This window comes from Aquimarina sp. AD10 (assembly GCF_003443715.1).
In the GTDB taxonomy this organism is placed as follows: domain Bacteria; phylum Bacteroidota; class Bacteroidia; order Flavobacteriales; family Flavobacteriaceae; genus Aquimarina; species Aquimarina aggregata.
In genome coordinates, this window is sequence record NZ_CP031965.1 from 5,592,758 (window position 1) to 5,708,100 (window position 115,343).

Genomic DNA, 115,343 nt, shown 5'->3' on the forward strand with positions numbered 1-115,343 from the left:
TTCTTCTGATTGTATTGCGACATAGGATGCTACATTGATCCCTATGAATAATACAATTGCAACTGATATTATTTTAAATCCTTCTTTATGAAACATATCTTAAAATTTGTAAAAATGCGTATAAAAATGGGCTGGCAAATATAACACTGTCCAAACGGTCATAAATACCGCCATGCCCCGGCATTATGGTACCACTATCCTTAACTCCAGCTTGTCTTTTAAATTTAGATTGTATTAAGTCTCCTAGAGTACCAAAAATACTCATAATTATACTTATAATCAACCATATAGTGATAGATAAAGTGTTAGAGAAAAAAGCAATTAAATACCCTGCAATTATCGAAAAAATAAAACCTCCTATAAACCCTTCGATAGTTTTTTTAGGAGATATACGTTCAAGCAATTTATGTTTCCCAAAGTTTTTACCCACCAGATACGCAAAAGTATCATTGACCCAAGTAATTAGAAATGCTCCTGCAATAATTTGAGGTTGGTATTCTCCAGAATATTTTGGGATAAGGGTTAAAAAAACCAAAGCCGTTATCAAATAAAAAATACTTGTCCCATATTTTCGTTTTTCGAACATAGGAATTATTCGAATAGTTACTAAATCTTTAACAAGAAACAGTTCGGTAATAACTGTAAGGGCCAAAACAGGAATAATTAGATATATATGTTCTTGAAAAACATTAAGTACAACTAGGATAATAACAAAGATGAAATATAATCTTTTGTTATTAAGGTGAATTAATTTTTGAAATTCATAGACAGAGATAATACCAAAAACTAGAAATACGGCAATAAAAGTATATTCATTAATAAATATAGATATTAATAATATTGAGACGTATAAAAATCCCGATAAAGCTCTTGTAAGTAATTCCTTCATATTATAAATCTTCCAGAAGCAGCAAATATAGATTTTTTGAACTATTTCCATAGCTTAAGAAATCCTTTTCTTTTTGTGGCTCGAAGTCTTTTATTGTTGTGATATTTGAAGGAATGGAATTCTTGTTTTTGTTTTTTATGCCTTTTAATCCTTCTCCTATGTTTTTAACCATTTGACTAGTAGAGGCTAATATGATAAAATTATCGGGTAATTCTGTAAGTTTTTTTTCTCTTAGTTGATTTGAAGACACTAATATGGCTCCGCTATCTGCAATTAGATATTCACAAGTGGCAAAAAAGAAGGACGCCGAAGTATTTTTTACATAATTTAAGTTGAAACCAGTAAATTTATGTTCTAGTCCCATTTCAAATGTGCAAACATCCTTTTCATACCAATCATTTTCTAAAAGAATCTTATCAAAAGAGTCTAAAACTTCATCATCTTTATCGCAATACAAAAATTTACCTCCGTTTCTTTTAAAGTTCATCATGAAACTTTCATCAATCGGGAGATCGATTTCAGGCATATACTTGCTGCGATCCTCAATGTGGCGCTCTTTACTCTTTTGGTCTGATTTAGATTTCGAAAAAAAGATTTTTCTAAATAGACTCATTTTTAAATTGTGATTGGGAAATTACTTTTTTTACAATACTTTCAAAGATAAAAAAAATCTTAACCTAAATATTCGTTAGGTTAAGATTTTTCAATTTACAAGTAAAAACTTTTAATTTTAACTTGGTTTTATAGTCAAACAAGCATTAAGAAGGTTCTACAACGATCTCTTCTTCTTTTTGTCCAAAGGGTCTTTCTCCAAAAATTTTCTCTAAATTATCTTTGAAAATAACCTCTTTTTCTAATAATACTTCTGCTAGTTCTGTAAGTTTATCTTTATGTTTTTCTAATAATTCAATAGCACGTTGATATTGTTCCTCAATGATATTCGAAATTTCTTTATCAATAAGTTCGCTAGTTTGCTCACTATATGGTTTTGTGAAATTGTATTCACTTTGTCCCGAAGAATCATAATAAGTAAGATTACCTACTTTCTCGTTTAACCCGTAAACGGTTACCATTGCTCTTGCTTGTTTAGTAACTTTTTCTAGGTCACTTAATGCTCCAGTCGAAATTTCATTAAAGATTACTTTCTCTGCAGCTCTTCCTCCAAGTGCAGCGCACATCTCGTCGAGCATTTGATTTGGTCGTACAATAAGTCTTTCTTCAGGAAGGTACCAGGCAGCACCTAGCGATTGCCCTCTAGGAACAATTGTAACTTTTACCAAAGGAGCGGCATGTTCTAACATCCAGCTTACTGTGGCGTGACCTGCTTCATGAAAAGCGATTGCTCGTTTTTCTGAAGGGGTAATAATTTTGTTCTTTTTCTCAAGACCACCAACGATTCTATCTACAGCATCAAGAAAATCTTGCTTACCAACAGCCTTTTTACCATTACGAGCAGCTATAAGTGCAGCTTCATTACAGACATTGGCAATATCTGCTCCAGAGAAACCTGGAGTTTGTTTTGCCATAAATTCTGTATCTAATTCGTTTTCAACTTTCTTTAAAGGTTTTAAATGAACATCAAAGATTTCTTTACGTTCTCGAATATCTGGTAAATCAACATAGATTTGACGATCAAAACGACCAGCACGTAATAATGCTTTATCCAGCACATCAGCTCGGTTTGTGGCAGCGATAACAATTACATTGGTATTGGTTCCGAAACCATCCATTTCTGTTAGTAATTGGTTTAATGTATTTTCTCTTTCATCGTTAGAACCAGAAAAATTACTTTTCCCTCTTGCTCTACCAACAGCATCAATTTCATCAATAAAAATAATTGCAGGAGATTTTTCTTTAGCTTGTTTAAATAAATCTCTAACTCTAGAGGCACCAACACCAACAAACATCTCTACAAAGTCAGAACCGGATAAAGAAAAGAAAGGTACTTTAGCTTCTCCAGCAACAGCTTTAGCTAATAAAGTTTTACCTGTACCTGGAGGTCCTACTAGCAATGCTCCTTTTGGTATCTTACCTCCTAATGATGTATACTTTTCAGGATTTTTCAAAAAGTCTACGATTTCTTGAACTTCTTCTTTGGCTCCTTCAAGACCTGCAACGTTTTCAAAAGAAACTTTTACTTCTGTGTTTTGATCAAAAAGTTTGGCCTTTGACTTACCTATATTAAAGATTTGTCCACCAGCTCCACCACCAGAACCGCCGCTCATTCGTCGCATAATAAATATCCAAATACCAATAATTAAAGCAAATGGTAATAGAGTAACTAGAATTTCACCCCATACATTACTTTCAGTTTCATAACTTATAGGTGTAGTGAGGTTGTTCTCATTCTTTATTTGTGCAATTTTATTTTCAAAATTTTGCAAATCCCCAAATTCAAACTGATAATCTGGATCATTAGGACTGGCGGGTAAAATAGAATTGCTTTTATTTTTCTTGTGCTTGTCTAGCGATTTAGCTTCTGGAGTCAAGAATACTTTTACTTTTCTGTGATTAATAACCACAACTTTTGCTACTTCTCCGTTTTTTAAATATTCTTGAAACTCATTGGGAGCTGTTTTTGGAGCGGATCCTATACCACTACCTCCCATAAAATTTAATACTACAAAACCAATAATAATAACTGCATAAATCCAATATGCGCTAAACTTTGGTTTTTTGTTAGGTTCTGTTTTTTTATCTTCTTTAGCCATTTACGCTTTGCTTTTAATAATTTGTTTCAATAATTGTAGTTTTCGCATCTCCCCATAATCCTTCTATATCATAGAATTCTCGGATGTGTTTTTGGAAAACATGCACTACAACATTTACATAATCAATTAATACCCATTCTGCATTTTCACTACCTTCAACATGCCAAGGCTTGTCTTTCAGTTTTTTACTTACGGTTTTTTGAATGGAATTTACAATTGCATTTACTTGAGTGTTAGAAGTACCATTGCAGATAACAAAGTAATTGCATACTGTATTTTCGATTTCTCTTAAATCCAAAATGTTAATATCATTACCCTTTACTTCTTCAATACCTTTTATAATTTCAGTGATTAATTGATCGGTATCAATTTCTTTTTTAGTCATGCATTTTTTTAATTTGTGTAAAGTTATTACTTTTTATCATTTTACTGTGCGTATTATACGGACATTTATGAAACTTTTACACCTTTTGTATGGATATAATCAAAGTTGATGCCATTGACTCAACAAATACTTTTCTTAGAGACCTTAATCGTAAAAAACAATTTACAAACCCAATTTGTGTCTGGGCCAAAGAACAAATCGCTGGTAAAGGACAGATGGGTACTGTATGGCAAAGTAACCCAGGAGAAAACCTTACGTGTAGTGTGTTTATGCAGGTTAACAGTATAAAGCTGACGGATCAGTTTTATATTTCAATGGCAAGTTCTTTAGCAGTTTGCGATGCTTTAAGTGATTTCATGGTAACAAAATTATCTATAAAATGGCCTAACGACATTCTGTCAGATAAACAAAAAATATGTGGTATTTTAATAGAAAATGTTGTTAAAAATGGCAGTTTAACGGGGGTGATTATCGGTATAGGAATCAATATCAATCAAACTTCGTTTATAAACTTACCCCAAGCGGGTTCATTAAAAGAGATTTTAGGAACACATTTTAATGTAGAAGAGGTTTTACAAGTTTTATTGAAAAAGTTGGTTTATAGATTTTCGAAACTAAGCGTTTCGAATTTTAAAAACTTAAAAGAAGAATATGAAACTGTACTTTTTAGAAAAAATAAACCCTCTACATTTTTAGATATAAAGGGTAATTCTTTTGTTGGTATAATTCAATCAGTAACAAACCAAGGTAAATTACAAGTACTTCTTGAAGATGAAATTGTTAGTGCATTTGATCTTAAAGAAATTTCATTACTGTATTAAATTATAGTTTTCCAATATTCTCACTTAGTGTATTTATGAAATTCTGGATTGGTGTTTTGATCATCATTGCCATCATGGCATTAAATTGCCCGTCAAAAGTCAACTTAGTAGTGCTTTTTCCATCTTCTGTATTCACAATATCTGCAGTTAAAGTAAACGGTAATTTATCACTGGCAGCTCCTAAAACTACTTGGCTAGACGGAGTGTTTTCTTTTTGATCTAATACAAGTTCTGGCATTCCTTTTAATTGAAAAAGAAATCTTGAATCCGTTATTTTTTCAAATTTTTGTTTGCTTTCAGGCATAAGCTGCTCAAAGTTTTCAACTTTAGTCAAAAATTCAAATACTTCTTCTGCAGTTTTATTTACAGTTACCGTAGGGCTTTCTAAATTCATAATAGTATTTAATTGTTATATGTTCCACTCTGCAGGATTAGTTCTCCAATCTTGTAGTGTTTTATGTTGTTCTTTTGTGATATAGGCTGTATCTAAAACCTGTTCTAAGAGGTTTTCATAATTACTTAAGGTGTGTAGTGCTAAAGCTTCTTGTTCAAAATTTTCAACAGCTATATCAAAGCCATAATTGAAAATAGCAACCATTCCTTTTACATCTGCCTTATCTTCTCTTAATGCTTTTACTGCATTAAGGCTACTTTTTCCAGTACTGATAAGGTCTTCTACAACCACAACGCTTTTATTACTAGGAACAATACCTTCAATTTGATTTTTTCTACCATGCTTTTTAGCTTCTGGTCGAACATAAATAAATGGAAGATTTAAAACTTCGGCAACCAATAAACCAATGCCAATAGCTCCTGTAGCAACGCCAGCAATAACATCAGGTTTGCCATAGGTTTGCTCAATAAATGTAGCAAGATTTTTAGCGAGTGTTTTTCTTATTTCTGGATAGGATAACGTAATTCGATTATCACAATAGATAGGAGATTTCCATCCAGATGCCCAAGTAAAAGGTTCTTGCGGTTGTAATTTAATTGCATTAATTTGCAACAATAACTCAGCAGTTTTTTTTGCTGTATTTTTATCAAAAATCATAGTTGCAAATGTATAAAGTTTTTGTGAATAATACGCCTATTATTCTTTCTACAAAAAAGGTAATTGATGGATATCAAACGATTCCTATTAAAAAGGTTGTGTTTCCTGAAATTATTAGAGATGTTTTAGGAAAAGAAGCTGCTAATGAAGAAGCCAAATACCATTTTTATCATAAAAATGAGAATAAACTAATTGATCATCTATATGCTAAGTTGCCAGTAGTTGTAGCAGGAGGAGGAAAGGCATATAATACCAAAGACGAAATTCTTTTTATTTACCGAAACGGAAAATGGGACTTGCCAAAAGGCAAGATTGAAAAAAATGAACATATTGAAACTGCTGCAATACGAGAGGTAGAAGAAGAGACAGGAGTAACTGGACTAGAAATCACTAAGTTTTTATATAAAACATTTCATGTTTTTAAAAGAAATGGAGAGTTTAGGTTAAAAGTAACTTATTGGTTCGAGATGAAAACAGAGTATGATGGAGTATTGTTACCGCAAAAAGAAGAAGGTATTACTAAAGTAAAATGGAAGAATAAGAAAAAAGCTAAAAAAGCTTTAACAAATTCCTATGCAAATATCAAAAAACTCTTTTCACATGATTATTTATCTTAATTGATGAAGTTGTATTATACATTACTTTTTAGACGTATAAATCGTCATCTTAAAGAGCTAGGAATAGAACCAATAATCGCATATGTAGCTATTCCTTGTTTTATGTATTGGGGATCATCAAGTTTTTTTGAAAAAGTAATGTATGCAAACTACCTGTATCCATCATTGGTTGTTTTTTTTGTAGCCACTATTAGTTTTTCAAAACATGATGATTTTTTAAAGCAGCAATTTTCTAACCTTATATATAGAGGCATTAACGTTCTTAATAATGTGTTTTTAGTTCTGCCTTTTTTATTTTTTTTAGTGTATAAACAACTTTATGCAGAATCTATACTGGTTTTACTTTTAGTGGTAATATTATCTTTCTTAAAGAAGCTGGGCAAGGTCAATTTCGTACTACCGACCCCTTTTTATAGATGGCCACATGAGTTTATAGTGGGTTTTAGAAAAACATTTTGGGTATTTTTATTGTCTTATGGTGTTTCTGTTATTTCTATACTCGTAGATAATTTTAATTTAGGAGTTTTCGGAATTGTGTCTATTTTTTTTATTTGCTCATTGTATTATTCAAATTTAGAACCTCAGTTTTACATTTGGGTACATGCTATGACACCAGAAGAATTTTTAAAAAACAAAATAACAATAGCTATTCGATATAGTATTTTATTAACCATCCCGATAGTATCAATTTTGGCAATCTTTTATTTTGATCAAATATACATCGCTTTAATGTTTGAAGTTTTGGGTGTTCTATACGTTGTTATGTATATACTAATGAAATATGCTTTTAATAGTTTAGGAAATGCAATGTTTCAAGGTATAATAGGAGTCCTGTGTCTTTTTTTTCCTCCTGCAATGTTTTTATTGATTCCTTATTTTTATTATAAAGCAAAAAGCAACTTAACCACCTTATTAAAATGATAGAAATAGACTCATTATATAAATCATACGATAATAAAGAAGTGTTGCAAAACATAAACCTATCTTTTAAACCAGGTGAGATTCATGGAGTTGTTGGTGAAAACGGAGCTGGGAAAACAACTTTGTTTCGTTGTATTTCGGGTATGAATAGTTTTAAAGGGAAAATTAATTATAATAAAGGAGTAATAAAGAATGTGATAGGTTTTTTGCCAACTAACCCTTATTTTCTTTCAAAAATTACCGGAAAAGAATATTTGCAGCTAGTATGTAATGCCAGAAAAATCAAATTAACCGATAGTAAAGAAAAAAATATTTTTGACCTACCGCTGAATAAGTATGCTGAAACATACTCTACAGGAATGAAAAAAAAGCTAGCGCTTACAGGAATTTTATTACAGAACAATGCTATTTTTATTTTAGATGAACCTTTTAATGGTGTTGATGTTCATAGCAATATTGTAATTAACCAAGTGCTTTTAAAATTAAAGGAACTCAATAAAATAGTAATTCTTTCTTCTCATATTTTTTCGACGCTTCATGAAACCTGTGATTATTTACATTATTTAAAAGAAGGTCGTATCAAAAAAAGTGTAGATAAAACAGATTTTGATAGTGTAGAACAAGAAATGAAAGCTTCTGGTATTGAGGCCAGAATTGATAGGTTAAACCTATAATATCTTTATTTAGGAATTCTATAAACAGGATATCTAAGATGCGCTTTTTCGTAGTGTTCGGATTGTTTGTGTAGCCAATCTAATTGTGCATACCAATTATTAGCAAAAGCAGTATCTTTTTTCTTTTCCTGAAATTTAATTCTTAATTCATTGTTTTGCGATAGTAATTCGTTTGCTTTATCTTCCCATACATAAGGTGAAAACCCTTCTTTTTGCTGTAAGATAGTGTCAAAGAAATTCCAATTAAAAAACGAATCAGGAGCTTGTGGTTCTAAGGTTTCTATGAGATACCTAAATCCTTTTTGGTGCGTTAGGATGACCATATCTCCTTTGGTGAATGTAATCTCTTCTTTACTGGTTTTAACCTGGGTGTTATAGTGAAGGTAATGTCCTTCATAAGGTGTGTTTCTGCTGTTATAATCTTTTATATGGTACGTTTCAACGGTAATTGTAGAATCTTGCTCTAAAACTTTAAATTCTATATTATTTCTTTTTAAAAGTTCTTTAATTGTCCACCATCCTTGCGGTATAATATACGCTTTTGGTACTTTTATGTTAACTGCACTTTTAAAATAATTTTGATACTTTACTTTTTTAGTAAAAGGTTTTTTCTGGTCGTATTTCAAACGTTTAGCTCCTGTGATTTTACTTTCTATAAAGTTTCCTTCATATCCTTTAAAATCAAAAGTTGTAATTTTAGTAGTGTCTACTTTCCATTGTACAGTGTAATTTTCTTGTGTAACTACATCAGAAAAAGCCTTTTCTCTTAGTTTAGTAATTTTAGTTCCATCTTTTTCGATGATCTCAATCATAGATTTCATGAGTTCATAAGTACCTTCGACTCTTTTTTTGTAGGGTTTAAGCATATGTGTTTCGACCATCATGCCCAAAGTGTTCCATAATGTTGTGTACCCTGTAGAATACCTTGGTGAGTCCATGAATTGTGTCCAACCTTTTTCTGGAGTTGTTCCCCAGACGTTTACATATGGTGTGATATCCCATTTTTTTTTGACTAGAGCGGCTTCGAGTTGCGGATGCATTTCTTGATGTAAATAATTTCCTAATGCTCCTCCTAATTTATTGTGTTGTGTAAAAAGATGTGTGAGCGTGTATTGATAATCGGCACCATTACTCACATGATTATCGATAAAAACATCGGGTTGAACTAAATGAAATAGTTTGGCGAAGGTTTGAGCATTCTTAGTGTCGTTTTTTATAAAATCACGATTAAGATCATAATTTCTGGCATTTCCTCTAAAACCATATGCTATTGGACCATTCTGATTGGTTCGAGTACCAGAATTTCGATTTAATGCTCCTCCTATATTATAAATTGGGATAGTAACTAAAGTTGTGTTTTTCGGAGCTTTTATTTTTTTTTGTGCAATATCCCTAAATAGTAACATAGTTGCATCAATACCATCACTTTCTCCCGGGTGAATGCCATTATTAATTAATAAAATTCTATTATTTGAGCGAATTTTATCAAAATTAAATTCGCCATTCGGGTCTAGTGTTACTATATGTAGTGGATTTCCACTATCTGTTGCTCCAATTTCTCTAATATTAATTTCAGGAAAAGTATTTGCTAAATTTTGATAATATGCAATAACTTCTGTGTAGGAAGGAGTTTGAGTTCCTTGACTTTTTTCAAAGGTAGTTGTGAAATCAATTGTAGAGGTAGTTTTCTTTTCAGGATTAGAACAAGAAAATATAAAAAGTAGAAAACTTAGAGTTGGTATTAGTTTTTGCATGATAGACTTGTATATGGGCTAAATATACTAAGATTTAAGATTTTCAAATCTTCTAAAACGTTTTAGTTTAAGTTGTAAATTAGATAGAAGTTCATTTTACTTGCCTTACTATAAAATAAACGTATTTTTGCACCCTCAAAATACAACAACTATGACTGAGTTTGTAAGAAAAAGAGTGGCGAATGCTAAAAATGATATTTTATCAGGATTAACAGTAGCATTAGCTTTAGTACCCGAAGCAGTTGCTTTCGCCTTTGTAGCGGGAGTAGATCCATTGGTAGGCTTATATGCAGCTTTTATGATTGGATTGATTACTTCTATTTTTGGAGGTCGACCAGGGATGATCTCTGGAGCTACAGGAGCGTTAGCAGTAGTTATGGTAAGTTTAGTGGCAGAAGGAAATGCCATGGGAGCTCCTGGTGAACAACTCGGGTTATATTATCTTTTTGCAACAGTAATCCTAATGGGGGGCATACAAATGCTAGCTGGTGTTTTAAAGCTTGGTAAATTTGTGCGTTTAATACCACACCCTGTAATGATGGGTTTTGTAAACGGTTTGGCAATAGTAATTTTTCTTTCCCAGTTAGGAATGTTCAAAGAGTTCGTGGATGGTGAAAAGACTTGGATGCAAGGTGGGGATTTGATATTAATGATAGGCCTTGTATTACTAACTATGGCCATTATGTGGGGATTACCTAAAATAAAAGCAACCTCAAAATTACCGGAAGCATTAATTGGTATTGCAGTAGTTTCTGCAATTGTAATTTTTGGAAAACTAGATGTGGCTACAGTAGGTAGTTTTATTAAAGATGGTGGGGGAGAAGGCTTAAAAGGTGGACTGCCACAATTTCAATTTGATATTTTTAGTAAAGTACCTATGAATTTTGAAACATTTAAATTTATAGGTCCATACGCATTAATTTTAGCGGCTATTGGATTGATAGAGTCCTTAATGACTTTAAATCTTATTGATGAATTAACCGAAACTAGAGGAAATTCAAACAGAGAATGTTTAGCACAAGGAGGAGCAAACATTGTGACAGGACTTTTTGGTGGTATGGGTGGTTGCGCTATGATTGGGCAATCGATTATTAATATAAAAGGAGGGGGACGTACAAGACTATCAGGTATTGTAGCCGCTGTTACTTTGTTATTGTTTATTTTGTTTGCATCTGGTTTAATAGAGCAAGTTCCTATAGCAGCGCTAGTAGGAGTAATGTTTATGGTTGTGATCGGTACGTTTGCATGGTCTAGTTTTAGAATACTTAATAAAATACCACTTACTGATGCTATTGTATTAATAGCTGTGTCTTCATTAACTGTATTTTTTGATTTAGCTGTTGCAGTAATTGCAGGAGTAATTATGTCTGCATTGGCTTTTGCTTGGGAGAATGCTAAGAAAATTAGAGCAAGAAAACATATAAAAGAAGATGGTACCAAAGTGTATGAAATTTGGGGCCCTCTTTTCTTTGGAAGTATACAGGCGTTTAATAGTAAATTTGATATCGCAAATGATCCCGAGAACGTAGAAATAGATTTTATAGAATCTCGCGTAAGTGATCACTCTGCATTAGAGGCTGTCTTTAATCTTGTTGGTAAATATGAAGAGGCAGGCAAAACAGTTAGAATAAAACACCTTAGCGAAGAATGCCAAGTATTAATGATTAAAGCTTCTCCAAGACTAGCAAATGTTATTGAACATGATGTAGATGACCCTAGATATCACGTGATGGCTAAAGCCATGAAATAAATAAAGCTTATATTTCGATTTTAAAATAGAAATAATTATAAATGGATATTCCTTTTGAACCTGTAGTATTTGGTCTTAAAGTGAATATCCATTTGATTTTAGAATACGCTGCATTTTTTATTGGGTTTCGATATTACGTATATCTCAAAAAACGAATTCAAGACCCGATACCTTCTACAAATCGACTTTCTATTATTATTGGTGCTGTCTTTGGTGCTTTTTTAGGGTCTCGTATTTTAGGTTTTTTAGAAAACCCAATAGTAGATTTCACGCCAGAATATTTAATCTATTTGCTTAGTGTTAAAACCATAATGGGTGGGCTTTTTGGAGGATTGCTTGGTGTAGAACTAGCTAAGAAAATTATTAAAGAAAATAAATCTTCAGGGGATTTGTTTACCTATCCAATAATTTTAGGAATTATTATTGGTAGAATAGGATGTTTTTTGGCTGGTATTAACGAGTTTACTTATGGAAAAGAAACAACCTCTTTTTTAGGAATGGACTTAGGTGATGGTGTGTTTAGATACCCAATTGCCTTGTTTGAAATCGTTTTTCTGATAGTGCTTTGGTGGTGTTTGAGATATTTTCAGAGAAATTATAAATATAAAAACGGACTGCTATTTCAGTATTTTATGATCTCTTACTTTTTATTTCGATTTTGTATAGAATTTCTAAAACCCAATGTTTTTTTGATTTTCGGATTAAGTAGTATTCAGTATTTGTGTATCTTATGCTGGATTTACTATCATAGAACTATTCGAAAACTATTTTATGCCTACTAGAAAGTATACGTATTACGATTATACCTTAAGTTTATGTCCAACTTGTCTTAAGAGAATAGATGCCAAAATTGTCTTTGAAGAAGACAAAGTTTATATGCTAAAACGATGTCCCGAGCATGGACGATCTAAGGTGTTAATAGCAGATGATATAGAATATTATAAGAACATTAGAAACTATAATAAACCTTCAGAATTCCCTTATAAATTTAATACAACTACAGATTATGGTTGCCCTTATGATTGTGGATTATGTCCTGATCATGAGCAACATTCTTGTTTGTCGATAATAGAAGTAACGGATCGTTGCAATCTAACATGCCCTACTTGTTATGCTTCTTCATCACCTCATTATGGTAGACATCGTTCTTTAGATGAAATTAAAAAGATGTTAGATACCATTGTTGAAAATGAAAAAGAACCAGATGTTGTGCAGATAAGTGGGGGAGAACCCACAATTCATCCTCAGTTTTTTGAAATTTTGGATTATGCAAAACAATTACCAATTAGACATTTAATGGTGAATACTAATGGTGTTCGTATCGCCAAGGATATAAAGTTCACAGAACAATTGGCTAGTTATATGCCGGACTTTGAAATTTATCTTCAGTTTGATTCTTTGCAAGCGGACGTCCTAGAGAAATTAAGAGGAGAAGATCTCACCAAAGTTAGAAAGCAGGCGATAACCCATTTAAATCAGTTTAATCTTTCAACCACCTTAGTAGTTACATTACAAAAAGGGTTAAATGATAATGAAATGGGAGAAGTTATATCTTTTGCTACAAAACAAAAATGTGTTCGTGGGGTGACATTTCAGCCTACACAAATTGCTGGGCGATTAGAGGATTTTGACACGCAAACCGATAGAATTACATTAACCGAAGTAAGAAGAAAGATTCTAGAGCAATTTCCTGTATTTGAGTCTGATGATTTGATACCTGTGCCTTGTAATCCAGACGCATTGGTCATGGGGTATGCATTAAAAAACGAAGATGGAATTTTACCACTTACACGATATATCAATCCTGCAGATTTATTAGATAATGGTAAAAATACTATTGTCTATGAGCAAGATTCAGAATTACATGGTAAAGTATTAGAGTTGTTTAGCACAGGTAACTCTGTTGAAACTGCTTCAGAAAATTTACAATCTATCATGTGTTGTTTGCCAGAAATTGATGCGCCAGACTTAGGGTATGATAATCTTTTTAGAATCATAATTATGCAGTTTATAGATGCGTATAACTTTGATGTAAGAGCAATTAAAAAATCTTGTGTACATATCGTAAATAAGGACTATAAAATCATTCCGTTTGAGACAATGAATTTGTTTTATCGTGATGATAAGCAAGAGTATTTAGAACAATTAAGAAAAGAAACAGTATGATAACAAATTCAATTTTATTAGAAGGTGGAAATTATGCAGGAATCGTTTATCTAATTTTATTAATTCTTCTTGGGCCACCAGTACTTCTAGCTATTATTGGTTTGATTTTGTTTAAAACCACTAGTCGCAAAGCAGGAAAAGTATTCTTTATACTTGCTGGTATATATCTTGTAGTTGGACTCGGAATTTGTGGGGCTATGCTCTCAGCTTGATTAATGCCTTTCTAAAATATACATTGTTTCATTCAATATTTCCTTTTTACTATTGATATTAGTGTCTGTAGTATAGATTTTCGATAATTCGAACTCATCAGTATGTTCCTTTAAGGTATATCCTTCTATTTTAGAAAAATAAGAGTGGGGAATGGTTTGATGAGAAAAAGAATCATTAGTATCATTATGACTGTCAAAATAATGTAAAAGGCGCTTGTATACTTCAGTTTGTTCAACATCCGGAAGATAAGTAACACATCCAACCATATCACCTGGGTTCTGCAGTTCTTTAAAAACAGTAAACAATTTATTTGTAGTTTTTCGATCCAAAAAAAAGAAAACACCTTCAATTAATATGAATATTGGTTTTTTTTTGATCATTGGAGACAATATTGCTATTATTTGTTGTATACTATTTTGATTAAAATCAATGGCAGTGTATTGGATATCCCTTTGGGGTAATTTGTGTTCTTTTGTCCAGTGATCTATTTTGTCTTTTTTATAATCAATGATATCTTTTTTATCTATTTCTATAGTAGCGATTGATGAGTCAAAAGAGAATTGATACATACTAAAACCAGAACCAAAATTAATGAGTGTTCCGCCATTGTTGGCTTTAAAAAAACCTCTTATTTCTTCATAAAAAAAGCGATTTCTAAGACTATGTAAAATAGCTTCATGTTTTGATACAGTAGTAAGAATTTCTGGTATTAAAGCATCAGTATCTGGATTGTTCCATAATTTGGCATAAATGTCTTTGCTTATATCCTCATGATATGATCTGTAAGTTGATACTATAAAAGCAGTTTCGTGAATTTGCATATTACCCTAGAATTATTGTTATAGTAATGATTGATTAATAAAAGCAGTGTTTATTTAGTTAATTTTTATTAATAGTGTTAATATATTTATTATTTTTAAATGTTTATTTTACATTTAAAAAGAAATTTATACTAAAGAATGCTTCATCGTTCGTTTTTTCTTCTTTAATGTAAACGTTTTGTTTTCGAATTTCATGATGCATGTTTTTTGGCTACCTCTTTTAAAACAAAACAAGTTAAATAACTAGATATAGCTAAGTTATAATATCTAATTAAGAATAAGACATTTTACTTAAACAGAAATAGGTGATTAGTTCACTTTTCTAAAGTAGAATTATATATATCATAATATTTATTAACCAGTAGCGAATATTAACACACAAAACACAAAAAAATGAAAACCTTACACTTTATTTTAGGGGTAATGATGCTTTTGTCATTGCCAAGCGTAACTGCGCAAACAAAAGTAGATATAGATATGTCTACAGAACGATATTTAGGGACAGTATCAGATTTGGATAGGACTAAATATTTTACCATTCATAGTAATTCAAACGATGCAGACCATCAAAAGCTTTATAAGGATTTTAATGTCACGCGTGGTAGAGGCTTTTGGGGAGCTTTTTCCTATGCAAAAAACAAAACGGGTGTAGTAGGAGAATACCCAGAATATATAGCTTCAGATAATACTAGTGAACGAAATGTTTCGCGCTTTGTCGCCACAGAACATCCAAGAAATGTAGTTAGATATGATTTAGATAAAGAAAAAGGAGCTGCTTGGGCGGCCGAATATTATAAAAATCATGTAAATGATTCTGGTAGACCAGAGTTTTTTGAGCCTATGAATGAACCTTTTGTACATTCTGGAGATGCAGTATTTTCAGAACAACAGCCCGATGCTCAAAAAATGCGTATTCGAATGGCAGAATGGTTTGGTGCAATAGGTAAAAAGTTTGATGAAACTCCCGAATTATCAAAAATGAAAGTAATAGGGTATTCTAGTGCTTGGCCCTCTATGGAACTGTGGGATTTTGGACATTGGGATTCACGTATGAAAATGTTTATGGATGTAGCAGGAGATCATATTGATGCATTTGCCACACATCTGTATGATGGTGTTAATGTAACAGGACAGGATAATAAACGATCAGGGAGTAATTCTGAAGCTATTTTGGATCTGATAGAAACATACAGTTATGCAAAATGGGGAGTCATTAAACCTCATGCGATCACAGAATATGGTGGTATCGAAAGAGGATATCCAGCTGGGTATAGTGATATTAAAAGTGCTATATCTTTAAAATCAATTAATGCTCTTTTATTTAACCTATTAGAAAGAGAGAATAGAATGGCAATCTCTATTCCATTTATTACAGGTAAAGCAACTTGGTATATTAATGCTTCTAATAATTATCAAACGTATATACCAGCACTATGGAGACCTTTATCGATTACACCAACGGATAACCCAAATAGACCAATTTTAGAAGACTGGAGTTATACAGCTAAAATAGATTTCTATAAACTATGGTCTGATGTAAAAGGGAAAAGAATTCTTGTTAATAGTAGCAATCCAGATGTTCAAATTCAAGGATTTGCAACAGATAAAAAGTGTATGTAGCATTAAATAATTTAGATGATAAAGAACAAGTTGTAGAACTTAATATGGTTTCTGGTTTGTCTGGTTTACAAAAAATTAGAAGTAAGAGTTTACGGATATATGAAAACTCTAATCCCGAATATACAGATTCCGAAATAGAAAAAGCACCTAATACGATAACTTTAATTCCAAATGAAACCGTTGTTTTAGAGTATACATTTAATACGGACTTAGCTTTTGCAAATACAATTCGAAGTAAAAACTATTATACTACAAAACACCTTCAAAAAATAGAAGCTAACACGGATATTGTTTTTAATTTTAATAATGTCCAAGTAGGAAGTGGGTTTGCTAAGTTAAAAATGGCAATCGGAAGAAAGCATAATGTTTCTAAATCTCCAAAACTAAAAATAAACGGAGTAGAAGTTCATGTACCAACAAATTGGAAAGGATATGATCAAAGAAATAGAGGTGACTTTTTTGGAACCATCGATATACCTTTTCCGATAGAGTTGTTAAAAGTAGACAATACTATAACTGTAAACTTCCCTGATAGTGGGGGTAGAGTAAGTTCAATGATTTTAGAAGTTGAAAAGTATGATAAAGCTGTGATTGGAAAGAAAGACACAATTCTTTTTCCTGAAGTTATTACAAGTCTTCCCATAGCTGATTCTTATAGTATAAATGTTAATTATGAAGCAACAACAAACCGTGAGATTATTGCTGAGTTTTGGTTAGCAAAAAGTAAGCTCGCAAGCAGTAAACGATTAGTGGTACCTGCAGGATCAGGTACTAGATCAATAAGTTTAAAATTACCTGCTATGGCAGAACCAGGAGACCAATACTCTTTTAAGACATATATCAGGCCTATCGGAGAAAACGAAGGAAAATATCTGGATACTGCACAAATAGATAATATTGTTATCTCAGAAATTATAGAGTATGATGATCTTGTATCATTTAAAGATGCGCCTACTACGATTCCTTCAACAACATCCTATTCTTTTAATTTAGATTATGAAGCTTCAACTGATAGAGAAATTGTTGTAGAATTCTGGTCAGCTACCAACTGGATGGGGCAACAAAAAGAAATTGTGCCAACAGGGCGAGGTGTTAAATCGATAACAGTAAACTTATCTTCTGCTCCGTCACCTGGTGAGGGTTATGTTTATAAAACCCATATACGACCATTGGGTACAAATTGGCAACAAGCAATTGATACAGATCAGGTTAATAATGTTACCATAATTGGTGGAGGAGAGAAAGAAGATATGTTGTTTAATATCAATAATCTAAGAATATCTTCAAATCCCGTTAAGGAAAAGTTTACAATTCATAATTTAACAAACCCAGTATTGATACAGGTGTCGAATTTAAAAGGGCAAAAGGTACTGTCAAAAGTTATCGGTAAATATAATAGTATAGACGTGTCTAGTTATAAACGAGGTATTTACTTTATATCAATTAATAATTCTCCTTTTACTAAATTTTTAAAACAATAAGAGTAACATGAAAAAGGCCGCTTAGACTATCAAAGCGGCTTTTTTTTATTTGTTTTGATAGAGTTCTTTCTTTTACAAGAAAGACTTTGTCTTTTTTGTTAATTAAGTATTTGTTAATCAAAGTTTTAGTTATTTGTTTTTAAATATGTGTGTTTCAAGTATTATTTTGACTGGTAAACCACATCTCTTTCGAATTCTTTCTATATGGTTACGAATTCTATTTTTTAAGTAACGAATAATAGCTTACACAGATATAGGTATTAGAGGGGTATTAATTTCACCTTAATTATTGAATAAACTCAACTAGTATTAGCTTACAAATAAAGTAATAGATTATATAAACACACAAAAAAAAACATCTTAAAACCACCTAAACTAACTAACACATGATTCAATTAAGAGCGCTAGTAATTTTGCTATTACTAGTAATGTTGCGAACACCTTTGTTTTCGCAAACGGTAACTATCGATTTTAAAACTCAAAAGTTTTTGGGGAATATTTCTCAATTAGATCGTACTAAATATTTTACGCTTCACGATAATTCGAACGATACAGACAGTAAAAAGTTCTATGCAGACTTTAATGTAAGCCCTGGAAGAGGTTTTTGGGGTCCTTTCTCGTACGCAAACAGTAAAACCGGATCTGTAGGTAACTATCCCAATTTTATTAACTCCAACAATACATCGGTTCGTAATGTTACGAGATATGTAGGAACAGAGCATCCAAGAAATGTTGTGCGATATAATTTGAATAAAGAAAAAGGAGCTGCATGGGCTGCAGAATACTATAAAAATCATGTTGATGATTCTGGACGCCCAGAATTTTTTGAACCGATGAATGAACCTTTTGTACATGCTGGAGATGATGTTTTTAAACCACAACAACCCGATAATAAAAAGATGAAGTATCGAATGGCAGAGTGGTTTGGAGCAATAGGTAAAAAATTTGATGAAACTCCCGAATTAGCAAAAATTAAAGTAATTGGATATTCTAGTGCTTGGCCATCTTTAGAACTATGGGATTTTAGACATTGGAACGAGAATATGAAGATGTTTATGGATGTTGCAGGTAATCACATGGATGCCTTTGCAGTTCATCTTTACGATGGTGTTAATGTAACAGGACAGGATAATAAAAGATCAGGAAGTAACTCTGAAGCGATATTAGATTTAATAGAGACGTATAGTTATACAAAATGGGGTAGAGTAAAACCACATGCAATTACAGAATATGGAGGTATTGAAAAAGGATATGGACCAAATTATAGTGATATAAAAAGTGCAATCTCTTTAAAATCTATAAACGGAATTCTATTTAACCTTTTAGATAGAGAAGATAGAATGGCTATTTCTATTCCTTTTATAACGGGCAAAGCAAGATGGCATATTACAGGAGCAAATAACTATCAGCCTTATACGCCTTCTCTTTGGAGACCTTTATCTGTAACACCAACATCTAATCCTAATAAGCCTATACTCAAAAATTGGAAGTATACAGCAAAAATTGATTTCTATAGACTTTGGTCAGAAGTAAAAGGAAAAAGAGTTCTAGTAAAAAGTGATAATCCTGACATACAAATTCAAGGTTTTGTTAATGGTAAAAAACTGTATGTAGCTCTAAATAATTTAGATGATAAAACGCAAAAAGCTACCTTGAATATGACTTCAAATTTGGCTGGATTGCAAAAGGTAAGGATTAAGAGTTTAAAAATATTTGATAATGCTAATCCAAAATATAGTGATACAGAAAGAACTACTGCCCCAGCTAATATTACTTTAATAGCAGGCGAAACTGTAGTGTTAGAATATACTTTTGCCAACACAATTTCTTCAACAAATACTATTCGTACTGCAAACTATTATTCTAAAAAACATCTTCAAACAATAAATGCAAATTCAGAAATTGCATTTTCATTTAATGGTGTAAAAACAGGAACGGGTTATGCGAATTTAAAAATGTCAATTGGCCGAAAACATGATAAATCAAAATCACCAATAGTCAAAGTAAATGGCACTAGAGTTTCTGTACCAGCAAATTGGAAAGGTTATGATCAGAGAAACAGAAATGATTTCTTTGGTACAATTGATATACCTGTAGCGATGAATTTGCTTAAAGGAAATACTACCGTTACGGTACAATTTCCAGATGGTGGAGGTAGAATTAGTTCTGTAATTCTAGGTGTTGATAAATATGATAATGATGTTGTTGAAGAGGATAATGACACAATTTCATTTTCAAATATTAATAGCGTATTACAAGTTGCAGATTCATATACTGTAGATGTTGATTATGAAGCCGCTAAAAACAGAGAAATTCAAGTAGGTTTTTGGTCATCAACAGGATGGATTGCAAGTAGTGCTGTACAAACTGTTTCTGCAGGAAAAGGAACAAAATCGATTACAGTACAATTACCAAAACCTACTGAACCAGGTACAGGGTATGTTTTTAAAGCGCACATACGACCAGTAGGAGGGACTTGGCAAGAAGCATTAAAATGGGCACAGGTAAATAACATTACTATTGAAGCGGTACCTCAATTTAAAGATGAGGTTTCTTTTAAAGATCCCAAAACAACAATCATATCAGCAGATTCTTATAATTTTGATATCGGATACGAGGCTTCAACAAATAGAGAACTAGTAGTAGAGTTTTGGTCGTCTTTAGGTTGGGTTGCACAACAAAAGGAAGTAGTTACTGCAGGAAAAGGAGTAAAATCTATTACTGTGAAACTTCCTAGTAAGCCAGCGCCAGGTACAGGGTATGTTTACAAAACGCATATACGCCCTATAGGCACTACTTGGAGAGAAGCATTACAATGGGATACAGTTAATGGTATTACTGTAATTGCAGAAAACACTCAATTGATAGCAAACGGAACTTATTATATCAGTTCCTCTGAAAATAGTCAACGACTATTGTCAAGAGCATTAGAAAAACATAGCGCTGTGATGCGTAATCCTGGTAATTTTGAAGATCAAAAATGGATTTTCGAGCACAAAGGAGATGATGTCTATACTATAAAAAACAAAGGAACAAATAGATATTTAGAAGTGCCATTTGGGAGTTGTGTTAATGGAGCAAATGTTGCAACATGGACAGATGCCAAAGATGCTCATAAACAATGGAAAGCTGTATCAAATGGAAATGGTATTTTTGGATTAAAACCTATGCACTGTATACAAAAAAGTCTCGACAGAGCTGCTGGAGCAACAAATGCGAATGCACAATTATGGGATTACAACAGTGGTAATAGAAATCAAAAATGGAAAATTGTTCCAGCTGATAATGCTTTAAGTAAGAGTGCTGTAACAAGAGAAGTTGCAAGTTTTGATGCAAAAAAATTAATAATAGCACCAAACCCTGTAAAAGAGGCCTTGGTATTGTACAACTTGAATACATTTTCTGATATCCGTATCTTGGATCTTAGAGGGCAAGAAGTTATGTCTAAACAGATCAAAGAAAAAAATGATGAAAATATAATTGATGTTTCAGGATTAGAAAGTGGTGTGTATTTCATTGTTATAAACAATGGGCCTGCAGTGAAAATCTTGAAAGAATAGGTATATATAATTAAAAAAGAGGAGTAAATATCTTTTTTTGTCCTTAGTCAGTCAGAGGGAGTGTCCCTATGATTTGAGAGCGTTTCATAACAATAGTATTGTCGCATTCTCAAATCATGGGATACTCTTTATGACATCAAAGAATTTTTTAGATAATTCTAAGCAACTCCAATAAAAATGTCAACAATGGCATCTGTAGGGTTTTGAGCTTCTTCTCCATATACTTCAAAATCGGTAGTATAATCTCTGTTTAGATTTGAATTCCAAATTTCACCCCATTTTTCATAAATAACGCCTTTAGTAAGATCTCCTTCTGCTGTGAATCTAGAATAAGTGTTTTTATTAATTTCGATACCTGTCATTCCATCCGGAATATTATCTAAATTTTCTACTTTACATCCTAATACAGTCGTATAACCTTCTGTATAATCACTTTCATAATCTGTATATAAAGCGTAGATAGAATCTTCAAGTCTATTAGGTATTTTATCAATTGTATTTTCAGACATAAACGTATTCCATAATGCAGGTATATCATGGGTAGCCTGATTGTTTTTATTTGTTGTTCGTACAGAAATTCCGATTACAGAGAAGGGTTGAAGTTTTACTTTTGTCATAATGATAAGTGTTGAAATGATTAATATTAATACAAAAGTAATTTGAAGTACTGACAGGTGTGTGTCAGTAGTAAAATAAAATTGTGTTTTCAGATATTATTTATGTCTAAAGAAATGTTAACAATATAAATAGTTATGTAATTCTGTTTGAAACTATATATTGTAATATGATCTTTTTGCTTAGTTTTTACTTAAACAAACCCTAGTTTACTAAAATTTTTCTGTAATACAGTATGATCATCTACATCTAACCAATTATTTAAAATTGTGGCATATATACTTCTAAAATCAATAGTATATTTAATATCACCATTAGCGTCTAAGTCGGCTAAATTTGGCAATTCGTTATAAATTCCTGGTTTTTTAAGAGCCCCACCAATAACGATTGCATTGTTTGCAGCGCCATGATCTGTTCCTCTACTGCCATTTTGCTTTACACGTCGTCCAAATTCTGAAAAAGTTAAAATGATTGTATCTTTAAACCTATCATTTTTCTTTAGGTCTTTAACTAAGGCTCCTACACCTTCTGAATATACCTTAAGCAATCTATCTTGACTAGTAAGCTGATTGACATGACTGTCAAAACCGCCTAGAGTACTATAAAATACTCTTGTTTTTAAACCAGAAATAATAAAATCAGCTATAGTTTTTAGATGTTTAGCAAATGGGTTTTGAGGATATACTGTGTTGGTTGTATATATTTTAGAAGTTTCATTGATATATGATGCAGAAGAGTAGGTCTCTAGCATGGTTTTATATAAATATCCTTGATTATCTTCGTCTAACATATCTTTTGAAGTGTGTTTAACGATGTTCTTAAAAAAAGGTTCTCTAGTATTGTTATGTAATTGATTAGGATCAGAGACTGCAATACCGTTAATTTTGTTTCCTTTCATGGCAAGTGATAAAGAATCGTCGACTTCAATAGCTTGATACGAGTTTTGGCAATTTGCATCTAGATATCTGCCTACCCATCCAGTAGATAAATATTGATTAGTCTGACTTGCTGTTTGCCAAATATCTGTACTTCTAAAATGTGACCGATTTGGATTTGGGTAACCTACATTATTAAGTATTGCTACTTCACCAGAGTCATATAATCGCGCAATTTCTTTAAGACTATCATTAAAAGCTAGGTCGTTAGTGATTTTTAGAGTTTCTGTAGTCTTTTTTGCTATAGAAGGTCTAAGATTGTGGTAAATATCATTGCTAATAGGAATAATACTGTTCAACCCATCATTGCCGCCAGAAAGTTGAATGATAATTACATTTTTATATCCAGATAGTTGATTAGGAGATAAAAACTCCATTCCTTTTAAAAAAGAAGGAATTAGTGTAATTCCTGAAGCAAAAACGGATTGTTTTAAAAAATCTCTTCGTTCCATAATTTAGTAGTTTTAGCAAAGTTGATATTCTGGTAGGCTTAATAATTCTATTACAAAGTTTTTTGTGTTAGTAGAGTCGAGGTTTGACAACACTTTTTTTGCGCCATTTGATACTTTGGGTTGAAGCATAAAATCAATTAATTTGGCTCTGTCTTTTTGTTCTAAGGTTCCTAAAAACGAATTCCAATTAGGAGTAGCTTTTACCTTTTTTTGTATTTGAGAACGGATTTTATTGTAGTTTTTTTGTTGGATAATCATATTTTCTGGCATATCACCTTTTTCATTCCATTCGATAACACCATTGTTTAATAAGATAGAGGTTAGTTTTAATCGAAGCATTAATGTAGAATTGTCAATCCAAGTTTTTCCACCTGGCCAACCCGCTACATTGGGAGGGAAAAATAAAGTTTGGTTAAGCTTACGTTGTAGATACAGTAATACCTTGGGGTTATCATATTTTATATTGAATGTTCTGCTAAGTCCTACTAGTAACTCGATAGGTGATTTGATTTTAGAACCGATATTTTCAGAATTATAAAACCAATCACTTTTGAATATAGCTTTGAGTAGTACTTTGATATCATAGTTAGAATTATAAAAAACAGTAGTGAGCTCTTCAATATGTTCATTATTGCTATTTGGACTTACAAAATATTGATATACTTTCTCAGTAATATAACGTGCTGTTTGTTTCTTTGATAATAACATTTTGATAACATCCTCACCTTTAAAATTTCCAGTTTTACCAAAAATGGTCTTAGATTCAAAATCATGATGCTTTTGTCTAAATACAAAATCACCTTCTTTATTAAAATTCCAACCTGTAAAGGCTCTTGCAGCTTCTTTGATATCGGTTTCGGTGTAACCATTATCTCTACCCAAAGTAAATAATTCCATTACTTCTCGGGCAAAGTTTTCATTAGGGTGGTTCTTTCTATTTTGACGATTGTTCAGAAATAATAACATCGCTGGAGATTTTGATACTTGCATTAACATTTCACCAAAATTTCCTAATGCATGCTTTCTAATTACATTATTTAGGTGAATACATGCGCGTGGAGTTTTAAGTCTAACTGAAAAGTGATCATGAAAAAATAATGTCATTTTTTCTCTTAAGACTTCATTTGTGGTTGTTAATTGTTTAAACCATAACAGGTTAAGCTCGTGCATTTTTGTTCTACGAAGCTTTCGTAATTTTTTTCGTTCTTCAGTGCTTAAGTCTTTTTGATTTTTTGATAGTATATCAAAGTTCATTGATAGCGGGCTATTGGAGATACTGTGATCAAAAATTTGATCTATGATTTCTTTTTTGCTATGCGCTCTAATAGATTTTAATGTTTTAGAAGAAATGCCAAATCCAGCTCGCCAATATAGGTGTTGGATATGTTTGTCAGTTAATCTATCTGCCATGACTATAAGGTTTTATAGTTTAGACTCGATTGTGACGATAAGGTTTAATTTCTTAAATAATATTATAAAAAAAAAGGCTTTTCAGATGTATCCGAAAAGCCTTTTTTAAATGTGTTTTTTTGGTTTATTCACATTTTATTTCACTTGTTGTGGCATCAACAGCAGTCGCAGAACCTTCAGTAACTCCATCAGTAAATAATACAAATTTATCAATAGCGTGACCTCTAGATCTTCCAGAAACTTCTACGGTATAATCACCTGCTGTTTCAAAAACAACGAAAATATTGTGACCATCATTATCACTCGTTGAGGATTGCCAGTGCCATGCACTAGCAGTGTTCATATAAATTTTAAACCAACCATCTTGACCAGAACCATTAGGTACTGTTGTGGCTTGTCCTTCACTTTCAGGAATTGGCTCTTGCATTGTTCCTTTAGGATATACAATATTTCCATTTCCTTTTCTTCCATAAAAATGTTTAGCATCGGCTATTCTGAGCCACGAATCATTATGTTCTGTACCATTAGTACCAATAGTAATACGAGATCGCCATATAAATCTATAAGTTCCCGGAGTACTAACTCTAATTTTATAAGTTAATGTACCGTTTGCGGGTTGATTAAAGGCATCAGCACCATTCCAAACTAAATACCCTGGTCCAGAAAAATCTGCAGCACTTTTTGTAAGTGTCCAATCGGTATTGTTAAAAACTGCATTTTCAGACTCGATTACAAGTAGACCGTCTTTTTCAACAAAAACTGCTGCTGCTCCACTTTCACATCCGCCATTATTTGGATCTACATCGGGGGTATCTACATCGCCCCCATTAGTATCAGGTGATTGATCATCGTCGCTACTACAAGCGATAAGCATAAGGCTCATTAGTAAGAATAATGAGGAATACTTTAGTGTTTTTAGTGTCATAATTATAAGTTTAGTGAGGTTTTTGTGAATATTAAATGTAGGGAGTTTATGAATATTTTGACAATACATATAGATTGATTTATTTAGAATTAACCAAACGTTATTAATATTGAATCATTTGTTTTAGTGCTTATTCTATTATGGCTTTTTCTGCTCAATAAGATCCCACGTATTACCATAAAGATCTTTAAAAACGACTACGGTACCATAAATCTCATTTCTGGGTTCTTCTAAAAATGAAACGCCTTTTGATTTCATAATAGTATAATCATCCCAAAAATTATCTGTGTGTAAAAACATAAAAACTCTTCCTCCAGTTTGATTGCCAATTGCTTTTTGTTGTTCTGGAGTTGCTGCTTGGGCTAATAATATTGTAGTTTCATTAGTATCGGTTGGTGAGATAAGAACCCACCGTTTTGAATCACTAAGTTTTGTGTCTTCAATTAATTTGAAATTTAACTTTTCTACATAAAATTGAATCGCTTCATCATAATTTTCGACGACTAATGTAACACTACCTAATTTACGATGCATATGTATGATTTAGAAACGTACTGTATCTGGGACTAATCCAGAAACATCACCTCCATTACGAATAACATCGCGAACTATAGAAGAAGAAATATAACTTTTGCCAGATGAGGTCAACAAGAAAACAGTTTCAATTTCAGACATTTTTCTATTTGTATGTGCAATGGCTTTTTCGAATTCAAAATCCCCTGGATTGCGTAATCCTCTTAAAATGAATTGAGCATTTTGTTTTTTACAAAAATCTACTGTTAACCCTTTATAAGTCATTACTTTAATTTTGGGTTCATTTTTAAAAGATTCTTGAATAAATTGTTTTCGTTCTTCAAGAGAAAACATATACTTTTTATCAGCATTAACACCAATAGCTAGTATGACTTCATCAAATAGGGTTAAACCTCTTTCTATAATATCGTAATGTCCCAACGTGATGGGGTCAAATGATCCAGGAAAAACAGCTCTTCTCATTAGTGATTATTAAATAGATGTGTACACAAAGATAAATGAAATTATAAATTCTGTTTTACGAGATCACTTTTTTTGATTATTTATAGCCTCTTCTATCGTATTCGTTAGAAGATCTTTAATACTTATTCCAGCAGCTAGAGCTTGTTGAGGTAGAATACTAGCTTCGCTAAATCCTGGATTAGTATTCATTTCAATAAAATAGGGTTCTCCGTTGTGAAATATATATTCGCTACGCGAAAATCCTTTCATCTTTAAAATTTGATATACTTTTAGTGCTAAATCCTTAACTTTTTTAGTGTCAGAATCAGATAATCTTGCTGGTGTAATTTCTTCTGACTTACCTAGGTATTTAGCCTCATAGTCAAAAAACTCATTTTCTGAAACAATTTCAGTGATTGGTAATACAGTATCTTTGCCTTTGTAAGTGATAACACCCACTGATACCTCTGTTCCACTTAAGAAAGATTCTATAATGATCTCATCATCCTCTTTATACGCTACATCAATTGCTGGAATAAGATCGTTTTCGGTATTTACTTTTGAAACTCCATAACTACTACCAGCTTTATTCGCTTTAACAAAACAGGGTAGTCCGACAGTTTTTATAATCTCTTCTGTATTTATAGTATCTCCTTTATTTAAAAAATAATTAGTTGCAGTTGGGATTCCGTATGGTTTTAAGGTACTTATACAATCTCTTTTATTAAAAGTAAGTGCAGCTTGGTAAAAGTCACAAGCGGTTTGTGGGATTTCGATTAATTCGAAATAAGCCTGTAGTAGACCGTCTTCACCCGGAGTACCATGAACAATATTAAATGCAGCGTCAAAATGAGTTTTAACATTATTAATGGTTAATGAAAAATCATTTTTATCAATATCGTATTGTTGATTATCATCACTTACATAAGCCCATTTTTCTTTAGTAATGTGTATACGGTAAGGATTGTATAATTCTCTATCTAGGTGTTTGTATACGACATTTCCGCTTTGGATAGATATATCAAATTCACTAGAATATCCTCCCATTACAATGGCAATGTTTTTCTTCATTAAATGATATTTTAAAAACAAAAATATCATTTATCTTATAAGAAAAGCTTAAAACTTTCCGTTTTTATATATTTGTCGAAATTATATACCATTTTATGAATGTAGTTATAAAATTCTTTAGAGATCTTTTTAAGTTTGTATATAGTAAAATATTCTTAATACAACTGGTTATAGCGGTTACAATGCTTGCGATTCTTTCGTATGTCGCTCTGGAATGGTTAGAAAGTACTACAAATCATCACCAACGTATTATTGTACCAAGTTTAAGTAAAAAGAATTTAGATGATGTTGAAAAAATTCTCGAAGAGAAAGATTTGCGATATGAAGTTCAAGATTCTGCTACTTTTAATCCAGATTACCCTAGATATTCTGTTGTAGAGCAAAACCCTGCTGCAGGAAGTGAAGTTAAAGAAAAACGTAAAATATATATCACAATTAATCCCTCAGGATATCGTAAAATAGAGGTGCCTAATGTTGTGTTACAAACAAGAAGGCAAGCAGAACCTAAACTCATTGCCCTTGGTTTTAAAGTGGGTACGATAACATACAAACCTAATATGTCTGATCAAGTGCTAGAATTAAGACATAAAGGAAAAAGAATAAAGGCAGGGACAATGCTTATGAAGACATCGACTATTGACTTGGTAGTTGGAGATGGTAAAGGGTTGAAACTGAATCTATCTAACTAATAAGATACACTATTTTGGAAGAGAATATGGATGCAGCTGGTTTTGACCCTAATGAAGATGATCTCTATGAACATCATAGATTTGTTGCCGGAGCAGGACAAGTGCCTTTGCGAGTAGATAAGTTTTTGATGAATTTTGTAGAAAATGCAACACGAAACAAAATACAACAGGCGGCAAAAGATGGTAGCGTATTTGTGAATGATATTGCAGTAAAATCTAATTACAAAGTAAAACCCAATGATGTGGTTAGAGTTCTGTTTTCTCATCCGCCATATGAGAATCTTTTGACTCCCGAAAATATTCCGTTAGATATTGTTTATGAGGATGATGCGTTGCTTGTGGTAAATAAACCAGCAGGAATGGTAGTGCACCCTGGTCATGGTAATTATTCGGGAACTTTAATTAATGCATTAATTTATCATTTTGATAATCTGCCTAATAATAGTAGTGACAGACCAGGTTTAGTGCATCGTATAGATAAAGATACTAGTGGTTTATTAGTAATTGCAAAAACTGAAGAGGCAATGACCCATTTGGCAAAACAGTTTTTTGATAAGACCAGTAAACGCGAATATGTGGCGATTGTTTGGGGTAACATTGATGAAGAAGAAGGGACTATTGAAGGAAATATTGGTCGTCATCCAAAAAACAGATTACAAAACACTGTTTTTGAAGGAGAAGATGAGCATAAAGGAAAAGTCGCCGTTACTCATTTTAATGTTTTAGAAAGGCTAGGATATGTAACATTAGTATCCTGTAAATTAGAAACAGGAAGAACGCATCAGATTCGTGTACACATGAAGTATATAGGACATACACTATTTAATGATGAGCGTTATGGAGGCGAAAAAATTCTAAAAGGAACTACATTTACGAAGTATAAGCAGTTTGTAGAAAATTGTTTTAAAATTCTACCAAGACAAGCTTTGCATGCAAAAACACTTGGTTTTGTGCACCCAGTAACAGGAAAAGAAATGTATTTTGATACCCCCATCCCAGATGATATGACACAATGTATAGAACGGTGGAGAAATTATGCCAAAAATCAATTATTAGAGTAGTAAATTATTGATTTACTGAAAGTAATCGTTATTCTTATTATTAAAGTGTTTTTGTAATATTAAGTAAAAGTTACTAAAAACTTTATTTTGAAATAAATAGGGATTCCTAAACAATTAATAGTACATTTGCCTTTTAATAATTTATAATGAATAAAGGAACAGTAAAATTTTTCAATGATTCCAAAGGATTTGGATTCATTACAGAAGAAGGATCAAACAAAGATCACTTTGTACACATCTCAGGCTTAATCGACGAAGTTCGTGAAGGAGATGAAGTTGAGTTTGACCTTAAAGAAGGTAAAAAAGGATTAAACGCAGTAAATGTTAAAGTGATTTAATAGATACAAATTAATTTTTTTTAAAGTACAAGCCCATCAAAATTTGATGGGCTTTTTTTATAATAGTACGAGTAATTATTTAGTCATAAGTTCTTTTAGTTTAGTAAAATCGATTAATCGCTTTTAAGATTTTTTTAGCTCTTCTTAATTTTAATCTTTTTATGTATTTATAGGTTCTGTTTAAATATCGTTGTACCCTTCGATTGTCTTTATGTTTTTTTCGAGTTTTATATAAATCAAGGGCAATTTGTAAATCATCAGGCGTAAATGTAACTCCTGTATATTGTTGCAGAACTTGCAAATATGTAAAACCAAACTCTTGAGTAGGTTCTATCATAGTTCCTTCGCCAAAATCATTCCATGTTATGATTTGAATAAAATCAGAGCGCTCATGATGAGTGTAGTTAAGAGTTTCTACAAAAGTATGTCCTTGATTAGGTTTAATAACCCAATCATTTATACCTTCTGTCCAACCTCCTTTAGTATAAAAACTTTTAAAGCCAGGATAGGACGACCCTACGGTAATTTTATTTGTAGATTCATAAGTATTATAATAGTAATCATGAGCAAGTAGATGATCCTTATCCACCCATAAGAACTCTCCAGTTGCATTAAGACCTACATTATCCTTTGATGCCCATAGTGTTAAGAAATCAGGGCGATTATCTTCTGGTAAAATATTAAATACTTGATTCCATTCGTTTTGTGTAGTTAAATGACTGGGGCCAAATATAAAGAGCATGTTTTTGTCATTGTGTTTCATGTATTGGGGACTAGAGAAGTATTCTTTATTGATATATGAAAAATCTTCTTTAACCGCTTGAACGATATCTTTTGATAAAGATTCTTGTGCCGCTTGTTTTGCTACTCTGTCTTCATACATAATAGAAAACTCCATTCCTAAATCTTCTAGAGTATCTATAAAAGTTTCTGTAGATTTTTTTATTAAACCGTAATCCTTTAGATCTCTACTGCCATACCAATCAAAAATGACACCATCAACACCTGATAGTTTCATCATTAAAAAGTGATATTCCTGTAAATCAGGATCACAAGATGAATAGGGGCCAATAAGTGGATAATAATATGAAGCAATTTGTGAATTACCATTTTCATCTTTAACATCAGGGTTTTGATTAGTCATTGTCCAATGTTGTCCCCAATACCCGTCAAAATCTTTACTTTGAAACCATGGCATATAATGTACATATACCTTTTTAGGGTTTTCTTTTACGATATCCATACCAGAAATATCTACAATAGCTCCTTGTTTCTCTAAAGCTATAAATTCAAGTTCTTCTTCCAGAACTTTTAATAGTTGGGCATCAGTAAATGTAGAGTCTTGAACAACCTCCTTAATAGATTCATCTTCTATTTGTTGTTCTTTTGAATACATATAATCATCTTCTTTTTCACAAGAATATGACAGTAGAATTAAAAAAATAATACAAACAATAATCGAATTGGATGGTTTTAACATATTACAATTAATTTTTATGGATTAAATAAAACGTCTAAACTTTTTTTGCATTTAAGAAGTGAAGTGTGAAATGCAATAGAATTCTCAGTCTTTTCAACTTGAATTCAGTTTTTGACGAAACAGAGGGTTTTTCCTCTTATGTAATACGTTATTGACGTTAAAGGTACATTATAATTTTGTTCTAAAAAAAATATTTTTAAGATTATTTTAACATCAACATCCTTTTCCTACATTTTTAGGGTTATGTGTTTTGAAAAACGTAACCTGTTGTTTAACAGGTTTAAATAGCGATATGTCTATAGAAGTGAGTATGAAATTTGATGAAGAATATAGTTTTCTTATAACAGAAGGTAGAGGAGGTATGGGTTAACTATATCGATAAATTTAATAGTATGAAAGTAGGTGAAAAAGAAAAAGGCTACTCTAAAAAAAGTAGCCTTTTGAAAAAAAATAGTAGATCTTATTGAACTGCAAACTTGAAGACTGCAGAGTTAGATTCGTTTCCAACTTCATCTCTAGTTACAATTTGCCAAAAATATAGTTTGTTTGACTCTACCACAACATCTTTGGTTGTTATAGTATTGTCTACTGTCGTTTCTATTTTGGTTGCAGGGGGATTGTCTTCTCCAAAATAAATATCATATTCTTTGATGTCATTATCATCATCTTTTCCTGTCCAATCTAAAGTTACCAAGGTAGTTGGTGCTAAAGAAGCATTTAGTCCTGGGTTATTTGGAGTTGCAGCATACGGTACAAAAGATATTTCTGCAATTCCGGCTGCAGTAAATGTTTGCTCACTAGATTCAGCGGTTTCTGTTGTTCCGTTTTTTGAAGCAACTACAACCCAGCTATAATTGGCTCCAGGAATTATGTTATCAATATCCAAAACGATATCAGTGGTGGTCGCAGTAATACTTTCATTTCGAGTTGTACCATCAACTTCGTTTTTTAGAGAAACTTCGTACATGTTATCAACGACACCTGTCCAACGAAAAGTAATGGTATATGTTCTGTTTGTGTCTCCAGGATTACCAGTTAAGTCTTTAGCTTCTGTGCATAAAGAATTATTTTCAGGAAATACTAAACTAGCTGCTGTGGGCGGCGTGACAGGTGGATCAGGAGCAGGGCTATCACTATCAGAACTACATGCAGCTATTACTAAACAGGATGCTATATATAAAAATATCTTTTTCATTATTTTGTAATTTTAAGTGTTTTTGATGAATTTGAAGTATTCACAATGACGAAATACATACCAGATGTCAAATCTTGCAAGTTAACTTGAGATATTCCATTTGTTGAAGTTGAAGATTTTGAGATCACTAATTTTCCAGCAATATCAAATATTTCAATATTCGTAGTTCCCGAAGTATTTGTTTCAATAGTAAGATTATCTACTACAGGATTGGGATAGGCAATAATCGTATCTCCAATTATTATTTTTTGATCGAATTTGCCTTGACACTCTTTTTCACCTTGAACTTGTAAATTGTTTACTCCATCTTTAAGGGACAAAGTCAAACTGTTTTCTGTAGTGGTAAATTCATTACCATTAAGATTAATTTTAAATTCATTACTTCCAGACAGATCTAAAATTACCTGTTTAGCAGTTTGAAAAACTCTAGTACTTGCTTTAAGGTTTTCAGGTTCAGAAATAACAATTTCAAAATTAAAAGTATCTTGAGAATTAGTATCCGTAATAACTAGATTGTAAGTACCAGCATCTAAATTTTCAATATTTATATCCTTAGTAAAGTTTATACTAGCAGCACTGTTTATTTGATAAGAATAGGCACCATTTGCTAGTGCAGAAATTTCAATAATCCCATTATTTTCAGAAGCACAAGTTTCTCCAATGCTTTTTACTGTAAATTCAGCTAAAGTAAATTCTCGATATGTAATAGTAACAGTCCCTGTGCCACTTAGTGAGGTTGCAGTTTCTGTAACTTGATATGTAATAGCTGGAGGATTTGCAGAAAATTGAGTATTCGGTGTAAAAGTTAAGACTCCTGAAGATTCGTTGTATGTCCAATCTCCTAACACACCAGCACTTAACGTGTTTTCGACAGTTGTTGTACTAGGGTCTAGATCTACAGTAACTCCAGATGGATTTAGTGTTGTGCCATTACTGGTGGTATCATTATTTAATATAGAAATAGAAACTACACCAGAATTATTATCGGTACTTGAGTCATTATTTATTGTTGGTGGTTGAATATATTCAAAATTAATAGTAGCCTCATCTGATAGGCTATTAGCTATCTCTGTAAGTAAATATGTAATATCAGTAGGGTTAGCTGTAAAACCAGATAAAGGGACAAAACTTACTATTCCATTGGTGGCATTATACGACCAGGTACCTTCATTAGCGACAATGAGCTCTGTTTGTTGACCAGTTGTAGTTGTATCTAAGTCAACGGTAACTTCAGAAGCAATAGGTGTTGAACCATCTTCTTTTTTATCGTTAGTTAGAATATTAAGGCTTATTGTTGTTCCTCTGGGGTTATTTTCGCTAGTATCATCAACAGCATCAATATTAGGCTCGATTACTCTAAGCTTCAAAGTAGGGTCAGGACCTCCAATAAACTGTGGATCATCTCCAGGAGAATTGATAAAAATTGGCACTTCATAATCACCTACCGGTAAAGGTCCGCTTAATGTTATATTAAATGTACCAGCAGCTGTAGTCGGTGCGCCAGGACGTATAGATGCAAACCCACCAGTGACACCTGTAGTACCTGCACGCAAGTTAAAATCAACGGTTTGGCTTGATTTAAGAGTTGCATATTCTACATCAATAGAGAAAGAAGTTTGAGTATTTGTTATGATTAAGGCAATTTCATCAGATTCAGGGTTGGTGAGTACAACAAAGGCTTCATTACTTGTGAACTCAAAAGAATCAATATTGAATAACTCTCCTGCGGCACCACTATATTCAAAACGAAGTTTACTTAAACCTCTTTTGTCAAGAGTAATTGTCCCAGTAAAATCCTGAAAAGTAGTAACGCCTCCTGTATCTGTTATAGTTATTGTTGTTAGTTCGTTAGTACCGCTAAATATTTTGACTGTACCGCCTCCGCCAGCAGGAGTACTAGCTCTAACAGTAACATCAAAACTACCTGGAACCGAAACATCAACGTCGTATGTTGATGAGTCACCATTATTAACAGAGTCAATAATAGTACCATTCACATTGGTGCCATTATTTACAACAAACTCTTCGGCTTGCACTATTCCAGGAATATCTATAGCTAAACAAACGTTTTCAATATCATTTAAACATCTATCATCACTATTGTCTACAAATCCGTTCACAGGTCCACAACTTTGGATAGTAACATTTGGGTCTCCTAGTCCGTCACCATCTTCATCTGCATATAATGTAGTTTCTGTACAGGGACCTTCTTCAGTTTCAAGAGATAAAACAACTGATGCAATTCTACCTCCAGCCTGAGTATATCTAACCGTCACTGTATTGTTTCCATCACTTATAATGTTGTGAGGTACATCTAATTCTAAAACACCAAAAAAATCAGCCCTTCCGGTTTGATCATTACCTTTCCAATTTGAAGGAATTGTTAATGTTGTACCATTAAACGTAACTTCACTAGGTAATCTATCTAAGTTAGTAGGCGTAGTACTTCCTACTCCTGTTGTTATCGGGATACCAACACCAAGACGAAGTGTAGCGTCGCCAGAAGTACCTTTTACTACTCCATCTATTATAAATGTTTTTGGGTCATTAGCGGTAATTATAACAGTAGGCGCTTTATCTACAGAAGCTTGAGTCGAGGTACCATAATATTTTTTTCGAATAATACTACTGGTAAATTGGATAGCAGTGTCATACGTTATTTTTAGCATTCTAGTTTCTCCTACTTTTAAGGTTACACTAGAAGGTAATGTGTTACTGTCTGTTCCTGGTTCATAGATTGGCGTATTTTGACCATTTATCACTAAAAAGGACGTGCTAACATTTGTGACAGTACCAGTAGTATTAAGAAAGTTTAAATTTACTACTTTATCAGCACTGTCTAAATTATTTAATGCAACATAGGCTGTATTGCCATCAACAAAAGCTTGAACTTGAACATCTAAATTGTCACTAGTAATTCTGGCACGATCACCTTTGACATCTTTCCAGAATTTGAAGAAATTTTCTTTAAACGTTAGTACAAACTCATCATTTCTAAATAAGCCAGTGTTAGGGTCTCTTACCGATAATACTTCGGTTGGACGTAAATAGGCAGGTACATATGGTTGCGGAGTTCCATCACCGCCATCAGCATTAAAGTCATTATAAAAGAAATCTGCACGACCTGTAATAAAAGGGATACAAATTTCAATATTATCTTGACGTTCAAAAAAGTTAAACAACATACTATTCAGTCCGTTTATCGTAATAGCAGCAGCGGATTCATTATAAAATCCAGGTGCGGGTCCAAGAGGGAAATCTCTTTCAATCACACCAAATTCTGTTATAGCTAGTTTTTTAGGTTCTCCTAAAACTTCATCGGTATAGGCTTCTAATAAATCTAGTATAGCTTCCGAATTACTTCCGGATCGACCATTTGATTGTCCAATTTGATTTACACCATCATAAGGGTGTACAGAAAGTGCATCAATATCTGCGCCAGCTACATCTATAAAAAGTTTCATGTGGTTTTGCCATGTCTCACTAAAATCTCTTCTTGCATATGATGGGAAAGCACTAGAAAAACCTATTACCTTCATTTTAGCTAATTCGGGAGTATTATGTATACCTCTGGCCATGTCACGAAACCATTCACTCATTTTTCGAACTACATCCTGACCGGTTGGCGCAGCAGCATTGATAAAGTTATTTGCCTTTATAAAGGGTTCATTAAAAGGTTCCCAATACTCAGGTCTATTATTAGTGTCAACGACATCAACAAAGTATCGTGCTGCAGAAATGGCACCTGTCGTAGGATCAGAATCTGCGGTCCATGAACTTGCAGGGTTACTGGTAGCAATAAACCTTCTAACAGGCCTTACAATACCATCAGAAGTAGCAGGTGTAGTTGGATAGTTTCCTATAGGATTTACAAAACTTCTATCAGAATGAGGGTCAAAAAAACGACGACCAAATCCAAAATTGTTGTCTTTCAAAAAAGTAGGGAAAGTAGGTTCTTCACTTGCATTATGAAGGTTAAAATATTTTGATCGGTCAAGATTAGATTCTTCTCCTAAAAAACGCTGTTTTTCAAGATCAATAGAAACATTGACAGTTTGGGCAAAAATACTGTAGCTTACTAATAGAAAAGTTAGCAATAGTAGTTTTGGGTATAAATTATTCATACATTAAGCTTTAAATTTAATTACACAAATAAAAATTATTTTTTAGATAGTCGTTTAACTATATGTTCTTATTGTTAAAACATATGGTTTTCTTAAGTATAAGACTTCTTTTTTGTGTTAATGGCTTCGATTAACTCATAGATAGGGTTAAATGTTGCCTTATGTTAAAATGGCTTTATGATTTAATATAAATATCTGGGTAGTATTTATGAGAAAACAAACGTAGGAGTAGTAACAAATAGGTACTAAATTAAAGATGTCTTTAAGATAGAAATTCTTAATGTAAGTATAGATAATCAATACTATAATAGATTTTAATAAAGCGTAAGTAATATTATTTTTAGTAGCATAAACTTTTTGTCATGCAAACGAATCGAATTGGAGTTATACTTTATGTTAAAAAATATAAAGAGTGTATCTTTTTTTATGAAAAAACCTTGAAACTTGAAATTTTATTTCAAAATGATATCTTGACTTGTTTTGATCTATTTGGAACGTATTTAATGGTTGAAATTGAGGATAGAAGTGATTATTTAGTTCTTGCTTCGGGACATTTAAAAAATTTTAGTTGTATACGTATTAATGTCGATAGGGTGGATGGTATTGCTAATACGCTTAAAAAAAATGGTGTTGATGTGGATTATCAGGAACATTCTTGGGGAACAGTTGCAAAATTCTTTGATCCCGATGGTAATCTTATAGCTTTTAAAGATGAAGAAAGTTTCATTCACCAAATTAATGACTACAAGAGTTGAATTAAGAATAACTTTTTTAAATACCTAAATAGATAAGAAATACTTAATTCGGTTTTTATAATCCAAGCACTATTGTATTTTTGATACAAGAAAAAGAAAATATATACAAATGAAAATCGTTATTTCTCCTGCCAAATCATTAGATTTTGAAACTACATTACCTACTCAGCAATATACAACACCTTCTTTTTTAGAAGAAGCAGAGAAATTAAACGCAGTACTTCAGAAAAAGACACCAAAAAAGCTGTCAGAATTAATGGGTATTAGTGATAAACTGGCTCAACTTAATTGGCAACGTAACCAAGATTGGCATATTCCATTTACTGCCGATAATTCGAGACCAGCAGTTTACGCTTTTAATGGTGATGTTTATACGGGATTGGATGCTTATACAATACCCGAAAATAAATTAGAGATATTACAAGATAAATTAAGGATATTATCTGGTCAATACGGAATTTTAAAACCTTTAGATCTTATGCAACCTTATAGATTAGAAATGGGTACCAAGCTTAAAATTGGGAGAAAAAATAATCTATATGAATTTTGGAAAAAACAACTTACTCAAACTTTGAATGAAGAACTAGACGAGAACGAACTATTTGTAAACTTAGCAAGTAATGAATATTTTAGTGTTATAGATACCAAAGCATTAAAAGTGCCTGTGATTACACCACAATTTAAAGATTGGAAAGGAGATAAGCTAAAAATGATAAGTTTCTTTGCCAAGAAAGCCAGAGGTATGATGGTACGTTATATTATCGATACCGGAGCAGAAACAATAGATGATTTAAAAGGGTTCAATTACGATGGCTACGGTTTTAGTGAAGAGAATAGCACAAAACCTAATGAAATCGTTTTTATACGATAAAATATACCAATAGATCAAGCTTTTGTTTGATTTCATAAATTGAAATTATATACTAAACCTATAAATAAATAACCTTGCAGTATTAAACTGCAAGGTTATTTTTCTTTTAAAAGATGCATCTAATTTTACTATCTTCACTTTTTAGTATAGAAGATAAATCGTTAGATGCAAAAAATTATTACTATTCTTGATAGAATCGGTGAAAAGATAGGAGAACTGGTTAGTTGGGTAGCTGTGCTGCTTGCCATTTCGATAGGGTTAGATGTTATTCTTCGTTACATTTTTCAGTTTACTTATGTTTGGATGATAGAAGTAGAAATATATCTGTTTGGGATGATGTTTCTATTGGCCTCAGGTTATACATTTAAATATGGGAAACACGTTAGAGTAGATATTTTTTATGCTAAACTTTCAAAAAAAGGAAAAGCATGGGTGGATCTTTTAGGAGGTCTTTTTTTATTAATTCCGTGGTGTTATGTAGTTATCGTTTCTTCATGGTATTATGGATTGTCTTCTTTTGTGATAGGTGAAACTTCTCCTCAACCGGGTGGATTGCCAGGGTTGTATGTGCTTAAATTTTGTATTACGCTTGGGTTTGTTTTTCTTTTGTTTCAAGGAATATCACATATCTTAAAGTCAATTCAGGTCATTTTTAATACCGATAATTAATGGAGTATTTGGCAATAATTTTATTTATACTAATTTTTATACTCATTCTTAGAGGTTACCCCGTTGCTTTTACTTTAGGAGGTATTTCTGTTGCGTTTGCGTTTGGGGTATCTATTTTGGCTCCAGAAGTTTTTCAGATGTCTACTTTTTATTTACTTCCTTCTCGTATTATGGGGGTCGTTAATAATTATGTGCTTATGGCAGTTCCCTTATTTATTTTTATGGGGATTATGCTTGAAAAGTCTGGTCTAGCACAGAGTTTGTTAGAGACAATGGCAATGATGTTTGGAAGAGTTCGAGGTGGATTGGCAATTTCCGTAGTAATAGTAGGAGCCTTGCTAGCTGCTTCAACAGGAATTGTTGGAGCAACGGTAGTGACAATGGGATTAATTAGCTTGCCGACAATGTTAAAAAGAGGGTATAAAACCGAACTAGCTACAGGAGTTATTGCTTCTTCAGGTACTTTAGGACAAATAATACCACCTTCGATCGTATTAGTATTATTGGCAGATACGATTAATAGTTCTTCAAGAGGAGCTGCATCTGTAGATGTAGGTGCTTTGTTTTCTGCAGCTTTACTTCCGGGGGGGATATTGGTTGTTCTATATATTGTTTACATTCTAATTAAATCGTCTATCCATAAAGACGATGCTCCCAGTATTCCAGCTAAGGAAATAAAGGCATTTAGAGGAGAAAATTTTGGAACAAAAATTATTAAGGTATTGTTCTTACCAATTTTGCTTATTGCATTAGTGTTAGGATCAATTTTTACAGGAATAGCCTCGCCCACAGAAGCATCAGCGATAGGGGCGATAGGAGCCACTGTTTTAACCATTGTACAAAAGAAATTTTCTCTTAGTATTTTAAAAGAAGTAGCACAAGAGACAGCAAAACTTACATCAATGGTATTCTTTATACTTCTGGGGGCTACAACTTTTACTTTAGTATTCAGAACATTAGGTGGAGATTCGTATTTGCAGGAATTAATTATGTCTTCGAACTTAACGCCGCTATTGTTCTTGTTATTGGTAATGGTTGTGATTTTTATAGCAGGTTTTTTTATAGACTTTATAGAAATTGTCTTCATCATTGTTCCTGTTGTTACTCCAATATTTAATGCCTATGGTATGGATATGTTATGGGTAGGTATACTAATCGCTTTAAATTTGCAGACATCATTTTTGACTCCTCCGTTTGGATTTGCTTTATTTTATCTTAAAGGAGTAGCTCCAGACAATGTGACAACCGGTCAGATTTATAGAGGGATTATTCCTTTTATCATGATTCAATTAATTATTGTTGGTATAGTAGTGTTTTTTCCGGAGATTATTTTTATCTCGAAGTAATTTTAAATAATAAAATAAGAGTAATAAAACCATGAATTTGTTTCAGTTTAAAAAGAGTAAACTCTTAATGTTATTAGTCCTGTCAGTACTAGTTTTATCAATTGTTTCATGTCTTGGTGATCCACCAGCTAGTATGAATGTGAATTCATATGATGTATCTAAACCAGACAAAGTGTTTTATTGGAAAATGACGACTACTTGGCCACCTAATTTTCCGGTTGTGGGAGAAGTGGCAGAAAAGTATGCAAAGTGGGTGGATGAGATGTCCAACGGACAAATTAAAATTAAAGTTTATGGAGGTGGAGAACTGGTGCCGCCATTAGAAGCATTCGATGCAGTATCTCAAGGCAGTATCGAAATGGGGTGTGGAGCTTCATACTATTGGGCTGGTAAGACACCAGCAGCACAATTTTTTGCTGCGGTACCTTTTGGGATGAATAGCCAGCAAATTACTTCTTGGTTAGAAGTTGGAGGAGGTTACGAATTATGGAAAAAAACATATGCCAAATTTAATCTTGTACCTTATATGGGAGGAAATACAGGAGTACAAATGGGAGGTTGGTTTAATCGAGAGATTAATACGATTGAAGATTTTAAAGGATTAAAAATGAGACTTCCTGGCATAGGAGGTAAAGTACTTGAAAAAGCAGGAGGAGCCGCAGTTTTGGTAGCAGGTAGCGAGGTATATACAAGCTTAGAACGAGGAGTAATTGATGCTACAGAATGGATTGGACCTTATCATGATTATAAAATGGGCTTTCATAAAATTGCTAAATACTATTATACACCGGGTTGGCATGAGACAGGTTCACAACTAGAATTTTTTATTAATAAAAATTTACATGATGGATTGCCACCTCATTTACAGTCAATTTTAATGGCTGCAGCAAAACGAGCTCAGGTATGGGTTTTATCAGAGTTTGATAAGCAAAACGGAATCTATCTAGATAAGTTAATCAATGAAGAAGGTGTTCAGGTGAGAGAGTTTTCTAAAGAAACTCTTGATGCTTTAAGAGGGTATACAGATGAAGCTATACTTGAAATGATAGGAGATGATCCCCTATCTAAAGAAGTGTATGAAAGTTATTCTAATTTTCAAAATAGAATAGCCAAATGGTCAGAGGTTACAGAAAAAGCGTATTATAATAAAATTCAGAAATAATGCTTCTATATCTTTATAAAGCAATAACCCGTTTATAGGGTGTTAAAACAGGTTATTGCTGTAAATCTTTAAAGTTCAATCACTGTTTCATTACCATCCTTGTCCGTTTGGGTAGCCTTATTATCACATTCTCCATCACCATAATTCAAAGTCGTTGTGTCATCATTTTGGGTAGTTGTTACAACTCCGCTTACAATATAATTACAGCCTATTTCTTTACGTAAAGGAGTATTGATTTCTACAGTATAGATATCTCCATTACTAAATTCGGTTGTGCTACTTCCAGACGTTAATGTATAGTATTGTGAGCCTTCAGGTGCGTCTGTCGAGGATTCAATAACAATTTCATTATTAAAATTTGACTTATTCGTGGCAGTAAGTCCTTCGTCCCAAGTAAAAGAGAAATCAGAACTTGTAGAAAAAGTAGTATTTGTACTTTCTGTTCTAAACGTAAATGTAGTAGTAGCAGTTCCACTCACTGTTATGTCCTTGTATTTAAAATTTTCAAGACCATAGGAAATTTCTACTTTATTATCAGCGTTTAATTTCACATCAAAACTCATGCGAATGATACCAGAAATAGTTTCACCATTTACTTCACAACCATCTCCAAAATCAATAACTACTGTTCTTATATCTTCAATTACTTCATTTGAGATCGTGGCACAATCATTAATTTTGTTATTGTTTCTAGCTGTTGGTAGCAAACCTGATTGACTACCAAAGGTGCTTTCTACCATAGAATTTATTTCGTTAGTGGCTGCTTCAATGTCTTTAAACTGTTGACTTGTAGTTACGGGACCTGTTGGATTCTGATCATTATCATCTTCTTGACAACTTATCAAAAAAGTAGATGAAACTAATACGATACTTAAAAAAGCAATGACTCTGTTTTTCATTTGTAAATGTTTTAAAAATTTTTGTCTGTAGTAATAGTGTTAGGATAACGATGCTGAATCACAGAATCTTATGAGACGTATCGTTAATTATTGTTAAGTCATTGTTAATCTTTATAAAGCTGTTGCTATACTCATTAAAGATTGAAGAAGTTTTTTATGATTTAAATAATGTCTTTCCTAAAAAAGAAATCATATTATAAGTGATTTATTCCTATATATTTTATACATTCTATTGCAAAGAATCTTTCTTATCAATATCTTCGCAGCGAATGTTCGCTAAAAGTGTTTTTAACTCAAATTTTATAGTATGCAAATCAAAAAGGTTTTAGTAGCCAATCGAGGTGAAATTGCAATCAGAATTTTTAGAGCTTGTACAGAGATCGGATTACAAACTGTAGGGATTTATACCTACGAAGACCGCTATTCTTTACATCGTTACAAGGCCGATGAAGCATATCAAATTGGGGAGAATAACCAACCACTTAAACCTTATTTGAATATTGATGCTATTATAAAGGTTGCAAAAAAAAATAATGTTGATGCAATTCATCCTGGCTATGGTTTTCTTTCTGAAAACGCGAATTTTGCACAAAAATGCTTAGAAAACGACATTATCTTTATTGGACCTAAGGTATCCGTACTTCGTTCGTTAGGAGATAAAATTACAGCCAAAAAAGTTGCTATAGATAATAATATACCCATTATTCAAAGTAATAAAGAAGATCTTAAAGATGTTCAAATAGCTATTAAAGAAGCAAAACGTATTGGTTTTCCTGTGATGTTAAAGGCTGCTTCTGGTGGAGGTGGTCGTGGTATGAGAGTTATTAGAAATCAAGAAGAACTTGAGAAAGCCTTTCCCGAATCCCAAAGAGAAGCACTAAATGCTTTTGGTGACGATACTGTGTTTTTAGAAAAATTTGTGGAAAACCCAAAGCATATTGAAATACAGATTGTAGCCGATCAACATGGTAATATGGTACACCTTTTTGAACGTGATTGTTCTGTACAACGTCGTTATCAAAAGGTAATTGAGTATGCACCATCTTTTGGGGTGGCCGAAGAAATAAAGCAAAGTTTATACGCTTATGCTTTATCTATTTGTAAAGCAGTAGACTATAATAATATCGGGACAGTAGAATTTCTTGTTGATGATGATGATAGTATTTATTTTATTGAAGTAAACCCGAGAGTCCAAGTTGAGCATACCGTAACAGAAATTGTTACAGGTATTGATCTTATTAAAGCCCAAATATTTATTGCAGGAGGATATAAATTATCAGACAAACAGATTAAAATAGAAAGTCAGGAGAGCCTTAAAACTAATGGATTTGCACTGCAATGTAGAATAACCACAGAAGATCCAGAAAATGATTTTAAACCCGATTATGGTACCATTACGACATATCGTAGTGCCTCTGGTTTTGGAATACGATTAGATGCGGGTAGTGTTTATCAAGGAGTAACTATTTCTCCATTTTTTGATTCAATGTTGGTTAAAGTATCAGCAAATAGCCGAACATTAGATGGAGCTTGTCGAAAAATGCGAAGAGCGTTGTCAGAATTTAGAATACGTGGTGTTAAGACCAATATGCCATTTTTAGATAATATTCTTAACCATGAAACCTTTAGAAAAGGAGAGGTGACGGTCAATTTTATTCGTGATACTAAATCTCTATTTGCAATTAGGGAGTCTCGTAACAGAGCGACAAAGCTAGTGAACTTCTTAGGAGATGTAATTGTTAATGGTAATCCCGACGTAAAGAAAATAGACAAAACAAAAACCTTTGTTACTCCAACAATACCAAAATTTGAAGAAAATGCCTTGTATACAAAAGGGACTAAAGATCTTTTAACAGAACTTGGACCAGAAAAATTTGCAACATGGTTAAAAAATGAAAAGAAGATTCATTTTACAGACACCACAATGCGTGATGCACATCAAAGTCTCTTGGCAACCAGAATGCGTACTTATGATATGCTAAAAGTTGCAGAAGGATTTGCTAAAAATCATCCAGAGGTGTTTAGTATGGAAGTATGGGGGGGAGCAACTTTTGATGTATGTCTAAGGTTTCTAAATGAGAATCCTTGGGAACGTCTAAGAGAGTTGCGTAAAGCCATGCCTAATATTCTTCTGCAAATGCTAATAAGAGGTTCTAATGGAGTTGGATATACTGCCTATCCTGACAATTTGATTGGCAAGTTTGTAGAACAATCTTGGGAGAATGGGGTAGATGTTTTTAGAATATTTGATTCTCTAAACTGGATGAAATCAATAGCACCTTGTATAGAACACGTTAGAACTAGAACAGGTGGATTGGCAGAAGGGTCATTGTGCTATACAGGGGACATTCTTGACCCAAATCGTACTAAATATACGTTAGAGTATTATATCCAATTAGCTAAAGATATTGAGAATGCTGGTGCACATATCCTAGGAATAAAAGATATGGCAGGACTTTTAAAGCCATACGCTGCTTATGAACTAGTCTCTGCATTGAAATCAGAAATTAACATACCTATTCATTTACACACGCACGATACATCATCAGTGCAATCTGCAACATACCTTAAGGCAATAGAAGCAGGAGTAGATGTGGTCGATGTTGCCCTTGGCGGATTATCGGGATTAACAGCGCAACCAAATTTTAATGCCGTTTTAGAAATGTTGAAGTTTAATGATCGTGAAAACTCAATAGATATTCCAAAATTAAATGAATACTCTAATTATTGGGAAGCCGTACGTGAATATTACTATGTTTTTGAATCAGGGTTAAAAGCAGGAACAGGAGAAGTGTATCAACATGAAATCCCAGGAGGACAATACTCTAATCTTAAACCGCAAGCGCAAGCATTAGGACTATCTGATCGTTTTCATGAAATTACTAAGATGTATGGAGAAGTAAACGAGCTTTTTGGAGATATAGTTAAGGTAACTCCTAGTTCTAAAGTAGTCGGGGATATGGCTCAATACTTGGTAAGTAACAATTTGACTATAGAAGACGTAAAAAAACGAGGAGAAACTATTTCCTTTCCTCAATCTGTTGTTAGTTTGTTTAAAGGAGAACTGGGGCAACCTGTAGGTGAGTTTCCTAAAGATCTTCAAAAATCAATACTTAAAGATCAAAAGGCATTTACAGATAGACCCAATGCCCATTTAGAACCTGTAGATTTTGAAGCAGAATTTAAAGATTTTGAAAAAGTCTTCAAGAAAGGAATGGGAAGAGCATTAGATATTACAGACTTTCTTTCGTACAAATTATATCCAAAAGTATTCCTAGGAGCTTATAATCATCACTTAAAGTATGGTAATGTGATGAATATTCCTACCAAAAATTTCTTTTATGGAATGGATCTCGAAGAAGAAATTATAGTAACACTAGATCAAGGAAAAACTTTATTAGTGCAGTTAATTTCTGTAGGAGATCCAAATGATGAAGGTGTAGTTACTGTATTCTTTAAAATTAACGGACAAACACGTAATGTAGAAATACAAGATAGCGCAATTAAAGTAGATAAGGTTAGTCATGTAAAAGTAGATAAAGCAGATGATAAACAAATAGGAGCTCCGTTACAAGGTTCTTTATCTTCAATATTGGTAAAATCGGGACAAGAAGTTAAAAAGAATGAACCACTATTTATTATTGAGGCTATGAAAATGGAAACTACTATTACCGCTAATGAAGATGCAGTAGTCAAGAAAATAATATTAAAATCTGGCACTATGGTAGAGGCTGATGATTTAGTGATTACTTTAAAATAAAGCAAAAAAGAGGGGACACAAGCCCCCTCTTTTTGTAACAGATTAATACTTGTAATCAAAATGACAAGGAACATCTGGTTCAACGGATTGATTACAAGGACGAGTTTCGTTATCATTATCATTTCCACCTTGAATTGCTTTTTGTTTTAAACGAGAAATCATATTCTTGTTTAAAGCTAATTTTGTTAATTTTTTTTTCTTCATTTTGAATAAATTATAGATTAAAGTAATACAAACAGGAACTATTTGAAAAGTCTTATCATTTTGAGTGAAGTCTAGAAATAATGTACGTGTTTTTAATACATTTTGACTTCGCTCAACATGATAAATAAAAACTAGTTATCACAATCTTTTATGGCATCTCCAAAATCTGGTAGAGAATTACATCCTTCACGAGTTTGACAACCCCCTAATTGACTACCTACTACATAGTAGCCTCCTTTAACTTGTTGAAGTTGAAACTTAGAAATCATACTTTTGTTTAAGGCTAATTTGGTTAAATTTTTTTTCTTCATTTTAAATAGATTATAGATTAAAATATCCGAACATTTATAGACAATCGGTTTTTTTGTCTAGAAAACTTGATAATAATATTTAAACAGTACTGTTATAGATTAATGTTTCATGTATTAGAAATGTTTCGTGTAAATTGATTAAAGTTTTGTTAATAAAATTATTCCTTTTTTAAACTCTATATGGTATAGAGATGTACAGAGTTTTCTCTATTTTCGCAGGTATGCAATACTTTTTAATTATCGCTTTACAGGCCTTTTGTATCTATCACGCAGTTAAAAACCGAAATAACTACTATTGGTTTTTCGTTATTCTATTCTTACCGGTAATAGGTAGTGTTATCTATCTTTTTACTCAGGTATTTAATAAGAAAGATCTTGATGTAGTACAACATGAGATTGTAAATGCAATAAACCCGACCAAAAAGGTTAAGGATTTACAAAAGCAGTTAGATTTTGCAGACACATTTCAAAATCGTGTAAACCTTGCAGATGCTTTATTCGAGAATGGGGATTTTACTAACGCTATACAAGAGTATGAAAAGTCCTTAGAGAGTAATCATAATCAAGATGTTGGAGTACTTAAAAAATTAATCGAAAGTTATGCTAAGGTTCAGAACCATGAAAAAGTCATTTTTTATGCTGAAAAAATAGAAAACTTAACCGAGTTTAAAGGTTCAAGAAGTCAATTTTTATTTGGGTTAGCATTAGAAGAACAAGGAGATTCCGAAAAGGGCGAGGAACATTTAAAACAGATCGATCAGAGGTATTCTAACTATCATGAACGATATATTCTTGCACAGTTTTTGGTAAAGAAAGGAAAAACAGACGAGGCCAAAGAAATACTTTCTGAAATAATAGTAGAGTCGCAACATATGACCAAACCCAATCGAAACAAATATCGTACAGTAGTAAATGATGTCAAAAAATTAAGTAGTTCTTTATAGATAGGCAACTCTAAATAGTTCAGTATTGTAGATAATATAGTAACAACTACAAGTTAAACCCTTTGTAGTTCGGAAAATCTTTCTATTTTTACAGTACGTATACATCCCCGGGAAACATTGAGAATCAGACCTATCGAAATATCATTATTTATCCTATCTGTTTTAGGAGTATTGTTTGGACTTATGTTTTTGAGTGAAAAAGGTGGAGTTCAAAAAGAACAAACCCAAGATGATGGATTTTCATTTGAAGGGATTTCACTAAAATACCCAGCATACACAACATTTTTAGGATTAGATAAAGATCAAGATTCTTCTCTAACCCGTCAGGACATTTTAAAGGTTACTGAAATTGTAAAACCTTTAGAAATTGAAATGTCAAATAGTAAAAATGATATTGCGTTGACTAAAGAGATAAAACAGTTGCCTGATTTCTCTAAAATAGATACTACACAACTTATTAGAATAAAATATCCAAGTGATAACCCTGATTTTGCAAATGAATTAAGAAAAAAACTTTCATCTAGATCCTGTAGGATTATACATTATGGTGACTCTCAAATAGAAGGGGATCGAATTACGGCATATTTACGTAATAGACTCCAGCATATGTATGGAGGCAGTGGTCCGGGTTTCCTTCCAATTTTACCTGTGTATAGGCAGATAAGTGCTTTAATAGAACCAAGCGAAAATTGGGAACGTTTTGCATATTTTGATCCTACAAAGAAAAAGTTTTCTCATAAAAAATATGGAGCGTATTTATCGGCTTCACGATTTACACCATATCAAAAAATTCGCCCTGATAGCTTAGCTTTAGACTCTTTACCGCTAATTAAAGCTTCGGTAACGATAGGAAAATCTAAAAAAACGTATGCTAAATTTAGGAGGTTTACCAAAATAGGATTGCATTACGGTAATGCTAATAGCCCTATAAAAGTATCTGTGTATAATGATGATGTTTTGATACAACAAGATACCCTTATTGCCGATGGCAGATATCATCATTATAAAATAAGGACATCGACCACTCCCACGAATCTTAAAATTGAATTTGAAGGTAAAGTAAGTGCAGATTTTTATGGATTAACATTAGATGGAGGCTCCAGAGTACAAATAGATAATGTTGCTATGCGAGGAGCTTCTGGAACTATTTTTACGAGTACTAATGCAGCTACATATAGTAGGATGGTGAGAAGCTTGGATCCTAAAATTGTAATTATGCAATATGGTGGTAATACCATGCCGTACCTTAAAGATTCAACAGATGTTGATAAATATGCAAAGCGTGTTGCAAGCCAAGTAAATTGGATACGACGTAGAGCAAAAAAATCTAGTTTTATATTTATTGGACCTACCGATATGTGTCTTCCCGTTAATGGTAAGATGGAAACTTATCCTATGCTACCGTATTTAAATGCGAAGTTAATGGAGACTTGTCTTTCTAATAATGTAGCCTATTGGAGTATGTATGATGCAATGGGAGGGAAAGGATCAATGGAGTTATGGGTAGATGAGAAACTGACAGCAAAGGATTATATGCACTTTACCTGGAAAGGAACCAAAATTATTTCAGAATTATTTTTTACAGCCCTATACCTTGACCTCAAAAAACCTGATAAAAATGACAATGCATAACAAATTATCTTTTTTTCTATGGCTTTTAACCATGCCATTGATGGCACAAACCTATGTTTTAGATACTATTCAAGATAAATATCCTTTTGTTAATTGGAAAGCCAATACGATTAAAATGGCAGAAAATTCGCCTGCTTTTAAAAAATTGTACTGTAAACTTGATACAATAGCCAAAGGCGGACAAGAAAAACTACATGTTTTTCATATTGGAGGATCCCATATACAAGCTGATATTTACTCAAATCGTCTTAGATCCTATCTACAAACTATGAGTCCAACTGCCAAGGGGCAACGCGGCTTTATATACCCTTTTAGTATTGCTAAAACTAATAATCCAGGTAATTACAGAGTAGAATATGATGGGCAATGGTCTGGATATCGATGTTCTGTGCGTAAGGATAGTGTAGCATGGGGATTATCAGGAGTAACGGCAGTTTTTAAAGATTCTATTGCAAACATTAAAATAAAAGTTAATGGTAATAACTATCATAAAAAGATGTATGACTTTAATAGAATCAGAATTTTTTATGATAATTGGACTTCTGATTATGAAATTTCCTTTAAACAAGATTCTTTAGTCTCAAAAGTAAACGAAAATAAAAAAGCTCATTTTATAGAGTTTGCCTTACACAAGAGTGTTGAAGAAATAGAGTTTTGCGTGCGTAAAATAGAAAATATTGAGAATGCAGAGTTCTTAATGATGGGAATAGAACTAATGAATGATAATAATGGGATTGAATACACTTCTATAGGAGTAAATGGCGGGAGCTTTTCTTATTACGATAGATGTCGTTATTTTGAAGACCAACTATTATTATACAAACCTGATTTGTTTATAGTATCAGTAGGAACAAACGACGCCTATCATCCGGATTTTAACCCAGAAGAATATAAAAAGTATTATACAGAACTTATCCAGTTAATACAAAAAGCAAATCCAGATTGTGCAGTATTGCTCACTGTGCCTAATGATTCTTATTACAAAAAAAAGATTCCAAACCCTAGAACAAGAGTAGCCCAAAAAATTATTTATGAGGTCGCCAAAGAACAACAAATGGCGGTTTGGGATTTTTATGAAATAATGGGGGGATTTAATTCTTCGCAAAATTGGTACAAAAATAAGCTTATGCCTAGTGATCGCATTCATTTTACTGTAATGGGGTATAGAATTAAAGCAGATCTTTTATTGCAGGCCTTAGCACATTCTTGGGAGAGTGAATTACAATTACAACCAAATTCTATTTTGAATCAGATAATTAATGAATAGACTTTTTGACATATTTTCTTTTTCCGAAGATTTTCCATTAATCTTTACGCAGGCTAATTTTTGGATATTCTTTGCCGTTATTTATTTTATATATGCAACTGTCTACAATAAAAAAAGCCTAAGAAGTGCGTACCTCTTTGCTATAAGTTTATTATTCTATTATAAGACTAGCGGTCTTTTTATAGGGATCTTATTGTTTAGTACTGTCAATGATTTCTTTTTAGGAAAAGCCATTTATAATAGTAAGTCCGTAATCTTTCAAAAAATATTAGTAGCAATTAGTGTTATCGTTAATTTGACAACATTGTGCTACTTTAAATATGCTTATTTTTTTACAGACTCATACAACTATCTTTTTGAGACAGACTATGAAGTAATTAATTATCTAGCTCAATGGACAAATACCTGGAGTGGTACGGATTATTTTACCGTAGATAAGATTATTCTCCCTGTCGGGATTTCATTTTATACTTTTCAAACGATAAGTTATAGTGTAGATATTTATCGAAAACAGATAGAACCTCTAAAATCGATTATTGATTTTGGTTTTTTTGTGAGTTTCTTTCCTCAATTAGTGGCAGGCCCTATTGTTAGAGCGTCTGATTTTGTGCCACAAATCCGTAAAGATATTAATATCACAAAAGAAGATTTTGGTAATGCTACATTTATGATTTTAAAAGGCCTTATCAAAAAAATGCTTTTTGCTGATTATATAGCAGCTAATTTTATGGACAGAGTGTTTGATGTTCCTGAGATGTTCTCTGGTTTTACAAACATTATGGCAATGTTTGGTTACTCATTGCAAATTTATGGGGATTTTTCAGGTTACACAGATATTGCTATTGGTTTAGCATTACTTATGGGGTATAAATTACCTGTAAACTTTAATTCGCCTTATAAAGCCATACATTGTGGTGATTTTTGGAGGCGTTGGCATATTTCATTATCCAGTTGGCTTAAGGACTACTTATACATCCCGATAGGAGGTAATCGAAACGGAAGTGTATTTTCTTATGTCTTTATAACAGTGTTTACTTTTTTAGGAGCATTTGCATATGCAGATTTTGGAATAGCTATAATCGCTACTGCAGGAGCAGGTTTGTTATTAATAGTTACCCTATTTTCTTCTAAATTAGCTTGGCATTTTAATCGTAATGTTAATATCATGATTACAATGTTAGTAGGAGGTCTTTGGCATGGCGCTTCATGGAAATTTGTAATCTGGGGAGGACTTAACGGTATAGGTATTGTGACATATAAATATTGGCGTTTGATAAGTCCGTATGAAAATTCTAAGGCCTGGTATGCTATAGTATGGCGTATTGCGCTAACATTTATTTTTATCACATTTACACGTGTCTATTTTAGAGGAAATAGTATGGATCATATCGATAGATTCTATCAGCAAGTAATGACAAATATGGACTGGCAAAATGCCTTACTTGTACTTTGGGAATATCGTACTGTATTTATTATTATGTTGATAGGATATATTACCCATTGGTTGCCCTATAAAACTAAAGATTGGGTTTTAGGTCAGTTTATTAAGAGTAATATGGTTATAAAAGCAGCTGTAGTAATTGTTGTTGCTATGATCTGCTACCAAACATATGCCGCAGATTTTCAGCCGTTTATTTATTTTCAATTCTAAGTGTAGTTGTATTTTAGCCGTGATCTTTTACTAGATTATAGGTCGGGCTATTCATTATATTTTTTTATTTTACCTACTTGAGCAGGCTCAATGTGACAAATAAAAAAGATACCACTTCTATCCTTCACGTGAATAATTTTTTTCCGTTTTATATATATTACATTTATCTTCGTAATTCTTATTTCATAATTTGTTTCAACATATTCATCCATACGAACCCTTTTTCCCTGTAGGTGCTACAAAATTGATTGTAGGTACATTGCCACCTCCGCGATTTACAGTTGGCGAGCTTAACGAAAAAGATGTTGATTTTTGTTATGGCAGTAGTAATGGATTGCTTTGGCCTGTTCTGGACAAAATTTTTGATCTACATCTAAAGTATGAAACAACTAACGAAGCAGCTAACCAAAGGAGAGGTTTTCTAACATCGCGCGGGATTGGTGTTTGTGATATAGTGCATAGTTGCGAAAGATCAAAAATTGATGCCTCGGATTTAGGAATGCAAAATATCAAACTTAGAGACATGATAGGGTATTTACAACAATATCCAAAAATTGATACCTTAATCTTTACAGGAGGAAATAGTAAGAATGGACCTGAATATTTCTTTAGAAAACATTTAAAATCTTATGATAAAAAACTAGAAGTGGTATCAAATGATGTCCCTAGAATTCATAAATTTTATATAGAAGATAGAATCATTAAAACAGTATCACTTACGGCACCCTCAGGAGCAGCCAATCGCGCTATTGGGAGTATGCAAGAATATAAAAACCGTAAAAATAAAGATGCCAAATTTAATACGTTAGATTTTAGAGTACTACAGTATAGAAAGTTTTTTTGAAATAAATAATATCATCAGTTTTCTAGTATGCTAAATCGTAAAAAAGAACTTTTTGATTGTATTTTTATGATTTGTATTAAAGAAATAAGAGGTTTCTTGAAAAAGAAACCTCTTATGCATTCTACGTTAATTTATGGTTTTAATCCCTCCAAGTTTCTAGTGCTTTTACAGCTTCATCAGTATAATCAGTAAATAGACCATCTACGCCAGCATCAAAAAATAAATGATATTCTCTTTCTGGATTTCCACCACTCCATTGCGTGTTTTCATTACGAAAGGTATATGGATGTACCAATAAGTTATTTTTATGAGCAAGTGATATAAAATCTGTTGCCGGTAACAGAGTAAGCTCTCCGGATTCTTCGGTTTTGTATGAAATGATAAAAGGTTTCCAAGGTCCAATACCATCAGCATAAGTCGCTGTAAACTTCATTCCTTCTTCAGTAGTAAAAAACTCATACGTTCTAGAGTCTCCATTGCTATAAAAATCAAAAGGAGAACCATACGATATAAAATCTCCCGAAGGTACATTATAATCTAAAGATCCATCTTTGTTAATGTTATAGGTAGAAATTAATTGTACCAGTTTTACAGGTGATTTAGAATTAATGTATTGCAAAGGTTCAACCTCGAAACATTGCACAAATACAGGTGCATTTTTACGATTTAATCCAGCCTTTTTTAGGGTATATAGTAGTTTGTTTTCCATTACATGTGTTCCAAAGAAGTTGTTATGAAATAACGGATGTTTGATTTCGGGATATATCCCAATTGTTTTTCCTCCTTTGATAGACTGTTTTTTAGCAAGTAATATAACTTCTTCAAAAGTTGGGATATCAAATTGGTCATCAAAATCTTTTGGTCTACTACCAAATGCCTGTCTGGCTTTTAGTGTTTTAATTTGTGCCAAAGTAAAATCTATAGCAAACCAGTCTGTAACCATTTTACCATCTAGTTCTTTGGTAGTTTTTAAGTTTGTAAATTCTGGAAGATCAGCTACGTTTGTTGTGCCTGATAACATAGGTTCGTGTCGTACTACAAGATGACCATCTTTTGTTAATACTAAATCTGGTTCTATAAAATCAGCTCCTAATTCGATAGCTTTTACATATCCTTGTAGCGTATGTTCTGGTAATAAAGACTGCGCACCTCTATGTGCTATAATAAGTGGTTTTTTGTCTGGAGTCGGACCCCCAGTATAATCATCTAGAAAATCGCAAGAAGTGAAAGAAATTATTGTGATAAGCAATAATAATGTGTGTTTAAGTGGTTTCATTATTTAAAATTTAGATTTCTGGCAAGAAACAAAATGAATGTTAGTACAATGTGAAACCGATGTTACACTACGATAATCTAAACGTAAAGAATGTTAAATTTAGGAGTATTAGATTTACTTTAAAAAAGTTGTAATTAAACGATTTGTTTTGTCATTCTAAGATATCTTAGAATGACAAAACAAATCGTTTATCTTATCTATCTTATCTTTTTAACAAAGTCACTTATGCTATTCACTCCATTATTTGTAATATGCTTTATAAAAGCCGAACCAATAATAGCTCCCTTAGTAGTTTTGGTGGCTTGTGAAAAAGTTTCGTTATTACTAATGCCAAAACCTACAATTTGAGGGTTTTTGAGTTTTAAATCCTGGATGCGGTTAAAATAATCCTGTTGTACATCTCCAAAAGTTGATTTTGCTCCCGTTGTACTTGCAGAACTAACCATATAAATAAAACCGTTAGATACACTATCAATAAATCGAATACGTTCGTCAGAGGTTTGAGGCGTAATTAAAAACACATTTATCAATCCATATTTTTCAAATATCTCTTGATAATGTTCGTGGTATTCGGCAACGGGAAGATCGGGTATAATTAAGCCATCGATACCAATTTCTTGGCATTTAGCACAAAAAGCTTCAATACCATATTGCATCATAGGGTTAAAGTACCCCATAATAATTAAAGGGATGTTAACTGATTGTCGGATATCTTTAAGTTGTTCAAAAAGAAGTTTTGTAGTCATTCCATTTTTTAAGGCGACTGTAGAACTTTCTTGGATAGTAGGTCCATCTGCTAGAGGGTCACTAAATGGTAACCCTATCTCTATCATATCTACTCCATTTTGTTCTAAATCTTGTATCACTTTTACGGTATCATTAAGTGATGGGTATCCTGCGGTAAAATAAATAGATAATAACTTATTATCTTGATTTAATTTTTGATTAATTCGGTTCATTTTTCTTAAATAGAGTAGTTTTTATAATTTAAAATAATCGATGTAGGTGTTCAAGTCTTTATCTCCACGACCAGAAAGACTAATTACAACAATATCATCTGGTTTAAATTTTTTATCATTAAAAATAGCCAGTGCATGTGATGTTTCGATTGCCGGAATAATTCCTTCTAATTGAGATAATTCTAACCCAGCAGTCATAGCATCATCATCGGTTACTGAGAAAAATTCTCCTCTTCCTGTTTTGTATAAATGGGAATGTAGTGGTCCTACTCCAGGGTAATCTAATCCTGCAGAGATAGAGTAAGGCTCTGTTATTTGACCATCGGGAGTTTGCATTAGCAATGTTTTACATCCATGAATAATACCTTCTTTTCCTAATTGAGATGTAGCAGCACTTTCGCCACTGTTTACACCTTTTCCTGCAGCTTCTACAGCAATGATTCCTACATCAGGATTGTCTAGGAAATGATAATATGTTCCAGCAGCGTTACTTCCACCACCGATACAAGCAACTACATAATCAGGGTTTTCTTGTCCTTCTTTCTCGTTAAGTTGCCATTTTATTTCTTCAGAAATTACAGATTGAAAGCGTGTTACCATATCTGGATAAGGATGAGGTCCGATAGCTGATCCAATAATGTAATGGGTGTCTACAGGGTTGTTGATCCAATCTCTAATAGCTTCGTTAGTGGCATCTTTAAGAGTTTTACTACCTGATTTAGCAGGTCTTACTTCGGCTCCGAGCATTTTCATACGTGCTACATTGGGAGCTTGTCGCTTAATATCAATTTCTCCCATATATACGATGCATTTTATACCCATAAGGGCACATACTGTTGCTGTTGCTACCCCATGCTGTCCAGCACCAGTTTCTGCAATGATTCTGTTTTTACCTAATTTTTTGGCAACTAAAATTTGACCAATAGTATTATTGACCTTGTGAGCTCCAGTATGATTAAGGTCTTCACGTTTTAAGTAAATTCTGGTATTATGTTTTTCTGAAAGGCGTTTGGCAAAATACAACGGAGATGGACGCCCAACATAATCTTTTAATAATTGATTAAACTCTTCTTTAAAAGATGGTTCATTCATAATATCCAGATATGTAGTGCGCAGTTCTTCTACATTTGGATATAGCATTTCAGGAATATATGCTCCTCCAAACTCACCATAGTACCCTTTTTCGTTAGCTTGATATTTCATAGTGTAATTTTATAATATGCTCTATTTAATTAGAGAATAATTGTTTTTTAAATTCTTTTAAATCTTCTATGTTTTTTAGACCTGGTGCCGTTTCAAATTTACTGTTTACATCTAATGCATAAATAGGTAAACCGGTCTTCATAATTTCTTTTATTTTTTCAATTTCATTTAAGCCAATACCACCACTTAATATAAATGGAGTAGTGGAGGGATAGTTTTCTAAAACGCGCCAATCAAATGTATATCCATTGCCTCCTTTTTCTTTTCCTTTAGTATCAAACAAAAAATAATCTACGATACCTTCATACGATTTAAGTATTTTAAAATCGAATTGATCTTTGATCGAGAAGACTTTCCATACTTCAATGTGACGATACCCCGAAGGTCTTTGGGGGCCGTTGAGCTGATTTCTTAATTCTTGACAATATTCAGGAGATTCGTTTCCATGTAATTGAATTGCATTAAAACCAAACTTGACTACTTTTTCAATTATAAAATTAATTGAAGCATCTACAAACACGCCTGTTTTTTTTATAGTATCAGGAAGCTCAGAAATATCTTCTTCAAAATTTCTTGGAGATTTTTCATAAAAAATAAAACCTAAATAATCTGGCTTTAAGTCAGCTACAGCAGTTATGTTTTCTTCATATTTCATTCCGCAAACTTTCAATTTCATCTTCTTTTTTTTCAAGGTTAAAGGTTGGCTTCTAATTTAATATTGGCATTATTAAAATTGATATTATGCGCAAAATCATATATTTCTTGAAAATGTTCTTTCATGTTTGGTTCTTCAATATTTGAAAGTAATTTTCGTATTAATTTAGATTCGAAATAATGATTTTTTGACATTGAATATTTCAGTAATTGACTTCCAATTGTTTTATAGAATAACTTCTCGATAGTGGATTTATCTTCGGGTTCTTCGGGAACTAATTCTATGTTAATACCACATTTTTTTAAAATACTGGTAGCTATATATTGGGTTGGGACATTTTGAGTTAAAGTGATATTTAATTGCTCTTCTTTGATATCAGCTGCACGAATAATTCCTTTAGCAACATAATCTACAGGAACAATATTAAGACCTCCTTCTATATTTAAGGCAAGCCTTATTGTGCCAATATTTGAATGTGATTTTTTTATCTTGTTAAAAAATTCTCCTACAGCATAAAAAACAATATATCTACTGCTTACAAATTTAGGAAAATCAATAAGTCTTCCTGATACAATACTAGGTCTCGCAATAGTGCAGCTAAAATTATTTTCTTTTGCGATTTGTAAAACTAGTTTTTCGATTTTCATTTTATACGCTTCATAGAAGTTTCTAAAATTATATGTCGTAGCAGAATGATAATCCTCTTCGATTGCACCTTCTATTTCACCTCTCGAAAATGCAGTGCTGACAAAGACTAGTTTTTTTGTACGACACTTAATCGTATCGAAAAAAGCTTGCGTATGATGATAATTGACATGTGCAATTTCATGTTTAGCTTTTTCTGTATTACTTAGGTTTACAGAAGCGGCTAAATGATATACTGTTATTGTATTTCCTGCCTTTTCTGGAAGTATAAAATTATGAATCTCTCCTTCAATTACTTCTACATATTTATCTATGTATTCCTTATAGAAAGGAACAATCTTTTCGGGAATAAGCTGTTTAGAAAAAACTTCATTTAATAAACGTTCTTGAGCAGATATATGCCTTTGTTTGCGAATCAAAACATAAATACGTGCTTCTTCTTTTTTCGAATACAAATCAAATAAGAGTTCGAATAATACATGTGACCCTATATTGCCTGTTACTCCTGTTACTAATATTGTATTGATATTGCTCAAGTTATTTTAGATTTTGGATAAATTCTATTGCGCTAGTTCCTGGATTCTCGGTCTTCATAAAGTTTTCACCTATAAGAAAACCTTTATATCCATATTGTTTTAAATCTTTAATAGCTTCGATACTACTGATCCCACTTTCTGAGACTTTTACAAAATCATCAGGAATCTGATCACTTAAAGATTTGCTTATATCTGTACTAACTTCGAATGTTTTTAGGTTTCGATTATTTACACCTAGCATATCGAGTGTGGGCATAATTGACTTTTCTAATTCTTCTTGATTATGAACTTCTAATAATACATCAAGTGATAGGCTTTTGGCAAACTCGGACAAAGATTTGATTTGATCTCTGGTAAGTACCGCAGCTATCAACAAAATAACATCTGCACCGTAAGCCTTTGCTTCGAGTAGTTGGTATTCATCGATTATAAATTCTTTTCGTAATAAAGGAAGCTCTACAGATGCTCTTGTAAGCAATAAATCGTCTAAAGAGCCGCCAAAGTATTTCCCATCGGTTAATATTGACATACCACAAACCTCTGCTTTTTGATACCCTATGGCAACGTCTTGGACACTTACTTTTTGATTAATAACTGCTTTAGAGGGAGATCTGCGTTTATGTTCTGCAATAATTCCTGTTGTACTGTTACGCAATGCATTGGCCAGAGAATTTGTTTTTCGATCAAATAACACAGAATTTTCTAATTGCGTTGTAGGGATGATGCTTTTTTTAAGTTCGACCTCGATACGTTTATCAGCTACTATTTTATCTAGTATATTCATTGTTTTATATCCTAGTTTTTAGATAAATTTTAATAATGGTTTATTTTACAAATAGGCTAGGAGTCTATCCTAAATTAAATTTTATGCCGTTTTACTCAGCTCTTGCACTTTTTGTAGAGCTACGAGTCCTTTTCCAGATAATAAAGATTCTTTGGCACGTTCAAACCCTTGTATTGGTGCTAATTTCTCTACAGTAGCAATAGCCATACCTGCATTAGCACAAACAACATTATTTTGTGCCTCTGTACCTTTACCACTTAAAATATTCATAAAGATATCGGCAGATGACGAAATAGAATCTCCTCCAACTATTTCTTCTTGTTGTAATGCAGAAACACCAAAATCACTTGGTGTTAACATTCCTTCTGTTTGATTTGAAATTGTCTTAGTATTTCCTGTTAAGGAGATTTCATCATATCCATCTAATGCATGAATGATAGTAAAGTTTTTATCTGTGTTTTGATATAAATATCCATACATCCTTGCTAGTTCAAGATTAAAAACACCAACAATTTGATTTTTAGGAAAAGCGGGATTAACCATTGGTCCTAACATATTGAAAAAAGTCTTAACACCAAGTTCTCTACGAATTGGGGCTACATTTTTCATTGCTGGGTGAAATAAAGGTGCGTGCAATACACAAATTCCGGCCTCATCAATACTACGCTTTAAAAAATCTTTATTATTACTAAATTTGATACCTAAGTGTTCCATGACATTGGAGCTTCCGCATTTAGAAGATACACCATAGTTGCCATGTTTAGTTACTTTTATTCCTGCACCAGCAGAGACAAATGATGATAATGTAGAGATGTTAAAAGTATCTTTTCCATCACCACCTGTACCACATAGATCGATAGGGTTGTATTCGCTTAAATCAATAGCTACGCAGAGCTCTAATAATGCATCTCTAAATCCTTCTAATTCTTCAACGGTAATACTACGCATCATATAAACGGTTAAGAAAGATGCGATTTGACTTTGGTTGTAATCTCCTTTAGAAATGTTAACCAATACGGCTTTGGCTTCTTCTTTTGAGATTGTTTCGTGATTGATTAATCTATTGAGTAAATTTTTCATAGCAAGTACGTCCAGAACTCTTTTTTTATCATAAAGATATAGAGTGTGTTAGGATTATTTTTTTGTTAATATCGAATTATCATATTTTTTATGTCAATTGTTGACCCAGTTTTCTAGCATTTTTTTTCCATCTGGTGTTAATACAGATTCTGGATGAAATTGTACACCACGAACATCTAATTTTTTATGGCGAAGTGACATAATTTGTCCGTTTTCATCATATGATGTTGCTTCTAAGCATTCAGGAAGTCCTTGTTCGGTAACCACCCAAGAATGGTATCTACCCACATCAAAGTTTTTTTCAAGCCCCTGAAAAAGAGGCTCGTCTGTTACAGCTAAGGTGACGTTGGTAGCAACGCCATGATATACATTTTCGAGATTGGTCAAATTGCCACCAAAAACTTCTCCTATGGCTTGTTGTCCAAGACAAACCCCAAAGATACTTTTTGAATCAGCATATGCGCTAATGATATCTTTTAATAATCCTGCTTCATCAGGAACACCAGGACCTGGAGATAATAAAATCTTTTGATAAGGTTCTACATCTTTTAGAACTAATTGATCGTTTCGTTTTACGGTAACCTCGCAGCCTAAATCTTCTAGATAATGTACTAAATTGTACACAAACGAGTCGTAGTTGTCTATTACTAATATTTTTTTCATTATTTCTTTGCGGAATTTAAACTCCTATATTTCTTCAGCTAATTTTAAAGCTTTTGTTAGCGCTCCTAATTTATTATATACTTCTTGTAATTCATTTTCCTTATTGGATTCATTAACTAATCCCGCTCCTGCTTGCCAATGTAGTTGGTGATTTTTACTTAGAAATGTACGAATCATAATCGCGTGGTTAAAGTTGCCCGAGAAATCCATAAAACCGATGGCTCCTCCATAAAAATCTCGATTTACCGTTTCATACTTTTCTATTAATTGCATTGCCATATGTTTAGGAGCACCACTTAATGTACCAGCAGGAAAAGTATCTGCAACTATCTGCATAGTAGTCGTATTAGGATGTTTTTTTCCGGTTACTTTACTAACAAGATGAATTACATGAGAAAAAAATTGAACCTCTCTATAATTGTCTACGGTAACATTACTTCCATTTCTGCTTAAGTCGTTGCGTGCTAAATCGACTAACATAACATGTTCGGCATTTTCTTTTTCATCAACAGATAGCTTTTTTGCTAATTCTGCGTCTTGTTCATCATTACCTGTTCGTTTAAAGGTTCCGGCGATAGGATGAATCTCTGCAATCTCATCTTTAACAACCAGTTGTGCTTCTGGAGAACTTCCAAATATCTTGAAATCACCATAATCAAAGTAAAATAGATAAGGAGATGGATTTACACTTCTTAGAGCACGATATACATTAAATTCATCTCCTTTAAATTTTTGAGAAAAACGTTTCGATAAAACCAACTGGAAAACATCACCACGTTGACAATGACTTTTGGCTAATTCTACATGTTCTTTATACTGTTCATCATTGAGATTAGAAGTTGTATCACCTAAAGTAGAAAAACTATACGAAGCAAAATTCTTGACATTAAGTAACGATTCAATTTCAGCGATATTACTTTCAGAATTATAACAATGTGCAAAAATATATGCTTCATTATTAAAATGATTTATAGCGATTATATTTTGATAAACAGCATAATGAATGTCTGGGATATCGAGTGCTCCTTCTTTTTTAGTGATGTCAATATTTTCAAAATAACGAACAGCATCATAAGAAATATATCCAAATAATCCATTGTTGATAAATTTGAAGTTACTTTTTGAGGTGTCAAATTGTTGTCCGAATTGCTCAATAATTTCTGGGATATTGGTGCTGTCGGTAACTTTTGTTTCGGTAGTACTTTTATCGGGAAAAGATTGATATATGATTTCTTTTTCGATCTTAATACTGGCAATAGGGTTACAGCAGATATAAGAAAAACTGTTTTCATTTCCTCGATAATCACTACTTTCTAATAACAAACTATTAGGGAAACGATCTCTTATTTTTAGATAGACACTTACGGGAGTGATAGTGTCTGCTAGAATTTGTTTGAAATGTGTGGTTAATTTATAACTCATTTTGCATTATGCTGATTTAATTTATAGCTCTGATTATACAACAAAAAAAAGGCTTGTCGTGATTTGACAAGCCTTAGATATGTTTACTTAACATAATAACAGGAGCTATCTCACGACGTTTTCGTTTTGAGATAACCACCACCAATTATTTGTTAAGATTGTTTTCATTATTTTTTTATTGGTTCAAATATATAAATTAATTTATAATTTGAAAACATAAAAAATTACATTTTTAAATTTACAGCTAATTCAAACTCATCGCTGATTGCTTTATCTCCTAAATTGTCAAAGAAACTTCCTGATCCATATTTAATGTCGTATTTAGTTCTGTCTACCTTAAGAGTTGTAGAAGCAGTATCGCCATTAACAGCTAAATCAAACTCGATAGGGTTTGTTTTTCCTTTTATGGTTAAATCTCCAGCAATTTTATACCCTTTTTCTGTTTTTTTAGCTTTAGTGACTTTTAGTTTTGCTGTTTTATGATTGGCAGTACTAAAGAAATCATCAGAACTTAAATGCCCTTCAAGTTTTTCTTTTCCTTTTCCAGCTTCAAGATCTGTTACTTGTAGAGAAGTCATATCAACTGTAAACTCTCCGCTTGTTATTTTATCTCCGTCGAAGACTAAAAAACCATCAGATAAATTTAATGTTCCTTTATGTTCTCCGGTAACTTTTTTTCCTGTCCAATTTATTTTGCTTTCTGAGGTTTTAATTGCTTTTTTTTGCGCAAAAGTTGAAGCAGAAGTAATAATCGCAATAGCTAAGATTAGTGATTTAAGTCTAGTTTTCATTGTTTTTAAATTTGAATAGTTAATTTTAATTTGTAGTTCTTATTTTATTTAATAGTTCGTTTAAATGCAATAATTCTTTTTCGGATAGATGAGCGGTAGTTCTATTTTCAAAAGCATCCATTATAGGACTAATTTTATTTAGAAACTCTTTTCCATTTTTAGTGATTGTAATTTCTACTTTTCTTCTATTTGAAGGACAAGTAGTTCTTTCTACATACGTTTTGGTAATAAGTTTATCAACCAATCGAGTAGTGTTACTCATTTTACTAACCATTCTTTCTTGTATAGTAGAAAGATTTGCCGGTTTTCCTTTTTGACCGTTTAGTATTCTAAGTACGTTAAATTGTTGAAGAGAGATATCATGTGCTTTAAGCTCAAGGTTTATTTTATCCATGATCCAATGTTCAGTATATAATAAATTTACTATTACTTTTCTAGAAAGAGGAAGCTCTACTTCGGTTTTTATAATGTTTTCTATTTTCAATTGTCTGTACAATATTTGTATATACAAATGTATGGAATGATTTGTTTTATAAATTATAAAGAGATACTAATTCTTTGTTAAAGTTGAATTTTAACTGTGGTTAAATAGTATTATTGCCTCAATAAAAGTATAGTAGTCCCGTGGGGTATTTGTAAGAAATTCTGAAAATTTTTAGATATAATATAGAAACCCTGTTAATTTTCTTTCGCATAATTAGCGATTTTAATAAATTAGAAGCATGTCGAGATTAATTTTATATGCGATATTAATAATATTCTTTACAAATTGTAAAGGAGAACAGAACATAGCACTTGATGCTACAGATGTATACAAGAGCAAAGGGGTAGAAATACCAACATATGATTTTGAAAGTTTTGAGCCCTTATTAAAAATTGATGATGGTAAAACAAGAGTAATTAATTTTTGGGCCACTTGGTGCAAGCCTTGTGTAGCAGAATTACCATATTTTGAATTAATTAATAGTAGGTATCCGGATAATGAAGTAGAAGTTATTTTAGTGAGTTTGGATTTACCAAAACAGGTAGAATCAAAACTCATTCCATTTGTTAAAAAACAAAAAATAGAAAGTAGAGTTTTGCTATTAGACGATCCTGATGCAAACAGTTGGATACCTAAAGTAAATAAAAATTGGTCTGGTTCTATCCCAGCTACTATTATTTATAAAGGAAATAATGTTAACTTTTATGAAAGATCATTTACATATAGTGATTTGGAAAAAGAGTTAAAAAAAATGCTATAAATAAAAACATAAATAGAAACACTTAAACGGTAGATATGAAAACTTTAAAAATTCTTGTTGGAGTAGCTTTTGTAATCGCTATAAGTGCTTTTGCAATTGATAAGGTTTCTGATTCAAAAGCTAAAGGAGGATATGTAATAGGAGATATTGCTACAGATTTTGAATTAAAAAACATAGACAATACTTTGGTTTCATTAAAAAATTATGAAAATGCCAAAGGGTTCATTGTAATTTTTACATGTAATCATTGTCCATATTCGGTAGCATACGAAGATAGGATTGTAGCATTGGATAAGATGTATAAGGATAAAGGATATCCAGTAATCGCTATAAATCCAAATAATCCAAAAGCGTATCCAGATGATAGTTTTGATAATATGAAAATAAGGGCTAAAGAAAAAGGATTTACTTTTCCTTATTTATTTGATGACGGACAAAATATTTACCCTCAATATGGTGCAACCAAAACGCCTCATGTTTATATTTTAGAAAAAACTACCAAAGGAAATATTGTACGTTATATAGGTGCCATAGATAATAATTATAAAGATCCTACAGCCGCGAATGAAAAGTATGTAGAAAACGCTGTAAATGCATTGTTAAAAGGAGAAAAAGTTCCTGTAGAAATTACAAAAGCAATTGGTTGTAGTATCAAGGCATAGTGCACTGATAGTACAAGGATTTTTTAGATAAAAGATTTACATTGTGCGTAGATTTGATAAAGGACTCTTATATTTGTAAGGAATATAGAATAAAGTAGTCCAAGTTTAGTATAATATATTTTATAAATGGCACAAGATATCACCCAAGAAGAATGGCAAGAGCTTATTACTAAAGATGATAATGCAGTTATTTTAGATGTAAGAACAGAAGAAGAGGTAGAAGATGGATTTATTCCAGATATGCTTAATATCGATATTCGTTTAGGGCAAGGTTTTCTGGATGAAATTGAAAAACTCGATAAATCCAAAAGTTATTATGTTTACTGTCGATCTGGAGCACGTAGTGCTCAAGCTTGTACATTAATGAACCAAATGGGATTCGAAACCACATATAATTTAGTAGGTGGTTTTATGAATTGGGATGGAGAGGTTGCCGAATAACCAATAGTATATGAAATTTACCCCCCTTGTATTAGTAGTTTTTCTTTCTTTAGCATTATTCAATTGTAAAAATATAGAAAGTAGCGATACTGTAGAACTTATTACAGTAGAAGATATGGATTCATTGTTAAAGATGGGAAAAGTACAACTTGTTGATGTTCGTACTCCTGCAGAATACGCAGATGGTCATATCGAAGGTGCTGTGAATATTGATTTTAATGATGATAATTTTGAAGATCGTATAGCAAATGTGGATAAATCAAAACCTGTTGCAGTATATTGTGGTCGAGGCGGTCGTAGTGGTCGATGCTCTGCCTATATGAAAAAAGCAGGGTTTACAAAAATTTATGATCTTGACGGTGGTATTACTGAGTGGAAATTTAATGGTAAAAAAATAGTAAAATAACTACATAGAAAATATTACAAATAAAAAAAGCTTCTTGTGTAAAGAAGCTTTTTTTATTTGTAATCTCTAGATTATAAAAACAATTTTGAATAATTCAGTCTGAGAAACAGAAATACAGGTTAAAATATGTTATGAATTGTTATTTGCAAACAAAATACATTGTTTCATTGTTTTAGCTATTGTTGGATAATCTAAGTTTGCCTCTTTGTTTTTAATCATTAGATTTGACCCAATACCAATACAGTAGGCTCCTGCTGTAAACCATTTTTTAATATTACTTTCTTCAATAGTAACTCCACCACTGGGCATAATATTAGTCCATGGACATGGGGCTTTTATGCTTTTTATAAAATTTGGTCCTCCTATTTGACTAGCAGGGAAAATTTTCACAATTTCAGCACCCAATTCTTCGGCGTAATTAATTTCTGATAAAGTAGCACAACCAGGAATCCATGCTATTTTTCTTCGGTTACAAACTTTAGCTATTTCAGAATTTAAAATGGGAGAGACGATAAAATTTGCACCACTTTGAATAAAGAGAGATGCGGTACCCGGATCTACTATAGAACCAATACCTATAATCATCTCTGGGAGCTCTATATTTGACCATTTTATTAATTCAGAAAAAAGTTCATGTGCATGATCACCTCGATTGGTAAATTCGAATACCCTTGCTCCACCATCGTAACAAGCTCTTATAACTTGCTTAGCAATTTTAAGATCGCTATGATAAAAAAGAGGGATGATTTTAATCTTCCCCATGGTTTGGACTACTTCAATTCTAGTGTATTGTGACATGTTATCTATTTATTCTTCCTGTTAAACTTCCATTCATAACTAATTCTATTTCTTTCTCAAGAACTAGATTAGCATCACCTTCTATCGTATGTTTTAAAGCACAAGCTGCATTTGCAAATTTTAAAGCTTTTTTATCATTAAAATGTAATAATCCATGTATAAGTCCAGCAGCGTATGCATCACCTGTTCCAATCCTATCAATTATGTGGGTTATTTCTAGCTGTTCAGTTTCAAAGAAATTTGCTCCATCCCACATTCTAGATTTAATTTTATGCCAATTTGCATTTGTAGAGATTCTAGTTTTATCAAAGATCTTTTTTAAATTAGGAAAAGTATGTAGTAGGTGTTTACTACCTTCTATAAATCCAGTAGTGTTATTTTTAAAATTGGTGTTTAATAGTTCATTAATTTCGTTTGGACCGCCAATAAAAATATCAGATAATTCAATAAGTTCATTTAATACTTCTTGAGGTTTAGCACCGTATTTCCATAGATCTTTTCTATATGTGGGATCTGCTGATACCATAATGTTTTTATTCTTTGCGGTTTGTAGAGCAACTTTTAAACTTTGATAGGCTTGTTTTGATAAAGCAGGAGTAATTCCTGTCCAATGAAACCAATCACAAACATCCAATGCTGCATTCCAATTTATAAGATTAGGATCCATCATAGAAAATGAAGAATTGGATCTATTATAGGAAATCGTACTAGGCCTCATTACAGCTCCAGTCTCTAAAAAATATAAACCTAAAGGATAGCCCGAGTTGGTAACTAAACTGGTGTCTACTCCATATTGATTTAAAAAACTTTTTGCTGTATGGCCTATAAAATCTTCAGAAACAACAGAAACATGTTTTACATCATTTCCTAGTTGTGCTAATGATATTGCCACGTTTACTTCGGTACCTCCAAAATAATATTCTAACGTATTAGACTGTATCATTTTTTTATTTCCTATTGGAGAGATTCGCATTAAGATCTCACCGAAAGTTATAATTTTTTTCATGTTTAATTTGTTGGATAAAACTTGATTACCCAAAGTAAAAGTGTAATACATTAGAAAGCTTATATGTAATTGTTGTATCCATTTATTTTTCTAGTTTAAATTACTTTGTTTCTTTAAAAGTTTATATTATCTAAACACTCACTATTAAATAAGTTCATCAATGATTATATACAAATGTTAAGCAAAATTGTTTAATATTTCTTTGGGGAAGAAGGTTTTTGAACATTTGATTTACCCATATAAAGTGATGACGAATTATAGCATAGTGAGTGTTAAAGTTAGTTTTAATCTATTATGAAATTAATTCTTAACGATTTTCAACGTATTTTGATTTCTACTTGTGCTAACTTTTAAGAAATAAATTCCTTTTGGTAAATCCTTTATATCAAGTTTATGGTTTTGATCTAATTTCTTACTAAAGAGTTTAGATCCTTTAATATCATACATTTGAATATTATGTTCTTGGTTATTACTTAATCCTTCAATAAAAATCATATTAGACGCTGGGTTTGGGTAAACACTTAAGTTATTTAAAACTTGATTTTTACCCGAAATAGCTCGAGAATTTATTTTTGTTAATGTGATTTTATCTAGATTCCATTGCCATGTATTTGCTCCAGATGCAACAATTCTAATCTTATGCGCCCCAGAAGATAGGTCAACAGTTCCTCCGTTAAGTGTTGTATAATTACCCCAACTTCCATTATTAGGTACATTGGTTGTTGTTATTAGTGCACCATCTACTACTAATTGAATTTGGGCATTATTGCTTGGTGTAGAAATAAGATGTTTAACAGAATAAGTCCCTGCGCTTATAACATCAATATTATATTCGGCCCAATCGTTAGTGTTGACATAATTGATATTAGCAGAAGTTTTGTTTACTCCTAAACCAGGTCCACCTGCAAATGCATCATTAAAGGATCCACCAGTATTAATAAAGTCTTCTGCTTCTATTATAATATCATCTACGGTAGGATTACTCGTAACCGTCACAGTAGCTGTTGTTGTAAATCCACCATCGGTAGTTTTAAGAGTAATAGTTGTGGTACCATTTCCAATAGCGGTTAAAACACCACTTTGATTCACGGTAGCTACAGAAGTGTTACTTGAAGTAAAAGTCATAGTTTTTACAGAAGCGTTTGCAGGAAGTACAGCACCTGTTAAGTTACCTGTTTGGCCTATGGTTAAAGACAAATTACGAGGCGATACTGTTACTCCCGTTACTGCAACAGTATTTGTAGATGGAATAGGTTTGTATACACGCAACCAATCTACTTTCATGGTGTTTCTTGCTGGATCATTTAACTGGGCATCAGTTGGAGTGCGACCAGCTAAGACATGCCAATCTTGAGATTCTACATTAATAATAATATCCATTTCTTTTGTAAACCCATTTCCTCCCTGATAATTAAAAGGGTCAATAACGCTTACAGAAGATGTATTACTAGCCGCTTGTAAGGTTTGAAATGAATAACTACTACCAGTAGCATATTGCACTGCTAATTGAAATCCATCACTAGCAGTATCAAGAGTTCCGTTGGTCATGGTTGGATAGGTATAATACCAAGTGCCATTTCTTTTTGTAGCAAATGCTTTATCGTATAAAACTCTTACTAATTCACCATCAACATAATATTCGAAATGAAAAGGACTAATCCAGTTTACACCAATACGTACATATCTTCTGTTACCGTTGTTCCATGACCATTCGCCCCAATTGTTAACGTCTGATCTGCTCCACCAACTATTTCTATCTCTTGGTTGATAGTCTGTAAATGGGTTGCGAACAAAAGAATGATGACTTAAATGAATAAATTCAGAAAAAAAAGCATTGCCCTGTTCGTCTCCACCATAACATTCTATTATGTCAATTTCTTGAGTATCATCTGGGCTCAATAACCAAACATCTGAAGCTAATACAATATCGGCTACACTAACATTTGCTTCAACATATACCGGAAATTTTACTCGAGTATTTGATGTTATACATCCTGCATTAACTCCTGGTACTCCCAGTTTTGCGGTACTTGGATTTCTCGAGGCTCGAAGTACCAAATCACTTCCGTTAACCGATACGTGATTATGCTGCCAGTAAGTGGTTCCAGGACCATCCCATGCATTATGATAGAAGTTGTACCATTTATTACTTCCAAAGTTTGAACGTTGATTCGTTTCATTAAAAATATAATTAAAACTATCTGAAGGCCCTTCTTGAAGTTTCCAAGTTTTGCCTTGACCTGCATTGGCAGGGACAGAAATTCCGTTCCAATCTTGCGCTTGTAGTTGGAAAATGACCAAGCAAAACGCAATTAATAATGTTTGTGTTTTCATATAAAATGATTTGTGTTAGATATAGTTTTATTGATTTTTAAATAATCTTGGGGTTCTTAATTTTTGATAATTTTTAAAGTAGTTTGGTTTCTTTTACTAATGACTTTCAAGAAATAGATACCTCTAGATAAACTCTCTACATCTATAGAGTGATCATCATTTAATTTTATATCTGGATATTTTGTTCCTTTTGTGTCATAAACTTGAATAGTAGTGTTACTATTTGTACCAAGTCCTTGAATATAAATTTTACCAGATGATGGATTTGGGTACAGTTTTAAGTATTGAGATGTTGAAGCTGTCGTTTTACCAGAAAATGTTGATCCCGTAGTTAATGTGATTTTGTCAAGATTCCACTGCCAAGTAGTTGCACTAGAGGCTATAATTTTTATTGTATGAGTGCCAGCAGTTAGATTTATTGTACCTCCAGTTAATGCAGTATAATTATCCCAGGCACCGTTATTTGGAACATTAGTAGTAGAGGCGATAGTATTATCGACAAATAATTGAATCTGAGCTCCTGAACTTGGAGTAGAAATTAAATATTCTACATCGTAAGTTCCAGGTGTAGTAACGTTTAAAGTGTATTCTGCCCAATCCCCATTATTCACGTAATTGATGTTAGTAGGAGTTTTGTTTACACCAAGACCTGGACCACCAGCAAAACTATCATTAAAAGTGCCTCCAGTATTTACAAAATCCTCTGCCTCGATTACAATTATGTCACCTGTAGGTGGGGTATTATCATTTACGGTAACTGTGGTAGAAGAAGTAAACCCACCGTCTACAGTCGTTACTGTTATAATTGTATTACCATTGGCATTAGCGGTTATTGTACCATTAGCATCTACAGTTGCGATTGCTGCATTATTAGTGCTCCATATTACACTTTTATTAGTTGCATTGGCAGGAGAAATAGTGGCATTAATTGTTGATGTCTGTCCTTGGTTTAGAATAATAGTATTCGGAGAAACATTAACTCCTGTAACAGCAATAGGATCGGGATCGGTATTACCTTGATCTGATCTACCTGGTTTTTTAGAGAAATCCCATGTTAATAAATTAACGATGTTAACTTCTCCAACATGTTGAAAATCCACAACAATAGTGTTGTTTGTTTGCACCAAACTTGCCGGAACTGGAATTTCTAAAGCTCCAAACCATTTTGACCTATTTTGAGTTTCTCCTCTCCAATCAAAAGGAGTTTCTACTTCAACCCCATTAAAAGTTAATTTATTAATAGATAAGAATCCATTCTCGGTTTGAGGTGCATCAAAAAGAGTAACGGTCATTTTTATCATTGCTTCAGCCTTGTCTGCATCAACAGGTAGTGTAACGTTATTTACAAAAAATGTATTATCTCCATTATTAATAGCTACTCTCTGATTGTTACTAACAGGTTCTCCGTAAAATTTGTTTTCTACTGAAGTTTGATTGATAGCAACCGCATTAGGTAATGTATATTTTAATACCATAGTTGCTTCTGGTCTCAACGTAACTGATGATGGAATATTAGTAGTAGTAGTATCATCTAAAACAATATTTCTAACTCCTTCTAAATAAAGATGTTTTATACGAACACTTGTTGGATTATTATCATTATCCTCAAATAAATTCAAATTAATAGTTGTATTTTGTTCTTGGAGGTTATTCAAAATTAAGTATACTTCATTACCATCAATGTAACTATCTACCTGGATATCAGGATCTGAAGATTTGGTGTCAACTCTTGTTCCATCAACATTATCCCATAGTTCGTACCATTTTACAAGCTCACTATATTCCCAAACACCATCACCGTCATCATCACGTAAAGTTTTATAATGATATACGACTTCTGGTATACCATCACCATTATTATCGATATCTCTAAACTGTGCTTTTAATAAGTGAAAAGGCATTGATAATTCGATGTAATCAGGTCTTTCTAAAAACTGCATCATCATTGCACTAAATGGCTTTAGGTTTTCCCAGTCAAATCGGGTATCGTGTGGCATTGGATCCCATGAATTAGCAACTGCTCCATATTCAGAAATAATAACAGGTTTTCTATTATTTTTCCCATTTATAAATACATCATACCATTCTAACATTTCTAAAGTAGCTTCTACATGCCCACCTGATCTTCTTTGTCCTCCTTGATTCTGATATTGGGGCCAATCATAAAAGTGTACCGAATAAAAATCCATATTATCACCAGCTCTGTCAATAAATTCTTTCCAAATTACATCCCATTGGTACCATGGTGTATCTCTTGGACGATTAAATAATGGCGTATCCACCTGGCCTCTTGCATATGCTTTAGCTACTTCATCTGCTGCTGTATTTCCATAAAAGCCATCTACATAATTAACTGTTGCAAAACGAGAAATACCATCACCTCTAAATAGATCATGTAATCCCCAAGTCATACCTCCAATTTTAGGAGCACGATTACCTAATTTTTGTTTAATACCTTGAGCTACCAAGTTGTGGTACTCTATAATATCCTCCCAACTTGACATCATAAATTGCCCAGTGTTTAAAGGAAAATCAGGTTCGTTTATTACTTCCCAGTATTCTGGCATAACAACACCTTCTTGACTAGCGGTCTCAACAAAAAACTCTTCTAGATATTGAACCATCCAAGCTGCAGAAGTTTCTATATCTTGAGGAATCCAGGTGAAACCATTTTCTCTTCCCCATGTAGATCCATTTAATCCATTTTCAAAATAAGAAAGTGTTGGATAAGTGGGATGTGGGTTAGTCCCCATTATTGTACCTCTAGATTGCTCGTTCTTATATTTAAGCAAACCTCTGTCTGTTATTCTTTGCTGATACTCACCTTGCCAAAAATCTAATAATACAGATAAACTATCAGGATCATGATGTTGTCTGTTATTTTCATCTTCTGGTGAGAATTGATGTAAAAAAGATGCAACACCGTTATCACGACCTAACTGTACATCTAGATCTTCAAACAAGCGTTCAGCTTTATCTAATTCTCCTTCCCATGCGTTTTCATAAAGACTGGAGTGCATAGTAATATGCCTTTCTCTTCCAAAATCGGATATTCCTCCTACAGAATGTTTGATGTTTAGATTTACATCTACTTCGACATTTTGGGCTCTGTTTACCAGGGGGTAGAGTAAAATAAGAGCAATTATTAAATAATGATTCATTGTTTTCATGTTGAATACGTTTTTTGTGTTTATATAATTTATAGAGTTAATACACGATTGTGTGATATAAAATCAGAATGTAAAAGCAATGAGTTTTTTACAAACTAGTTGATCATATATCGTAAGCTTGAGAGTTCAAAAAAGAAATCTTTTAGCTCTATTTTTAATTATTAAACAGCTAAAACCAAATGAAATTTATACTAACACGCTTTTAGTTCTAATCATAAAATGGAGGGGGTGATTTATATCAAACCACTATTTGTAAAACAGATCAAAGCGAAAACGATTAGCTTAAAAATATAGTCTCAAAAAGAATAGTTAAGGTGTTGTTTTAAGTAGAATTCAGAGATTTTTTCTTTGGTTATAAGTGTTTTAAGAGTGTTCTTGTGTTGCTTGGTTAATGCGTATGTTATGTTTTAAGTATTTTTAGGTAGTACATTGGTTATTACTAGAATTTATAATGAAAAATTAATGCTTAAAAAAGAGGTTACTTGTCTTAAAAATTGGTTATCCTAAACAACCTCTTTTTAAGCATTAGAATTGACTAAAAAAACAACTAACTAAGGTCTTATCGTAACTTCGCTAACAAATAAATCGTCCATAAAAATTCGGATAGGTGCATCATTAAATTCGTTATAACCTCGAATAAGAAATTGTTTATCTTCAGTTTCTGTAGCGGTTACGATTATTGATTTGTATACCCATTGGTTTAATGGAAAATCAGATGTAAATTCTGGACTTGGCCCTACAGAGAAATTAGTAGCAGGAATCCAATATAGTCTTAAATCTGGGTTAGCTAGACCATCAGGAGTATTTCCTAGATTTTCGACAAAAGTCCAAATTCCGATTTCATAAGTTGTACCAGTTTCTAAGGGGAACGATCCAGAATCATGTGCTATAATCATGCCTCCATTGGCTTGCATGTCTACAATTCCGCTTCGATTTCCTGTTCTGGCTTTATCAAAAGCGATAGAGAAATCATATAATTCCCAAATTCCTCCCCAAAATTGGTATGGCCAATTAGAATCATCGGTAGAATTTTCAAAACTAAAGTCTACAGTTGTGGTCTCTAAAATATTGGTTCCTTGTTCAAACGAACTCATAGGAATATCGGTAAAACTGTTTGCTTGAACACCATCTGCCGTAAATAAAGATCCTGCGGCGTATGATACAGTTACTACATCATCAATATAGACTGAATCTCCATCTAAAGTAATATCCAAAATATTACGTTGTGTAGGGTTTATAGTTACACTACGAATGACAGCTGGTATTGTAGTAGTTCCATTTTGAATAGTAAGAGAGAAATTAGCTTTATTTATTGTAGTTTCATCCATTTCTCGGCTAAACTCTAGAGCTAATCTACCATCTCTTTTTCCTTTAATCTCGTCGAGAGATACAGGGTCGGTAGAAGGAACAACTTTAATTAAGTTTGAAAAATTAATTTGATCTTCTCCAAAAGGACGTCTTGTACTAGCCTCAACCTTTAGGTCGTATGTACCAACTCTTTTATAAGTAACATCAATTTCTGACGCTCCTGTAGAGCTTTCAGGATCACCTCCATCTAAAGTCCAGTTGATATCTTCGGGTTCCCCGATTGTTTCAAAACTATATCGAATTGATCTACTTGCAATTACTTCATTTTGGGTATTGTCGGCAATCGTCAAAGCGGCTCCCAGACTACCATCTGGATTAATGTAATTGGCTTTTAGATTAATTTTAATGGGTTCAAGAACACGCACAACAATAGTGGTATCTAATTCTTTTCCTCGTTGTTCTCCATTAACAAAAGCACTTTCTTCAAAAGTCTGATTTAGAACTACGTTATGTTCTCCTACTTTAGAGAAGATTGTTTTCACGATATCCTCATTAGACTCTTTTATCGTGGTGACATCATCAGGAAAAGTCCACTTTCTTGAAATGACACCAGTAGAAACGTCTGCAAAAGTTAAACTTGTGCCAAGTCTAATCTGATTATCCTGATTTTGTTCTGATGTAAAAATCAATCTTTGGCTTGGTACATCTGTATCGACATCATCATTATCACAACCAATAATGGTAATAAGAATGATAATCAACGGACTGACAATTTTTAATATTTTTTTCATTTCTTCCTTTTTTAATTACCAATTTGATCGTTTGTTTGCAACTCTGCAGCAGGTATTGGAAAATAGTCATGCAAAGTAGCGTTGTAGTTTTGACTAGCCTGACCAAAGTCTGGTCTTACTTTTTCTCTTATAAATAGGGGAGCAACACCAGCACCTGCAACATCTAATGCGGCAAAATTGGTAGGATCAAGTCTCCATAATTCATCTTGTAGTAATTCATTGAGTACGTTTTGTACAATGCCCCAGCGTACTAAATCTTTCCAACGATGTCCCTCAAAACATAGTTCTAGAGGTCTTTCTACTCTTCTTAGATGAGTTCTTACACTTTCTACAGATAAAGAAGCAAAAGATCGAGGTCTAGATCTTACTTGTTCGCTAATATGAAACTCAGGAATACCGCCATCATTATCAATGTATTGTCTTAATGTTATTACGCCAGCTCTTCTTCTTACTCTATCGATAAATTCTATTGCGGTGTCTACATCACCATTTGCTTCTAAAACGGATTCGGCGTACATAAGAAATATGTCTGCTAATCGTATATGTCTAAAATTAATATCAGAACGATTATTTCCATCTTCATTGGATAGATGATACCAATTAGAATATTTTTTTGCATACGAACTTTGACCAAAAACCCAACCTGGTTTTTCTCCTATCGGAAGACCATAGTATAATTCATCACCATTAATGGGTACTATGCTGGCACCCATTCTTTTGGATTGCGTATTTATGTCATTTATGGGGTTTGTGGGATCAATTTCATCTCTAACAAATAGTTCATGCAAGTAATAGGTGGGAAGTACCACATTAAAAGCACCAAATTGAAGTTGTCCCATTGATCGGGCTATAGCATTTGCTTCGGCTCCTGTTTCAAAACTATTGTCATCGACCACAGAACCATCTGCACCCGGATTAAATTCTATAGAGTAAGGAGTCTCTAAAATAGATTCAGAGTTGAACTCTGTAAGGTGAGAGAAATTGTCTAAATTATTTGGAGTTAAACTGTAGATGTTTGAATCGATAACCTCTCTAAATTGTGTTGCTGCTAGGTTCCAATCTTTATTATATAAATGAACTTTACCTAATAAAGCCGTTGCAGCTCCCCAAGTTACTCGTCCTTTTTGTGAATCCGGCCATGCCTGTGGAAGATTACTTTTTGCAAACATAAGATCTGGTAAAATTACCTGATTTGTAACCTCTTCTATAGAACTAAATGGTGCAGAAAAATCTTCACTATTTTGTGGTACATCAATTCTGATGACTCCACCACCATAGGTATGAGCAATCTGAAAATAGTAAAATGCTCTTAAAAATCTGGCTTGAGCTTCTATAGATTGTTTTTGATCGGCATCTTGAAAAACACCTCCATTGATTTGTAGTTGACTTAAAACCTGATTGGCTCTAAATATACCAATGTATAATTCATTCCATTTATCAACTACTTGCTCGCTTACATCACTAAAGTCAATTTTGGCAAACTCGATTTGTCTGTAGAAATCTTCTGTTCCTGCTTCATCACCAAGAAGCATTTCGAACTGTAGTCCTGAACCACTAATGCCTTGAAATTGTAAAGCGGCATAGACAGTATTAAGGGCAGAATTGAAATGTTCTGTTGTTCTCCAGAATGTATCCTCTGTAATAGCATTAGGATTATCAACCTCTAATGCTTCTTCACCACATCCACTTACAACTAATATAATTGATAGTGTAATCAGGATTTTTTTTAGTTGTTTTTTTATTTTCATGATTTGTAATTTTATTTTTTTAAAAACCGAATTCTACTCCAAATAGGAACCTTCTTGTAACAGGATAAGACAATGCATCTACACCTCTTGTGAAAATACCATCACCTCCGATTTCTGGATCAAACCCTGTATACTCTGTAAATGTAAATGGGTTTTGTGCAGTGGCATAGATTCTTAGTTTAGTAATGAATTCGGGTAGAGAAGCATCTGGGATAGAATATCCTAATGTTATATTTCTTATTCGTAAATAAGTTCCATCTTCGAGAAAAAAATCAGATCTAGCTCTCGTACTAGAAGTAACAAGGCCACTTCTTCTTGCGGGTATATCAGAATCAGTATTTTGAGGAGACCATTGATTAAATTGCTCTAAATGTCTACCATATACATATGCTGCAAGACGCGCTCCATTATATACTTCTGCGCCATAGGATAGATAGTTTTGGATAAAAAGATCAAAACCTTTAAAGTCTAAACTTATATTCAAGCCAGCTTCAAATTCTGCTTGCCCGGAACCCGCATATGTTCTGTCATTTTCATTGATTACCCCATCTCCTGAATCGGCAATACCATCATTATTAGAATCTATAGTTGGTTGATCTACATATTGTATGTCTCCTAATCTAGCCGTTGGTACTAGTTGCTGATAAGCAGTTAATTGTTCCTGCGTTTTTATTACTCCGGCATTTTGGAGTAAAAAGAATGCACCTGCTTCAAAACCTTCTGCTAAAAACGTTGTATTATCTGCGTTTCCAATTGTTGCTAGTGGGCGACCTCCAGAAAACCCTCTTCTTGTGCCATTTAGATCTGTTACTTCGTTGTTGTTTTTAGTGAAAGTTCCTGATACATTCCATTTTAAACCAAATTTGGTCTCATCTTTATAACTAATAGATAGTTCAATACCTTTGTTGGTAAGATTTCCAGCATTAGTAACTCTACTTCTAAAAGTATTGTCTCTGGGAGTGTTAGTACCAGCTGAAGGAGGCAATTGCTCTTCTAACAATAAATCTTCTCGATCATTCTGATAATAGTCTGCTACTATGCTTAGTCTATTGTTGAACATTGATAAATCAATTCCTATGTTTTTGGAAATTTTTGTTTCCCATTTAATATTAGGATCTACAAATCGTCTTCCTATTTGCCCAAAAACTAACTCATCACCAATAATAAAGTTAGCTCCAGATTCGATTCGAGGAGTAAATAAGAAAGATGGGATAGATTGATTTCCTACTTCTGCCCAACTTGCTCTAAATTTTAGGTTATTAATTATATCAATATTCGCATTTTTAAAAAAAGCTTCTTCACTCACATTCCACCCTACAGATACACCGAAGAAATCCCCAAACCTATTAACAGGCGCAAATTTAGAAGAACCATCTCTTCTATAACTTCCCGAAATAAGGTAACGATCATTATAATTATATTGTATTCTGGTCAAAAGGCCTGAGAGTTTGTTTTTGTCATCAAAACCACTTGGTTTTATAGCTTCTTCTCCAGCACCTAAAACATCAGTATCATTACTTTGTAAACCAATAACTCCTGTATTGACAGTTTTAGAATCGAATTGTTCAAAAGAGGTTAATGCTAATAGCTTAATATTATGTTTTCCAAAATTTTTATTGTAATTCAAAGAGTTTTCGATCGTACTTCTTTGTGAAAAAATAAAACTCTCTTGTAGTATAGCATCCTCACGAGACGCTCCAGGAACAAAATTACCTTCGACATTAAATAATAAATATTGTGGTCTAAAGAATTTACGTCTAAAGTTAAAGGTATTTCTACCCAGATTAGCGCGGTATGTAAGGCCATCTATGACTTCATAATCTAAACTAAAAGCAACATTCGAACTTCTTATTTTTCTATCATCTCTATTGTTTAACTCTCTAGTTAGGAAACTTAACAATTCTGGTTGCCCTGTTCCAACTCCTAATTGTACTCGTCCGTCTACAGGAACAATATCACTAACTGGAGGTTGAAAAGGTTTCTGTGCAATTGCTTGTTCTAATAAAGCAAAAGGTTCTTGTTTTCTTAGCTCATCGGTAATACCAATACTAGAGAATATTTTTAGTCTATTTTTCTTGTATTCACCAGTGATTCTTGTAGTAAGTCTATTAAAACCTGAATTTTCTAAGACTCCTTCCTGATCAAAATAGGCACTGTTTAGGTTTAGTGTTAAATCGTTAATTCCACCAGAAACATTAATATTGTGATTTTGAATTAAGGCATTATTGTTCTGTACATCACCTACAAAATCACTATCAAAATCTAAAGCATTTGGATTTAAAAAAAGGGTGTTATTCACTGTCCCTTCCACATCATTTATTATTTGATCAGAAAAAAACTGTTGAGAGGTATTCATTAATGGAACTCCAGATGTAATATTTTGAACTGCTACATAAGTAGAATAGTTCACTCTCATTTGTCCTTTTTTACCTTTCTTAGTAGTTATTAGTATGACTCCGTTAGCGGCTCTAGTACCATAAACAGCGGCAGACGCTCCATCTTTTAAAACATCGATGGATTCAATCTGTTCAGGAGCAATATTTGGATTTCCTTGAAAAGGGACACCATCTACCACAAATAGGGGACCCAAAGATCCCGGACTAAGAGATCCAACACCTCTAATCTGAATATTCGCGGATTCACCAGGTCTACCATTACTAGCTTGAATATTGACCCCTGCTATTTGACCTTGTAAAGCTTCTCCCAAATCAGAAACTGGTGCTTTGGAGATTATTTCAGAACTTACATTACTTACTGCTCCAGTAACTTCAATTTTTCTTTGTGTTCCATAACCCACAATTACAACTTGTTCAAGTTGTTCACTAGACTCTTGTAAAGAAATATTAATTGTGTTTTGTTCCCCAACTATAATCGATTGTTTTTCAAAACCAACAGACGAAAAGAGTAAAGTTTCTCCTTTTGCAGCTTGGATTGAGTAATTGCCATCAAAATCTGATACAGTTCCTCTATTTGTTCCTTCTACTAATATGTTTACTCCCAGTATAGGAATATTACCATCTGTTATTGTTCCTGTAATATTTACTTTTTCTTGTGCTTTTGTAACAGTAGATATAATTAAAAAAGTAAATATCCATAACAGATGATATTTTCTTTCAAAAACGGTTTTCTTTTTTTTCATAAATAAAGTAGCTTAATAAAAATCAATGTGTTTTGCAGATTTCTAATGTTTTTAATATTCTTATGAAGAAATCTTCAAAACAAACATATTAATCTTAATTTTTTAACAAAAAGAAACGTACTAGACAAAAACTAGACGGTGCGTTTTTAGTTAATTTAAATTATTTAAATGATTGATGGTAAGCTATTTGATTCGATTTTAAGGATTCAGTAAATTTTGTTTTGTCGATTGCGTTTTACTGTTTTTTTAAATTTAATATAAATATGGGATAGCAGTTAAAAATAAAACTGATTGTAAAAATGTTACTAAATAAGTCTTCTAAAATCTACACTTTTTTAGAAAATCAATAGGTTCGGGATAAGAATTTGATTTGTACTTTTTAGGGTTAAAAATTACCTTAGTTTAGATATCTTAATGCCTTACTTTTAATTAAAAATTAAGAATTTATCTATACAATTTTAAAATCGTACTACACTTGTTGTAATGAAAATTTGAAATAGTCAATAAGCCAATAGAAAATTAAAAACGGAAAATTTTATTCACGTATTTGAAACGTTTAAGGCCCGACCCAAAAGACCTTTAATTGTAGTAAACAATGTAATTTAAGTAATAAAGTAATTATATAGTGTTATTTACATAATCTGTTTAGTTTTTGTCTAGTATCATTTTAAAGGCTAAAAACATAGGAGCTTTAATTTTACCAAACATAAAAGAGTTAACTCTTTTGTTTTTTTAAAACCAAAATAGATTTTATAGTAGTACAATTTTATAGTTTGTTATATAATACTTAAAAAGCTTCTTATTGAAAGAGCTTTTTTAATGTTTCATTACTAATAAAACTAACAAATACTTCTGGAAATCTAGTGTTTCAATATTTTTTTTAAATTTTAATTACTATGAAAATGAAAGTATTTTTCTTAATTATCCTTATCAGTACATTTACGAACTCTTGTTCCAATGATAGTTCTGATGTACAGGGTATAGAAGTCGAAAATCCAGATCCAGATCCAACACCCTTAGATCCGGATAGTGTAGGGACAGATTGGGAAGGTTTAGTTGTGCCACCAACAGCAGGAGAGGGAAAAATCTGGAAATTACAGAAAGATTTGTCGGATAGTTTTAATTATTCTTTTACTGGAACACCAACTGAGGAAACATTTGGGGATAAATGGACAAATTTTTATCATAACAATTGGGAGGGACCAGGCCCTACAAAATGGGTTAGAGAAAATGTATCGGTTACTAATGGAGAGCTTCAGATAAAAGCAACTAGAAATGAAGGAGAAATGAAGTCATTTGAAGTTGATTGTAATACAGATGGTGTAGCAGAAACTTGGACTTTACCAACTACACGAGCAGGATGTATTACTTCTACCCGTAGAGTTAAATACCCTGTATATGTAGAAGCACGAGTTAGAGTAGCTAATGCTGTAACTGCATCAGATGTTTGGTTATTGAGTCCTGATGACACCCAAGAAATTGACATTATTGAAGCGTATGGAGGAAAAGGTGAGGATAATCGTAATGTATGGTTGGCAGAACGAGTGCACTTAAGTCATCACACTTTTATTCGTGAACCTTTTCAGGATTATCAACCGGCCGATATAGGAACTTGGTGGCGTAAAGATGGGATTGATCAATGGGGAGGTAAATGGGTACGTGTAGGAGTATATTGGAGAGATCCAAAACACCTTGAGTATTATATTGATGGTATACATGTAAGAACATTATCTGACAAAGCTTTTGCTAGTAGAGATGTTAATGGTAATATAGCTATCCCAAACCTCTAGAAGGAGGTAAAATTCCTAGAGATGCAAACGGATTTCAAGCTGTAAATGTTGCAAGTAGTCTAGAAGAAGCAAATACTTTGTCAACAACAAGTGTAATAGACCCATTAGATCATTTAAAAAATAATATGAATTTAGATAAAGAGATGGATATTATTATTAATGTTGAGGATCAGAATTGGAATGCCTGCAACGGACGTACGCCAAAAGATTCTGAATTACAAATTGTAGATAATCATACCTTTAAAGTAGATTGGATTCGTATATATAAACCAATTGATAAAAATTAACTTTATTAAATAAACAATATAAAAATAGCCTTGTATTTTTGTGGGATACAAGGCTATTTTTTACTTTTTAGTATTTTATAAAATTTGGTCATCAAAAATGAACATAGTACAATGAGTAACCCAATTACACTTAAGAAACTTGCAAATTTATCTAATTTTTCGATTTCTACAATTTCTAAAGCTTTAGCAGATAGCCCCGAAATAAGTTCAAAGACTAAAGAAAAAGTAAAAAAATTAGCCAAATTATATAATTACACCCCCAATTTATTGGCTAAGAATTTGAAAGAAAGAAAGACTAGAACTATCGGTGTAATAATCCCGAATATCTTAGCTCATTTTTTTGCTAAAGTTTTGGTAGGTATAGAAAAAGAAGCTGTGAAACATGGCTATAATATAATTACATGTATATCAGACGAATCTTATGAAAAGGAGGTTAAGAGTATACAAATGTTAGCAAGTGGTAGTGTGGATGGGTTTATTATTTCTGTTTCTAAAGGAACCTATTTAAACAAAAATTATGAACATTTAACGGCAGCAATCGCTAAAAACCTTCCTGTTTTGTTGTTTGATCGTATTACCGACAAAGTAACGTGTGATAAAGTTGTTATTAATGATTTTGAATCTTCATATAATGCGACCAAAAAAATGATTGATTCTGGTTGTAAAAACGTAATATTTGTTTCTCCTATTAACAATACTAGTGTTGGTGTTGAAAGAGTACGAGGGTATCATAAAGCTTTAGAAGATTGTCAAATGCCAACAATATCTGCAGAGATATTGATCATAGAGGATTATAAAAAATTCTCAAATAGTTTTAACACGTATATTGAAAATAATAAAATAGACGGAGTTTTAGCAGCAGATGAACTTTCTGCGATTTACACAATGAATTTAGTGATTGGTAAAGGTTTAAAGGTGCCAGAAGATGTTTCAATAATAGGTTTTACCGATGGCATACTTTCAGAAAATAGTAATCCACCACTTACTACGATTGATCAACATGGCATAGAATTAGGTGAAGTTGCAACAAAAAAAATGATTGAAAGATTACAAAAGGAAGACTATACAAAAGATTATGAAACTATTACCGTAAATACAACATTAATAAAGCGTGGTTCATCTGCTATTAATTTATAATCCTTTTGTAGCATACTTTCAGACTAAAAGAAATTCAGTTTTTATTGCATCCCATTTCCAATTGCTATAACAACTACGCCAATAATCATAGCTGTAAGTCCAAGATAAAGAAATACCTTAGGTTTGGAACTTGTTTTATTCCATTCTCCAGTTAGTAAGCCAGTAATAATGGCCACAGCAACGCATGACGTATTAAAAATGGCATACCCAACTGTATTACCAGAAGAACCAAGGGTATAGGCAGCAAAAGCGAATGTTCCCGAAGCTGCAAAATTTAACAAAGCCATTATAAACGTAAAGATTAGGTTTTTGCTGGTATGAACAGAACTAAAGTTACCCCATAATTTTTTTGAGCTTAATTGATATATGAAATAGGGAATAACAAAAAAACCTCCTGATACATATATGACAATCATAACCATTACAGCAGTTGCCCATTCTGGATTGCCTGCCTGTTGACAAGCTTCATGCAGGTATGGTCTACCAAATGCATTAGCATAACTAAATCCAGTAGCTAATAATCCTCCAGCTACGGCAATTATGATACCTATAATCATAGATGAATTTTTATGCTTACCAATACTTTGAATTTCTTTATCCTCATTTTGTCTAAGAATCCCTGCTTTTCCATTAAAGAATACACCTATCAATACAATTATGATTCCAATCAATATTATACTAAATACATTGGTAGGAGGTAGGCCTTCCACCAGAAAAGGTAATAATGACCCTACTAGGATTACGGTTCCTATAAATATAGAGAACCCTAAGGATAAACCTATATGATTAATTGCTTTACCCCACATCATTGCACCTACTCCCCAAAGAATGCTAGCAAAAACCATTTTCCATAAAATATCAGAGGGAATATTGACCACAATACTATCGAACCCTTTAACAAATAAGAATCCGGCTAGTATAGGAATTATAAACATATTTATAAAAAACATCATACCCCAGGTATTTTCAAATTCATAACCTTTGGTATATTTTTCGGGCAAGGCATATAAACCTAGCATAAGACCTGCAATAATGGCAATTAAAACTCCTAAAATCATAATGTTTAATGTTATTTAGATAAAGTGTGAAAGTTGTTTGTTTCAATTATTAAATTGTGTAAAACTTAAAGACAGTTTTACTAGTGTAGGGTTCTCCCGGATAAGTTATAGTTTTAGGAGCATCATCAAGATTGGGACCATTGGGATATCTATGGGTTTCACAGCAAAATGCTTTATATTTTCCGTATTGATCGCCATTTTCTCTTTGTAAATTATCTGAAGTAAAATATCCTGAATAGAAAAGCATTCCGGGTTCAGTTGTTAGAACATCCATTGCTCGACCACTTCCTGAATGTTTAATTGAGGCTACTTTTTTTAACAAAAAATCTTGTTCGAATAAAAAATAAGTATCAAAACCAGTTTCTGTATGTTGCAGAGCGTCACTAAATAATTTACCATTTCTAAAATCTTCTGGTCTACCTTCAACTTCCTTTTCTTTTCCTTGAGGCACACCTTTATCATCTCCCACAAGAAATGAATTAGAATTAATAGTCACATTGTGATCGTGAATAGTTTCTTTGAAGCCAGATAAATTAAAATAAGAATGATTAGTTAATGAAATGGGAGTGGCTTTGTCGGTTTCAGCATGATATGAAATTATCAATTCATTTTCATTAGTAAGCGTGAACTTCGTTTTTACCTCTACATTTCCAGGGTATCCTTCTTCCATATCTGGACTATGGATAGCTAAGGTTAAAGAGATTTCGTTTTCAAGCTCTACAATTTCGTCTACTTGCCACATACGTCGGTCAAACCCTTGAATTCCGCCATGTAAATGATTCCCTCTATCATTTCCTACCAAACTATATTCTTTACCTCCTAGAGTAAATTTCCCTTCGTGTATTCGTGAGGCATACCTTCCTATTGTTCCTCCAAAATAAGGTGCATTATTTTTGTATTCTTCAGAAAAATAACCTTCAATATTCTCAAAACCACAAGTAATCTCTGTAGAGTTTCCCTCGTTATCTGGAGTGCTGATAGATGTGATGGTACCTCCATAATCTGTTATTTTAACCACTACATCATTATGATTAGATAATTCATATAAAGAAACTTTAGCTTTCCCGATGTTTCCAAAATTTGTTTTTATTATTTTCATAATTAATGTGAGAAGTTATTGTGTTTTGTATTGAATAATTTTTAGTGTAATTCCTTTTTTTCAAAAGGAGTAAGTTTTTTCCAATCGAACACCACACCTACACCTGGAGTATCGGGGGCAATAGCTTTATGGTTTTTAACCACCAAAGGTCTGATGGTATATTCATCAATTGGAAAACTATGCACTTCTAACCAACCTGCATTTTCTTGTGAAGAAACCAAACTAACGTGAAGTTCTTGCATCCCATGAGAGCATACAGGAATATTATGTTCTTGAGCCAGTTTAGCTACCCTAAGCCATCCGGTAATTCCTCCACAATTGGATGCATCTGGTTGGATAAAGGCTAATTTGGATTGTTCGAAAGCATATTCAAATTCATGAATGGTATGTAGGTTTTCACCCATTGCTAATGGGAAACTTGTTCTGTTGACTATTTCTCCGTATCCCTTATAATTATCTGGTATTATAGGTTCTTCAAACCAGGTAATATTATATTCCCTAAATCTATTGATAGCTTCTATAGCTTTATCAATATTCATAGAATAATTGGCATCCACCATAAAAGTTATATCCGGACCAATGCAGTCTCTTACAGCTTTAATTCTTTCTATATCCTCATCTAGATTGTCTCTTCCTATTTTAATTTTTACAGCATTAAACCCTCTGGATAAATAGGTTTTCATGTTATTTAATAATTTATCTAAGGGAAACATTAAATCGATACCTCCGCAATATGCTTTGCAACTATTATTTGCTCCACCAGCAATTTTCCAAAGAGGTTGATCTAATTCTTTACAGTAAATATCCCAAAGGGCAATATCAATTACAGAAATTGCAAAAGAAGCAATACCACCTCGACCTACATAATGTATATGCCATTCTAGAAAATCATAGATACCTTCTATATCTGATCCATTTTTGCCTAGAAGTACATTTTTAAAATCATGCTCGATCATTGCCTTGATAGCATGACCTCCTTTTCCTCCGGTATAGGTGTAACCTGTACCTTCACTTCCATTTTTTAATGTTATCGTTGCCGTTACCAGCTCAAAATGATAGTGATCACCATGTTTGGCATCTGATAGAACTTCTGGTAGAGGGACTTCGAATAACCGAACATCAATATTTATAATTTCGTTATCCATTTGTGTATGTTATCTTTATTTGTAGTTGAGGTAAAAGGTTTTCTTTTCTAAATATTGCTCAAAACCATATTTACCGTCTTCACCGCCACTGCCGGATAATTTATAGCCGTTATGAAATCCTTGATGTTGTTCGCCGTGGCCTCTGTTTACATATATTTCTCCGTATTCTAATTCTTCATTACATCGCATAATGGTTTTCATATCTTTTGTGAATACCATAGCAGCCAAGCCATATTCACAATCATTTGCATAGTGTATGGCTTCATCAAAGGTTTTAAATTTTAGAACGGGTAGGATAGGACCAAATGATTCTTCATGAACAATAGTCATATTTTGTTTTACATTAGTAAGTACAGTTGGTTCAAACCAATATCCCTTTTCGAATTGAGCTCCTTTAGGTCGTTTACCACCCGTAGCAATAGTGGCTCCTTCTTGTAGACTAACTTCTACCAAATGCTCCATATGCTTTAATTCTGAAGCATTTACTTTGGGGCCCATATCCGAATCTTCTAACATGGGATCTCCTATTTTAAGAGCTTTTGTAGCTGCGATAAATTTATCCATAAATTTATCATAGATATCTTCGTGTACATACATACGTTCATTACAGGTACAAACCTGACCACAGTTATCAAAACGCGAATGTAGGGCAGAGATCACGGCAGCATCAATATCTGCATCTTTGAATACTATGAAAGGAGCTTTTCCTCCAAGTTCTAACTGTACATGAGTTAGGTTTTGAGCTGCGTTTTTGGCAATTTGTTGACCAACAGGAGTAGACCCGGTCATTGTAACCATTTTGGTAATAGGATGTTCTACCAAAGCATTACCCATCGCGCGTCCAGGTCCGGTAACAATATTAATAACTCCATCAGGAATTCCTACTTCTTTGGCAATATATCCTAGCTCTAATGTTGCCAACGGGGTCTCAGAAGTTGGTTTTATTACAATTGTATTGCCAGCAACTAAAGCTGGGCCTAGTTTTCTGGCCGCTAATGCCAATGGGAAATTCCAAGCTGTAATAGCAACGATTACACCTCTTGGTACTTTTTGAATCCATATTTGTTCATCTGCATTGTCTGAAGGTAAAATATCACCTTCGATTCTTCTGGCCCATTCACAAGCATATTGAATAAAAGAAGCAGTAACTTCTACCTCCATACGGGCTACTTTAAGTAATTTTCCTTGTTCTTTTACTAATAATTCTGCTAAGTACTCTTTTTTTGCTAGTATCTGATCGGCAAATTTATATAGTAATTCGGCTCTTTGTCGAGCCGGAGTTTTTTTCCAGGATTTAAATGCTTTATCAGCCGCTTCAAGGGCATTAATGCCTTCTTGCGGAGTTCCATTTTGAATGGTAGCTACAATTTCTTCTGTTGAAGGGTTAATAACATCAATAGTTTCATTAGATGTTGAGGTCACCCATTTTCCATTAATAAATAGTAAATATTCTTTTATAGTGCTCATTTTTATCTTGTATTTCTGATGTTGTTACTTAATTATCTTCCCATCCATCCACCGTCAACCACTGTGATTGAACCATTCATGTAACTTGCCGCTTCTGAGGCTAAAAACACTACGGGACCTGCAAAGTCCTGAGGTTCACCCCATCTGCCAGAAGGAATTCTAGAAAGGATAGAAGAAGCTCTATTGGGGTCATTTCTTAAAGCTTCTGTATTGTCTGTTGCGATATAACCTGGCGCGATTGCATTTACATTTACACCTTTTCCAGCCCATTCATTAGCAAAAGCCATTGTCATTTGACCAATTGCTCCTTTACTAGCGGCATATCCAGGCACAGTGATTCCTCCTTGAAAGGTTAATAAGGATGCCGTAAATATAATTTTACCATTTCCTCTATTGATCATTTCTTTTCCAATTTCTCTGGTAAGAATAAATTGAGCATTTTGATTTACTTCAATTACTTTATCCCAGTATTCATCAGAATGTTCTACGGCAGGGGCTCTCAATATTGTTCCTGCATTATTAACTAAAATATCGATGACAGGAAAGTCTGATTTGACTTGATTGATGAATTTATACAAAGATTTTCTGTCAGAAAAGTCACATTGATAGGCTTTGAAATTTTTTCCGATTGCAGTTATTTCTTGTTCTATTTCACTTCCTTTTTTTTCTAAACTTGCAGAAACACCAATAATGTTTGCACCCGCTTCTGCTAGACCAATAGCCATAGCTTTTCCTATTCCTCTTTTACAACCTGTTACTAGGGCAGTTTTTCCTTCTAAACTAAATTTATTTAAAACACTCATTAATTTTGTATTGTTGGTTTATGTTTACAATTGGCAATCCATTAATATTTTAAGACCATCAGGTTTTTTATCGATATTTTCAAATACTTCCTGTATTTTACTAAGGGTTGTATATCAGTAATTAATTGTTCAAAGGGGAGTTGGTTATCTGTAATTAATTGAATCGATTTTTCGTAGTCTTCTTTTTCATATACTCTCGCTCCTATAAGTTTGAGTTCTTTCCAAAAGAATTTGAATAAATCAATGTTTTTCTTTTCGCCGTGTATTGCTACCATTACGATTCTTCCTCTAATTCCTGCAATTTCTGTCATGACATCAAGTGCGGGTTGCACACCAGCGACTTCAAAAACTACATCGGCTAATCGTCCTTCTGTTTTTTCTTTAACATATTGTATCAGATCTGTATGTGTAGGGTTTACAACATCAAAACCGAGATCTTGAGCTTTACTTATTCTTACAGGATTGATTTCTGATATAATTACGTTTGCACCAGTATTTTTAGCTACCATAGCAACTAGTAATCCAATAGGTCCTCCTCCCAATACAACAGCAGTTTCCTTATGTTTTAATTGACTTAATCTCACATCATGTACAGCCACAGAAAGTGGTTCTATGAGCGCAGCAAGTTTTAAATCTGTAGTAGTTTTTAGTTTGTGAAGTGTAAATGCAGGTACATTCCAATATTGTTGCATAGATCCAGGACTATCAATACCAATAAATTTTAGATCTTCGCAGATATGATTAAATCCTTTATCTGAAGGTTTAACGCCTCTATCATCTAAAGGCCTAACGACTACTTTGTCGCCGACTTTATATGTTGTTACATTGTCTCCTACGGCATCAATGGTGCCTGACATTTCATGACCAATAGTAATCGGAAAATTTACTCTTTTATCCATCATACCATGATAGATATGGACGTCAGTTCCGCATACCCCTGAATAAGCGACTTTAATGCGTACATCATCTTTTGCAGGAGCTTCAACTTCTGTTTCAATTACATTGAAGGTTTTATTACCCTCGTATCTAGTTGCTTTCAATGTTATATATATTAAATTACTTAATTATCTTTTTGTATTGTTTCTTTTTTCTTTCCATTTGGTTTTTTAGCTCCTCTGGCTACATGTGATGATTTTCTATAGGAATCAAAACGCATAATACTCTGTTCATGCCAGTTGTTGTATACATGAGATAGTCCCCAATCAAAAATCTGAGTTGGATTACCTTTTGGAGCTTCTAGTGTCCTGTTTAGTCCAATTGCGTGAGGCATATTTGCTCCTTTTACAGCACCTTTTATTTCAAAGTTTATTCCATCTGGTGACCATTGTAATGTATTTCTTTCAGGACCATCTGTAGTGATTAGTGAGGCAATACCGCCTTGTGTTGGCCAAACGCAAATTTCATGGCCCGAATTAGAGATAGGGTTATACTTTGATTTTATATAAGGACCTTTGGGGGTATCAGCTATCGCAACACCATGACGGATTTGGCGTCCTCCAAATAATATTTCTTCTCCCATTTGTTCTCCTTTGTAATACAAGTAAAATTTACCTTTAAAAGGTACTATGCAGGGGTCATGAACTTTGTGAGAGTCAAAATCTCCTTTTTTTTCGACTAAGAATCTATTTTGTTCAGTTCCTTGCCATATTCCATTATCAGCAGGCTTTAGAATTGGTTCTACACTTTTTGTCCAAGGACCATCGGGTGAATTAGACCAAGCCAGACCTACTTGATTCTTCACTCTTACATTATAAGGTGACTTTACTGTTTGATAGCATAGGTAATACATACCTTCATGCTTCATAATTTCAACGGTAAACACTGATCTGTCATCGTACGATCCTTTTTCTCCACGAGGTACGGCTATTCCTTGTTCTTTCCATGTCCAACCATCCTCTGACGTGGCGTACCAGATATCACATCGATCCCAGGGAAACACTTTATCATTTTCAATATCTCCTCCAAAACCATCTGTTTTACCAATGCTTTTTGAGTACCAGACATAGTATTTTCCATTTTCTTTGATCATAGCCGATGGATCGCGACGTACAATACCTTTTTCATAAGCTAAATCTCCTTTTAAGGGTTTCATTGCATTAAAAACCCGATACCAATCATTTTCGACATATTTCCATTGTAATGCTCTTTTTGAAGCAGCACTTAGATAATCTTTATTGGTAATACCAAATCGATCTAATTTTTCTTTAGATAGGTCTAATTTTGGTTCACTTGTTTTTTCTTCGGTATTATTTTTTCTTGTTATTTCTGGTTGCGTTTCCTTTTGTTTATTGCAGGCATTTAATAAGAAAAGAGATAAGCTGTATAAGATAATTTTATAACTTAAGTTCATAAGAAAATTTAGTTTTTGAGTTTTTATTTAATCAATGGCAATATGGATATCATTACTAGATAATTTTTTAGAAACAGCCTTAATTGTTACGTTAGATTTTTGTGTTGTTGATTGTGCAAGGAGTAAACATCTTCCTTTGTGGGTTATGATTTCATTTGATTGATAATCTTGAATGTTACTGGCAGATCCGTTATCAACACCTAGAATCTTGGTTTTGCCATCAACAATAAAGCTAATTTTTTCATTGCTGGTTGTAACTGGATTTCCTTTTTTATCAATCAATTGGGCAACTATATGAGCAGTAGTATATCCATCTGCTTTTAATACTGTTTTGTCTGTTGTAAGTTTTATACTGTCGGCCGCATCAGATGTATTAATGGTTTCTATTTGTTGTATTTCTCCATTTTTAGATCCTACAACTTTTAATTCCCCTCGGGTATATGGAACAATCCATTTGTATATTCTATCTTCAAAATTTATGAGTTTTTTAGATCCTAAACTTTCTCCATTAAGACATAATTCGATTTCATCACAGTTAGAATATACCTCTACAATGATTTTGTCTTTTTCAGTATAATTCCAATGATTATTTACATCGTGCCAAACCCAAAGAGCTGTTTTCCAGGCATCTTTTGTTTTTTCTTTAGGTTCTCCATCTTTTCCTATTTTGTAAATTGATTTATCAAGTATCTGTGTGGTAGCATAAATATGAGGGTCTTTATTCCATAATGTTTTTATCATATGATAGGAGGGTTTTTCAAAACCTGCTAGATCTAACATTCCGCTAGGAGTTGCTTTTCTAGGCCATTGGTTGTTTGATTCACCCATATAATCGATCCCGGTCCATAAAAATGTTCCAGAAATAAATGGCCGTTCTTCAATGGCTTTCCATTCATGCCATTGCACAAGGTTCTCGGTTCCCATTATGGGCTTATTAGGATAGTTTTTATGGCCATAGTCATATAAAATTCTTCTATAACTATATCCTACTACATCTAATGCATCTGCATAACCAGATAGGTGACTAGCTGAGGGTAAAATACAATTTGCCGTTATATAACGGGTGGTATCTAGTTCTCTAGTCCACGTGGCTAGTTTCTTGGCAGTTTCACCAATGTCATAGGCTCCTTTGGGTAGGGTTTTTAATTTTTCTGTGATTTGTTCTACTGTGTGGGGAGGTTCTTCCCAAAAATAATTACCGTCCCAATTTATATTATTAAAAAAACCTGTAGCGTTAGCGTTTCTTGGGTATGTCCATTCAATTTCATTACCGATACTCCATTGAAAAATAGAAGGATGATTACGGTGTGCTAACATAGTGTTTTTAAGATCTTTCTCTGCCCATTTTTGAAAATGTTGAGTATAACCTCTGGTGATTGAATCTATACTTTTTTCGTTTGTGTTTAATCGTTTATCTTTTGGGTTATCCCATTCGTCAAAAAATTCATCTTGAACTAAGAATCCCATTTCATCACATAAATCTAAAAACTCTTGTGAACCAGGGTTGTGCGCTATTCTTATGGCATTACATCCGGCATCTTTAAGTTTTTGTAATCGTCTACGCCAAATATCTTTGGGTACAGCCGCACCAACAATCCCACCATCATGATGAAGACAGACTCCTTTTATAGGAGTATTGATATCATTTAGGAAAAACCCCTTGTTAGCATCAAATTTTATTTTTCTAATACCAAAAGAAACCTGATTTTTATCTAGAACAATACCTTCTTGAACTAATGTAATAGTGGCCTTATACATTCTTGGTGATGCGATGTCCCATAAATATGGTTTAGGTATAGAAAGGGTACTTTCTAGATTGATTTGCTGATGTGCTTTTACATTGTATTTTTTTGAATAATCAGATACAAGTTTAGTGTTATCATCATAAATCTGAATTTGTAGGTCAAAATTTTGTTCTGATTGATTATTATTTTTTACTAATGTTTTTAAATGTGTCGTAGTGATATCTTTGGAAATACTTGGGGTAGTAATAAAAATACCCCATATTGGAACATGAAGATTATTTTTATGAATAAGTTTTACATTTCTATAAATCCCAGATCCAGTATACCAACGACTATCTACATATCTACTATGATCTACTTTAACTTTAATAGTATTTAGAGAGTCATTATTTCTCAAGGTTTTTGTAATATCAAAAAAGAAAGGAGAATATCCGTATGGATGTGATCCTAGTAATTGATTATTAATATGAACTTCGGTATTGTTATAAACCCCATCAAATAAAAGATATGTTGTTTTAGAGTTGTCTTTATTTAATAAAAAGTTCTTTTGATATAATCCAATACCTCCTGGTAAATATCCAGTTGCCCCTTCTTTGCTAGCATCAAATGAAAAACTAACGCTCCAATCATGTGGTAATCTAATTTTTTTCCAATCTGGTTTCTCTTTTTTTTCTGATTTTTCTAGAAGCCTAAATTCCCAATTGTAGTTGAAATCATGATTTCCAATTTTTGAATAGTTTTGAGCATTACTTTCCAAGAATAAGAATACTAAAAGTAATGCAAGAACAGGTCTTAATAACATATGTAAATTATAGAATAAATTTTCTTACAAAGATCAATACTAATCGCGTAATCTTGTTTTAACTACAACTAGACATAAACTAGACAATTTAATCTAACTCTTGTAAATAACTAGACAAAAACTCTATTTTTGACATCAAGCATTGTCTTAAGGTAATTTTTTTTTAATAATTTTTGTTAATTTATAAGAAATAGACACTATTCTTCATTGTTTTTGGGTAATACAATAAAGTTTAAGTAAGCCATGTATTGTTAGATATGATTTTTTGGTTTTGTGTTCAAAACATAAAACCATGTAATTGTAGATGATAAAAAGTCAAAAAATATTGTAAGAATCAAATGATGAAGAAATTATTATTGGTATTTAATTTTCTAATTATTCTATTGTTCCAGAATTTTTCATCTGGACAAATACCATATCAGACAAATAAATATTTAGAAGAAGCTCGAAAAAATAAATTTGTGAATTTCGAGAAAGCTGTACATAATTATGAAAAAAGTATAGCATATTTTACATACAAAAAAGATACATTAAACCTTATTAATAGCATTCATGAATTATCTGAATTGTATGGGCATAATCTAAACTATGGTAAATCATATGATGGGTATTGGAAAGCGTTATTTTTAGCAGAAGAAAGTAATGATGAATTTTCTAAATCTAGAGTGTATCAATCCTTAGGTTGGTTATATAGTTTCTACAACCGAAACAAAAAAGCACTAGAGAATTTTGATAAAGCTTTAGATATTAGTAAAAAACTTTACCTAAAAAAAGAGATTGATGAAGGTTATCTTATCAGTGATTATTTTTCCAAAGCAAATTTTTATAGATATAATAGAGATTTTGAAACTGCAAGGAAATATGTGGATAGTTGTTTTATTTATTTTAAATCTAAAAATAATCAAACTCAAAATTATTTTTTAGAATCTGAACGAGGTTTTTTATTAGCTATAGATGGTCAATTTGATACTTCGGAAAAGATTTTAAATGAGTCCTACACCTATTTTAAAGAAAACAACGAATCGTATTTGGTTATTGTACATTACTTTTTTGCACAGTTGTATCAGATCAAAGGAGCACTTAAAAAAAGTAAGTATCATTATCTAAAATCTCTTGAATTATCAAGTAAGTATAATAGCCATATGAATTATCAAATTATAAATCATAAGGAATTATCAACAATATATTATGATTCTAAAGAGTATAAAGACGCTTTTTTCCATATAAATAAAGCCATTGGTTTAGAAAACAAAATATTTGGTATAAATAGTAAAAACAATGAATATTTATTTGAAATTAAGGATAAATATCGCTTACAAAAAACCGAACAAGAACAGATACTAAAAGAACAAAGGTTACTAAAACTAGAGCATAAACAAAAACTATCTAGGTTAAGATCTATTCTATTATTTATAACATTATTTTTCTTAATAATTTTTGGTTTCATGGTGTTCAAAAATTTAAAGAGAAGGCATAAAAGAGAAAAGATTTTATTAAAACAAAAGCAGAAGATTAAACTTAAAGAGAATAAAAAGGCAATTGATTTAAAAAATAAAGAACTTGCAAAATCAGCATTACAGCTTATTGAAAAGGATGAGTTTATTGCAGGTTTAAAAAATGCACTTACAGAAAACAAAGAAGAGTTAAATTCGACTACAATAAATAAAGTAATAAAATCTATTCAATCTGGAGTAGGGAGTAACTGGAAAGAATTTGAAGCCCGATTTATCGATATTAATCAAGATTTTTATAAAAATATAAAACAAGATTTTCCTCCATTAACTCAAACAGATTTAAAGATCTGTGCATTAATAAAGCTTAATTTTTCTAGTAAGGATATGTCTTCACTTTTAGGAATCTCTATAGAAAGTGTGCATACTTCTAGATATCGATTAAGAAAAAAATTAAAATTAGACAGAAATGATAATTTGGTAGAATTTGTATCTAAGTATTAAAACATTATTACCTTTTTGTTATAGTAGCATCCAAATTCATTATGGTACTAGCTATTACTGCATTTGCTGCTATTAAAGGTAAATTATCGTCTTTAAGGATTTGAAAATCTCCAGAACTTATCCAACCTTTAGTTTTATCAGTATTTTCTTTGAATTTCTCATATTCTTTCTGTTGAAAAGACATTAAAATTTGTAATTCTTTATCAGAGATAGTTTTTCCGGTTAACTTTATATAGGTGTCTTTTATACCTTCCTCAATACTCGAGAATTTGGTCATATTTTTACCGATTACTTTTGCTGCTTCTAAATAAGTTGGGTCATTAAGTAATACTAAAGCTTGCAATGGGGTATTTGTTTCTTGTCTTCTGGTAGTACAGATATCTCTATTTGCAGCATCAAATGTTCCAATAGTAGGATTTGGAGCTGTTCTTTTCCAAATAGTGTATAAACTTCGTCTGTATAATTTTTTACCAGAATCTTTTTTATACGGTAAGTGTGTCATAATCCATAATCCGTCTGGTTGATAAGGTTTTACACTTTCGCCTCCTATTTCTTTATTTAGTATACCACTAGCAAGTAATGCATTATCTCTTAGCATTTCTCCTGATAATCGTTTAGAAGGGCCTCGAGCCAATAATTTATTATAAGGGTCTAGTTCTCTGATTTGATTTGAGGCTTTAGAATCTTGTTGATAGGTATTAGACATGACTATTAACTTATTCAATTTTTTAAGGTCCCATTTGGATTGCATAAATTCATTTGCAAGCCAATCAAGCAATTCGGGATGGGTGGGTAGCGAACCTTGATTCCCAAAATCTTCAGATGTTTCTACGATACCAGCACCAAAGAAATTTTGCCAATACCTATTTACCGCTACTCTTGCTGTTAAAGGATGTTTGGGATTCATAAGCCATTTGGCAAGACCTAATCTGTTTTTGGGTAAATCTTTTGGCATAGAGGGGAGGCTTTCTGGAGTATTAGAAAAGACCTCTTCTCCAGGAGAGTCATACTGGCCTCTTTCTAAAATATATGTTTTACGTAATTTTGGGGTTTCTTTCATAACCATGACTTCTTGAATGTCATTCACACTGTCGGCATACATGGTTCTAAGTTTTTGAAGTGAGGATTTGGTTTCTTTTGTAGACTTAGATTTAGATGATAAATAGTATTTTTTTAGGTTGTTAAATTCTTCTTTCGAAAGTTCATTATTGGATTTGTTTAGAATTGAACTTAGAGATTCTTTATCTGCTATTTTTAAGATTTCGATTTGGGTTAATTCTTTATCAAAAATAAAGAGTTCATCTAGTATAGCTTTGGCTATACCTTTTCCTCTCCATCTTGCTCCTAATTGTAGACCAGGTTCTATAGGTTTAGAATAGATGTAGTCTTCAAAATTATGAAATACAATGTCTTTGTATAGGTTATCTATCTTTATTTTTGACTCCATTTCCTTACCATTTAGATAGACTTTAAGACCACTAGCTTTGCTAGAGCCATCATATGTAAGTGTGAGTTGTATCCATTGATCTCTAGGCACTTTCTCTTTTGTTAGTTCTACGATAGCATTATCTGGCCATACATGGGCCAAAAGTAGTTCCAGAGTATTGTCTTCTTTTATAGCAAGATGATATCCTCTATAGCTATGCAGACGTGTGCCTTGTCCTTTATGAAAAATGACTCCTTCTTTAAGGTCTCTAGGGATGAAAATACGTAATCCAATACTAAAAGCTTCGCTTCGCTGAAAAATTCCTATTTTATCTAAATCAAGCCACGAATCCCCATCAAATTGTAGACCTCTACCAGAATAACCTTCTTTTAGAATAACGTTTTGATTGGTTGTGAATTGGGTTTTTATAATACCCTTTTGTTGATGATTTAGTTTATTTGAGATGTTTTCGTTTTCAAAGTCAAAATATGCTAAAAGATGCTTTCTGTCTTTAAATGAATCAATTTTGTACTTCTCTTCTGAGATCCATTTTTTTACATGATCTAATTCATTAGTTTTTACATTTTCAAGTTCTTTTTCTTGTTCTTGAATCAAACTGTCAATGTATGTAGCCATTTTTTCTTCATCCTGAGTAGGCAGAAGTAGTGTTGGTACAGGTGTTGACCAATCCCAAGGGATTTGACCAGATTCGTTTACCTGATTAAAAAAACTATATAACTCAAAATAATTTTTTTGCGAGATAGGATCATATTTATGATCATGGCATTTGGCACAAGCTACAGTTAACCCCATAATTCCTTGACCTACGACGTTTGTTCTATCTGCTACATATTCGGACCTAAATTCTTCATCAATAATACCCCCTTCTAAATTTTGAGGATGTAAACGATTAAAACCAGTGGCCAATATTTGTTCTTTTGTAGGATTCTCCAATAAATCACCAGCCAATTGCCAAGTAACAAATTGATCATACGGCATATTCTGATTAAAAGATTTTATCACCCAATCTCTCCAGGGGCTCATATCTCGATATCGATCTACAAAATACCCATGAGTATCCGCATATCTGGCTAAATCTAACCAATCTATTGCCATTTTTTCTCCGTAATGTGGTGATGCTAACAATCGATCTACTTGTTTTTCATAAGCATTTTGAGAAGTATCATTTGTAAATGTTAAGATTTCTTTCTTGGTTGGTGGTAAACCTGTGAGATCTAAAGATACCCGTCGAAGTAATAATTCTTTTGTAGATTTTTTTGCAGGGGTAATATTTTGTTGTTCTAATTTTTTGAGAATAAAATTATCGATAGGATTTGAAGGATTGTATTTTTTATCTATTTGCGGAATTTTAGGTTCAACAACAGGAATAAAAGCCCAATGATCCTTATACTCGGCCCCTTGATCTATCCATTTTATTAGTATTGCTTTTTCGTTGGCAGTTAAAGTAAGATAAGAACCTGGTGTAGGCATAATTAAATTAGGGTCTTGTGACAAAATTCTATGAAAAACCTCGGATTTTTTTAAATTTCCAGGATCTATTGCAAATTTACCTGGTGATTCTGGTAGCTCTAAGAAAGCGGTTTCTGGAGTATGTAATTGTAGTCCAGCAGAAACCTTTGCTTTATCTGGTCCATGACAAATAAAACATTTATCAGATAGAATAGGTTTTACGTGAATATTGTAATCTATGTTTTTTGGTAAACTCTTGTATGATATTTCTACTTCTTCTGGTAAAGAAGGATGACAACCTATATGTATTAAAATTAAGCAGGATATAAGAAGAAATCTTATTTTCATAATTAATTGCTTTTCGATAATATTTTGATCTCAAAATTAAGATATCGAATAGCTCAATATGGTTTTTCTAACTAGACAAAAACTGTACAATAACCGTTAGAAAACTAAATGAAGTTAGGTTGTTTCTTGTTTTTTTATATAATTTTTGGAATTGGCTTAGCGATCTCTATTTATAGAGAGTAAACAACTATTTGCAATCGTAGTTTAATGAATGAGAAAACTGTTTCCCTCCTTTTTGAATATTTACGATTCATCTATTAATATCCTATAAATAAAAAGAGACTGCCTTTTAAGGTAGCCTCTTTACTAGGTTTTAAGATATAAATTGGTTGATATATTAAGATGATACAGCAATAACCTGCTGTTTTTTTAGTTGTTTTTTGGTTAAATCACGAGTTAACCAGCCACTTCTTCCTGCTGTGGCTATGGCATAAGGGGTGATCCAGAATAAGGTAAATGCGTAAAAAACACTATATGGGTATGCCCAAAATGCTTCAGATACACTATGTTTCTTAGCATAAAATATAGCTTGAATACTTGAAAAAGCCAAAATGCTTACTAGTGTAGAACTAAGGAATAATACTGGATACGTAACGATAAAAAATAGCATTAGTAATAGTCCAGGATATGCCATTGTCATTTTTAGCCATTGGTTTAGTAATAGTATTCTTGTACCACTTTTAGAACCATCTCTAAAATCAGTAAAAGCAAATTTACTCATTGCAATATTTTCACGAATATTACTTCTTTCCCAACGTATAAACATCTTTGATAGATTTTTATAACGCTCAGGAATGTTGGTGTAAACAAATGCATTACGTTGAAATAAAACTTTATAACCTTGCTTTAAAATCATATTGGTCATGGCTCTATCTTCTCCAATTTTTGACACTTGTCCCATAAAAGTTTGATTAATCCAATCCGGAAGACAATTAAAAACGGCTTCTTTACGGTAAGCAGATAACGCTCCTGGGGTACACAACACAGATCCTAATCTACTTTGTGCAGAACGTATAAACTCAAAACTAAATGCAAAGCTTACATTTAACATGCGTGGTATTAAAGCTTTATCTCTGTTTAATACACGTACATTTCCTGCTACTGCACCACAATTCTTGTCTACAATAAAAGGACTTGCCATAATACGTAAAGTATCTTTCTTAACGATAGAATCACTATCAACAGTTATAAATACATCTCCTGTGGCTAAGTTAAATCCACGATATAATGCATGTCTTTTTCCTTTGTTTTTTGGTTGTTGATAGATAGAAACACGGTTTCCTAATTCATTTTTTGCTTTTTTCATCCACTGCCATGTATCGTCCTGACTACCATCATCTATAGAAAGTATCTGTACTTTTTCAGCGGGATAATCACTTTCAGCTAAACTAATTAACGTCTTATAAACTAATTCACCTTCGTTGTATGCTGGTACTATTACTGTTAGAAGAGGTAGTTCACTATTAGAGATAGGTTTAATTACTTTATATCTTAGATATAAAAATAGTATGTAGATTAAAAAACTCACCTTAACGGCAAGTAGAGAAAAACCAACTACCATTAAGGTCATTCCCCAAGCGGTATTCATTCTTTCTAAATAGATTTCTTCAAAATAGGGTTGCAAAAAATAGAACGAAAATGCAGCACCAAACATTAATATAAAAGTTCCTAATAGAATTAAAGGAGATGAAGAGTTTGAAATAAATTTTTCTATACCGTTGCGGTCTTTGTTCATAATCATTAATTGTTTTATTAATACCTTTCTGGATAAAGCAATTGTAGTACCATTTTGAATATACTTGGAAAACAGTGTTTTAAGTAAAAGTGTTTATTGTAAAGTGTGAAGAATTTCCACAGGTGTGTAAAATCAACCCACTATTTTATGGGGAAAATGTAGTTGTTTTTTAACGTGAGAATCGCTAATTATAGTAGAACAACTTCATGATGTTTATAGGTGTAGAAATCTGCTAAAAATTAAATGATTTGGTATTTTCTATAAAAAACATACCTTTCTTACTACTATAAAAAACGTTTTTTTAAAAGATATACAAATGCAGCACTTATTATAAAAGATACATAGTGTAATTTGAAAACCAATGAAAGATTTACAAATAATAACGAACCCTGAAGTTAAATTGATTTTTGATAATTATCCGGACTCTATACGGAATAAAATGTTTAGCCTTCGTGAATTGATTATAGAAACTGCCAAAGAAATTGACGAAATAACTACGTTGGAAGAAACTCTTAAATGGGGTGAACCAAGTTATTTAACAAAGATAGGAAGTACGATAAGAATGGATTGGAAAACAAAAAAGCCAAATCAATATGCAATGTATTTTCAATGTACAAGTAGATTAGTAGAGACTTTTAAAATGATTTTTAAAAACACTTTTGATTTTGAAGGAAAAAGAGCTATCATCTTTCAAATGGAAGACGATATTCCTGCCGAGGAATTGAAATTTTGCATAAAAGCAGCTTTAAGATATCATACCGTAAAACATTTACCAACCTTAGGAATATGAGAAAGAAGGAAAAAGTGTTTTTTTAAGGTAATAAAATGGAATAATTTTGTTATTTCTCGAATATCATTCTGCAAAAAATGTTTGTTACTCTTGTATAACAATGTGTTACTAAATAATTAAAGATTTAATTGTAATTTAGGTGTGTTCAATTAATCAATCAAAAAATGGGGTCACTAAAAAAGATAGTAATATTATGTTTGTTTACAGCATGTTTTTTTTCTTGTAAAATAGAAGACAAACTAGAAACTAAAACGAACATCTATAAAGAATTTTTGAATAAACTTCAACAGAAGGGGATAACAACGGGAAACATACTGGTATACAAAAAAGGAGAAGTTGTTTTTAAAAATAGTTCGGGATTAAGAAGCATCAACCCTAAGGATTCTTTGACTTTAGATTCGAAATTTCGTCTAGCATCTGTGAGTAAACAGTTTACAGGTATGGCTATCATGAAACTAAAAGAATCTGGTAAGCTAGATTATGATCAAAAAGTAAATACCATTCTTCCCGAATTTCCATATAAAGAAATTACAGTTAGGCACTTGTTACACCATACCTCTGGGTTAACCGATTACGAAAGGTTAATCGATCAGAATTGGAAACCTGAAGACTCTACTAAAAGATACATTTTAGGAAACGATGAGATTATCAAAGAAATGTATAGGGTAAATCCAGAATTAGATTTTAAAACTGGAGAAAAATGGGAATATAGTAATACAGGTTATTTGTTTTTAGCGTCTATAGTAGAAAAATTATCAGGACAACATTTTAGTGAATTTTTGAAAGAACAAATTTTAGACCCTTTAAAAATGAACAACTCTATTTTGTATAAATATCAAGAGGCTGCAGATGTAAACATGCCAAATCGCGTTTTTGGTTACCGAAAGGCGTTGAATCAAAAAGATTTACAACTTAATGATTATAATATTGTCAACGATGTAAGAGGTGATGGGGGTATTTACTCAACATTAGAGGATTTGATGAAATGGAATATTGCACTTTCTAATCATACAATTATTCCAAAAAAGTATTTAGACGAGGCATTTACACCAGGAAAATTAAACAATGGAGAAGAAACTAACTATGGTTTTGGCTGGTTTATAGAATCCAAAACCAAACCAAGAATTGTTTTTCATTCTGGAGGTTGGGTAGGTTTTGGTACTTATTTATATAATGAAGTCGATGCCGAAAATGGGTTTATTGTATTAACTAATAATTCAAATAATAATTTTCGGGATATTGTGATTGGTTTTGCGAATATTAATAGAAATGAAGCGTACAAGATTCCAAAATTTAAAGGAGAAACGGTTTTAGCCGAAAAAATATTAAATGAAGACATTGATAAAGGTATTGCTTATTATCACGAAATAAAAAAAGATACATTAACCTACGAAGTGAAAGAAAGTAATATTAATCAATTGGGGTATCAGTTATTACAAAATGGTAATTTAGAAGAGTCCTTGAGAATATTCAAATTAAACATAGATGAATATCCAAACTCAGCAAATGTGTATGATAGTTATGGTGATGCACTATTAGAAAAAGGGGATTCTATACGGGCTTTAACGAATTTTAAAAAATGTTATGCTATGGATAATACTTTGGACTACGCTAAGGATAAAGCAGACAAATTAGAAGAGCAGCTTAAAATGTAATAGTTAATACTTAATCATACTAATATTGCTAGTAGCATCAGATATTCAATTAAAAGATTTTCTAAATTCTAAAGGCGACATTTCTGTTTTATTTTTGAAAAGTTTAGTAAAAGATGTAGGGTGTTCAAAACCCAAATTGTAAGCAATTTGGCTTACCGAAAGTAATGTGGTTGATAATTGATCTTTAGCTTCTTCTATCAATTTATTATGAATATGTTGTTGCGTGCTTTGTCCGGTGATCGATTTGAGCATACTACTTAAGTAATTTGAAGAAAGGTTTAAACGATTAGCAGTCCATAAAACTGTAGGTAAACCTTTTTCAATCAAATTCTCGTCCTTAAAATAATCAGATAAAACGTTCTCTAACTTATTTAATATTTGATGGTTCGAGATCTTACGAGTTATAAATTGTCTTTCGTAGAATCGTTCGGCATAATTGAGTAGTAACTCTAACTGTGAAATAACTATTTTTTGGCTAAATTTATCAATATTAGATTCATATTCGCGCTTTATATTGTTTAAAAGATCTGTGATCATTACTTCCTCTTTTTCAGAAAGAAAAAGTGCCTCATTTATGTTGTAACCAAAAAAAACATAGTGTTTTACTTGTTTGGCAAAAGGTGAATTCCATAAAAAATCCGGATGCACTAATAACAACCAACCTGAGGGTTTACTATTTTTAATATTTGGATTGCTACCTAAACTCATAACTTGATTGGGGGCAACAAAAGTCATTAAGCCTTGGTCAAAATCATATTCTTGTTGACCGTAAAAGAATTTATGTGCAACATTACGCTTTAACCCAATAGTATAATAATCTTGTCTCCATTTCAAATTATCAATATCTGATGGATATTTTACTTTACTATAATCTATTAAACTAATTAATGGATGTTCAGGAGCACTTATACTAGCTAGGTTGTGATAATCGCTAATTTTTTTGAAATGTTTTAATTCTTTCATCAGTATAAATTTATGTAAAAGATATTACACTAACATCCCTCCAGATACTTCAATTCTTTGACCATTAATCCAACTTGCTCTATCAGAACATAAAAAAGCTACAGTGCCGCCAATATCTTTGGCTTCACCAACACGACCTAATGCTGTAATATTGGCTATAATGTTTCTTTTTTCTTGATTATCTCGATTACTTCCCCCGGCAAAATCGGTGGCTATAGCTCCAGGAGCGATAACATTGGCTGTAATTTTGCGTGCACCTAATTCTTTTGCCAAATAACGTGTAAAGACTTCTATACCACCTTTCATCATAGCATATGCAGACATGCCTGGTAAACTAAAACGGGCCAGGCCACTAGATATATTAATAATTCTTCCTCCTTCATTTATATAAGACAATGCTTTTTGGGTTAAAAAATATACGCTTTTAAGATGTACATTTATCATTTCATTGAATTGCTTTTCTGTAGTGTCGGATATCAAATTAAATGCCCCGGTACCAGCATTATTAATTAGAAAATCAAAATTGGGGCTACCAGTTTCTTGTTTTAAATAGTCTATGGCATTAACAATAAATTGTTGTCCGCTTTTGTAGTCATTTGCATCAAAGTGAAAAGCGATGGCTTTTTGACCAATTGATTTTATTTCTGAAATAACTTCTTTTGCTTTATCTTCATTACTGTTATATGAAAAGATAATATCTACTCCGTCTTTGGCAAGATTAATTGCCATATCTCTTCCTAGTCCTCTAGTTGCTCCTGTAATAATTGCTGTTTTTTGAGTCATTTTTTATATTGTGTTTAATTACAATACAAAGTTGAATCAAATTGTGAAGTCATAATGTGCCAAATCTATGATAGTCCTATCCAAATCTAATATTTTAGATAAATCCAAAACTTCATTTTTTATTTACAATCAGATTGAGTTTTTTTATTTTTCCATTGGATCCAAAACTCCTGTAACCCTTCAGGTGTTTTTGTAATTTTGCTGATATCCAAGGTATGGCCTTCCAGAGTGACTCCTTCAAGTTCTTTTTTTCTTTTATTTAGCGCAGGGGCATGATTCCAGCCTCCAACGTGGTCAAAAGAAGTATAAGCTTCGCATTTGGAGTTAACAGAGGTAAAAGGAATGAAAAGATAATAAACTACTTTTCCACTTCCCATTCCTTGAGTTGTCATTTTGATAGAAGAAAAATCTACTTTTTTATAGTTTTTTTCATGATAAAGTTCTTTTAGTTTGTCCCCTACATTTCCACTCATTTTATTAGAAAATTGATGCGCAATATCCTGACCGTTTATAAATTCGGGTCCTGTATATGCTCCACTACAACCATTTTCGGTACATTCTATTCTGTTTTTTTCTTGAGTTTGCGTTTCTAGATTTTTCTTTTGATATTTTTCACAACTCAATTGAAAGAAACTAATGAGATAAATGCATGTTAGTAGTTTCATATGCTGGATTAAATTACAACCAATATTGGTTTAGGTTTTTTATTTTTCTAAATAATCTTTTAGACTCTTTTTTATGAACCATTTCCAACCTTGTAAACAACTTTCTCTTTTGAATTCCTCAATATTTTGAGGAAAATCTTCTGTCACTTGATGAGTCAATGTTAATTTAGAGACTTCTTTATCTTGAGATAAATCAAAGACCACAACCGAATCTCCTTGGTATCCTTCATACTTCCAATTGTACGCTATTCTTTTTTCGGGATCAACTTCTACGATCTTCCAGATATGAGGAAATATCCTACCTTCATTTTTAATGATAAAACGTGTTTCAAATCCAACTTTTGGTTCAAAAGATGGTATATTTTTAAAAAACCATTCTTTCATACGATTTAATTCAGTTATCGCACACCAGATTTCTAGTAATGAAACATTAAAAGTCTGTTCAATAACAATAGGATCATCGGTATTTTTCATTTTTTGAGAATCATTTGTATTGGTTATTTCAAAATGGATTGTAATCGTTGTTGTTAATTTATTAATAAAATTTGTTTTAAGCTACTGTTACAGTGGTTAATTCATTTGTACAAATATGAAGTAATGATTGAATTTTTGAACCAAGTAATAATTCGAATTACTTATTTAAAAAATGCGGGCCAAGAAACAATATCGATTATATGAAATTGCGATAACTTTTCAATTAAGTTTTAAATCCCTGTGTCTACTGATACAGATCTAACTTTTTTTTTCATTTGTAGTGATAACAAAAATTATTAAAGGTGATTCTCCTATGTTTTTTATACCATGAAATCCTTTTCCCATCATAGTAGTAATATTTCCTTTTACCACCTCATGTTTTTTTTCGGGACTTTCCCAACTGTCCTTTTCTAGGTACTGACCAACACCTTCAAGAATAACATAAATTTCTTGTTCATTTCTTGAGCCATGTGTATGAAACCCAATTGAATCATCAGAAGTAGGTAATATCATATAAGCTCCAATTCGGTTATTAACTAATTCTCCTTCAGCAAACATTTGAAGTAGATAAACAACACCTTCTCCTCCATACATTTGGGGGCGTTTATCATATCGAATTGCTTCTCTTGGGGAATCACCAAAATGAATAGTTCGTATGTTTAAATACTTTGTTATAAGGGAATCTATATAAGCTTTTTCACTTTGAGATACATCTTCTCTTTTTGATGTTGTCATATTTTGAAATTTGGTTTGTCTTACTTCTAAATCATTTAGTAAGAATATTATTCAAGTGGTTAATGATATTGTCAAATACACCGTTTGTGAAAATCTTTAATTATCTTCAAAAGAGCTAATACACATAATTGTATCATCTATGTTCACGGGTGGCGTGGCTAGCATATACAATATAACACCTTCTTTTGTGGCCTTATATTCCTCGAGAACTTTTCCAAATTCATCAGATGTATAACCTATAATTTCATCTTTGGTAACAAGATCACCAGCTTTATGCGAACTATAAAAAATCCCTTGAACATTAGATTTAATATATTCTTGACTATTTCTGTAAATGATGTCTTTATGCGGCTCAGTTGCTTTTGGATACATATCCATAGTAAACAGCATGTTATAAATCGCATTTTTAATTAAATCTACATTCTCTTTTTGTACGTTACCTAATTTACCACATTCGATACTCAAAGCAGTCTTACCATCTTGTACCGCTTGTTTAAAAACATATTTTGCTGGATCTTTATCTGAGATGTTATAAGGATAGGAAACAACGTATTGAAAACCACTATTTTCAGATAGTGTTTTTGCTAATGCGGTTTGATTTTGTTTTTTCTTATTATTATAATAACAAACAAAGGGAAGTAAATCTTCACAGGCATCACCTCCATGTACATCTAGAAAAACATCGCTAACAGGAATTACATTTTGAGTAATAAAATATGCTATTTGTTCTGTGATACTACCATCCTTATTACCCGGAAAAGCATTATTTAAGTTTTTTTGATCCTGAGGATTGATAAATGGTGTTCGTGTAAAAAATGATGCGGTATTTGCTATAGGAATAATTATCAGGGTACCCTTTAGTTTTTTAACATCAATTTGATTCAAAAATTTCTGTACAGCAATAATTGGTGGATATTCATAACCATGAACACCGGCAACTATTGTAAAAACAGGACCATCAATTGCTCCTTTAATAATTGAAATAGGTAAAGAGCCTTGATTACCATAATTATCATTAAACTCAATCTTCATATGATTCTTTGTTGATCGAATTTCGTTGCGAAAAGCTTTGTTGAATCTATTTTGAGCAACAACATTATTTATGGTAAGAATGATAACTAAAATTGAAAAGATTTTGGACATGTCGATTTGAAATTATAGTTGGGATTTTTGCTAATGGTATTGTTTATGAAGAGTAGTGGGTTTTAAGTGCTAATTTTTACATAAAAATTGACCGTAAATTTATACAATTCATTTTTGTCTAAATACTTTAACCCCTATTTTATAAATATGTTGTTAGCTACTGGCTTTAAGCAGTTTTTAATAAATTACATTTTTAAAGTGAATTGTACATGTTCAACGATTGTATGTTATAATGCTTTATAATAAATCAATAAAAACATAACAAAATCAACTAAAAAATGTGTAAACATTACCAAGCCAGTTGATTTTTGTTTATCTGCAATGTAACTATACGCTATCGAAATAAGGATATAGGGTAGTATTAATTTTAATGGTAAAAAATGCACGATTGAGAATAATATTCCGATAATTAGGTAGCTTACAATTTTAGAGTATTTTCTGTTGGTGATATTTTGCATAAAACCTCTATAAGTAACTTCTTCTACCACACCTGCTGTAAGTGCTAATCCTAACAAAAGAGGGATAGCCGTTATAGCATTGTAATTTGAAAATGTATTTATAAGCTCTAATTGTGGTGTGCTTTCTATTTTAAAAATTATATAACTAAAGTATATCATCATAAAGGTAAACAGGCCTAAACCTATGATGCTTAATACATTTTTTTTATCTAAAATATTAAACTTGAACCTTATTTGTATATCGTCTTTATTTGTAAATAGATTCCATTTAGTAATAATTTTCCAGTAGAGATAAAGTGTAGCCAAAACTACTATTAAACCCACACCATACTCTGGAAAATATTCTAGGTTAAGTTGTATAATTATTTGATTAATGGTTATTATTGGGTATAATAAAACAATGTTTAAAAATAGAGCTTTTAACCAAGCAGGAGTTTTTTGCCAAACTTTTTTCATGATACTATAAATTTTAATTTGAAACAAAAGTATTGGCAATCAAAAGTATAGACGTCCTTTTAATATTATTAGGACGTATTTTTAGTTAAATTTCTAAAAGCACTCGGTGTTTGCCCTGTTTTATCTTTAAATATTCTATTAAAAGCAGATTTACTATTAAAACCGTTATCATAGGCAATAATCATAATTTGTTCTGTAGATGTTATGAGCTCTTTTTTTATTGATTCAACTCTATATGTATTTATTAAATCGTAAAAATTATCAAACTCGCTGTACTTAATTATCTCTGTTAACTCTGTGGATTTAATACTTAGGTAATTTGAAAGTTTAACTAGCGAGAGGTTTTCATCTTGATAATATTGACTTGTTTCTAGCACCTTTTTTAACTCATTTAATTTTTCTTTAAATTGTTCTATTGGTTTGTCATCTTGTTTTGAAATATTTGTTTCAGGTATACTAACATAATTTTGCGATATAACATTTGAATTAAAAATCAGTGAAAATAATATCTGAATGATAACCATAAAACTTAAAAACAGCTTAATATTAATTACGGGATACATATAATTAAGAAAGTACAGTATAATTGGAATTAAAAAAAGAAAAATCCATATGCTATGAAACTTTAAAATCCAATTTGCATTTATGTTTTTTAGGCTAGAAAAATGATTATAAAGAATAGTGTTGAACTTTTTTAGCTCCCTAATACTTTTGCCAAAGTAAACGGTGGATACTGTAATTACTGCTAGGATAAAAACCAAAATATCTATGGCAAAAAGAGATTTTTTATCGCTGATATTTCTGTCAATTTTCGCGTATTGTTCTAAAATTAATTCATCGGGCACAGATGAATAACTAAGTAATGAAAGTAACACTCCTATTATGAATGGAAGAAAATGAAGTAATACTTTAAATTTAACCGTAGTGTTGCGTAGTAATGATTTTGAATATAGCCATAGAAACACACTGTCCAGCAACAAGAGATTTTGATCTAACATTAATAATATCGGAAATCGTAATGATATATCTAAGTCTTTTAATATAAAAAACACAATCCTAATAGCCCAAAACATATTAATTAAAACGGCTATTTTAGTAGAGATAAGTTTAAAGTTTCTTCCTTTCAACAATTGAAAAATTGCTAATAGATTAATTCCAATACCTATTCCTAAAATAATTTTCATTTTTATTTATCCAGCTTGTAGCTAATATCTCGTACAAGAAATGTACGACAAGTGATAAACACCTGTGTTTTGATTTATAACAGCGCTAAATATAAATATTGTGCTTTATTTTTTACTCATAAACGGCAAATTTTATAGTTGGCGACTTTCAAAATAGGACACAGCACTTTTGATTAAATGCAAAGGCACTATGTTTTTTCTGTATTGTTAGCAATGGTTTTTAACTCGATTAAACTATATATGAGTTATTTTTTGCTCAAAAAGTCGAATTTTTTGATTTAACTCTTCATTTAATTCATTATTCGAAATTGTATTTTCTGTAAAATTGTCATAAAAACTAGCTAAAGAAAAGTCTGCGACTACGTCACCACCTAAATACGGAAAATAGGTCTTAGCAGATTGTAGTACAGTAGCTCCGCCTCTGGCACCTGGTGAAGTAGCTAATAACAGTAGGGGTTTATCTTTCCAAACTTTAATATCTATTCTGGATAACCAATCTATAGTATTTTTAAAGGAAGAAGTATATGAGCCATTGTGTTCTGCTAATGAAATTACTAGTCCATCTGTTGAAGCAATCAGGTTACTTAATTTTTTTACATTTTCTGGAATTCCATTTTCGGTTTCTAAATCTACTCCATAAATTGGTAGTTCAAAATCGTTTAAATCTAAGATACTTACTATTGCATTTTGAACTTTATTGGCTGCGTAGGTAGCTAGTAATTTGTTTATAGAATTTTTACTATTACTTCCTCCTAATGCTATTATTTTTTTCATGATATATTTTGTTATTTTTTATTAAACAAAGAACAGAAACTTTGTTTACTGAAAAAATAATGTACATTAAGAAATTATATAGAAGATATTCTTTTTCGTAATACACTCAAAAATTCTGGTGTAACTCCTATGTATGAAGCAATGTCTTTTTGAGAAACTCGATTAACTAAAGAAGGATATTTTTTAACAAAATTAAAGTAACGATCTTCTGCACTTAACGAAATGTTTTGATCAGATCTACGAATATAGTTAGCCAAAGATTTTTGATATAAGATTCTGTAAAAACGTTCAAATTTTGGTATTTTTTTAAATAACAAGTCATAATTTTTTCTTGAAATCTTTATGACTTCAGTTTCTTCAAGCGCTTGAATAAAATAACTTGATGGTTGTTTTGTTAAAAAACTCGCTATGTCTCCAGTCCACCAATCCTTAATAGCAAACATAGAAATATGCTCAACTCCTTTGTCATCGATACTATAAACCTTTAAACAACCTTTAACGATAAAATATTCATCTTTTACAACTTCTCCAGGTTTTAATATAAAATCTTTTTTTCTAATTACCCTTTGTCTTAACAGAGAAATATATAAGTTTTGTTCTTCCAGATTTAAGTCTATAAAACGACTAATGTTTTTTAAAATTAATTCGTATGAAAACGGTGTCTTACTCTCTTTCATTAAAATAGATGTGAAAGTTTTATTTATACTTAATACTAACGTTTAATTTATGTGTCGTAGCAGGGCGAAATTTTACCAAGCCATCGATTTTTTCTTCGCATTGGTTGCCAGTTTTTCCTTTTTGCATGCATTGCGTCTTACCAAATATACAAGAACCATTCGATTGATCCCTTAGCGGTTATGATCAGATATATAGTGTTGTGTGTTCGTTATTTTTGGGTTCCTTCTAAGGTTTTTTGTAAATCTGAACTTGTTTTTTTGTCAATTATATCTGTTAGTTGACCACTTTCAAAATCGTACTTTTTGATTAAAGTGGGCTCATTATATTCCTCGTATTGTCCATAATCATTTTTATCAATTCCAAATCCTATAATCAGATTTTGACTATTATTTATGAATTTACAATTACAAAGTTAAGTACTACAGCATTCAACTACTTATAGCCGTTGTTGTGTTGCGTTTTTAATTCTGTTATCGCTTTTTCTAATTTTGTTGATAGCTGTTTTTCTAAACCAAGTAAATCCGAAGTCATTAATCTAATTGTACTTATAAGGTCTGCTATTTTCATAGAAGTATTTATACCTATGGCTTTATTCAAAATAGATGTTCCAAAATCGAGATAAATATCTTGAAAGTAGTAGATATCGGATAATTTTTGTACTAATTCTATATCAAATTCTTTTATTAACCCACTAGTTTTAGCTGTTTCAAATGCTGTTTTTTGAAGTCTAGCAAAATTAAAACCCGTCCAACCTTTAATTTCTATATGCTTAAATTCTGCCTCTGTAAAGTTTGAATACATTTTCTTTTCACTTAAAGTGGGAACTATACTATCCATTTCGATTTTAATGTTTTCGTGGTATGATATATGGTCTTTAAGTAATTGTCTATTCAGTTCTAATTCTTTAATAATTAGGTTCACAGATTTTTCTTTCTCTTTTTTCGTTTTATTGTCCGCATTAATATTGCTGTAATACACTCCTAAAAATACCCCAAAAGCAACGATTATAATTTCGACAAGGTATTTTAAAATACTTTTTAAAGTTTTATTCATTTTTATTTTAATGTATTTTGTTCAAATGACATGCAACGTTTACTATATGTGTCGTAGCAGAGTAAATTGTTACCTTGTTTTTGATTTTTCTGCGTATTGATTGCTAACTTTTCTTCTTAGCAAACATGGTGTCTAATCAAAAATCCAACAACCAACCGATTAATCATTAATCTGCTATGATCACATATGGTATTAGAGTACGTTTATTGTGTTTTCCTTTTCGTTTGAATTCAAATTTATCTTCCCACAAGCATTTTTTCATTCAGTTTTCCACTTGCATGTGGTTTATCAAAACTCTCTTTCAGTTCTAATTTTCAACTTCCGATTTCGCTCTGCTTTTATTCAAATAGAGTAATAGTGTTATAATCAAAATTGGTACAATAACACAAATCACTACAGATGCTTGCACATAATTCAATCCAATATGTTCAAACCAGTTTAAAAAGTCTACGGATAGATTAAATAATTTATCTGAGAAAATTTCGAAATCAGGTATAATTAAAAATAATATCAGAATTAAAACTAGAAAACCGAAAATTAGGTGTTTTTTATTCAGAATTTTGCTTATCAAGAAAATGAAAAAAGCGGGAATTATTATAAAATAGACAATAATATTTACCTCACGATATGTAAGTCCAGTAAGTGCTGAAATCCATTTAAGAAGTTTGTAAATTAAGTCAAAAATTTCATTCATTATTCAAATGTGCTCTAACGTTTAGCTATGCGTATTGCGAAAGCAGAAAACTACTGATTTTTGAGTTAGCACTTAGCCAAAGTCTATATTTTGTTTTTATCTTTTCTAAAATACTAAACTTTAGACTTTGACGACAAACCAAACAGAAAATGACTTTTCGAATTGTCTTAAAACCGCCTTATTTGCTTTATATATTGTTAGCTATTGTTTATTTACCTAATTAAAACTACAAATAATATCAGACAAATAATAAATATTACGATTTTCCAAAAAACAGCTTCTTGTTTTCTATCTTTATTTTTAATAATGTTAGATTTTTTTTGTGTTTAGAAAAGTCATTTTTTAAGGGGTCTAGTTTAATATGTAGAGACTTTTTTCTTAAATAGCTTCTTTGAAGAAATTTTCGTGTAACTTACGTCTACTTGGAGTATTCTAAATTACCTACAACGTTTTTGGCTATGATTTCGTTGTATAACTCATCCGCAGGATTATCTCACGGTAGAAATCAACCGTTGATTAATATTTTTATTTTGGTTTAGCGCTAAGTCACAATGAATTATAGTCATTGTTACCTGTATTTACTTTTTTTGTTTAAATATTTAAATAATTCAAACCCAAAATCATCTGCTTGATCCTCATTGGTAAAGGTAATCAGTCCCCATTTTGCATTTAATTCAATTAAGAAAAGACTTGTGAACCCTTCATTGTTTCCGATATGGCCGTAAATCGGATTACTCAAAAAGTCAAATTTATGTTTAGCAAAGCCTAATGTCCAATTTTGAATTCCGACTTGGGTAAACCATTCAGATTCTGGAGTTTTAATTTGGTCTGTAAACAGTTCCTTGTAACTTTGTTCGGTCAAACCATCTTTATTCATTAAAGCAATTAGCCATTTTGAATATTCATTTGCTTCTGAGTGAATAGCGGAAGCCGCATTGAATTCTTCCGCCATCTTTTTAGTGGGTAATACTTTACCATTTTTATGAGGTTCGGCTTTGTGAGATAAATTGTAGTTATCTTGCACAAATTTGGTATGGTTCATTCCTAAAGGTGCTGCAACTTTTTCCTGAAAATATGCTTCTAATCCTTTATAGTCCGTTTTAAGAATTGACTCTATTACCTTTACCAAGTACTGATATCCTTCCCCAGAATATCCGAATTCAGTTCCCGGGTCAAATTGAATCTCAAGATTAGATTCCCCTCGCCAATTTGGAAATCCAGTTGAATGGGAAAGTACCATTCGTGCTGTGATGGTTGTATATCTTTCATCTTGATAATTTATTCCCTGATATTCGTAGTTAAGATATTCAAATAGTGGTTTGTCCAATTCTAATTTTCCATCTTCAACCAGGTGCATTACTAGATATGCAAATATAGGTTTTGAAATGGACGCACCTTCAAATAGAGTTTGACTGTCAACAGTTTGCTTTTTCTGGTTATTGGTATATCCTTTTGTAATGCTATAAACAATCTTGCCTTTATTTATAATTGCCAAAGAGAGTCCAGGTATATTCATTTCATTCATGCGTTGATTTATGAATGTCTCTAATGAGTCAATAGAAATCCTTTGGTTATTTATATTCTTAATACCCGAAAAATCCTTGACATTCAAGTTTTGATTGGGAGTGTTTTTACAGGACAAAACCCAAAAAAGTATAAGAGGCAAATAAATTATTCGTAATAAAGATTTCATAATAGATTTTTAATTACAATGAAATTACATTTGATAGCGAGATTTACGCTTATGAAATTAAAGGTAAAAACTATATATGTGTAAAAGTAAATATATTTTTATTATAGAAACTTTGTCTAGTGAATTCTTAATAATAGCCAATATATCATAAATAGTACGTGCGTAAAACGTTTCGTTTATTACTTGTATAGTAATGTTACGCAAAAATTGAATATTAAAAGAGAAAGTGAAAGTAGAAACCTTAAAAAGCTTTTTAAGATGATCCCTAAAAATGAGTTTTACTTTACCTCATCCTATCGATACAAGAATGCTTTACATCACAATAAATTGATAAGTCAGCATGCAGAGGTGTCCAAAGAAATAATAAATGGGGTGATATCGGTTGATGTAAGGAAAAGAGAAGATGATGAGGTGTTTATGTCTTTTACAACTGTACGAGCCAAGAAGC

At 32.2% G+C, this 115,343-nt stretch carries 97 protein-coding genes (2 of these 97 running past the window's edge); 36 read left to right on the plus strand and 61 right to left on the minus strand.

Annotated elements, in window-relative coordinates:
* The 5 genes from D1816_RS23290 to rsfS form a co-directional block, all read right to left on the minus strand.
* On the minus strand, positions 1–96 hold the 5' portion of the coding sequence (locus tag D1816_RS23290; protein ID WP_118505905.1) for a phosphatidylserine decarboxylase family protein. 552 nt of this gene lie to the left of the window's left edge; the window shows 96 of its 648 coding nt (coding positions 1–96); its start codon is at positions 94–96; its stop codon lies beyond the left edge, outside the window.
* Positions 86–889 (minus strand): phosphatidate cytidylyltransferase, encoded by an 804-nt coding sequence (locus D1816_RS23295; RefSeq protein ID WP_118505906.1) that lies wholly within the window; start codon positions 887–889, stop codon positions 86–88. Before D1816_RS23295 ends, D1816_RS23290 begins: the two co-directional genes overlap by 11 nt.
* Before the next feature lies 1 nt (position 890).
* Complete coding sequence (locus D1816_RS23300; protein ID WP_066314120.1) at positions 891–1,502, minus strand: LUD domain-containing protein; 612 nt, start codon at positions 1,500–1,502, stop codon at positions 891–893.
* 145 nt (positions 1,503–1,647) lie between these two features.
* A complete protein-coding gene (gene ftsH / locus D1816_RS23305) occupies positions 1,648–3,600 on the minus strand; it encodes an ATP-dependent zinc metalloprotease FtsH (protein WP_066314119.1) in 1,953 nt (650 codons plus the stop codon).
* 13 nt (positions 3,601–3,613) lie between these two features.
* Positions 3,614–3,985 carry a ribosome silencing factor gene (gene rsfS / locus D1816_RS23310; RefSeq protein WP_066314118.1) on the minus strand — a complete coding sequence of 124 codons (372 nt, stop codon included), beginning with the start codon at positions 3,983–3,985 and terminating at the stop codon, positions 3,614–3,616.
* An 89-nt stretch (positions 3,986–4,074) separates the two neighbouring features.
* On the opposite strand from rsfS, the gene D1816_RS23315 reads away from it, so the two are divergent.
* Entirely contained in the window at positions 4,075–4,806 is a 732-nt protein-coding gene (locus D1816_RS23315; protein ID WP_118505907.1) for a biotin--[acetyl-CoA-carboxylase] ligase, read from the plus strand.
* 1 nt (position 4,807) lies between these two features.
* Here the strand turns inward: D1816_RS23315 and D1816_RS23320 are convergent, their stop codons facing one another.
* On the minus strand, positions 4,808–5,200 hold the full coding sequence (locus D1816_RS23320) for an orotate phosphoribosyltransferase (RefSeq protein WP_066314115.1): 393 nt from the start codon (positions 5,198–5,200) through the stop codon (positions 4,808–4,810).
* A 15-nt stretch (positions 5,201–5,215) separates the two neighbouring features.
* A complete protein-coding gene (gene pyrE, locus D1816_RS23325) occupies positions 5,216–5,857 on the minus strand; it encodes an orotate phosphoribosyltransferase (RefSeq protein WP_118505908.1) in 642 nt (213 codons plus the stop codon).
* Positions 5,858–5,865: 8 nt separating this feature from the next.
* Between pyrE and D1816_RS23330 the strand changes: the two genes are divergently transcribed.
* The 3 genes from D1816_RS23330 to D1816_RS23340 are packed head-to-tail and all read left to right on the plus strand — an operon-like array spanning position 5,866 to position 8,069.
* The gene (locus D1816_RS23330) at positions 5,866–6,474 is read left to right on the plus strand and encodes an NUDIX hydrolase (RefSeq protein ID WP_118505909.1); all 609 of its coding nucleotides are present in this window, start codon (positions 5,866–5,868) and stop codon (positions 6,472–6,474) included.
* A gap of 3 nt (positions 6,475–6,477) precedes the next feature.
* Positions 6,478–7,395, plus strand: a complete 918-nt coding sequence (locus D1816_RS23335) for a hypothetical protein (protein WP_118505910.1) — start codon at positions 6,478–6,480, stop codon at positions 7,393–7,395.
* On the plus strand, positions 7,392–8,069 hold the full coding sequence (locus tag D1816_RS23340) for an ATP-binding cassette domain-containing protein (protein WP_118505911.1): 678 nt from the start codon (positions 7,392–7,394) through the stop codon (positions 8,067–8,069). The genes D1816_RS23335 and D1816_RS23340 overlap by 4 nt, the downstream gene beginning before the upstream one ends.
* Before the next feature lie 5 nt (positions 8,070–8,074).
* Here D1816_RS23340 and D1816_RS23345 read toward each other — a convergent pair whose 3' ends face one another.
* Positions 8,075–9,823 carry a M14 family metallopeptidase gene (locus D1816_RS23345; protein WP_118505912.1) on the minus strand — a complete coding sequence of 583 codons (1,749 nt, stop codon included), beginning with the start codon at positions 9,821–9,823 and terminating at the stop codon, positions 8,075–8,077.
* 151 nt (positions 9,824–9,974) lie between these two features.
* Here D1816_RS23345 and D1816_RS23350 point away from each other — a divergent pair, with 151 nt between their 5' ends.
* From D1816_RS23350 to D1816_RS23365, 4 genes are read left to right on the plus strand one after another with little or no spacing between them, the layout of a single operon-like run.
* Complete coding sequence (locus D1816_RS23350) at positions 9,975–11,573, plus strand: SulP family inorganic anion transporter (protein ID WP_118505913.1); 1,599 nt, start codon at positions 9,975–9,977, stop codon at positions 11,571–11,573.
* A gap of 41 nt (positions 11,574–11,614) precedes the next feature.
* Entirely contained in the window at positions 11,615–12,355 is a 741-nt protein-coding gene (locus D1816_RS23355; RefSeq protein ID WP_118505914.1) for a prolipoprotein diacylglyceryl transferase family protein, read from the plus strand.
* Entirely contained in the window at positions 12,345–13,739 is a 1,395-nt protein-coding gene (locus tag D1816_RS23360; protein ID WP_066314102.1) for a radical SAM protein, read from the plus strand. Before D1816_RS23355 ends, D1816_RS23360 begins: the two co-directional genes overlap by 11 nt.
* A complete protein-coding gene (locus D1816_RS23365) occupies positions 13,736–13,951 on the plus strand; it encodes a hypothetical protein (RefSeq protein ID WP_066314100.1) in 216 nt (71 codons plus the stop codon). The genes D1816_RS23360 and D1816_RS23365 overlap by 4 nt, the downstream gene beginning before the upstream one ends.
* On the opposite strand, the gene D1816_RS23370 is transcribed toward D1816_RS23365, so the two are convergent.
* Positions 13,952–14,773 carry a class I SAM-dependent methyltransferase gene (locus tag D1816_RS23370; protein ID WP_066314097.1) on the minus strand — a complete coding sequence of 274 codons (822 nt, stop codon included), beginning with the start codon at positions 14,771–14,773 and terminating at the stop codon, positions 13,952–13,954.
* A gap of 393 nt (positions 14,774–15,166) precedes the next feature.
* On the opposite strand from D1816_RS23370, the gene D1816_RS23375 reads away from it, so the two are divergent.
* From D1816_RS23375 to D1816_RS23385, 3 genes are all read left to right on the plus strand, one after another.
* Positions 15,167–16,393: a hypothetical protein gene (locus tag D1816_RS23375; RefSeq protein WP_118505915.1), complete on the plus strand. Its 1,227-nt coding sequence runs from the start codon at positions 15,167–15,169 to the stop codon at positions 16,391–16,393.
* Positions 16,384–17,874, plus strand: coding sequence for a T9SS type A sorting domain-containing protein (locus tag D1816_RS23380; protein WP_118505916.1), 1,491 nt, complete (start codon positions 16,384–16,386; stop codon positions 17,872–17,874). The genes D1816_RS23375 and D1816_RS23380 overlap by 10 nt, the downstream gene beginning before the upstream one ends.
* Before the next feature lie 386 nt (positions 17,875–18,260).
* Entirely contained in the window at positions 18,261–21,434 is a 3,174-nt protein-coding gene (locus tag D1816_RS23385; protein ID WP_118505917.1) for an RICIN domain-containing protein, read from the plus strand.
* Between the two features lie 158 nt (positions 21,435–21,592).
* Here D1816_RS23385 and D1816_RS23390 read toward each other — a convergent pair whose 3' ends face one another.
* The 7 genes from D1816_RS23390 to D1816_RS23420 all read right to left on the minus strand — a co-directional run bounded on the left by D1816_RS23390 (position 21,593) and on the right by D1816_RS23420 (position 27,817).
* Positions 21,593–22,051 carry a GyrI-like domain-containing protein gene (locus D1816_RS23390; RefSeq protein ID WP_066314094.1) on the minus strand — a complete coding sequence of 153 codons (459 nt, stop codon included), beginning with the start codon at positions 22,049–22,051 and terminating at the stop codon, positions 21,593–21,595.
* A 191-nt stretch (positions 22,052–22,242) separates the two neighbouring features.
* A complete protein-coding gene (locus D1816_RS23395) occupies positions 22,243–23,436 on the minus strand; it encodes a DUF1501 domain-containing protein (RefSeq protein ID WP_118505918.1) in 1,194 nt (397 codons plus the stop codon).
* Positions 23,437–23,448: 12 nt separating this feature from the next.
* Complete coding sequence (locus D1816_RS23400) at positions 23,449–24,846, minus strand: DUF1800 family protein (RefSeq protein WP_118505919.1); 1,398 nt, start codon at positions 24,844–24,846, stop codon at positions 23,449–23,451.
* Positions 24,847–24,970: 124 nt separating this feature from the next.
* The gene (locus D1816_RS23405; RefSeq protein ID WP_147405066.1) at positions 24,971–25,771 is read right to left on the minus strand and encodes a hypothetical protein; all 801 of its coding nucleotides are present in this window, start codon (positions 25,769–25,771) and stop codon (positions 24,971–24,973) included.
* A 138-nt stretch (positions 25,772–25,909) separates the two neighbouring features.
* Positions 25,910–26,305, minus strand: coding sequence for a VOC family protein (locus tag D1816_RS23410; RefSeq protein WP_118505921.1), 396 nt, complete (start codon positions 26,303–26,305; stop codon positions 25,910–25,912).
* Positions 26,306–26,314: 9 nt separating this feature from the next.
* Positions 26,315–26,767, minus strand: coding sequence for a pantetheine-phosphate adenylyltransferase (coaD, locus tag D1816_RS23415; protein ID WP_066314087.1), 453 nt, complete (start codon positions 26,765–26,767; stop codon positions 26,315–26,317).
* Positions 26,768–26,830: 63 nt separating this feature from the next.
* On the minus strand, positions 26,831–27,817 hold the full coding sequence (locus D1816_RS23420) for a D-alanine--D-alanine ligase (protein WP_118505922.1): 987 nt from the start codon (positions 27,815–27,817) through the stop codon (positions 26,831–26,833).
* Between the two features lie 95 nt (positions 27,818–27,912).
* Here D1816_RS23420 and D1816_RS23425 point away from each other — a divergent pair, with 95 nt between their 5' ends.
* The 3 genes from D1816_RS23425 (at position 27,913) to D1816_RS23435 (ending at position 29,905) form a co-directional block, all read left to right on the plus strand.
* On the plus strand, positions 27,913–28,506 hold the full coding sequence (locus D1816_RS23425) for a PASTA domain-containing protein (RefSeq protein WP_066314084.1): 594 nt from the start codon (positions 27,913–27,915) through the stop codon (positions 28,504–28,506).
* 26 nt (positions 28,507–28,532) lie between these two features.
* Positions 28,533–29,567, plus strand: a complete 1,035-nt coding sequence (locus D1816_RS23430; RefSeq protein WP_066314651.1) for an RluA family pseudouridine synthase — start codon at positions 28,533–28,535, stop codon at positions 29,565–29,567.
* A gap of 146 nt (positions 29,568–29,713) precedes the next feature.
* Complete coding sequence (locus tag D1816_RS23435; RefSeq protein ID WP_066314082.1) at positions 29,714–29,905, plus strand: cold-shock protein; 192 nt, start codon at positions 29,714–29,716, stop codon at positions 29,903–29,905.
* Positions 29,906–30,005: 100 nt separating this feature from the next.
* Here the strand turns inward: D1816_RS23435 and D1816_RS23440 are convergent, their stop codons facing one another.
* The 3 genes from D1816_RS23440 to D1816_RS23450 all read right to left on the minus strand — a co-directional run bounded on the left by D1816_RS23440 (position 30,006) and on the right by D1816_RS23450 (position 36,704).
* Positions 30,006–31,385, minus strand: coding sequence for a glycoside hydrolase family 71/99-like protein (locus D1816_RS23440; RefSeq protein ID WP_118505923.1), 1,380 nt, complete (start codon positions 31,383–31,385; stop codon positions 30,006–30,008).
* Between the two features lie 460 nt (positions 31,386–31,845).
* Positions 31,846–32,580 (minus strand): hypothetical protein, encoded by a 735-nt coding sequence (locus D1816_RS23445; RefSeq protein ID WP_066314080.1) that lies wholly within the window; start codon positions 32,578–32,580, stop codon positions 31,846–31,848.
* Positions 32,580–36,704 (minus strand): T9SS type A sorting domain-containing protein, encoded by a 4,125-nt coding sequence (locus D1816_RS23450; RefSeq protein ID WP_118505924.1) that lies wholly within the window; start codon positions 36,702–36,704, stop codon positions 32,580–32,582. Before D1816_RS23450 ends, D1816_RS23445 begins: the two co-directional genes overlap by 1 nt.
* Before the next feature lie 362 nt (positions 36,705–37,066).
* On the opposite strand from D1816_RS23450, the gene D1816_RS23455 reads away from it, so the two are divergent.
* The 5 genes from D1816_RS23455 (at position 37,067) to D1816_RS23475 (ending at position 41,507) form a co-directional block, all read left to right on the plus strand.
* On the plus strand, positions 37,067–37,459 hold the full coding sequence (locus tag D1816_RS23455) for a VOC family protein (RefSeq protein ID WP_118505925.1): 393 nt from the start codon (positions 37,067–37,069) through the stop codon (positions 37,457–37,459).
* A 109-nt stretch (positions 37,460–37,568) separates the two neighbouring features.
* Positions 37,569–38,330 carry a peroxide stress protein YaaA gene (gene yaaA / locus D1816_RS23460; RefSeq protein ID WP_066314073.1) on the plus strand — a complete coding sequence of 254 codons (762 nt, stop codon included), beginning with the start codon at positions 37,569–37,571 and terminating at the stop codon, positions 38,328–38,330.
* 165 nt (positions 38,331–38,495) lie between these two features.
* Positions 38,496–38,999 (plus strand): TRAP transporter small permease subunit, encoded by a 504-nt coding sequence (locus tag D1816_RS23465; protein WP_118505926.1) that lies wholly within the window; start codon positions 38,496–38,498, stop codon positions 38,997–38,999.
* Positions 38,999–40,345, plus strand: coding sequence for a TRAP transporter large permease subunit (locus D1816_RS23470; RefSeq protein WP_118505927.1), 1,347 nt, complete (start codon positions 38,999–39,001; stop codon positions 40,343–40,345). Before D1816_RS23465 ends, D1816_RS23470 begins: the two co-directional genes overlap by 1 nt.
* A 31-nt stretch (positions 40,346–40,376) precedes the next feature.
* Positions 40,377–41,507 (plus strand): TRAP transporter substrate-binding protein, encoded by a 1,131-nt coding sequence (locus D1816_RS23475; RefSeq protein WP_233565266.1) that lies wholly within the window; start codon positions 40,377–40,379, stop codon positions 41,505–41,507.
* A gap of 68 nt (positions 41,508–41,575) precedes the next feature.
* On the opposite strand, the gene D1816_RS23480 is transcribed toward D1816_RS23475, so the two are convergent.
* Entirely contained in the window at positions 41,576–42,406 is an 831-nt protein-coding gene (locus D1816_RS23480) for a hypothetical protein (RefSeq protein ID WP_118505929.1), read from the minus strand.
* 307 nt (positions 42,407–42,713) lie between these two features.
* On the opposite strand from D1816_RS23480, the gene D1816_RS23485 reads away from it, so the two are divergent.
* The gene (locus tag D1816_RS23485) at positions 42,714–46,166 is read left to right on the plus strand and encodes a pyruvate carboxylase (protein WP_118505930.1); all 3,453 of its coding nucleotides are present in this window, start codon (positions 42,714–42,716) and stop codon (positions 46,164–46,166) included.
* 335 nt (positions 46,167–46,501) lie between these two features.
* Here the strand turns inward: D1816_RS23485 and D1816_RS23490 are convergent, their stop codons facing one another.
* Positions 46,502–46,681 (minus strand): hypothetical protein, encoded by a 180-nt coding sequence (locus tag D1816_RS23490; RefSeq protein WP_066314065.1) that lies wholly within the window; start codon positions 46,679–46,681, stop codon positions 46,502–46,504.
* 221 nt (positions 46,682–46,902) lie between these two features.
* Here D1816_RS23490 and D1816_RS23495 point away from each other — a divergent pair, with 221 nt between their 5' ends.
* The 5 genes from D1816_RS23495 to D1816_RS23515 all read left to right on the plus strand — a co-directional run bounded on the left by D1816_RS23495 (position 46,903) and on the right by D1816_RS23515 (position 53,019).
* On the plus strand, positions 46,903–47,625 hold the full coding sequence (locus tag D1816_RS23495; RefSeq protein WP_157766092.1) for a tetratricopeptide repeat protein: 723 nt from the start codon (positions 46,903–46,905) through the stop codon (positions 47,623–47,625).
* A 117-nt stretch (positions 47,626–47,742) separates the two neighbouring features.
* Positions 47,743–49,257, plus strand: a complete 1,515-nt coding sequence (locus D1816_RS23500) for a lipase (protein ID WP_147405065.1) — start codon at positions 47,743–47,745, stop codon at positions 49,255–49,257.
* Between the two features lie 40 nt (positions 49,258–49,297).
* Complete coding sequence (locus D1816_RS23505) at positions 49,298–50,524, plus strand: GDSL-type esterase/lipase family protein (protein WP_157766091.1); 1,227 nt, start codon at positions 49,298–49,300, stop codon at positions 50,522–50,524.
* Complete coding sequence (locus D1816_RS23510) at positions 50,517–52,175, plus strand: MBOAT family protein (protein WP_118505932.1); 1,659 nt, start codon at positions 50,517–50,519, stop codon at positions 52,173–52,175. The genes D1816_RS23505 and D1816_RS23510 overlap by 8 nt, the downstream gene beginning before the upstream one ends.
* A 190-nt stretch (positions 52,176–52,365) precedes the next feature.
* Positions 52,366–53,019 carry a uracil-DNA glycosylase family protein gene (locus D1816_RS23515; RefSeq protein WP_118505933.1) on the plus strand — a complete coding sequence of 218 codons (654 nt, stop codon included), beginning with the start codon at positions 52,366–52,368 and terminating at the stop codon, positions 53,017–53,019.
* A 139-nt stretch (positions 53,020–53,158) separates the two neighbouring features.
* Here D1816_RS23515 and D1816_RS23520 read toward each other — a convergent pair whose 3' ends face one another.
* The 11 genes from D1816_RS23520 to D1816_RS23570 form a co-directional block, all read right to left on the minus strand.
* Positions 53,159–54,295 carry a glycerophosphodiester phosphodiesterase gene (locus tag D1816_RS23520; RefSeq protein ID WP_118505934.1) on the minus strand — a complete coding sequence of 379 codons (1,137 nt, stop codon included), beginning with the start codon at positions 54,293–54,295 and terminating at the stop codon, positions 53,159–53,161.
* Positions 54,296–54,492: 197 nt separating this feature from the next.
* Entirely contained in the window at positions 54,493–55,254 is a 762-nt protein-coding gene (trpA, locus tag D1816_RS23525) for a tryptophan synthase subunit alpha (RefSeq protein ID WP_118505935.1), read from the minus strand.
* A gap of 21 nt (positions 55,255–55,275) precedes the next feature.
* Positions 55,276–56,457, minus strand: a complete 1,182-nt coding sequence (gene trpB, locus D1816_RS23530) for a tryptophan synthase subunit beta (RefSeq protein ID WP_118505936.1) — start codon at positions 56,455–56,457, stop codon at positions 55,276–55,278.
* A 25-nt stretch (positions 56,458–56,482) separates the two neighbouring features.
* Positions 56,483–57,133, minus strand: coding sequence for a phosphoribosylanthranilate isomerase (locus D1816_RS23535; RefSeq protein ID WP_233565265.1), 651 nt, complete (start codon positions 57,131–57,133; stop codon positions 56,483–56,485).
* Between the two features lie 17 nt (positions 57,134–57,150).
* Positions 57,151–58,293, minus strand: a complete 1,143-nt coding sequence (locus D1816_RS23540; RefSeq protein WP_066314050.1) for an SDR family oxidoreductase — start codon at positions 58,291–58,293, stop codon at positions 57,151–57,153.
* Position 58,294: 1 nt separating this feature from the next.
* Positions 58,295–59,077, minus strand: coding sequence for an indole-3-glycerol phosphate synthase TrpC (gene trpC, locus D1816_RS23545; RefSeq protein WP_066314049.1), 783 nt, complete (start codon positions 59,075–59,077; stop codon positions 58,295–58,297).
* Positions 59,078–59,158: 81 nt separating this feature from the next.
* Complete coding sequence (trpD, locus tag D1816_RS23550) at positions 59,159–60,157, minus strand: anthranilate phosphoribosyltransferase (RefSeq protein WP_118505938.1); 999 nt, start codon at positions 60,155–60,157, stop codon at positions 59,159–59,161.
* Positions 60,158–60,250: 93 nt separating this feature from the next.
* Complete coding sequence (locus D1816_RS23555) at positions 60,251–60,820, minus strand: aminodeoxychorismate/anthranilate synthase component II (RefSeq protein ID WP_118505939.1); 570 nt, start codon at positions 60,818–60,820, stop codon at positions 60,251–60,253.
* 24 nt (positions 60,821–60,844) lie between these two features.
* Positions 60,845–62,242, minus strand: coding sequence for an anthranilate synthase component I family protein (locus D1816_RS23560; RefSeq protein WP_118505940.1), 1,398 nt, complete (start codon positions 62,240–62,242; stop codon positions 60,845–60,847).
* Between the two features lie 224 nt (positions 62,243–62,466).
* Entirely contained in the window at positions 62,467–63,033 is a 567-nt protein-coding gene (locus D1816_RS23565; RefSeq protein WP_066314044.1) for a YceI family protein, read from the minus strand.
* A gap of 25 nt (positions 63,034–63,058) precedes the next feature.
* Positions 63,059–63,517 carry a MarR family winged helix-turn-helix transcriptional regulator gene (locus D1816_RS23570; protein WP_066314042.1) on the minus strand — a complete coding sequence of 153 codons (459 nt, stop codon included), beginning with the start codon at positions 63,515–63,517 and terminating at the stop codon, positions 63,059–63,061.
* Positions 63,518–63,755: 238 nt separating this feature from the next.
* On the opposite strand from D1816_RS23570, the gene D1816_RS23575 reads away from it, so the two are divergent.
* From D1816_RS23575 to D1816_RS23590, 4 genes are all read left to right on the plus strand, one after another.
* Entirely contained in the window at positions 63,756–64,277 is a 522-nt protein-coding gene (locus tag D1816_RS23575) for a TlpA family protein disulfide reductase (protein ID WP_066314040.1), read from the plus strand.
* A gap of 35 nt (positions 64,278–64,312) precedes the next feature.
* Positions 64,313–64,939: a thioredoxin family protein gene (locus D1816_RS23580; RefSeq protein WP_066314039.1), complete on the plus strand. Its 627-nt coding sequence runs from the start codon at positions 64,313–64,315 to the stop codon at positions 64,937–64,939.
* 126 nt (positions 64,940–65,065) lie between these two features.
* Positions 65,066–65,380, plus strand: a complete 315-nt coding sequence (locus D1816_RS23585; protein WP_118505941.1) for a rhodanese-like domain-containing protein — start codon at positions 65,066–65,068, stop codon at positions 65,378–65,380.
* Positions 65,381–65,390: 10 nt separating this feature from the next.
* On the plus strand, positions 65,391–65,786 hold the full coding sequence (locus D1816_RS23590) for a rhodanese-like domain-containing protein (protein WP_066314036.1): 396 nt from the start codon (positions 65,391–65,393) through the stop codon (positions 65,784–65,786).
* 129 nt (positions 65,787–65,915) lie between these two features.
* Here the strand turns inward: D1816_RS23590 and D1816_RS23595 are convergent, their stop codons facing one another.
* From D1816_RS23595 to D1816_RS23625, 7 genes are all read right to left on the minus strand, one after another.
* Positions 65,916–66,584 (minus strand): bifunctional 4-hydroxy-2-oxoglutarate aldolase/2-dehydro-3-deoxy-phosphogluconate aldolase, encoded by a 669-nt coding sequence (locus D1816_RS23595; protein WP_118505942.1) that lies wholly within the window; start codon positions 66,582–66,584, stop codon positions 65,916–65,918.
* Position 66,585: 1 nt separating this feature from the next.
* Entirely contained in the window at positions 66,586–67,590 is a 1,005-nt protein-coding gene (locus tag D1816_RS23600) for a sugar kinase (RefSeq protein WP_118505943.1), read from the minus strand.
* A gap of 300 nt (positions 67,591–67,890) precedes the next feature.
* Positions 67,891–69,924 (minus strand): carbohydrate-binding protein, encoded by a 2,034-nt coding sequence (locus D1816_RS23605; RefSeq protein WP_118505944.1) that lies wholly within the window; start codon positions 69,922–69,924, stop codon positions 67,891–67,893.
* Positions 69,925–69,980: 56 nt separating this feature from the next.
* A complete protein-coding gene (locus D1816_RS23610; protein WP_118505945.1) occupies positions 69,981–73,094 on the minus strand; it encodes a carbohydrate-binding protein in 3,114 nt (1,037 codons plus the stop codon).
* 551 nt (positions 73,095–73,645) lie between these two features.
* Complete coding sequence (locus tag D1816_RS23615) at positions 73,646–75,193, minus strand: hypothetical protein (RefSeq protein WP_118505946.1); 1,548 nt, start codon at positions 75,191–75,193, stop codon at positions 73,646–73,648.
* Positions 75,194–75,204: 11 nt separating this feature from the next.
* Positions 75,205–76,941 (minus strand): RagB/SusD family nutrient uptake outer membrane protein, encoded by a 1,737-nt coding sequence (locus tag D1816_RS23620; RefSeq protein WP_118505947.1) that lies wholly within the window; start codon positions 76,939–76,941, stop codon positions 75,205–75,207.
* A 19-nt stretch (positions 76,942–76,960) separates the two neighbouring features.
* A complete protein-coding gene (locus D1816_RS23625) occupies positions 76,961–80,080 on the minus strand; it encodes a TonB-dependent receptor (protein WP_118505948.1) in 3,120 nt (1,039 codons plus the stop codon).
* Positions 80,081–80,982: 902 nt separating this feature from the next.
* On the opposite strand from D1816_RS23625, the gene D1816_RS23630 reads away from it, so the two are divergent.
* From D1816_RS23630 to D1816_RS23640, 3 genes are all read left to right on the plus strand, one after another.
* Entirely contained in the window at positions 80,983–81,870 is an 888-nt protein-coding gene (locus D1816_RS23630) for a family 16 glycosylhydrolase (protein WP_118505949.1), read from the plus strand.
* Between the two features lie 125 nt (positions 81,871–81,995).
* The gene (locus tag D1816_RS23635; RefSeq protein ID WP_162900351.1) at positions 81,996–82,157 is read left to right on the plus strand and encodes a hypothetical protein; all 162 of its coding nucleotides are present in this window, start codon (positions 81,996–81,998) and stop codon (positions 82,155–82,157) included.
* A 111-nt stretch (positions 82,158–82,268) separates the two neighbouring features.
* Positions 82,269–83,294: a LacI family DNA-binding transcriptional regulator gene (locus D1816_RS23640; protein ID WP_118505951.1), complete on the plus strand. Its 1,026-nt coding sequence runs from the start codon at positions 82,269–82,271 to the stop codon at positions 83,292–83,294.
* 41 nt (positions 83,295–83,335) lie between these two features.
* On the opposite strand, the gene D1816_RS23645 is transcribed toward D1816_RS23640, so the two are convergent.
* The 8 genes from D1816_RS23645 to D1816_RS23680 are packed head-to-tail and all read right to left on the minus strand — an operon-like array spanning position 83,336 to position 93,763.
* Positions 83,336–84,352 carry an L-rhamnose/proton symporter RhaT gene (locus D1816_RS23645; RefSeq protein ID WP_118505952.1) on the minus strand — a complete coding sequence of 339 codons (1,017 nt, stop codon included), beginning with the start codon at positions 84,350–84,352 and terminating at the stop codon, positions 83,336–83,338.
* Between the two features lie 49 nt (positions 84,353–84,401).
* A complete protein-coding gene (locus tag D1816_RS23650; protein WP_118505953.1) occupies positions 84,402–85,451 on the minus strand; it encodes an aldose epimerase family protein in 1,050 nt (349 codons plus the stop codon).
* Between the two features lie 41 nt (positions 85,452–85,492).
* On the minus strand, positions 85,493–86,596 hold the full coding sequence (locus D1816_RS23655; protein ID WP_118505954.1) for a mandelate racemase/muconate lactonizing enzyme family protein: 1,104 nt from the start codon (positions 86,594–86,596) through the stop codon (positions 85,493–85,495).
* 15 nt (positions 86,597–86,611) lie between these two features.
* Positions 86,612–88,063 carry an aldehyde dehydrogenase gene (gene aldA / locus D1816_RS23660; RefSeq protein ID WP_118505955.1) on the minus strand — a complete coding sequence of 484 codons (1,452 nt, stop codon included), beginning with the start codon at positions 88,061–88,063 and terminating at the stop codon, positions 86,612–86,614.
* Positions 88,064–88,095: 32 nt separating this feature from the next.
* Complete coding sequence (locus D1816_RS23665) at positions 88,096–88,866, minus strand: SDR family NAD(P)-dependent oxidoreductase (RefSeq protein ID WP_118505956.1); 771 nt, start codon at positions 88,864–88,866, stop codon at positions 88,096–88,098.
* A gap of 41 nt (positions 88,867–88,907) precedes the next feature.
* Positions 88,908–89,906 (minus strand): zinc-binding dehydrogenase, encoded by a 999-nt coding sequence (locus D1816_RS23670; RefSeq protein ID WP_240338676.1) that lies wholly within the window; start codon positions 89,904–89,906, stop codon positions 88,908–88,910.
* A gap of 20 nt (positions 89,907–89,926) precedes the next feature.
* A complete protein-coding gene (locus D1816_RS23675) occupies positions 89,927–91,216 on the minus strand; it encodes a family 43 glycosylhydrolase (protein ID WP_082832423.1) in 1,290 nt (429 codons plus the stop codon).
* 27 nt (positions 91,217–91,243) lie between these two features.
* A complete protein-coding gene (locus D1816_RS23680; RefSeq protein WP_118505957.1) occupies positions 91,244–93,763 on the minus strand; it encodes a glycoside hydrolase family 2 TIM barrel-domain containing protein in 2,520 nt (839 codons plus the stop codon).
* A gap of 341 nt (positions 93,764–94,104) precedes the next feature.
* On the opposite strand from D1816_RS23680, the gene D1816_RS23685 reads away from it, so the two are divergent.
* On the plus strand, positions 94,105–95,718 hold the full coding sequence (locus tag D1816_RS23685) for a hypothetical protein (RefSeq protein WP_082832422.1): 1,614 nt from the start codon (positions 94,105–94,107) through the stop codon (positions 95,716–95,718).
* A gap of 7 nt (positions 95,719–95,725) precedes the next feature.
* Here D1816_RS23685 and D1816_RS23690 read toward each other — a convergent pair whose 3' ends face one another.
* Together D1816_RS23690 and D1816_RS23695 are read right to left on the minus strand one after the other, a co-directional pair.
* Complete coding sequence (locus D1816_RS23690; RefSeq protein WP_118505958.1) at positions 95,726–98,962, minus strand: DUF1553 domain-containing protein; 3,237 nt, start codon at positions 98,960–98,962, stop codon at positions 95,726–95,728.
* A 337-nt stretch (positions 98,963–99,299) separates the two neighbouring features.
* The gene (locus D1816_RS23695) at positions 99,300–100,697 is read right to left on the minus strand and encodes a glycosyltransferase (protein WP_232517383.1); all 1,398 of its coding nucleotides are present in this window, start codon (positions 100,695–100,697) and stop codon (positions 99,300–99,302) included.
* Positions 100,698–101,058: 361 nt separating this feature from the next.
* On the opposite strand from D1816_RS23695, the gene D1816_RS23700 reads away from it, so the two are divergent.
* Entirely contained in the window at positions 101,059–101,487 is a 429-nt protein-coding gene (locus D1816_RS23700) for a DUF1801 domain-containing protein (protein WP_118505959.1), read from the plus strand.
* Between the two features lie 164 nt (positions 101,488–101,651).
* On the plus strand, positions 101,652–103,142 hold the full coding sequence (locus D1816_RS23705) for a serine hydrolase (RefSeq protein ID WP_118505960.1): 1,491 nt from the start codon (positions 101,652–101,654) through the stop codon (positions 103,140–103,142).
* Positions 103,143–103,187: 45 nt separating this feature from the next.
* On the opposite strand, the gene D1816_RS23710 is transcribed toward D1816_RS23705, so the two are convergent.
* From D1816_RS23710 to D1816_RS23770, 12 genes are all read right to left on the minus strand, one after another.
* Entirely contained in the window at positions 103,188–104,105 is a 918-nt protein-coding gene (locus D1816_RS23710; RefSeq protein WP_118505961.1) for an AraC family transcriptional regulator, read from the minus strand.
* Positions 104,106–104,129: 24 nt separating this feature from the next.
* Complete coding sequence (locus tag D1816_RS23715; RefSeq protein ID WP_118505962.1) at positions 104,130–104,888, minus strand: SDR family NAD(P)-dependent oxidoreductase; 759 nt, start codon at positions 104,886–104,888, stop codon at positions 104,130–104,132.
* Between the two features lie 119 nt (positions 104,889–105,007).
* Positions 105,008–105,553, minus strand: coding sequence for a hypothetical protein (locus D1816_RS23720; protein WP_147405045.1), 546 nt, complete (start codon positions 105,551–105,553; stop codon positions 105,008–105,010).
* Between the two features lie 39 nt (positions 105,554–105,592).
* Positions 105,593–106,027: an SRPBCC domain-containing protein gene (locus tag D1816_RS23725; protein WP_066313992.1), complete on the minus strand. Its 435-nt coding sequence runs from the start codon at positions 106,025–106,027 to the stop codon at positions 105,593–105,595.
* Positions 106,028–106,285: 258 nt separating this feature from the next.
* Complete coding sequence (locus tag D1816_RS23730) at positions 106,286–106,762, minus strand: hypothetical protein (protein ID WP_118505964.1); 477 nt, start codon at positions 106,760–106,762, stop codon at positions 106,286–106,288.
* A 96-nt stretch (positions 106,763–106,858) separates the two neighbouring features.
* Positions 106,859–107,905 carry a succinylglutamate desuccinylase/aspartoacylase family protein gene (locus D1816_RS23735; protein WP_233565245.1) on the minus strand — a complete coding sequence of 349 codons (1,047 nt, stop codon included), beginning with the start codon at positions 107,903–107,905 and terminating at the stop codon, positions 106,859–106,861.
* A gap of 227 nt (positions 107,906–108,132) precedes the next feature.
* Complete coding sequence (locus tag D1816_RS23740; protein ID WP_118505965.1) at positions 108,133–108,819, minus strand: CPBP family intramembrane glutamic endopeptidase; 687 nt, start codon at positions 108,817–108,819, stop codon at positions 108,133–108,135.
* A 68-nt stretch (positions 108,820–108,887) separates the two neighbouring features.
* Positions 108,888–110,003 (minus strand): AraC family transcriptional regulator, encoded by a 1,116-nt coding sequence (locus D1816_RS23745; RefSeq protein ID WP_118505966.1) that lies wholly within the window; start codon positions 110,001–110,003, stop codon positions 108,888–108,890.
* Between the two features lie 234 nt (positions 110,004–110,237).
* Positions 110,238–110,777: an NADPH-dependent FMN reductase gene (locus D1816_RS23750; protein WP_118505967.1), complete on the minus strand. Its 540-nt coding sequence runs from the start codon at positions 110,775–110,777 to the stop codon at positions 110,238–110,240.
* A gap of 74 nt (positions 110,778–110,851) precedes the next feature.
* Positions 110,852–111,454: a Crp/Fnr family transcriptional regulator gene (locus tag D1816_RS23755; RefSeq protein ID WP_118505968.1), complete on the minus strand. Its 603-nt coding sequence runs from the start codon at positions 111,452–111,454 to the stop codon at positions 110,852–110,854.
* A gap of 433 nt (positions 111,455–111,887) precedes the next feature.
* Complete coding sequence (locus tag D1816_RS23760) at positions 111,888–112,508, minus strand: hypothetical protein (RefSeq protein ID WP_118505969.1); 621 nt, start codon at positions 112,506–112,508, stop codon at positions 111,888–111,890.
* A gap of 1,262 nt (positions 112,509–113,770) precedes the next feature.
* Complete coding sequence (locus D1816_RS23770; RefSeq protein ID WP_118505971.1) at positions 113,771–114,895, minus strand: serine hydrolase; 1,125 nt, start codon at positions 114,893–114,895, stop codon at positions 113,771–113,773.
* 258 nt (positions 114,896–115,153) lie between these two features.
* Here D1816_RS23770 and D1816_RS23775 point away from each other — a divergent pair, with 258 nt between their 5' ends.
* Positions 115,154–115,343, plus strand: the 5' portion of a protein-coding gene (locus D1816_RS23775; RefSeq protein ID WP_147405044.1) for a hypothetical protein. 50 nt of this gene lie beyond the right edge of the window; only the first 190 of its 240 coding nucleotides appear in the window; it begins with the start codon at positions 115,154–115,156; the stop codon falls past the right edge of the window.

What these genes read in the sequence shown, in the direction of transcription:
- D1816_RS23400 (WP_118505919.1), bottom strand. Translation starts at nt 24,846, where the DNA reads ATGGCAGATAGATTAACTGACAAACATATCCAACACCTATATTGGCGA.
- D1816_RS23645 (WP_118505952.1), bottom strand. Translation starts at nt 84,352, where the DNA reads ATGATTTTAGGAGTTTTAATTGCCATTATTGCAGGTCTTATGCTAGGT.
- trpD (WP_118505938.1), bottom strand. Translation starts at nt 60,157, where the DNA reads ATGAAAAATTTACTCAATAGATTAATCAATCACGAAACAATCTCAAAA.
- D1816_RS23625 (WP_118505948.1), bottom strand. Translation starts at nt 80,080, where the DNA reads ATGAAAAAAAAGAAAACCGTTTTTGAAAGAAAATATCATCTGTTATGG.
- coaD (WP_066314087.1), bottom strand. Translation starts at nt 26,767, where the DNA reads ATGAGAAGAGCTGTTTTTCCTGGATCATTTGACCCCATCACGTTGGGA.
- D1816_RS23695 (WP_232517383.1), bottom strand. Translation starts at nt 100,697, where the DNA reads ATGAACAAAGACCGCAACGGTATAGAAAAATTTATTTCAAACTCTTCA.
- D1816_RS23640 (WP_118505951.1), top strand. Translation starts at nt 82,269, where the DNA reads ATGAGTAACCCAATTACACTTAAGAAACTTGCAAATTTATCTAATTTT.
- D1816_RS23355 (WP_118505914.1), top strand. Translation starts at nt 11,615, where the DNA reads ATGGATATTCCTTTTGAACCTGTAGTATTTGGTCTTAAAGTGAATATC.
- D1816_RS23420 (WP_118505922.1), bottom strand. Translation starts at nt 27,817, where the DNA reads ATGAAGAAAAACATTGCCATTGTAATGGGAGGATATTCTAGTGAATTT.
- D1816_RS23520 (WP_118505934.1), bottom strand. Translation starts at nt 54,295, where the DNA reads ATGAAACCACTTAAACACACATTATTATTGCTTATCACAATAATTTCT.
- yaaA (WP_066314073.1), top strand. Translation starts at nt 37,569, where the DNA reads ATGAAAATCGTTATTTCTCCTGCCAAATCATTAGATTTTGAAACTACA.
- D1816_RS23635 (WP_162900351.1), top strand. Translation starts at nt 81,996, where the DNA reads ATGAATTTAGATAAAGAGATGGATATTATTATTAATGTTGAGGATCAG.
- D1816_RS23485 (WP_118505930.1), top strand. Translation starts at nt 42,714, where the DNA reads ATGCAAATCAAAAAGGTTTTAGTAGCCAATCGAGGTGAAATTGCAATC.
- D1816_RS23680 (WP_118505957.1), bottom strand. Translation starts at nt 93,763, where the DNA reads ATGTTATTAAGACCTGTTCTTGCATTACTTTTAGTATTCTTATTCTTG.
- D1816_RS23605 (WP_118505944.1), bottom strand. Translation starts at nt 69,924, where the DNA reads ATGAAAACACAAACATTATTAATTGCGTTTTGCTTGGTCATTTTCCAA.
- ftsH (WP_066314119.1), bottom strand. Translation starts at nt 3,600, where the DNA reads ATGGCTAAAGAAGATAAAAAAACAGAACCTAACAAAAAACCAAAGTTT.
- D1816_RS23735 (WP_233565245.1), bottom strand. Translation starts at nt 107,905, where the DNA reads ATGTCCAAAATCTTTTCAATTTTAGTTATCATTCTTACCATAAATAAT.
- D1816_RS23365 (WP_066314100.1), top strand. Translation starts at nt 13,736, where the DNA reads ATGATAACAAATTCAATTTTATTAGAAGGTGGAAATTATGCAGGAATC.
- D1816_RS23555 (WP_118505939.1), bottom strand. Translation starts at nt 60,820, where the DNA reads ATGAAAAAAATATTAGTAATAGACAACTACGACTCGTTTGTGTACAAT.
- D1816_RS23385 (WP_118505917.1), top strand. Translation starts at nt 18,261, where the DNA reads ATGATTCAATTAAGAGCGCTAGTAATTTTGCTATTACTAGTAATGTTG.
- D1816_RS23300 (WP_066314120.1), bottom strand. Translation starts at nt 1,502, where the DNA reads ATGAGTCTATTTAGAAAAATCTTTTTTTCGAAATCTAAATCAGACCAA.
- D1816_RS23370 (WP_066314097.1), bottom strand. Translation starts at nt 14,773, where the DNA reads ATGCAAATTCACGAAACTGCTTTTATAGTATCAACTTACAGATCATAT.
- D1816_RS23350 (WP_118505913.1), top strand. Translation starts at nt 9,975, where the DNA reads ATGACTGAGTTTGTAAGAAAAAGAGTGGCGAATGCTAAAAATGATATT.
- D1816_RS23490 (WP_066314065.1), bottom strand. Translation starts at nt 46,681, where the DNA reads ATGAAGAAAAAAAATTTAACCAAATTAGCCTTAAACAAAAGTATGATT.
- D1816_RS23295 (WP_118505906.1), bottom strand. Translation starts at nt 889, where the DNA reads ATGAAGGAATTACTTACAAGAGCTTTATCGGGATTTTTATACGTCTCA.
- D1816_RS23440 (WP_118505923.1), bottom strand. Translation starts at nt 31,385, where the DNA reads ATGTTAAAACCATCCAATTCGATTATTGTTTGTATTATTTTTTTAATT.
- D1816_RS23600 (WP_118505943.1), bottom strand. Translation starts at nt 67,590, where the DNA reads ATGAAAAAAATTATAACTTTCGGTGAGATCTTAATGCGAATCTCTCCA.
- D1816_RS23595 (WP_118505942.1), bottom strand. Translation starts at nt 66,584, where the DNA reads ATGTCACAATACACTAGAATTGAAGTAGTCCAAACCATGGGGAAGATT.
- D1816_RS23700 (WP_118505959.1), top strand. Translation starts at nt 101,059, where the DNA reads ATGAAAGATTTACAAATAATAACGAACCCTGAAGTTAAATTGATTTTT.
- D1816_RS23725 (WP_066313992.1), bottom strand. Translation starts at nt 106,027, where the DNA reads ATGAAAAATACCGATGATCCTATTGTTATTGAACAGACTTTTAATGTT.
- D1816_RS23655 (WP_118505954.1), bottom strand. Translation starts at nt 86,596, where the DNA reads ATGGATAACGAAATTATAAATATTGATGTTCGGTTATTCGAAGTCCCT.
- D1816_RS23770 (WP_118505971.1), bottom strand. Translation starts at nt 114,895, where the DNA reads ATGAAATCTTTATTACGAATAATTTATTTGCCTCTTATACTTTTTTGG.
- D1816_RS23650 (WP_118505953.1), bottom strand. Translation starts at nt 85,451, where the DNA reads ATGAAAATAATAAAAACAAATTTTGGAAACATCGGGAAAGCTAAAGTT.
- D1816_RS23590 (WP_066314036.1), top strand. Translation starts at nt 65,391, where the DNA reads ATGAAATTTACCCCCCTTGTATTAGTAGTTTTTCTTTCTTTAGCATTA.
- D1816_RS23335 (WP_118505910.1), top strand. Translation starts at nt 6,478, where the DNA reads ATGAAGTTGTATTATACATTACTTTTTAGACGTATAAATCGTCATCTT.
- D1816_RS23505 (WP_157766091.1), top strand. Translation starts at nt 49,298, where the DNA reads ATGGCACAAACCTATGTTTTAGATACTATTCAAGATAAATATCCTTTT.
- D1816_RS23730 (WP_118505964.1), bottom strand. Translation starts at nt 106,762, where the DNA reads ATGACAACATCAAAAAGAGAAGATGTATCTCAAAGTGAAAAAGCTTAT.
- trpB (WP_118505936.1), bottom strand. Translation starts at nt 56,457, where the DNA reads ATGAAATATCAAGCTAACGAAAAAGGGTACTATGGTGAGTTTGGAGGA.
- D1816_RS23455 (WP_118505925.1), top strand. Translation starts at nt 37,067, where the DNA reads ATGCAAACGAATCGAATTGGAGTTATACTTTATGTTAAAAAATATAAA.
- trpC (WP_066314049.1), bottom strand. Translation starts at nt 59,077, where the DNA reads ATGAATATACTAGATAAAATAGTAGCTGATAAACGTATCGAGGTCGAA.
- D1816_RS23710 (WP_118505961.1), bottom strand. Translation starts at nt 104,105, where the DNA reads ATGAAAGAATTAAAACATTTCAAAAAAATTAGCGATTATCACAACCTA.
- D1816_RS23390 (WP_066314094.1), bottom strand. Translation starts at nt 22,051, where the DNA reads ATGACAAAAGTAAAACTTCAACCCTTCTCTGTAATCGGAATTTCTGTA.
- D1816_RS23375 (WP_118505915.1), top strand. Translation starts at nt 15,167, where the DNA reads ATGAAAACCTTACACTTTATTTTAGGGGTAATGATGCTTTTGTCATTG.
- D1816_RS23320 (WP_066314115.1), bottom strand. Translation starts at nt 5,200, where the DNA reads ATGAATTTAGAAAGCCCTACGGTAACTGTAAATAAAACTGCAGAAGAA.
- D1816_RS23565 (WP_066314044.1), bottom strand. Translation starts at nt 63,033, where the DNA reads ATGAAAACTAGACTTAAATCACTAATCTTAGCTATTGCGATTATTACT.
- D1816_RS23620 (WP_118505947.1), bottom strand. Translation starts at nt 76,941, where the DNA reads ATGAAAATAAAAAAACAACTAAAAAAAATCCTGATTACACTATCAATT.
- D1816_RS23315 (WP_118505907.1), top strand. Translation starts at nt 4,075, where the DNA reads ATGGATATAATCAAAGTTGATGCCATTGACTCAACAAATACTTTTCTT.
- D1816_RS23510 (WP_118505932.1), top strand. Translation starts at nt 50,517, where the DNA reads ATGAATAGACTTTTTGACATATTTTCTTTTTCCGAAGATTTTCCATTA.
- trpA (WP_118505935.1), bottom strand. Translation starts at nt 55,254, where the DNA reads ATGAACCGAATTAATCAAAAATTAAATCAAGATAATAAGTTATTATCT.
- D1816_RS23360 (WP_066314102.1), top strand. Translation starts at nt 12,345, where the DNA reads ATGCCTACTAGAAAGTATACGTATTACGATTATACCTTAAGTTTATGT.
- D1816_RS23705 (WP_118505960.1), top strand. Translation starts at nt 101,652, where the DNA reads ATGGGGTCACTAAAAAAGATAGTAATATTATGTTTGTTTACAGCATGT.
- D1816_RS23755 (WP_118505968.1), bottom strand. Translation starts at nt 111,454, where the DNA reads ATGAAAGAGAGTAAGACACCGTTTTCATACGAATTAATTTTAAAAAAC.
- D1816_RS23750 (WP_118505967.1), bottom strand. Translation starts at nt 110,777, where the DNA reads ATGAAAAAAATAATAGCATTAGGAGGAAGTAATAGTAAAAATTCTATA.
- D1816_RS23405 (WP_147405066.1), bottom strand. Translation starts at nt 25,771, where the DNA reads ATGACACTAAAAACACTAAAGTATTCCTCATTATTCTTACTAATGAGC.
- D1816_RS23435 (WP_066314082.1), top strand. Translation starts at nt 29,714, where the DNA reads ATGAATAAAGGAACAGTAAAATTTTTCAATGATTCCAAAGGATTTGGA.
- D1816_RS23340 (WP_118505911.1), top strand. Translation starts at nt 7,392, where the DNA reads ATGATAGAAATAGACTCATTATATAAATCATACGATAATAAAGAAGTG.
- D1816_RS23665 (WP_118505956.1), bottom strand. Translation starts at nt 88,866, where the DNA reads ATGAGTGTTTTAAATAAATTTAGTTTAGAAGGAAAAACTGCCCTAGTA.
- D1816_RS23560 (WP_118505940.1), bottom strand. Translation starts at nt 62,242, where the DNA reads ATGAGTTATAAATTAACCACACATTTCAAACAAATTCTAGCAGACACT.
- D1816_RS23675 (WP_082832423.1), bottom strand. Translation starts at nt 91,216, where the DNA reads ATGAACTTAAGTTATAAAATTATCTTATACAGCTTATCTCTTTTCTTA.
- D1816_RS23615 (WP_118505946.1), bottom strand. Translation starts at nt 75,193, where the DNA reads ATGAAAAAAATATTAAAAATTGTCAGTCCGTTGATTATCATTCTTATT.
- aldA (WP_118505955.1), bottom strand. Translation starts at nt 88,063, where the DNA reads ATGAGCACTATAAAAGAATATTTACTATTTATTAATGGAAAATGGGTG.
- D1816_RS23685 (WP_082832422.1), top strand. Translation starts at nt 94,105, where the DNA reads ATGAAGAAATTATTATTGGTATTTAATTTTCTAATTATTCTATTGTTC.
- D1816_RS23450 (WP_118505924.1), bottom strand. Translation starts at nt 36,704, where the DNA reads ATGAATAATTTATACCCAAAACTACTATTGCTAACTTTTCTATTAGTA.
- D1816_RS23760 (WP_118505969.1), bottom strand. Translation starts at nt 112,508, where the DNA reads ATGAATAAAACTTTAAAAAGTATTTTAAAATACCTTGTCGAAATTATA.
- D1816_RS23740 (WP_118505965.1), bottom strand. Translation starts at nt 108,819, where the DNA reads ATGAAAAAAGTTTGGCAAAAAACTCCTGCTTGGTTAAAAGCTCTATTT.
- D1816_RS23330 (WP_118505909.1), top strand. Translation starts at nt 5,866, where the DNA reads ATGTATAAAGTTTTTGTGAATAATACGCCTATTATTCTTTCTACAAAA.
- D1816_RS23535 (WP_233565265.1), bottom strand. Translation starts at nt 57,133, where the DNA reads ATGAAATTGAAAGTTTGCGGAATGAAATATGAAGAAAACATAACTGCT.
- D1816_RS23715 (WP_118505962.1), bottom strand. Translation starts at nt 104,888, where the DNA reads ATGACTCAAAAAACAGCAATTATTACAGGAGCAACTAGAGGACTAGGA.
- D1816_RS23690 (WP_118505958.1), bottom strand. Translation starts at nt 98,962, where the DNA reads ATGAAAATAAGATTTCTTCTTATATCCTGCTTAATTTTAATACATATA.
- D1816_RS23585 (WP_118505941.1), top strand. Translation starts at nt 65,066, where the DNA reads ATGGCACAAGATATCACCCAAGAAGAATGGCAAGAGCTTATTACTAAA.
- pyrE (WP_118505908.1), bottom strand. Translation starts at nt 5,857, where the DNA reads ATGATTTTTGATAAAAATACAGCAAAAAAAACTGCTGAGTTATTGTTG.
- D1816_RS23410 (WP_118505921.1), bottom strand. Translation starts at nt 26,305, where the DNA reads ATGCATCGTAAATTAGGTAGTGTTACATTAGTCGTCGAAAATTATGAT.
- D1816_RS23465 (WP_118505926.1), top strand. Translation starts at nt 38,496, where the DNA reads ATGCAAAAAATTATTACTATTCTTGATAGAATCGGTGAAAAGATAGGA.
- D1816_RS23470 (WP_118505927.1), top strand. Translation starts at nt 38,999, where the DNA reads ATGGAGTATTTGGCAATAATTTTATTTATACTAATTTTTATACTCATT.
- D1816_RS23475 (WP_233565266.1), top strand. Translation starts at nt 40,377, where the DNA reads ATGAATTTGTTTCAGTTTAAAAAGAGTAAACTCTTAATGTTATTAGTC.
- D1816_RS23610 (WP_118505945.1), bottom strand. Translation starts at nt 73,094, where the DNA reads ATGAAAACAATGAATCATTATTTAATAATTGCTCTTATTTTACTCTAC.
- D1816_RS23495 (WP_157766092.1), top strand. Translation starts at nt 46,903, where the DNA reads ATGCAATACTTTTTAATTATCGCTTTACAGGCCTTTTGTATCTATCAC.
- D1816_RS23480 (WP_118505929.1), bottom strand. Translation starts at nt 42,406, where the DNA reads ATGAAAAACAGAGTCATTGCTTTTTTAAGTATCGTATTAGTTTCATCT.
- D1816_RS23580 (WP_066314039.1), top strand. Translation starts at nt 64,313, where the DNA reads ATGAAAACTTTAAAAATTCTTGTTGGAGTAGCTTTTGTAATCGCTATA.
- D1816_RS23575 (WP_066314040.1), top strand. Translation starts at nt 63,756, where the DNA reads ATGTCGAGATTAATTTTATATGCGATATTAATAATATTCTTTACAAAT.
- D1816_RS23395 (WP_118505918.1), bottom strand. Translation starts at nt 23,436, where the DNA reads ATGGAACGAAGAGATTTTTTAAAACAATCCGTTTTTGCTTCAGGAATT.
- D1816_RS23720 (WP_147405045.1), bottom strand. Translation starts at nt 105,553, where the DNA reads ATGAAACTACTAACATGCATTTATCTCATTAGTTTCTTTCAATTGAGT.
- D1816_RS23345 (WP_118505912.1), bottom strand. Translation starts at nt 9,823, where the DNA reads ATGCAAAAACTAATACCAACTCTAAGTTTTCTACTTTTTATATTTTCT.
- D1816_RS23425 (WP_066314084.1), top strand. Translation starts at nt 27,913, where the DNA reads ATGAATGTAGTTATAAAATTCTTTAGAGATCTTTTTAAGTTTGTATAT.
- D1816_RS23630 (WP_118505949.1), top strand. Translation starts at nt 80,983, where the DNA reads ATGAAAGTATTTTTCTTAATTATCCTTATCAGTACATTTACGAACTCT.
- D1816_RS23445 (WP_066314080.1), bottom strand. Translation starts at nt 32,580, where the DNA reads ATGAAAAAGATATTTTTATATATAGCATCCTGTTTAGTAATAGCTGCA.
- D1816_RS23430 (WP_066314651.1), top strand. Translation starts at nt 28,533, where the DNA reads ATGGATGCAGCTGGTTTTGACCCTAATGAAGATGATCTCTATGAACAT.
- rsfS (WP_066314118.1), bottom strand. Translation starts at nt 3,985, where the DNA reads ATGACTAAAAAAGAAATTGATACCGATCAATTAATCACTGAAATTATA.
- D1816_RS23745 (WP_118505966.1), bottom strand. Translation starts at nt 110,003, where the DNA reads ATGAAAATTATTTTAGGAATAGGTATTGGAATTAATCTATTAGCAATT.